Here is a 115,008-nt window from a genome sequence, read left to right as displayed (position 1 = left end):
CTGGGTGCCGGAGCAGCTCGCCGGCAAGCTTCGGGCCTACGCCTATGCCGCCTAGGCGGCCGGCGCCATAGCCCCGCAGCCCCCGAGGGCCGTCCGCGCCGAGAAGGCGCGGTCGGCCCTTCTTTTGTCGCGGAGCCGGGTTGTGATGAAGGCCGCGCGACGAGGGGGCTTGCCGGTGGTGCTTTCTGCTCGGTACCGGCCGGTGCCTCGGGGGCGGGCTTGGAAGGCATGAAGGTGAGGGCGGCCTCGCCGGATGTCTTGCCGCTCTGGCCGGTCGCTTCGGGGGTGCCGTGGGGCCAGGGGTTGATGCTGGTCGCGCGGGTAGGGCTCGCGACATACAGACGAGGGCGGCTTCGCCGGCAGTGTTTCCGCTCTGTTCCACCGCTGCTGGGTCGGTGTGCGGCCAGTGGTGCTGGTGGTCGCGGTTCTGGTCGGCTCGGGCTGAAGGCTCCCGCTTCTTGGCGGCCGGCCAGCCGGTGTTCAGCGCGTCTGACAAGCCAAAGACGGCAGCGACGACGAGGCTGGCCGGGCCTCGGGTGGGTGGCCCGGTGGCGTCTGGTCGCGGGGCGGGTGTGGCAGGAGCGGCGGGGGAGGTTGTCTGGCTCCCGCGCGGGGGCGGCCGGGCGCGGGCTGGTCGCGGAGGGCGCGCGGTGCGGGTGTGACTGGTGTGAGTAGTGGGGCTGTAGGGGTTGCAGGGTCGGCGGCTGGCGGGCCGGGTCAGCACGGGTGGTTCGCGAACCCTTGGTAACACCCCATTGGCGCCACGACTCCCACCTTGTCGAGGGCGGATGCGCGGAAAACCCGGGAGGCGTGACCGTCCCGCGGCCCATCTCCCGCGGAATCTTCACTCTGTGTGGCGACATATAGTGCGAAACCGGGCGTCGATCACGACTGGGGTCCGGGTGTCCGGTTTGGGGGCCCGCGCGCAGGAGCGCGGCGCGTTCCATTTTGCGGGGCAATGAAACCCCTCCCGTCTCAAACCGCCCAAAGCGGTCAATCCGATGCCGCGACTCGCGCCTTTTCGCCGACCAGGCCGCGGAAAAGGTGGGTGCGCGGGAATCGGCCACCGCCACGCTGCGTGACCACGCGTTCTGCGCAGGTCCGCAGGGCGCGGAATCGGGCTCGCCGTGCAGGGTCCGTAGGGGGAGAACCGTACTTGCTTGGGCGGGGTGTGCAGGGCCCCCGTTGCGGCGTCCGTTTTCCTGGCATTTGTCCCCCGCCCCCGCCGCGCGACTAGCCCGTCGGTCGGCCAGCCAAGGCCCTTCCAGCCTCGCCGTTGCCGCCGCTTTTCCGCTTGTCCGACGCACTGAACGCCGGAAAGTCGGCTACCGAGGAGTGGGAGCCTGCGGTCTCTGCCGCTCCCCTCTCGCCCGTCCCAGCCTCGCGAACAGCAGAGACTCCGGTCGCGCGCACCGGTTATGGAGATGGGGCATGGCGGAGACCCGCCGGTGGAGCCGCCCTGCCTGCGCCCGTTCGGCCTGCCGGGATGGGCTGGGGCTAGAGGACGGTTTCGCCGCCGCGCCAGATACGGAGGGGGCGGAGGCCGTAGGACCAGGCGAAGGCGCCTTCGTGGTCGGCGTCCCACTGGACGATGTCGGCGTAGCGGCCTGGCGCGAGCACTCCGCGGTCGGCGGTGCCGAGGGCGAGGGCGCCGCCGACGGTGGCGGCGCGCAGGGCCTCCAGGACGCTGAGGCCGAACATGGACACGGCCATCGAGATGGCGAGCGGCAGCGACGTGGTGCCGGACTGTCCGGGGTTGTGGTCGGTGCCCAGCGCCACCGGAACGCCGTGGTCGAGCAGGGCGCGGATCGGCGGCCGGCGCTGCTCCAGCAGCGAAGTCGTGGGGCAGACGACGACCGGAGTGGCGCTCTTGGCGAGGGCCAGCACGTCGTCCTCGTCGGTGTCGTGCAGCAGGTCCACCGAGTCGCAGTGCAGGTCGGCGGCCATGCGCACGGCGCCGTGCCGGGGCCGCGCGCACGCGTGCAGGTGGGTGCGCAGGCCGCTGGAGCGGCCGGCCGCCAGCAGGCGGTAGGCGTCTTCCGGGGTGAACTGGTGGTTGTCGCAGTAGACGTCGACCGCTTCGGCGCCGGCCTGCGCGGCGTCGGACAGCCAGCTGGCGACGGCCTCGACGTAGTCCTGCGGGCGGGCGAAGTACTCCGGCGGCACGGCGTGCGCGGCGAAGAAGGTGACGTGCAGCCGCGGCATGCCCGGCTCCTCCTCCAGCTGGCGGAGGAGGCGCACGTCGGCCAGCTCGCCGTCGCGCGTCAGGTGGTAGCCGGTCTTGGCCTCGACCGTGGTGCAGCCGGACAGCATCCAGTGGCGCAGGCGCTCGCGGACCGCGTTGCAGAGCGTCCACGGGTCCGTTCCGCGGGTGACGGTGACGGTGGAGCCGACGCCGCCGCCCGCGCTGCTGATCTCGGCCTTGGTGGCGCCGCCGGCGCGCATGGCGACCTCGGCGTAGCGGTTGCCCGCGTAGACCGGGTGGGTGTGCGCGTCGATCAGGCCAGGGGTGACCAGGCCGCCGCCGAGGTTCTCCACTTCGTCGACGTCGACGATGTCGTCAAGGACGCCGGGCAGGCTCTGCGGCAGCTCCACGGCCGGGCCGGCCCAGGCAACGCGGTCGCCGTTGAGCAGCATGGCGGCGTTGCCGATGAGGTCGGACCCGGTCCACAGGCGGCCGATGTTGGTGAGCAGTCGAACGGTCATCGCGTTCCCCGGCCGGGCTCAGCGCACGGCGCGAGCGGCGGGGGGCGGGGCTGCATGCCGGGCGTGCATAAGCGACCTCGTTCTCGGCTGGTCGGTCGGGGGCGCCGCGGCAGGGGGTGTCGGGCGCGCGCACCGATCGTCGTCAAAAAATAGTTCATCGGCACAGTGCGTGTACACCTCCGTGCGCACGGCTGTGGACGAAGGGATCCGCCCGGCTGCGATGACGTCGCTTGCCGACGGCGATCCACTTTCTGTCTGCTTTGTGCCGAATTCCATGCGGGAGGAGCGTCTCCACCATAGACGCGGCGGCGCCGAACCGCTCGCTCTTCGCCCGCCCGGCGGTTCGGCGGCGCGCTGCGGGGCTCCGGACAGAGCGTGCGCGGCCTCGTTCCAAGCGCACCCGGCCGCGCGGTTGCGGCCGCGGACGGCGTCGGCCGGTGGCTGGCCGATCGTGTGCCAACGGTCCCAGGGGCGGCGGGACGGTCAGGAACACGGGTTGCTTATCCGGTTCCGCGACCTGTGCGCGCAGACGCCGGTTCTCCTGGCCCAGCCTTTTGCCGCGCAGGCGCATCGGCTGCCGGGCGGGGCTGCGCCGGAGTGGCAGGTCCCGAGCACCGGCCGTCTTCGATGTGGATCCAGGGGTCACACCTGCCCTGTGATGATGCTTTATCTCGATAAGTCTTTTAAGACCGTATGGTCCACGCATGAGTGTTGTAGACCAGCCCCCAAATCCCCCCGATGACAGCTCGGGCCCTGTGCAGGCGGAGGTCGGTGAGCGCAAGCAGCAGATACGAAGGCGCCTGGAGCGGCTGCTCGGCATCGCCGCCACGGAAGGCAACGAGCTGCGAGTGCTGCGCAACGGCGATGAGATCTTCCCCGCGATGCTCGAAGCGATCCGAGCTGCCGAGCACACCATCGACATGATGACGTTCATCTATTGGCGCGGCGAAATCGCCCGCGAGTTTGCGACCGCGCTGGCCGAACGCGCCCGGACGGGCGTACGCGTGCGGCTGCTGCTCGACGGGTTCGGTAGCAGTTCGATCGAGCAGGACCTCCTTGACGCGATGCACTCGGCGGGCGTGCACGTGGTGTGGTTCCGCAAGCCGATGTGGGTCTCCCCCCTCAAGCAGAACCACCGGTGCCACCGCAAGGCGCTCGTGATCGACGAGCGCACCGCCTTCACGGGAGGGGTGGGCATCGCCGAGGAATGGTGCGGTGACGCGCGCCACCCGGGTGAATGGCGCGACACCCACATCCAGATCCAGGGGCCCGCGGTCGACGGCATCACGGCCGCGTTCGCACAGAACTGGTCGGAGTGCCACAAGGAACTCTTCGACGACAACGACCGGTTCATCGAACAGGGCAGGACGGGACGGTCCCTGGTCCAGGTCGTCCGCGGTTCGGCCAGCTTCGGCTGGCAGGACATGCAGACCCTGCTGCGCGTACTCCTCGAGTCGGCTCAGGAGCGGGTGCGCGTGTCGACCGCCTACTTCACCCCGGACGACTTCTTCGTCCAGCTGATGTGCGACGCGGCCCGACGGGGCGTCACGATCGAGATCCTGATCCCCGGCCCGCACACGGACAAGCGCGTCTCGCAGTTGGGCGGCCGCCGCTCCTACGAAGTGCTCCTGGACGCCGGGGTCAGGATCGCCGAGTATCAGCCGACGATGCTGCACGCAAAGGTCTTGACCCTCGACGGCATCGTCTCCCTGGTCGGTTCCACCAACTTCAACCGCCGCTCGCTCGAACACGACGAAGAGGTCATGCTCGCCGTCGTGGACGAGGAGCTCACCGCGACACTGGACGAGCACTACACCGAGGACTGGCGGGGCGGCAACCTCATCACCCCCGGGCAGTGGAAGCGCAGGCCCCTGTCGCAGCGTCTGGGGGAGGCCGCTGTGCGTCCCATCCGCCGTTTCCTCTGAAAAGCGCGCGATGAGCAGCCCGCTTCAGCGCGTGCCCGGCCCGGGAGGACGAGGGAAACCGGTGAGCGGCAGGCGCCAGGCGCGGGGGCATCGGTGGAGGAGGCCCACCCAACGGTGAGACGGGCCCTGTGGGCCGGAAACGCTAAGAAGCCGAACCGCTGCGCCGTCTCGCCGCGTCGTCGTTCACGCCCTGCTGCAGGACGTCGCAGGTGTACTGGAAGTCGTCCATCAGGCGGTTCGCCTCCGCCATGAGGATGCCGTACGGACGCGAGTGGTCGGCCAGCGGGAGCGAGTTCTCCTCCGCGTGCGCGCAAAGGTCTTGGTGCGCGCTCTTGGCCGTCTCGGCCGCCGAGCAGAGATCCTTGGCCTGCTTCTCGAGCCGGTTCTCATCGATCTCGCTGAGGAGCCGGGTGATCTCTCCGAGGGAGGCGAGGAAGTCTCCGTACTGGTGAAGGAAATCGCGGCGCCGAGTGCTCGGGTTGTCTTCATTCCAGGTGTCGAAGCTGCGGGTCGCCGATGCCACCTGGTACCAGGCGCGCTCAAGGGCATCGATCAGGGCGCCATAGCCGGAGAATCCCGGACCGCTGCGGTTGCGTCGGAAGAGGCGGCGTGGGTTGTAGTAGACACTTTCTTCGGCGGTGCGCATAGCGCTGCGGGCCTGAGTGACGGCCGATTCCATCCGGGTGGCACGGCTGCGCCAGTGTTCCGTCCGCTCGCTGTCGAGGTCGGCCTCATGGAGCGCCGGATACATGTCGCCCAGCAGGTCGCACAGCGAATGCGCCAGAGTCCGGACCCCGTGCTCGGCGCTCCGGTACCGCATTGGTGGGAAGACCAGGAGGTTGACGAGGGTCCCGACTGCGCACCCGATGAGCACCAGAAGGATGATCTGGCCGAGCTGGGTGAACCTGTCGACCATGCTCGTCGACGCAACGTAGAGCGAGAAGGCGAAGAATGCGGCGGTGACGACCTGGGAACCCTGCGAGCCCAGCGCCGGCCACCGGCCGATGATCAGGGCGACCAAGGCGACCAGGGCGAACGTGATGAGGTCGGGTCCAGCGATGAATCCGAGGACCCCTTGCACTGCGACGCCGGCGCTCACGGCCGCGACATAACGCAAGGACTGGGCCACCGACTGGTAGACGGTGACCTGCATCATCAGCACTGCGGTGAAGGGGGCGAACGCTGGAGACGTCGCATTCATCAGGTAGTACGCGATCGACCACGCGATGGTGGCCGCCAAGCCGCTCTTTCCGATGAGCAGGAGCGTATGGCGCTCATGTCCGTCGGAGCCCGCTGCCCGACGGAACCATTGCCGCATACGCGCGGTTCGCTTCTGTGATGCGGCTTCGGTGCGCCTCGGCCCCGTTGTCTCCTGCTCCACTTTCACCCTCTCAACCTGGGTCTTTTCGGCAAGCATCCGATTGGCGAGCGTTCCCCCGTGGGCCGTCCCCAACCTCTTGCGGTGCAGGTCGCGGCTGAGCGGCGAAGTACCGATCCTGCTAGCGCATAAAGAAACCCCTGCTAGGCGGGTCAGGCTCGACGAGCAGCGCCCCCCCGGGGCTCCGATGCTGTGCTGCAGGCACTCCTCGTGCACGACCATCTCTCTGATTCCGGGGGCGGGGATGGAAGGGCCGGGCGGGGCGGTGTCGGTGTCCCGGGGCGGGGTGTGCTTCCGGCGTCGCCCGGCGGTGGGTTGGTCGGGCTGGCGGGTGACGGTGAACCAGACGCCGGCGGCCGGTCGCACGGGCACGGCTTCAGGTCGGCCGGATGGGCGGGAACACGGAGTCCGGTTCTGCGTCGAGGAACATCGGGCTCTCCACCCAGAGGGCGATGCCGCTCTCATCGGCGGTGACGGTGGCGGTGTAGGTGAACCCGTCGGCATCGCGGGCCTCGACCTCTCCCGTGCGGCCGGGCTGCAACACACTGCGGAAGCCTCGGGACGTCCAGGCGCCGTGCAGCAGCTGCAGGGCCGCTGCGGTGTCGCTGACGGCACCGCGGAACGAGGCGGAGGCGGTGAACGGTGCCGCCTTCGGCGCCGAGCGAGGGTGGGCGGCTGCCGTGTCTGCGATGACCAGTGCGGGCGGCGGGGAGAGCGCCGCGGCTGCCTGCTCCCCGCGCGTGACCGCCTCCCGGGCGGCGGCGGCCTTGGTCGACGTGCGCATCCTGGTCCTCTGGGTCGTGCGGCAACGGCCGCGGGCGGGCGTCCTGGCTCAGTGTCCCCGTCGTCGCTTCCTCCCGGTGGAGCGCGCCTGCCGCGCTGGCGGGGAGGACTCACGGTCCGCCTTCCCGCGGGCGTCTCTCAGCGGCCGTGCGTTCAGGTTCCTGTGCGCCGTGCGTGCACCGTGCGGGGCGACGCGGTCGGTCAAGCCGCACACGATATAGGCCGCGGCCTTGGACGTGACTCCGTCGGGATCGGCGTAGCTGGCGTGTCCGCCGTGTCCGGCGTCGATTCGGACCGCTTCGAAGTGCTCACCGGACGGGTCCGCGCTGTGGAGTCCGCTCGGGGCGTAGGTGACGATGTCCATGCCCGAGGCCGCGGCGAAGACGCTCCTGGAGTCAAGGTGCAGCTGGCTCACGTGGGTGATCCCCCGGCCGACGCCCGGGCTCCCGGTGAAGAGGACCGCATCGGCGGGGAAGCGCGGGCCGCTCGCTGCCGCGTGCCCGATCACGACCGTGCCGTAGCTGTGGCCGATGGCGGTGATGCGTGGGCGTTCCGCTCGGGGCCGCGCGTCGCGCAGTCCGCGCAGGAAGGCGGTGAGGTCGGGCGCGCCTTCGGCGGCCCGCCGCTCGGCGAAGGCGTGGGGGATCAGGTGCTGGGGCGCTGCGTAGCCGAGCCAGTAGATGGCGGAGACGCTCCCTTCGCCCGTGTGGCTTTCCGACCGTTGGCGCAGCCGCCGGATGCCGTCGATTCCGTAGTCCATGTAGTCGTGGCGCCTGAGCGAGTTGTACGTGCCCGGGACGTGCACGGCGATGTTGGCGGTTTTGTCCGGGTCGCCAACGGCGAGGGCGACGCGCGCATCGGACCGGCCCGGTGCGGTCGGTTCGTGGAACTCCAGCAGCAGGAGCCGGGTGTCCGGGTTGGCGTCGGCCTTGCGGAGCACGCCGAGGAGCCATTCGGCATCGGCATCCCCGCTGTTGGCGGAGCGGGCGAGGAGATCCCGGTTGGCGCGGTCGCACACCGCGGCGGGCAGCCCGGGGGATCGGCCAACCCGTTCGGGCTGCCCGCTGATCCACGCCTCTTGCTCGTCCGCAGAGAGCGACGCCCACCATCGGGAATTCGCGTGCGGAGGGTCGAGGGTCGACGGCATCGGCGTCCTCGGCTGCTGGGGATGGCACAGATGATGACACAAAAGTGCGCAGCGGGGGCTCACCCCGGGCCCCGAGAGCGGAGGTTAGGGCGCGTCTCCTACCCCCTCCGTCAGCCCTGTCGCCATCGTTTGGCGATGTCGCGGCATGCCGCGGTTTGCTCCTCCGCCGCGAGCAGGATGAGGTTGCCGGCGTGGTCGCTGTACTGCACGAGGATGTTGACTCCGGCGTCGCCGAGACTGCGGGTGAGCGCGCCGAGCTGTCCGGGGGTCTCCTGGTCCAGGCGGGCCATGACGACGTCGCGGATGACGGCGCGGCCGAGCCCAGCGGCGGTGACAGCGGCCAGGGCGGCGGTGCCGTCATCGACGAGGTAGTGCGCCACGGCGTGGCCGTCGTGAGTGAATACGCCACCGCCTTCCAGGCTCACCCCTGCATTGCCGAGTGCTTGGCCGAGGTCGGCCAGTGCGCCGGGCCGGTCCGGAAGGTGGACCTCCAGGTCTTGCAGGCGGGCGCTCACGAGGTCACCACACTGGTGGTGACCTCGACCGGGGTGGCCAGGCTGTTGGCGACGTAGCAACTGCGGTGCGCCTGCGCGGCTAGTTCGCGCACGGTGGACTCGCCGGTCCCGTCGGCAACCTCCACGGTCACGTGGAGATGGATCGTGGCCAGGCGGGCAGGCTGCGCGCTCAGGTCGAGGCGGCTGGTGGCCTCGTCGTCGTAGCTGAGCACGTTGACTCCGGCGCGGGCCGCGGTTCCGAGGAAGGACAGCATCTGGCAGGACGAAGCGGCCATCACCACGAGCTGTTCGGGATTGAGCCGGTCGGGGCTGCCGCGGAAAGCCGGGTCTGCGCTCAGGCTGACCGGTGCGGTCATGGGGGGAGCGACGGCGGTGTGGTCGCGCGAGTAGGCGCGGATACCGCCGGCCGTGGATCCGTTCCAGTGAAGCCGGGTTTGGTAGTCGTGTGAACTCATGAGCGAACCGTAGGTCTAGGACCGTTCGGCGACGGCCGAAGCGTCCTGGACCTATCGTCGTATCCGTGAGCAGGGACAGGGACTTTACGGGCGTGGGCAAGGCACTCGCCGCTCCTGCCCGATCGGTCTTCCTGAACCTGCTTATGGACGGCACCAGGCGGCCGGCAGGTGACCTGGCTCGAGCGGCCGGGGTGGGCGCTTCGACCGCCTCGGAGCACTTAGCCGTGCTCGTCGATGCTGGTCTGGTGGCGTGCGAGGCGCGCGGACGATGCCGTTACTACTCAATCGCCGGCCCGCACGTCGCCACTGCTTTGGAAGCACTCGGTGTCCTCGCCGACGCGGCGCCCGTCGCGGGATACCGCCGAAGCCGCCAGATGCAGTTCCTGGCCGGAGCACGGCTTTGCTACGACCACATTGCCGGGCGCCTCGGCATTGCGTTGACGGATGCCTGGACCCGCCAGGGATGGTTGGCCGACCGGGAGTCGCTGACCCTTACCGACGCCGGCGCTGACGGGCTGCGCGGGGCCGGCGTGGATGTCGACGGCGCGGTCCAGGCCCGCCGCGCCACCACCCGGGCGTGTTTGGACTGGACGGAACGGCGGGTGCACCTGGCCGGTGCCCTGGGTGCGGCAGTCGGCATGCGGTTTCTGGAGGCCGGGTGGGTGGTGCGGCACCGCTCCGGGCGAGGGCTGAGTGTCACCGAAAGCGGTCGCGATTTCATGCGCGAAGCCTGGGGAGTCGATCTGACCGAACAGGCGGGACCGGGACGGTGAACGGTCCGCACTGCACGCTGACCGGCGCCCAACGGAACCGGGTCGGCCCGCCCCCGGGAGGGTTCCGGGGGCGGGGAACTGCGGCCGGGCGGGGCGGTGTCAGTGTCCCGGGGCGGGGTGCGCTTCCGGCGCCGCCCGGCGGTGGGGTAGGGCGTGTGTGGTGGGCACCTGTCCTGCTGCGCGTCGCCCTGGCACGCCCCTCGCTGCGTTCTCCTCAATCGAGGAGGAAAACCCGCCCTGACTCATTCGTCGGCCTTGCGATGGGTGCACCAGGACACCGCTCGCGACGAACGCCACCCACCACACACGCCCTAGCCGGACTGGCGGGTGACGGTGAACCAGACGCCGGTGTCGGGGCGGGCGAGCAGGCCCCATTCGTGGGCGACGGCGGCGATGATGCCGAGGCCGCGGCCGTGTTCGGCGTCGGGGTCGGCTGCGCGCAGGTGGGGGACGTGGGTCGCGCGGAGGTTGCCGCAGTCGTGGACCTCGATGCGGGCACCCAGGGCGGTGGGGATGTAGAGCAGGGAGACGGAGCCGCCCTTGCGGCCGGAGAGGGTGTGGGTGAGGGCGTTGGTGACGGCTTCGGAGACGGCGAGTTCGGCGGTGTCGGCGAGGTGGGGGTCGCCGTCGGAGAAGGCGGTCACGCAGCGCCGCACCCAGGTGCGCGCCCGCGCGGCGGCGTCCAGGGTGCCGGGCAGGTGCACCCGCGCGTAGGGCCGCATCCGGGGCGGCCGGGGAGGGGTAGTCTTCGGCATGGTCCTCACCTGAGTCCTTTTCAGGTCGGGGATCGGCCTCATTGGCGCGCACCGCCAGTGAGGCCCTTTTTGTCGGCACGAATCTTGAACTGATGAAGTGTCGACCTCTACTCATAATCGAGAGTGGCATCACCTGCTGCTATCTCTCCACTCATCGACTTGATTCATGGTGGGATTGATCAGATCCGATGACTGGCTAATAATCCATTGATATTCTTGGGTCATGGAGATCGCTGACGGTGAACGTCGCAAGCGTTTCGGTCGAGAGCTGTACAAGCTTCGCCGCAGCGCAGGGGTTTCCCAGGTTGCGCTGGGATTGCGTGTCGGCATGTCCCAGTCGGCAGTCAGTCAGGTGCAAAACGGACTCATGGATGCCCAGTTGCATCATGTCCAAAAGATGGATGCCGTGCTCGGGACGGGATCGCGGCTCCGTGATCTTTGGGGAGCCCTCTATGGTGGCTACCAGCCGCCTGAGTTTTACAGCGAGATTCCTGCGATGGAGCGGCGCTCGTCGCAGATCATGGACTACCAGTCGCTTGTAGTGACTGGACTTCTGCAGACCAGGGCCTATGCGTCTGCAATGATCCGAGCCGTCAATCGGCTCATCACTGACGACGAGGTGGAGGCCAGAGTTCAGGAGCGCATGAATCGGCAGGAGATCCTTGACTCTGATGGTCCGCCCCAACTCATAGCGGTACTGGACGAACTCGTCCTTCAACGCCGTCTGGGATCACCTGAAATAATGTGTGACCAGCTAAAAAGCCTGATCGAGGCTTCGCATCGTCCTCGTGTTGAGGTACTCGTCATCCCTCGCACCACATGGAACGCTCCCGGGGTGGATGGGAGTTTTCGCCTCCTGCGGCTCCCTGACGTGGGGCTGGTTCTCTATCGGGAGTCTGGCGAAACGGGCGGGGTGATCATCAAGCCTGACATAATCGATGAACACGCGCAGCTCATGGCGGACCTGCGCGCTGTCGCGCACCCACCCGATCAGTCGCGGAGTCTGTTGGAGACGCTGCAAGGAGAGTTCCGATGACAGGCAGGTTCACTCATTGGCGCAAGGCCAGCTACAGCAAGGCTGAAGCCAACTGCGTGGAGGCGGGCTACAGTCCTGAGCGTGTGGCAGTCCGCGACACTCGGCATCGCGACCTTGGGTACCTCGCCTTCACCAGCTCCGAGTGGGCCGCCTTCCTCACCAGCATCAAGTCGGCCCGCAACTGATCACCCTGCGCCGCGCCGCCCCAGCGGGACTTCGAACTCGTTGTGCTCGGTGAGCATGCCGTCGCCGCTGAAGTCGGCCAGGCGCGGATCGAGCCGGTCACCCTGCACGCCGCGCTGTGCGCTGCCGCGTTCCAGTTCGGTGCAGTAGACGGCGGACAGCTCCGCCCCCGCTGCGCGGCTCCCTTTCGGCGCAGCCAGGGGGCACCGTCCCCTGGGGAAACGCAGCCCTGGCTAGGGGCGGGGGACCGGCCCATCGTGGAGGACGCAGGGCGACGGCAAGGCCGCGGCCCGGTCTCATCCACCAACAGGAGTCAGCTATGCCTCTCCCCACGTCCCCCGATGGGACCGCTGCCTCGGCCCGGTACTCCGCCGCGGCCGGCTGCCCCGGCAACCGCCCCTGAGAAGCGAGCGGGGCAAGCGCCTGGCGCCGCTTCTCCGAGCGGGCGCCGATCTGGCTGAGCCCGCCGGATCCATCGCTCTACTGGTCGCCAAGGAGCAGCCGCTCTTCTGCGCCCCGGAGAGATCCCCCAGCCGAGGCGGAGCGGAGGCGTCTCCGCGCCGTCTTCTTCCGCCGCATCGGACCGGACCTCCCGCCCACCGCAGGCAGCTCCCCGCACCGCCCCACTGAGAGAAGGAAGAACCAGACATGCCGTTCGCGAACTTCAAGGTCCCCGAGAAGACCCTCACCCCGAAGCAGAAGGCGGAGATCGTCCCCCGCACCACCGAGCTGTTCGTCGAGATCTACGGTGAGCGTGCCCGCAACACCGCCATGGTTCTGGTCGAAGAGGTCGCCGACGGCGGCTGGGGCATCTCCGGCGATGTGCTGACCCTCGCCATGCTCGGCGAAGCGGAACCGGCCGGCACCAGCGACACCTGACCGCGCAGAGACGTCCCGGGGTCAGGACCGGTCGGCGCGGTGGGTGGCGATGTCGATGACGGCGCGTTCCAGGGCGTAGGCCGGGTCGCGGCCGGCGCCCTTGATGAGGGCGTCGGTTTCGGCGACCGTGCGCATGGCGCGGGCGACTCCGGCCGGCGTCCAGCCGCGGGCCTGCTGGCGCAGCGTCTTCAGCTTCCACGGCGGCACCTTGGCCCGCTTCGCCAACTCGGCCTCCGGGACGCCGCGCGGCGGCTGCGCCGCCACCGCGATACCGCGCACCGCGCCCGCCAGCGCGCTGTTGATCAGCACCGGCGCCGTTCCCACCGCAAGCGACCACCGCAGCTGCTCCAGCGCCTCCGGCAGCCGCCCCTCCACCGCGCGGTCCGCCACGGTGAACCCCGACGCCTCGGCCTTGCCCGAGTGGTACCGGGCCACGGTGTTGGCGTCGATCCGGCCCTCGGCGTCCGCCATCAGCTGCGTGCACGCCGCCGCGATCTCCCGCAGGTCAGTGCCGACCGCGTCCAGCAGCGCCTGCGCTGCGTCCGGCGCGATCTGCCGCTTCCCGCGGGTGAACTCGTCCTTCACGAACCGCAGCCGCTCGGCCGGCTTCGACGGCTTCGCGCAGTCGATCCGCTCCGCGCCCGCCTTCTTCGCCGCGTCCAGCAGTGCTTTGCCCTTCGCGCCGCCCGCGTGCACCAGGACCATCGCGACGTCGTCGGCCGGGTCTGTGAGATAGCCCGTCACCTCGCCGGCGATGTCTTTCGTCAGGTCCTGCGACGAGCGCAGCACCACCACCCGCCGCTCGCCGAACAGCGACGGCGACACCACCTCCGCCAGCTTCCCCGCGCTCAACTGGGACGGCACGAGGTCGTGCACGTCCACCTCGGGATCATCGGCGCGGACCGCAGCGACCAGCCCGGCCACAGCGCGGTCGACGAGCAGCTCTTCGTCGCCCACGACAACGGTCACGGCCGCGACAGGGGTGGATGCCATACCTGCAGCATGCCACGCCCCGCCGACCGGATCATGCCGTCCCCGCACCTGGCCGGGAGAGGCGCGCAGCACCCGTCCCGATCGCGCGGCTCAGTCCTCGGCCGGGCCCGCCATCTCCCGCCGCGTGCTGCGCTTGGCTGCGTCGGCCCGCTCCGCGGTCCAGCCGGGTTCCTGGAATCCGGCGTTCCCGGGTTCCGGCGGCTCAGGCGGACGCGTCGTGCGCAGCGCGGTGGGACAGCACCTCGTCCATGTGGTCCTGCGCCCAGTACCTGATCCCCCGGGTCATGCGGTGGAGGGAGAGCCCGAGGGCGGTCAGTTCATAGGAGACGGTGACCGGGACGGTCGGGGTCACAGTGCGGGTGAGCAGGCCGTCGCGCTCCAGCGAGCGGAGCGTCTGGGTCAGCATCTTCTGGCTGACCCCGGACAGCTCACGGGCGAGTTCGGAGTACCGCATCGCACGCGGCTCCCCGGCCGCGCCGGTGTCGGGTGAGGCGTCGCCGCCCAGGGCGCACAGAACGAGGACGACCCACTTGTCAGAGATCCGGTCGAGCAGCTGGCGGCTTGGGCACGCCGCGAGGAACGCGTTGTACTCGTCCTTGGCCCGCGCCCTGCCGGCTGCCTTCTCCGTGGTCATCGATCGTGTCTTCCGCTCCAGGAGAGTTACGCACTCCAAAGTGCCTACTTCCCAACGGGAAGTTCCCCTCCAATACTGGTCCACGCAGTCCGGACGTGCAATACCGGCACCATCAACGAAAGCGGCACCATGAGCACACCTTCAGCCTCCCTGCCCGGCGGCACCTGGACCCTGGGAGACCAGACCGTCGCGCGGTTCGGCTACGGCGCCATGCAGCTCGCCGGCCCCGGGGCCTTGGGCGAGCCGGCCGATCGCGACGGAGCCCTCGCTGTACTGCGCGAGGCGGTCGACGCGGGGATCAACCACATCGACACCAGCATCGCCTACGGGCCGCGGGTGACCAACGAGCTGATCCGAGAGGCGCTCTCCCCCTATCCGGAGTCGCTGTTCATCGCCACCAAGGTGGGGGCGGTACGGGACGCGCAGGGCGGTTGGCCCGTGGCGCGCACGCCCGAGGACGTGCGCACGCAAGTGCACCAGACGCTCGCGACCCTGGGCACCGACTCCCTCGACCTGGTGAACCTGCGTATGGGAGATGCCGGAGGCCCGCAGCCCGGCTCGATCGGGGAGCCCTTCGAAGCACTCGCCGAACTGCAGCGCGAAGGGCTGATCCGCCACCTCGGAGTCAGCAACGTCACCGCAGAGCAGGTCGCCGAGGCGCGAAGCGCGGCGCCGATCGTGTGCGTGCAGAACATGTACAACCTTGCGCACCGCTCTGACGATGCGCTGATCGACAGCCTCGCCGCGGAGAGCATCGCCTACGTGCCGTTCTTCCCGCTCGGCGGGTTCAGCCCGTTGCAGTCCGCGGCGCTGCCCGCTGTTGCCGCGCGCTTGGAGGCCAGCCCTATGTCCGTGGCGCTGGCGTGGCTGGTGCAGCGTTCCCCCAACATCCTGCTCATCCCGGGAACGTCGAAGTCCGCGCACCTGCACGAGAACATCGCCGGCGCAAGGCTCTCCCTCTCGGCGGACGATGTGGCCGAACTCGACGGCATCGGACGCTGATCAGGCGGGACAGGGGGCGGTTGCGCCGGCTCCGCGGTGCTAGCGGTCGGCGCGCTCGGGGTCTCCCGGGCCGGATGCTGCGATGCAGGGGCCGTCCGGGCAGGGGAGGAGCACGACGTCGCCGTGCAGGTCGGTCCGGTAGTGCGACGGGGTGAGGCTGTCGAGCACCTCGGTCGTTTCCGGGACCGGGTGGCCGTAGGTGTTGTCGGCTCCGACCGAGGTGAGGACCGCGCGCGGGCGTGTGGCGGTGAGAAAGGCCGGGTCCTGGGTGGCGGCGCCGTGGTGCGGCGTTTTGAGGACGTCCACACCGCGGGTGAGCGGTTCGGCGGCCAGCGCGCGCTGGCCCGGCCCCTCGACGTCGCCGGTCAGCAGCACGGTGACGGGCTCTTGGTCACCGTCGGCCGGATCCCACTGGGCGTGCAGGACGACGCTGCGGTCGTTGCCGTCCTCCGGCGTGGCACCCTGCGGCGACGGGCGCGGCCACAGCACCCGAAGGGTCCACGGGCCGGCGGTCCAGACGTCGCCCGCCGCGGTGGCCTGCACGGCGGTCCCGCCGCTGTCGAGCGCCCGCTCGGCGTCGGCGGCATCGAACCCGTCCGGAACCAGGGCGCGCTCGGCGGTCCGCCCGGTGAGAACCCCTTCGGTTCCGCCCGCGTGGTCGGCGTCGCCATGTGTGAGCACCAGCAGCGGGATGGCGGTGACACCGAGGCCCGCCAGGCAGTGGTCCACGGGCTCCCGGTCCCGGCCGGTGTCCACGAGGACCGCCGACCCGGGCCCCGTCGCCAGCGCGAACGCGTCGCCCTGGCCCACGTCGCACATGGCGACCGCCCAGTCGCGCGGCGGCCACGACGGCACGGCGCACGTCGTGGCCGCCACCGCGGCGGCCAGCGCCGCGAGGACCGCGCGACCGCTCCGCCGCAGCACCAGGAACAGCACGATGAGCCCCGCCAGCACAGCCGCGCCGACCGCGTCGCCGCGCCACGGGATCGCCCCGAACGGCACCGACGACGCCACCGATGCGATGCCGGCGATCGCCCAGACCGCCAACCCCGGCGGCCAGGCGGCAACAGCGGCCGCCGCCGGCCACACCAGCGCCAGCACCGCTGCGGCGAACCCGCCGATCATCGCAACCGGTACGAACGGCGCCGCAGCGGCGTTGGCGGCCACCGGCACCCAGCCGATCTCGGGCTGCAGCAGCACCAGCACGGGCAGGCACACCACATGGGTCACCGCCGCCACCGCCACGGTGTCGGCCACCAGCCGCGGCAGCACCCCGGCCAGCCGGTCCGACCAGGCCGGAGCGGCGAGCAGGATCGCGCCGCTGGCCAGCACCGAGAGCGCGAACCCGTAGTCGCGGGCAAGCTCCGGCTCGGCGAACACCAGCAGGATGACCGCGCAGGCCAGTCCCGCGATGCCGCTGCGGCCCCGGCCGAGCGCGAACGCGAGCAGCGCCAGGCCGGACATGACGGAGGCGCGCAGGATGCTGGGGCCCGGCCCCGCAACCAGAAGGACCGCTCCGATCAGGGCAGCCCCCACCAGCGCGATGACCAGCCCAGGGGCGCGGACGAAGCGCCCGGCCGCCAGCGCGGCACCGACCAGCAGGGCTAGGTGCGAGCCGGACACGACGACGAGGTGCGTCAGCCCGGCGGTGCGGAAATCCTTGGTGACTTCGGCGGGCACACCGCGCTCGTCGCCGGCGAGGAACGCGGGCAGCAGCGAGTCGGCCGGCGGCGGCAGCCCCACTGATGCCTCTCTGATCCGCGCGCGGACGTGCTCGGCGCGCTCCTGCGCAGCGGGCGGGGGAGCGGCGGTCTCCGGCGGCCCGCGCACCGGGAGGAGGCCCCGCACGAGGCCCCCGCCGGCGGGCACGACCGGGCCGGAGAAGTGCACCTGCTGGCCCGGCAGCAGCTCGCCCCACGCGCTGCCGTCCCCCAGCAGCACGACGGGGACACGGCCACCGGAGGTGCCGGACGGCTCGGCGCGGACCCGCACCGTCTGTGCGGCGACGGAGAACCGGACGCTGCCATCGGGCGTCGTCGATGCCCGGACGCGGGGCAGCGCGGTGACCTCGGCGACACCGTGCACCTTTCCGCCGTCGCGCGCGGCCGCGGCGATCGGCGACTCCTCGACCGCCGCCAGCCGCCCCGAGCACGCGAGTGCCGCGGTGGCGGCGCAGAGCAGTAGCGCCACCAGCGATTGGACGGCGGGGGAGCGCGGAGCCAGCACCAGCACGCCCGCTCCGCCCAGCGCGGCGATCCCGAGCACCACCGCACCCGCCATGGCCGCTCCGGAGGATGCGCCCAGGAACACCGCTGCCGAAGCCCACACTCCGATCGCGGCCGGAACCAGCCGCACGTCCCCGACCCGTCCGGCACGCTGGTGGCCGTCCGGCGCGTCGGTCCCGAGCAGGAACACGCGGGCCTCCCTCCGGGAGCGGTGGCGAGAGGGTCAGGTGCCGGGCGGGGGCGCCGCCGGCGGCGCCCCGGAGACCTGGACCAGAGGCTGCAGCTCGGCGAAGCGCTTCTCGCCGATGCCGCTGACGTCCTGGAGCTGGTCGACGGAGGCGAAGCCGCCGTGCTGCGTGCGGAAGGCGATGATGCGCTCGGCGAGCACCGGCCCCACGCCGGGAAGCTCCTGCAACTGCTCGGCCGTCGCCGTGTTCAGATCGATCAGTGCCGCCGGTGCGCCCGGCGCCCCCTCGGCGGCCGGAGGCGCCGCCGGCGCCCCGGCGCCGGGCGTTGGCTGGTCTTCGCCGACGAGGATCTGCTCGCCGTCGGTGAGCGGCCGCGCCAGGTTGAGCGCGCCCGTGTCGGCGCCCGGGGTGGCGCCGCCGGCGGCCTCGACGGCGTCGGCAACGCGCGACCCCGCAGACAGCGTGACCACGCCGGGCGATTCCACGTCGCCGCCGACGTGCACGGTGACCTTGCCCGGAGTCCCCGGCGCGCCAGGGGAGGCCCCCGGTGGCGGCGCAGCGGACGCGGCGGCCTCGGAGGGGACCGCCGAGCCGGCGGGCGCGGGCGCGCCGACGGGTTCCGCGGACGGGCGGGCCCGCACCGAGAACCAGGCCGTAGCGGCAATCGCCGCCACGCATGCCAGCGCTACCGCGACCAGACCGGTCCGCCCCAGTCGCGGCCGGTCCAGCCCGAGGGAGCGCAGGCGGTCGACGAGCCGGGCAGCCCCGGTCGGAACGCGCTCCGCCTCGACATATCCGCTGGGCAGCGGCCCGTTGTCGTCGAGCGGAATGGGCGGGGAGAACGCCTCGGCAGCGGGCGGGGGAGCGGCTCTGGCCGTGCGATCCCGGTGGCGCCCGCGGCCCGGTCCGATCGCGTACGGCGGTGCGGGGACCGCGTCCAGCTCAATGGCCGTGACGACATCGGGCCGGAACTCCGCGGGCTCACCGGTATCGGAGCCGCCGCACTGCGGTTCCGGCACGGTGCCGGCGATATCCGGCTCGACGGCGTCGGCTGAGTCGGGGGGAGCGGGCGGCGGCTCAGGTGGAGCGGGCTGCCGGCGGCCAGCGTGCCGCAGCCCGGCGGCGCGGAGGCGCTGAACAGCATGAGCGTCGTCGGGCGGAGGGGAACCGGCGGGTCTGGTGCGCATGACCGCGATAGTGACCCGGCCCCACCCACTGCGGGACCCCGCTCACGCCTTCTGTGGACAACCCGCCGGCGCCGCCCTGTGGATAACCGGCACGCCTCCCGCCCAGAGAACCAGCATCCCCAACCGCGGCCCGCGCCCGTGCACCGGTTCGCCAGTCCACGTCCTGAATTCCCCGCCACCGGTTCCCGACGCGTACCCTCAGGGAGTGCGCGGCCGTCACAAGTTGCAGAATCCTCCGCCTTATCGCGTAAAGCATGCAGGTGAACGAGGGTGCTCCCCGCACGCGCGGGGATGGTCCCTGGACCAGGTCCACGACGGAGAGGCAGTCGACGTGCTCCCCGCACGCGCGGGGATGGTCCCCGCCGGGTCGCGCGCCACTCGTCGACGTCTTCGTGCTCCCCGCACGCGCGGGGATGGTCCCGTTGCTCCACTCCCCGAACCCCGGGTCCCCGGGTGCTCCCCGCACGCGCGGGGATGGTCCTCTGGCAGCTCGATGCGCACTGCCCCGACGGTGGTGCTCCCCGCACGCGCGGGGATGGTCCCGACGCGCGTGGTCATCTCCCGCAGCCGCGAGGGTGCTCCCCGCACGCGCGGGGATGGTCCCCGCGCTGGAGCGGCTCGGCGACGACCCGCCGCGTGCTCCCCGCACGCGCGGGGATGGTCCCGCAACGCCGTAGGTGAGCGCCGCCCGGTGTGCGTGCTCCCCGCACGCGCGGGGATGGTCCCGGCCATGGCTGACCAGACCAGCAACGCCACCAGTGCTCCCCGCACGCGCGGGGATGGTCCCTGCTTGGGGTCGCCGATGCCGACCAGCTTGGTGTGCTCCCCGCATGCGCGGGGATGGTTCCTGTTCGCGGTGGGGGTGGATCCGTACGGTGCTCTGCTTCCAGCGGGCGAAGAGCAGGAGGCTGCTCGCAGAGCTGCGCAGTGCGCGGGCCAAGGCTGTCGGTGCCGTCGTCCATAGTCGCGGGTGACTGTGAGGAGCGATCCCGATGGACGTGTACAGCGTGATGTGCGTGCGCGACAGCGCCGCAGCACTGGAGTGGTACCGGGTGTTGTTCGGACGTGCGGCGGACGAGGACATCGGCGGCGAATACCTCTGGCAGCTGAGCGAAAAGGCATGGCTTGTCGTTGACGGCTCAGACGCGCACCGGGAGCGGGCGGGCGGGGCGGTGGTCACGCTCGGCGTCGACGACCTCGATGCCGTTCTGGCGCGGCTTGCCGCGAACGGCATTGCCCACGAGCCGGTGGAGACCTACGGCAACGGCGTCCGCCATGTGACCGTGCTGGATCCGGACGGCAACAGTCTGTCGCTCGCCGAGGCCCCCGCCGAGTAAGGGGTCCGCAGTCGGCGGGCGGTGCCGCCAACGCCGTTCCATCGTCAGGGGAGAGGCGAGCGGCAACGCCAGGAGAGGCCGCACCAGTTTGGGCAGGGCTGCCACACGTCCCCTCGGACGCTCCGCTCGAACCGGTGGTCCACCATCTCGCAGGCGTGCCGGCCGGGTGCGGGCAGTGCCTCAGCCGTCTCCCACGGAACCCCTGATCGGACGCAGGGGCCGGAGGGGGACCGTGCTCAGGCCAGGAGGGAGCCCAGCGGGTCCGTGGTCAGGCGCTGCAGGGAGGCTTGCACGCGCGTATGGACCGCCCGGGCGAGGGACGGCGCGAGCTCGGGGAAGACACGGGTCCAGCTGAGGGCGCGGGAGACGGCGGCCAGCCGCACGGCGGCCGGGACCGCGGCGCGCAGCGCCGCCAAGGGCGCCAGGTCCGACCACGGTTCCAGGTAGGCGTCGCGCAGGCGGCCGAGAGCAGCGGGGTCGGGCGGGCCGCCGGCGGCGAGCCGCTCCAACGGGGCGGCAAGGCCGGCGAAGGGGTGGGTGACGGCGGCGTCGCCCCAGTCGATGAAGCGGTAGCCGCCCGCGCGGACGACGACGTTGCCCAGGTTGAGATCGGTGTGGTCCAGTGACTCCGGAACGCCCGAGTCGGCCAGCACGCCGGCGAGGCGCTCCAGCTCGGGCCGGAACGCCGTCAGCTCGGGCAGTTCGCGGCCCGGCTCAGCCGCGCCCAGGCTGACGAGGAGGGCGTGGATGCGCGCCGGCAGCGCGGACGGGCGCAGGTCCGGGACATCGAGGACGAACAGGTCCCGCACCCGGTCGGCCAGCGACCGCTGCAGGTGCGCGTAGGCGGCCACGACCGACTCCCACGCCGCCGCCGAGCCGGTCCCGCGCCCGTCCAAGTGCTCCAGCACCGTCGGACCGCCGTCCGGCAGCAGGATCCAGCCGCGCTTCGCGTCGACGCCGAGCGGCTGCAGCACCCGGCCCGGCACCCACGACGGCAGGGCGCCGACCAGCGCCGCCTCGCAGCCGCTGTCCGGGACGGCCTTGAACCAGACGTCGCCGTGCGAGGTGGCGAACCGGGCCGTGCTCGACCACGGCCGCACGCGCACGTGCGGCGGCACCGGCAGCAGCTCCCGCCCGCGCTCGGTCAGCCGGCTCTCGACCCAGCCGGTCAGCTCCGCACGCTGCGCGGGATCCTCCCACAGCGCCAGCCGCAGCTCCGCATAGTCGACCCCGTCCATACCTCCACGCTAGTCCAGCCGGCCGGCGCAGAACCGCCGCGGCCGGCCGTCTGACCCGGCCGGAACCGGCAGATCTGCGGTGGTTCCGGGCGCTGTGGACCCCCGCCGTCCACAGACGCCCCAGCACCGTTCGCGGGCACCCCCAGGCTGGCGCAGACGGAGCGCGCTGCCGGACCCCGACCCACCCCACTACGGCGGTTGCGCCGAGGCGTACGCGGCGGACAACGAGCACAGCCTCATGAACGCCTACGACGAGCGCCCCGCGAGGCTCGCGCTCGCCGGCGACGTGGCAGGCCGCCGCATCCTCGACGCGGGCTGCGGCGCCGGTCCGCTGACCGCGGCACTGCGCGACCGCGGTGCTGAGGTGACCGGCATCGACGCCAGCGCCGCCATGCTGGCGCCGGCCCGCCGGCGGCTCGGCGACGACGCAGACCTGCACGTGGCCGACCTGGCCGACCCGCTTCCCTTCGCCGACCACGCGTTCGACGGTGCCGTCGCCTCCCTCGTCCTCCACTACCTGGAGGACTGGGGGCGCCACTGTCCGAGATGCGGCGCGTGCTCCGCCCAGGCGGGCGGCTCATCGCGTCGGTCCAGCATCCCTTCGCCGACTTCGCCCTCCGGGATCCGCGCCCCGACTATTCGGCGACCGCCAGCTACACCGACGAGTTCACGTACAGCGGCCCGACCATCGCCCTGACGTTCCGGCGCCGGCCGCTGCACGCGATGCCCGGCGCCTTCACCGCAGCGGGATTCCGCATCACCGCACTCAGCGAGCCGCAGCCCGACCCGGCCGCCCGCGAGCTCTTTCCCGAGGACTACCGGATCCTGCCGGCCGGTATCGGGTTCCTCTTCTTCGCGGCCGAGTCGCCCGCGGAAGGCTGAGCCCAGCCACCGGGTCCGCCAGAAGACCCGGAAACGCCGAAGGGCCGCCCCGCACTCCGGTGCGGGGCGGCCCTTCGGGCGATTCAGGAAACGCCGGGGCGCGTCAGCCGGAGATGCCGTCGAGGCGCTTGGCGATGGCGCTCTTGCGGTTGGCCGCCTGGTTCTTGTGGATGATGCCCTTGCCAGCGGCCTTGTCCAGCTGGCGGGCGGCGGAGCGCTGCAGCTCGGTGGCCTTGGCGGCGTCACCGGCGTCGGCGGCCTCGCGGAACCGGCGGATCGCGGTCTTCAGCGACGACTTCACCGACTTGTTGCGCATACGGGCCTTCTCGGCCTGGCGGATGCGCTTCTTCTGCTGCTTGATGTTGGCCATGCGAGAACGTTCTCCAGGAAATTTCGGGTGCGGTGGTCGTGTCGCGCGGCCTGCTCCGCGGGCAGCCGATCCGCGGGGCCGGCGGCGGTCGCCACCGGATGAACAAGTCCGAAAGGGCTCAATCGAACGTGGAACGCCCGAGACACGGGCTTCCATTATGCATCCTCCCGGCAACTGATCCGGACACCGGTCCGCGTCGGACCACCGCACGGGGGCAGGGAGGGCCGGCTGCCGGGCCAGACGCGGCAGCCGCCGGCGCCGCTCAGCCGGCCGGCGCCACCCAGCCGTCGATGTAGGCGTTCCACTCGCCCTCGGGCGCGGAGTCGATGCCGAGGACCGCTGCGCCGTAGTCCTCGCGCAGCCCGGCCCGGGTCAGGCCGATCCGGATGCCCTCGACCGCGGTCGCCGCCGTCTCCGTCCCGGCGTCCTCGCCGCCCCGGGCCGGCACCCCGAACCGCACCTTGGTGCCCGCGGCCTCCTCGCGCTCCAGGGCGGCGGCCGTCTCCTCCACCTGGCGCACCATGTAACCGCCGTACATCGAGTCGGTGGGCATGCGCGCGTTGTGCCCGGGCACCACGATGATGTCGGCGCGCTCGGCCACCGTGCGCACGAACCCCTTCGACCAGTACCGCTCGCCCCGGTCGATCGCGAAGAACGGCGCGCGCAGGCCCGGGATCAGCTCCACCGGCAGCGTCTGCACCGACAGCAGCGCATCCTCGCCGAGCTCGTCGCGCACCTGCTCCAGCAGCGCGCCCATCGACGGGTCGTTCACCGAGACCGGGCTGATGTCCAGGTGCACTCCGTCGAACCCGGCCGCGGCCACCCCGCCGGCCGCCGCGGTGAGCTCGGCGCGCGCGTCCTCGCTGAACCGGTCCTGCACCAGCGACGACCCGTCGGCGCGGTGCCGCAGCGTGCCGAGCAGCGCGACGCCGGGCAGCTCCTCATCGGCCCAGGCCAGAAACGCCTCGGCCGCATCCGACGCCGGGTCGGCGGCCACGGTGCCGTCCGCCTTGATGGCGCCCACGGCGACGTAGAGCTCGGTGATCCCGCCCTGCGCCACCCGCGCGGCCAGCTGCTTCCGGTCCGCCGCATCGGCCTTCCCGGTCAGCCAGCGCCCGTCCAGCCAGGCCGCGTTCTCCCCCTGCGAGGCCGCCCAGCCGGCCGGGTCGCCGCTGAACCGCGCGCTGAGCAGCGCGCCCGCAGCGACAATCACCAGGAGGACCGCCGCGAGGGCGGCGAGCAGGCGCGTCAGCAGCCACTTCACCGGTGTCTCCCGTTCCGTTGGGGTGGCATAGCCTGAGACCGGCCGCCTCCGTGCGGGCACCCGGTGTCGGAGGACATGGGACCATAGGGGCGGTACCCGCGCACCCGGCCGTCGTGCCGCATGCAGTCTGCCGCATGCCCTGGGGTCGCGCAGCCCTGACGAGAACGTGAACGGAGCACGGTGGCACAGCCGAATCGGACCGATCCTGCGCTGATCCGCAATTTCTGCATCATCGCGCACATCGACCATGGCAAGTCGACGCTGGCCGACCGCATGCTCCAGTTGTCCGGCATCGTCGAGGACCGCCAGATGCGGGCCCAGTACCTCGACCGGATGGACATCGAGCGCGAGCGCGGCATCACCATCAAGTCGCAGGCCGTGCGGCTGCCGTTCACCGCGCTGGACGACGCCGAATACGTCCTCAACCTGATCGACACCCCCGGCCACGTCGACTTCTCCTACGAGGTCTCCCGCTCCCTGGCCGCTTGCGAGGGCGCCGTGCTGCTGGTCGACGCCGCGCAGGGCATCGAGGCGCAGACGCTGGCCAACCTCTACATGGCGCTGGAGAACGACCTCGCCATCATCCCGGTCCTGAACAAGATCGACCTGCCCGCCGCCCAGCCGGAGAAGTACGCCGAGGAGCTGGCCGGGATCATCGGCTGCGACCCGGGCGACGTGCTCAAGGTCAGCGCCAAGACCGGCGAGGGCGTGGAGGAGCTGCTCAACGAGCTGGTCCGGCAGGTGCCGGCGCCGGTGGGCGACGCGGACGCGCCCGCCCGCGCGATGATCTTCGACTCCGTCTACGACACCTACCGCGGCGTTGTCACCTATGTCCGGGTCGTCGACGGCCACCTTGGCACCCGCGAGCGCATCACCATGATGTCCTCCGGCGCCTCGCACGAGGCGCTCGAGATCGGCGTCATCTCGCCGGAGCCCACTAAGGTCGCCGGCCTCGGGGTCGGCGAGGTCGGCTACCTGATCACCGGCGTGAAGGACGTCCGCCAGTCCCGGGTCGGCGACACCATCACCACCGCCGTGCGCGGGGCCGCCGACATGCTCGCGGGCTATGAGGACCCCAAGCCGATGGTGTTCTCCGGGCTCTACCCGATCGAGGGCACCGACTACCCGGTGCTCCGGGACGCCCTGGAGAAGTTGCAGCTCAACGACGCCGCGCTGGTGTTCGAGCCGGAGACCTCGGCCGCGCTCGGCTTCGGCTTCCGGTGCGGCTTCCTCGGCCTGCTCCACCTGGAGATCACCCGCGCCCGGCTGGAGCGCGAGTTCGACCTCGCCCTCATCTCCACCGCGCCCAACGTCATCTACCAGGTGGAGATGGAGGACGGCACCGAGCACGAGGTGACCAACCCCAGCGAGTTCCCCGAGGGCAAGATCGACAAGGTCTACGAGCCGATGGTCAAGGCCACGCTGCTCTCCCCGGCGGACTTCGTGGGGCCGATCATGGAGCTCTGCCAGTCCCGCCGCGGCAACCTGCTCGGCATGGACTACCTGTCCGAGGACCGGGTGGAGATGCGCTACACGCTCCCGCTCGCCGAGATCGTGTTCGACTTCTTCGACCAGCTGAAGTCGCGCACCAAGGGCTACGCCTCACTCGACTACGAGCCCACCGGTCAGCAGGCATCCGACCTGGTCAAGGTCGACATCCTGCTGCAGGGCGAGGCCGTCGACGCCTTCTCCGCCATCGTGCACAAGGACCACTCCTACGCCTACGGCACGGAGATGACCAAGAAGCTGCGCGACCTCATCCCGCGGCAGCAGTACGAGGTGCCGATCCAGGCCGCCATCGGCGCCCGGGTCATCGCCCGCGAGAACATCCGCGCCATCCGCAAGGACGTGCTCTCCAAGTGCTACGGCGGCGACATCAGCCGCAAGCGCAAGCTGCTGGAGAAGCAGAAGGAGGGCAAGAAGCGGATGAAGATGGTCGGCCGGGTCGAGGTGCCGCAGGAGGCGTTCATCTCCGCCCTGTCCACCGGCGCCGAGCCCAAGGACGACGCGAACAAGAAGAAGTAGGGCACCGCGCGCCGCGCACCGGGCACCGCCCGGGCCGCCGCAGATCGGGGCGCTCCCGCCGCGCGGGAGCGCCCCGATGCCGTACCCGCCCCTCAGCCCTTGACCGCCCCGGACGTCAGCCCCTCGCTGATGTAGCGCTGCAGGAACCAGAACACCGCCACCGTCGGCAGGGAGAGCAGCACCGCGCCCACCGCGAACATCCCGAAGTTGGCGTTGCGCTGGGAATCCACCAGCTGGTAGAGCCCCAGCCCCAGGGTCTGGGCGTCCGTGTCCCGCAGGAACACGCTGGCCAGCAGGAACTCGTTGATGGTGTTGATGAACACCAGCAGCGCCACGATCGCCAGCACCGGGGTGACCAGTGGCAGCATGATGCGGAAGAACACCTGGGCGTGCGTCGCGCCGTCCATCTGCGCGGACTCGTCCAGCTCGGTCGGCACGGTGTCGAAGAAGCCCTTCATCAGCCACGTGTTGATGCTCAGCGCCCCGCCGAGGTACACCAGCAGCAGCCCCCACCGGGTGTCGAAGCCGATCGCCGGATAGAGCTCGCCGAGCCGGGAGAACATCAGGTAGATCGCCACGATCGCCAGGAACTGCGGGAACATCTGGATCACCAGGAGCGCAACCAGTCCGACCCGCCGCCCGGCGAACCGCATCCGGCTGAAGGCGTAGGCCGCCAGTGCGGACAGCAGCACGGTGGCCGCCGCGTTGGTGACGGCGAAGAACAGCGAGTTGGCGTACCAGGCGGCGAACGGGGTGCTGCGGAACAGCTCCCGCGCGCTGGCCAGGCTGGCGCCGGTCGGCCACAGCTGGGAGCTGCTCAGCGTGCCCACCGGGTTGAGCGCGGCCGAGACCACGAACAGCACCGGGAAGAGCGCGAAGCCGGCGACCACCCACATCACCGCGTGGCGCCAGCCCAGGCGGCCGGCCCACAGCGCGAAGCGCCTGCCGGTGCTGCGCTGGTAGCCGGCGCCGCCGCGCGCCGGCCGGTCCGCTGCTCCGACGCCGGCGCGGGGGTCGGTCGTGCTCATCGGTCCACCTCCTGCAGGGCCCGGGTGCGGCGCAGGCTGGCGACCGACATGCCTGAGACGATCAGGAAGATCAGCACCGACAGCGCGGCGGCATAGCCGTACTGCGCGGTGGCCTCGCTGAACGCCAGCCGGTAGGTGTAGGTGATGAGCAGGTCGGTGGCACCGCCCGCGGCGGTGCCCTCCGAGCTGAACGGGCCGCCCCGGGTGATCAGCCACACCGCGTTGAAGTTGTTGAAGTTGAACGCGAACGTGGCGATGAGGATCGGTGCCATCGCCACCATCAGCAGCGGCAGGGTGACGTGCCGGAACGCCTGCCACGGGCCGGCCCCGTCGAGCTGCGCCGCCTGGCCCAGCTCCCGGGGGATGGCCTGCAGCGCTCCGGTGGCGACCAGGAACATGTACGGGTAGCCCAGCCACACGTTGGCGAGGACGACCGCGAACCGGGCCGCCCACGCATCCCCCAGCCAGTCGACCTGCAGTCCGAGCATCCGGTTGAACAGGCCGAAGTCGGCGTTGAACATGTCCCGCCAGAGCAGGTACATGGCCAGCGAGCTCATCGCGTAGGGCAGGACGACCAGGATCCGGTAGACCGCCTTGCCGCGCATCGCGGGCACGTGCAGGGCCAGCGCCACGGCCAGGCCCACCGCGAACACCAGGAAGGTGACCACCGCGGCGAACGCGATGTTCCACACCAGGGTGGAGAAGAACGAGGACGCGAACGATCCGCTGGCAAGGAACCGGAGGAAGTTGTCCAGCCCCACCCCGACCTGCCAGCCCTGGGGCAGGCTCTGCCCGTCCTCGCTGACGAACGCGCCGCGCTCGTTGTCGGCGCGGTAGACGGTGCCGGTCGCGGTGTCCTCGACGCAGTCGCACGCCTCGTCGTAGACGCGGACGGCACTGCCCTCGAACGCGCTGGACAGGCCGCTGGAGCGGATGCCGGCCCCGTCGCCGGTCGGCACGGCGAACTCCTGCAGCTCGCCGCTGCGCGCGTTCACCTCGGCGGGGGAGAGGACGGTGTAGCCGAGGGCGCCGGTGATCCGGCCGGATTCCTCCACCTGGGCGCCGGCCAGGTCGCTCAGCCCTTCCCCGGTGCCCGCGAAGGCGTTGCCCCGGTCGTCGGCGAGGAGGAAGACGAGGTCGCCGTTCTCCGGGTCCCCGCTGGTGGCGACGGTGAGGGCGAACTCCTCCGAGTCGGCGTCCTGGGTCACCGAGAACGCCTCGATGGACGCGATCGCCTGCTCCTTCGACCCCCGGTGCCCGTCGCTCATATTGGTGACCGAGGTGCTCATCGTGTAGAGCACCGGGAAGATCTGGAAGGCCATCAGGAACAGCACCCCGGGGACCAGGTACTTGGCCGGGACGGCGCGCCTGCTGAAGTAGACCCGGTAGACCAGCGCCACCACTGCGGCGACCAGGCCGAGCCCCCACCACGCGCCCGCCAGGTACAGCGGCAGGGCGGCCCACACGCCGAGGGCGGTGAACAGGCCCAGCAGGAGGATCTTCACGGCCTGCCCGGCAAGGGAGGCGCCGGCCAGCGGGTGCGCGGGGCGGCGGTCCGCGGATGCCCCCGGGATGGGGCTGTCCGCGGGGCCGGGGCGGTGAGCCGCCACCGCTACTCGCCGATCCGCTCGGTGACCGTGTCGTGCGCGGTCTCCAGGGCCTCGCGCGGGTCGGCGCCGCCGATGATCTGGGCCTGGGCGACACCCAGGGGCTCCCACGTCTCGCCCATCTCCGGGATGCTCGGCATCGGGACGCCGTCCGCGCCGGTCTCGGCCATGGTGGACACGTCGGGGTCGTCGGCGGAGACGCTCTCCAGCGCCTCGGACTGCACCGGGGTGCGCGGGTCGGCCTCGTACAGCGCCAGGATGAACTCGGAGTCGGTGACGTAGTTGACCACGAACTCCTCGGCTAGGGCGCTGTTGGCGCTGCCCTCGGTCACGAAGAAGGACTGGTAGCCGATGTAGGGGGTGGCCGGGTCCATGCCGGCGAAGCCGGGGAGGGCGCTGATCTCGTAGTCGATGCCGGATTCGGCGGCGTCGGCGATGCTCCACGGGCCGGCCACGAAGAACGGCGCCTTGCCGTCGAAGAACAGCGCGTCCTGGTTCTCCAGGGTGATGGAGCGGCGCAGCACCCCCTCGCCCTCCTCGCCGTACTCGGCGACCTTCTCCATCGCCTCGATGGTCGCGTCGGAGCCGATGCCGAGGTCGGAGGGGTCGGGGTTGCCCTCGGCGTCCTCGCCGAAGAGGTATCCGCCGGCCGAGGACATCAGGGCGTTCATCCGGTAGGGGTCGCCCTCCTGGCCGACCGCCATCGCCAGGACCTCCTCGGCTTCCCCGGAGTCGGTGAGCTCGCTGCCCGCCTCGACCAGGTCCTCGAAGGTCTCCGGGGCGTCCGGAGCGAGCTCGGTGTTGCGCATCAGGAAGATGTTCTCCTGCGCGTAGGGCACGCCCAGGAGCTGGTCCTCCAGGGTCATCGCGGCCACGGCCCGCTCGTCCAGCGTGCCGGCGCGGTCGGCGGGCAGCTCGATCGGCTGGACGGTGCCGTTGCGCAGCAGGTTGCCGGTCCAGTCGTGGGCGCCGATGAAGACGTCGGGGGCGTTGCCGGCCTGGTGGGCGTTGACCACGTCGCCCTGGATGTCGTCGAAGGAGACGTTCTGGACGTCGACTTCGATGCCGTTGGCCTCGGAGAACTCGGCGGCCGCGCTCTGGATGGCGTCGGCGCGCTCGGGGTCGGACCAGATGACGAGGGTGCCTGCGGCGCTGCCGTCGCCGTCCCCGCTGCCTCCGCCGCAGGCGGTTGCCGTCAGGGCGAGCGCGGCGAAGCCGGCGGCCGCCCGCGCGCTTCGGGATCTCATGGTGGTTCCTTCCGGGGGCCTTTCGGGGGGTGCGCACGCGGCGCTGCGGAGGACCCGGCCGCTGCGGCGCGCGTAGTGATGCGACGTTAGCAACAGCTTGCAGTCTTTGAAAGGCTTTGCAAGAACCACGGATGAAGACGGCGAAACCACCCCGAATCGGTTGGGTGCCGGGGTGCTCGCCCGCCAGGCGGGCCGATCGCCCGGAAGCGCAGGCGGGAACGGGTGCGCCCGGGCGGCCCGCCGCGCGCACGTGCCGGGCGGCCCCGCAGGGCCGCCCGGCACGGGGCGGGAAGGGCCAGGCCAGCGCTACGGCAGCGGCACCGCCTCGGCGCCGGCGTCCGCCGAACGCAGCCAGACCGCGGCCTCGGCCGGCAGGCGCAGCCTGCCGTCCGCGCACTCCGCATCCGGGCCGCTGGCCAGGAGCACCTCGCCGGATGCGGCCAGCTCCACCGGCTCGGCGGTCAGGTTGACGGCCACCCGCACCCCCGCCTCGCGTGCGAAGTACAGGACGCCCTCGGGTGCCTCCAGCCAGCGCAGCGCGCCGTCGCCGAGGCCGTCCAGCTCCCGCCGCAGCCGCAGCGCCCCGGTGTACAGCTCCAGGGTGGAGCCCGGAGTGCCGCGCTGGGCCGCGCGGGACAGCCCCGCCCACGAAACCGGCATGGGCAGCCACGGCACGGAGCCCTCGGGGCCGAACCCGTACGGCTCCGCGGTGCCCTCCCACGGCAGCGGCACGCGGCAGCCGTCGCGGCCGCGGTCGCTGTGGCCCGACCGCTTCCACGTCGGGTCCTGCAGGGTGTCCTCGGGAAGGTCGGTGACCTCGGGAAGGCCCAGTTCCTCGCCCTGGTAGAGGTAGACCGAGCCGGGCAGGCCCAGGGTGAGCAGTGCCGCCGCCCGGGCGCGGTGCAGCCCCCGCGGGCCCCCGCCGAACCGGGTCACGTGCCGGACCACGTCGTGGTTGGAGAGCACCCAGGTGGTGGTCGCGCCGACGGCCCCGTTGGCCGCCAGGGAGGCGTCGACCACCGCGCGCAGCCGCGCCGCGTCCCACGGGGCGGTCAGGTACTCGAAGTTGAACGCCTGGTGCAGTTCGTCCGGGCGCAGGTAGCGCGCCACCCGGTCGGCGTCCTCCACCCACGCCTCCGCCACCAGTGCGCGCTCGCCCGGGTAGGAGGCGGCAAGGGCCGACCAGCGCCGGTAGATGGCGTGCACGCCGTCCTGGTCGAAGTAGGGCAGCGAGGTGCTGCCGTCGAGCAGGTCGGCCTTTGCGCCGGGGTCGATGTCGGGCAGGGCCGGGTCCTTCACCATGCCGTGCGCCACATCGATCCGGAAGCCGTCCACGCCTCGGTCCAGCCAGAACCGCAGCACGTCGTCGAACTCGGTGTGCACCTCCGGGTGGGTCCAGTCGAAGTCGGGCTGCTCGGGGTCGAACAGGTGCAGGTACCACTGCTCGGGGGTGCCGTCGGGCCGCTTGAGGCGGGTCCAGGCCGGACCGCCGAAGATCGACTTCCAGTTGTTCGGCGGCTTCCCGCCGTCCGGGCCCTTGCCGTCCCGGAAGATGTAGCGCGCCCGCTCCGGCGCACCCGGCTCGGCCGCCACCGCCGCGCGGAACCAGCGGTGCGCCGAGGAGGAGTGGTTGGGGACCACGTCGATGATCACTCGGATGCCCAGGATGTGGGCCGCCTGGAGGAGGCCGTCGAAGTCGGCGAGGGTGCCGAAGCGGGGGTCGACGTCGCGGTAGTCGGCGACGTCGTAGCCGCCGTCGGCAAGGGGCGAGACGTAGAAGGGGGTCAGCCAGATCGCGTCGATGCCCAGCTCGGCCAGGTGGGGGAGGCGCTCGCGGATCCCGGCCAGGTCGCCCTCCCCGTCCCCGTTGGAGTCGGCGAAGCTGCGCACATAGATCTGGTAGATGGCGGCATCGCGCCACCAGCGTGCCGTGTGCTGCATCATCGGGGCCCTTCCCAGAAGACGGCTGCAATTTCTTGCGCAACATTACCGGCAACTTTTCATCTGCTGGCGGCAAACTCGACTAGGGTGAGCGCCATGGGTCCACGACTTGCCGACATCGCGCGGCACGCAGGCGTCAGCGAGGCCACCGTTTCGCGGGTGCTCAACGACAAGCCCGGCGTCGGCCAGGAGACCCGCAAGGCCGTGCTCACCGCCCTCGACGTGCTCGGCTATGAGCGCCCGGCGCGCCTGCGGCAGCGCTCCGCCGGGCTGGTCGGGATGGTCACCCCCGAACTCGACAACCCGGTATTCCCGATGTTCGCCCAGGCGGCGGAGGGGATCCTCGCCCAGCGCGGCTTCACGCCGGTGCTGTGCACCCAGACACCCGGCGGGATCACCGAGGACGAGTACGTCGACCTGCTCCTGGAGCGCAACGTCTCCGGGATCCTCTTCGTCTCCGGAAAGCACGCCGACACCGCCGCCTCGCACGAGCGCTACCACACCCTGGTCTCCCGGGGGTTGCCGATCGTGCTGGTCAACGGCTACTCCGACGCCATCCCCGCCGCCTTCATCTCCGCTGACGACCGGGCGGCCGGCCGCCTGGCCGTCAACCACCTGGCGGCCCTGGGCCACACCCGCATCGGCTTCACCAGTGGCCCCGAGCGCTACGTGCCGGTCCGCCGCAAGCTGGCCGGCTTCCACGCGGCGATGGCCGAGCACGGGATGGACAGCGAGGGCCTGGTCGAGCTCTCCCTGTTCGGGGTCGAAGGCGGCAGCGCCGCGGCCGGCCGCCTGATCGAGCGCGGGGTCACCGCCATGGTCTGCGGCTCGGACATGATGGCGCTCGGCGCCATCCGCGCGGCCCGCCAGTACGGACTGCGCGTGCCGGCGGACTTCTCCGTGGTCGGCTATGACGATTCCCAGCTCATCGCCTTCACCGACCCGCCGCTCACCACCGTCCGCCAGCCGGTCACCGCCATGGCCATGGCGGCCGTGCGGGCCCTGTGCGACGAGATCGCCGGCTACCCCGTCTCGCACGCCGAGTACGTCTTCGACCCGGAGCTGGTCGTGCGCAGCTCCACCGCAGTCGCACCCTCCGGGCCCGCCCGCTCCGGAGCGGGCGGCGCCGCCTCCGCCGCTGCGCAGGCCCCCGGCGCACCGCTGTCCCGCGGCCGCGAGGGCGCGCCGCAGGGCTAGGGCGTGTGTGGTGGACACCTGCCCTGCTCGCGACGGACGCCACCCACCGCACACGCCCTAGCCGGCCGGCTCCGCCGGTGGCGGGAAGGCGCCGCACCGGCCTCCGGAGCGGCACTGTGCGGCGGATCTCCCCCGCGGTGCGGTGCTGCTTCGCTGCGGGTCCGCGGCCGGTCCGGGCACTCGCCGTGATCGCCGAGACTGGGGGTATGCCTTCTGTCGTGCTCGACGGGGAGCCCGTGCCCGCGGACGGCCGGCTCCCGGCGGAGTCCGCGGCCGGGTTCGGGACCCGCCCGTTCGGCTTCTACGTCCACGTCCCGTTCTGCGCCACCCGGTGCGGCTACTGCGACTTCAACACCTATACCGCCGCCGAGCTCGTCTCCCGGGACGGCACGGCCACCGCGAGCCGCGAGACCTACGCCGACCAGGCGGTGCGCGAAGTGCGGTTCGCCCGCCGCGCGGTGGAGTCCTCCGGCGGTACGCCGGCGCCGGCCGCCACGGTCTTCGTGGGCGGCGGCACGCCGACCCTGCTGCCGCCCGAGGACCTCGGCCGCATCCTCGCCGCGGTCCGCGCCGAGTTCGGCCTCGCCCCGGACGCCGAGGTCACCACCGAGGCCAACCCGGAGACCGTCGGGCCCGGAGAGCTGGCCCGCCTGCGCGAAGCCGGCTTCACCCGCATCTCCTTCGGGATGCAGAGCGTCCGCCCGCACGTGCTGGAGGTCCTGGAGCGCACCCACACCCCGGGGAGGCCGCAGCAGTGCGCGCAGTGGGCCCGCGAGGCCGGCTTCGAGCACGTCAATCTCGACCTGATCTACGGCGCACCGGGCGAGACCGACGACGACTGGCGCGCGTCGCTGGACGCGGCCCTCGAAGCCGGTCCCGACCACGTCTCGGCGTACTCGCTGATCGTGGAGGAGGGCACCCGGCTCGCCGCTCGGGTGCGCCGCGGCGAGGTCGTTCCCGCCGAGGACGACGCGCTCGCCGACCGCTACGTCATCGCCGACGACCTGCTCACCGGGGCCGGGCTCACTGCCTACGAGGTCTCGAACTGGTCCCGCGGCACCGCCGCCCGCAGCGCGCACAACCGGCTCTACTGGACCGGCGGCGACTGGTGGGGCGTCGGCCCCGGCGCGCACAGCCACGTCGGCGGCACCCGCTGGTGGAACGTCAAGCACCCCGGCGCCTACGCCGCGCGGATCGCCGCGGACACCTCGCCCGGCCACGCCCGCGAGGTGCTGTCGGCCGAGGACCGCCGCTTCGAGCGCATCCTGCTGGAGCTGCGCATCGCTGAAGGCTGCCCGCTCAGCCTCCTGGACTCCGGCGGCCGCGCGGCGGCGGAGCGCGCCGTCGCCGACGGCCTGCTGGAACCGGGCGCGCACGCCGCGGGCCGCGCCGTCCTCACCCGCCGCGGCCGCCTGCTGGCCGACGCAGTGGTGCGCGACCTGACCTGAGCGCCGCCGGCGCGCCCGCGAACGCAGTGAGGGGCGGTGCCGGCCGGGGACCCTGGCCGACACCGCCCCTGGTGCACCGGTGCGTGCCTCGGCGCCGCACGCTTCCGTGCTGCTGCTACTTCGCGATCGGGATGCCCATCGGGTACTTGTACCACTCGCCCTGCTTGGCGGCGGTGTTGGCCTTCACCCCGAGGATGATGGCGATCACCAGAGTGACGACGTAGGTCAGCAGCCCGATCAGGATCACCATCAGCAGGCTGTTGATGATCTGGATGATGCCCATCAGCAGGTGGAAGTTGGCCGCCTGGCCGATGTGGTGGCGCGCGAAAGGCGAGGCGTCGCCCTTGGCGAAGTACATGATGATCGGGATCAGCGGGATGAAGGCGCCGCCGATGTGGCTCAGCGCGATCAGCCCCGGCTCATCCGGGCGCAGCTGCGTGTCCTGCCCGTAGCCGCCCTGGGCGTAGGGCTGCTGGCCGCCGTACTGGTAGCCGCCCTGCTGCTGGGCATAGCCCTGCTGGCCGTAGCCCGGCTGCCCGCCGGGGGGCGGGCCGTACCCCTGCTGGGCGCCCGACGGCTGGCCGTAGCCGGGGTAGCCCTGGGGCTGCTGGCCGTAGCCGGGGTGGCCCGGCTGGGCGGGCTGCTGCTGGCCGTACTGCTGCCCGTACTGCGCGGGCTGGCCGGGCTGCTGGCCATAGCCCTGCTGGCCCTGCTGGCCGTAGGGGGCCGGCTGGTTACCGGGCTGCTGGGCGCCGTAGCCCTGCTGTGCGCCGCTCGGGTACTGGCCGTAGGGATCGGGCTGGGGAGGGTACGCCATGGCTTGGAGCTCCTGAGAAATCGACGTTTCGGTCCGGGGGAGCGGGGGATGCGGGGGGCTGCTTCGGGACTACTTCACGAGGCGCAGGGTGAGCGGGTACCGGTACCAGCCCCCCTTGTTGGCCCGCATCGCCGCAAGGACTCCGAACAGGATGGACACCGCCCACACCGCGGCGATGAGCAGGGAGCCCACAAGGGACAGCTGCGGGGCCCAGATACCGATGGCGATGTAGGCGATCCATGCCACGGCGTACGGGATCAGCAGGGTGATCTGGAAGTTGACCGCTTCGCTGGTGTGCGCGCGGGTGAACGCCGAGCGGTGCTTCTGCACCGCGTGCACCAGCAGCGCCGGCAGCCACCCCAGGCACGCCATGATCAGGCCGGACAGGTGGGCCACCATCGCCCACGTGGGGTCCTCCGCGCTGGGCGGCGGCGCAGCCGGCCCGGCCGGTGCATACCCGGGTGCGCCCGGAGCCGTCCCCGGCGCCCCGTGGCCGGGCGGCGGGCCGTAGGGGGCCTGGCCGCCGGGCATCGGAGCGCCCGGCGCCGGCTGCGGACCGGACGGCGGGCGCAACTGCGGCCCCGGAGGCGGGCCCTGCGGTGCCGGCGGCGGGCCCTGCGGTGCCGGCGGCGGCATCGGGCCGCCCGGCGGGACGGGCTGCTGCGGCGACCCGGCATGCCCTCCCGGTCCGCCCGCGGGCGCCCCCGCGACGGGGTACTGCGCGGGGTCGGAGGGGTGTGGTCGGTTCGGCGGGGTCTCGCTCATCTCGTCCCTTGGTCTGCGGAGGGCTGTCGCACGGCGGCGGCGCACCCGCCGGTGCGGGCCTCGGCCCGCGCCGGCGGTCCGGCGTCCCCGCCGGCCGCCCCTGTTCGCCCGGAGGCATGCTCGGTGGACCAGTGTCCTGGTGCGCGGCGGTCGGCACGCCCGTCGCGGCGTCCCGATCCGATAGGAGAGCGGTGCGGCGGGCCCGGCCCCGACTCCCTATGCTCCGGCACCAGGGCACCGTCCGCTGCGGACGCCATCCACCGAGCACGCCCCAGGGCATACTCAGTGGATAACTGTCCGCTCGCGACGGACGCCATCCACCGAGCACGCCCTAGTCTTCCATCAACGTCGGGTCGGTGACGAAATCGATGAGCTCCTCGACCCTTCCGAGCAGCTCCGGTTCCAGGTCGGCGTAGCTGCGCACGGAGCCCAGGATGCGCTGCCACGCCTCGCCCGGCTCTTCGCGGCTGCCCAGCGCCTGCAGCACGCCCGTCTTCCAGTCCGTGCCGCGCGGGACCTCCGGCCACGCCGCGATACCCAGCGCCGACGGCTTCACCGCCTGCCACACGTCGATGAAGGGGTGCCCGGTCACCAGCACGTGCGGGGAGGAGACCTGCTCGGCGATCCGGCTCTCCTTGGACCCCGGAACGAGGTGGTCGACGAGCACGCCGAGGCGCCGCCCCGGGCCGGGGCCGAATTCGGCCACGACCTCGGGGAGGTGGTCCACCCCCTCCAGGAATTCCACCGCGACCCCCTCCACCCGGAGGTCGTGGCCCCAGATGCGCTCCACCAGTTCGGCGTCGTGGGCGCCTTCCACGTAGATGCGGCTCTCCCGGGCGACGCGGGCCGGCGCGTTGCGCACCGCGATCGACCCCGAGGCGCTGCGCACCGGGCCGGACGGCGCCGCGCGCGCCGGGCGCACCGCGGTCACCGCGCGGCCGTCGAGCAGGAACGCGGCCGGCGCGAGGTCGAACACCCGCGTCGCGCCGCCCCGGTCCTCCAGGGTCACGGTGGACTTGTCCCACGTGGTGACGGCGCCGCAGAAGCCCTCGTCGGCGGATTCGAGCACCAGGCCCGGCTCCAGCTCGACCCGCTCCACCGCGCCCTTCTTCGGCCGGCGCCAGTCCCCGGCGAGGACGTCGCCGCCGTACCTGTCGGTTCTGTCGCTTCGTCTCGGCACGGGCGGGAGTGTAGCGGGCGCGGTGCGCGAGCGGCAGGGCAGCGGCGGGCGCGGCGCGGCGGCCGCGCCCCCTGCTGCCCTGCGCCGCCGGTCGTCCGGAGCGGCGGCGACCCGCTATGCCGCGCGGCGCCGCGCGGTGAAGCACGCGGCGATGATGCCGCCGCCGAGCGCGCCGCCGACCAGCGGCGGGAGGGCGATCGCGGCGAAGGAGAGCGGCAGGCCGCTCGCCCCACTGGGGATGCTGTCTGCGGTCACCGTGAAAGCGGGCGGTGCCTCTGCGCCGGCGGCCGCGCCCCTGCTGCAGTCCAGCGTGTACTCGCCCGCGTCCTCCGGAGTGACGGCGCCGATCGTGAACCACTCCGTATCGCCGCCGTAGTCGATGACGGCCTCCTCCGCCGGCGGAGCGACGGCGAGGTCCTGGCCGCCCGGGCCGGCCACCGCGCAGTCGGCGCTGCCGTCCGCCCCCGGGCTGTCGGAGAGCAGCGTCCACTCCTGCCCGGCCTGCCCGCCGGAGACGGTGAAGGCAGCGGGGTCGCCCTCGGTTTCAGCGGCAAAGGCGGGAACCTGCTCTCCCCGGTCGATCGACCAGACCAGGCCGGCGCCCGCACCGGCGAGGCCGAGCACGAGGGCTGCGGCGCCCAGGAGGTAGCGGGCGCGGCCCGGCCTCTTCAGCGGGCTTCCCGGGCCGCCTGCGCCTCTGGGGCTGGTCGGGCCGCCGGTACGGCCGGGGCCGCCCGGGGCGCCGGAGTCCGCCGGCTGCTGTGCTGCGTCGCCGCCCGGCAGGCGGTCCGTACCGGGGGTCGGGGGGTGGGTGCGCAGAGCCATCGGGCGATGGTCCCTCTCCCGCCCGCGGGGTGCAAGCGGTTCGGCCGATTCGCCCGGCAAGTGCGCCTTTCGCGGCACCGGCCGCGCGGTCCGGTGCGGCCGCCGCAAGCCGGACTTGGCCGGGAGGCATAGAATTAGCACTTGAGACTGCGGAGTGCCAGGAGGTGAGTGCGTGCTGAACGATCGGAAGCTCGCGGTGCTACGCGCCATCGTCGAAGACTTCGTCTCCACAGAGGAGCCGGTCGGGTCGAGGGCGCTGTCGGAGCGGCACACGCTCGGGGTGTCGCCCGCAACGATCCGCAACGACATGGTGGCGCTCGAGGACGAGGGCTACATCGCCCAGCCGCACACCAGCGCCGGGCGCATCCCCACCGACAAGGGCTACCGGCTGTTCGTCGACCGGCTGTCCACGGTGAAGCCGCTGTCGCCGGCCGAGCGCCGGGCGATCGAGACCTTCCTCGGCGGCGCCGTCGACCTCGACGAGATCGTCGCTCGCACGGTGCGGCTGCTCGCGCAGCTCACCCGGCAGGTGGCCATCGTCCAGTACCCGTCGCTGACCCGCTCCGCGGTCCAGCACGTCGAGCTGGTGCCGATCGGCCCGCAGCGGCTGATGATGGTCCTCATCACCAACACGGGCCGGGTCGAGCAGCGCGTGGTCGACTCCCGCGACACGATCGCCGAGGAGTCGGTGGAGGCGCTGCGGCGTGTGTTCAACCACTCCCTGGCCGGCACCTGGCTCTCCGACGCGCGCTCGATCGCCGCGCAGCTGCCCGAGCAGGTGGACCCGCAGGACCGGCCACTCGCCCAAGCCGTGCTCTCGGTCCTCCTGGAAAGCCTGGTCGAGGGGCACGAGGAGAAGGTCGTGCTGTCTGGGACGGCCAATCTCGCGGGCATGGGATTCTCCGCTAGCCTGCGGGACGTACTCGAAGCGCTGGAAGAAAACGTCGTCCTCATCCGTTTGCTCGGTGAGGCGGGAGACCCTTCCATGCTGACAGTGCGCATCGGTGCGGAGAACTCCCACGAAGGGCTCAGGGGTACCTCCATCGTGTCCGCCGGCTACGGCGTCGGCGACCAGTCCCTGGCCAAACTCGGAGTGGTGGGACCGACGCGCATGGACTATCCGGGAACGATGGGAGCGGTTCGCGCCGTGGCCCGATACGTAGGTTCGATATTGGCGGGGCAGTAAGTGGCCAGAGACTATTACGAGATCCTCGGTGTGCGCCGGAACGCGTCCAAGGACGAGATCAAGAAGGCGTACCGGCGACTCGCTCGGGAACTCCACCCTGACGTCAACCCCGACCCCGCCACCCAGGAGCGGTTCAAGGAGGTGACCCAGGCGTATGAGGTCCTGTCCGACGAGCAGAAGCGGGCCATGTTCGACCGGGGCGCCGATCCGTTCGCTTCGGGCATGGGCGGCGCCGGCGGCGCCGGCGGGTTCGGCGGCGCGGCCGGGTTCCCCTTCGACGACATCCTGAACGCCTTCTTCGGCGGCCAGGCCGGCCCCCGGCCCGGCGCGCGGGAGCGGGCGCGGCGCGGCCGCAGCATCAAGGTCCGGGTCGAGCTGGACCTCGCCGAGACCGCGTTCGGGGTGACCAAGGAGGTCACCTTCCCCACCGCCGTGCTGTGCTCCACCTGCCAGGGCGAGGGCACCGCGGCCGGCACGTCGCGGCACACCTGCGGCATGTGCCAGGGCAGCGGCGAGGTGACCCAGATGCAGCAGTCCTTCATGGGCCGCGTGATGACGTCCCGCCCCTGCCCCCAGTGCAGCGGCCAGGGCACGGTCATCTCCGACCCGTGCGCCGACTGCTCCGGCGAGGGCCGGGTGCGCGAGCGGGTCACCCGCACCGTGCAGATCCCGGCGGGCGTCGAGGACGGCACCCAGATCCAGCTGGCCGGCGAGGGCGAGGTCGGGCCGAACGGCGGCCCGCGCGGCGACATCTTCCTGGAGATCGTCGAGCGCGCGCACCCGCTCTTCGAGCGCCGCGGCGACGACCTGCACTGCACCGTCACCGTGCCGATGACGGCCGCCGCGCTCGGGGCTTCGTTCGCCATAGAGACCCTCGACGGCGAAGAGGAGATCGACCTGCGGCCGGGCACCGACTCCGGCCACGTGATCACCCTCGGCAGCAAGGGCGTGCGGCACCTCGACGGGGGCGGCCGCGGCGACCTGATGATCAAGTTCGAGGTGGAGACGCCGGGCAAACTCGACGAGGAGCAGGAGGCGCTGCTGCGCAAGCTCGCCGAACTGCGCGGCGAGGACAAGCCCCCGGGCAAGTTCAGCCCCGGCCACGGCGGCCTCTTCTCCCGCCTCCGCGGCGCCTTCGGCGCCCGCTGAAGCAGTACGGGCAGCAGCAGCACGTCCGCCCGCTCCGCACGGATCCCGTGCGGAGCGGGCGGACGGCTGTGCGCCCTCTGACGCACCGCGGCCACCGCACCACCGCACCACCGCACTGTGAAGGGACGGGCCGCCATGACGGTTCCGGTGTTTCTCGCCGAGCCGGGCGCACTGGACGGTGCGACCGCCCTCCTGACCGGCCCGGAGGGCCGGCACGCCGCAACGGTCCGCCGCATCGCGGTGGGCGAGGCGGTCGACCTCGTCGACGGGGCGGGCACCCGCGCCCGCTGCACCGTGGCCGAGGTCGCCAAGGACACCGTGCGCTGCACGGTCCAGCAGCGCCGCACCGACCCGCCGCCGCAGCCGCCGCTCACCGTCGTGCAGGCGCTGCCGAAGGGGGAGCGCGGCGAACTCGCCGTCGAGGTGATGACCGAGGCCGGCGCAGACCGCATCGTGCCGTGGGCCGCCGAGCGGTGCATCACCCGGTGGAAGGGCGAACGCGCGGCAAAGTCCCTGGCCAAATGGCGGTCCGCCGCGCGCGAGGCCGCCAAGCAGTCCCGCCGCAGCCGCCTGCCGGACGTGGCCGGCCTGGCCTCCACCGCCGAGGCGGCCGAACTGGTGCGCGGCGCCGCGCTCGCCGCCGTCCTGCACGAGAGCGCCGAGGAGCGCCTGGCTGCCCTGCCCCTTCCGGTACCGCGCGAGCAGACGCCCGCGAGGGCGGGCGGCCGCTCGGCAGCCGAGGACGGTGATCCCGCAGTAGCGGGGATCGTGCTGATCGTCGGCCCCGAAGGCGGCGTGTCTGACGCCGAACTCGACGCCTTCACCGCCGCCGGCGCCATCCCGGCCCTGCTCGGACCGACTGTCCTGCGGACCTCGACCGCGGGTGTCGCAGCGCTTTCCGTCCTGCAGGCCCGGCTCGGCCGCTGGTAGACCGGCGGCACCCCACCGCTGTCCTGCGGTCGAGGGGCCGCCGCGCGGCGCAGCGATCGGCGCCGAGACGGAGATCCGGACGGTGCGCCGGGTCCGAGGGCCGGTCCGCCACTCCGCGGAGCCGCCGGCCGGCGGGGCCCGGCCTGCCGCCGCTCTCTCTGCAGGCTCTCTGCAGGGCGTTGGCGAGCCCAGCAGGCGAGGCGGACTCGGCCCGGGTCGGCGCCCGTCGGCACCCGGCGAAGAGCTGGAGTGCGGAGCCGCCGATGAAGCCGGAGAAGAAGGAACCGCTGGAGAACGCGCGCGGTTCCGGCCGCGGCCCCCGCGGCCCCCGCGACCGCCGCACGCACGCGGCGGAGGTCTTCCGGAGCGGCCCGCTGTGTCGCCCGTACGAAGCGCCGCCCGAATGAAGCCGCGGCTGTGCACGGCCACCAGGGAGCGCTGCCTGTTCCCGCAATCAGCCGGCCGACCCGATCGAACGGCCGGAGCGGTGACCGGTGCCACCACGCGCGATGGCACCGGCGGCGCTGAGCCGGACGGTGCCGCGGCGCGGCGGCTGAGGCGGTACAGGGCCGGAGCCGGGATGCCGGTCCTAGCCGGAAGGTGCTGTGCGTGCGCCGGCGGCGCACGGCCGCCCCGGAGGCCGTGCGCCGCCGGGGCGGCCGTGGCGGACTACTCGACCGGGGGTTCGATCGGCTCGGGCGACGAGCCGTCGCCGCCGCCCGGGTCGGGGGAGGGGGCCTCGCCGTCGCCGTCGCCCGGTGCGGGCTCCTCGGTGCCGGGGAGCGGCTCGCCCGGTTCGCCGCCGGGCTCCGACGTCGAGCCGGTGCCGGGGCCGTCCGTGGGGCAGGGCTCCGGGTCGGCGCTGGCGCTGCGCTCCGGACCGCCGGTGGCCATCGGCGTGGGGGCGTCCGGATCGGTGCCGGGCTCATCGCCGGGCGGGGCGCAGTCCATCGCGGTGGCCTCGCCGCCGCCCTCGCCGCCTTCGGTTCCGGTGCCGCCCGTCGGCTGCCCGCCGGGGTCGGTCCCGCCGCTGCCGCCGCTGCCGGAGGTGTCCCCGTCCGCGGGGTCGCGGGACTGCTCCGGGGCCGCGTAGTCCTGCTGGCCGCCCCCCGCCGCGGACTCGTTCGCGGTCGGGAAGACCTGGTCGCGGAATTGCGGCGTGCCCAGCAGCACGGTGCCGGCGATCGCCGCCGCGGCGCCCACCGCCAGTGCCGGGCGGAGCCACGGCACCGCGAACCAGCCCGCCGCCGAGCGCCCCTCGGCGCGCTCGCGGATGCGGGTCAGTGCTTCCGGTGACGGATCGACCGCGTCGGCCTCTGCGCGCAGGATCGCGCGCAGCCGCTCCTCGGTCTCGTCGTTGAAGGGTTCGGTCATGTGGTCTGCTCCAGAACCGTGCGCAGCGCCGCGATGCCACGGGCCGTGTGGCTCTTGACCGCGCCCTTGCTGATGCCCATCGCGCCGGCGATCTGCGCTTCGGAAAGATCACCGTAGTAGCGGAGCACAATAGCTTCACGCTGCCGGGTGGGCAGCTTGCGCAGGGCGGCGATCACTGCGTCGCGCTCGAGCGCGCCGATCGCTCCGTGCTCGGCGCTGGGCGCGTCCGGCAGGGCCTTGGGGACATGCTTCTCCACCACCGCCCGGTGGCGCAGGACCGAGCGGGCGCGGTTGACCACGGACTGGCGCAGATAGGACAGCGCCTTGTTGGGGTCGCGCAGCCGCCGCCAGGCGCCGTGCATCGCCACGAACGCATCCTGGACGACTTCCTCCGCGGTCGCGTGGTCGCGCACCAGGAGTGCGGCCAGCCGGACCAGGGGCCGGTAGTGCTCGCTGTAGAGCTGCGTCACCGCCTGGTCGGCATTCCACTCGATCGCTGTCGCCGCGGTCCTGCCCGCGACCATCGTTTCCGTCGTCACGTCCGTTTGACGCGCGCCCTTGTCGCCAGGTTTACGAAAGGGCATACCTGTTCTTCTCGTCGACGTGTGGTTCCGGCACATCCGCGCCGACGTCCGCAGCCGGGAGGGGCCGACCGGGGTGGAACGGACGGGCACGGACCCACCACCATAGCCCTCCCCATGGCGCGGGCGCGGAGGTTCGCCCATCGCGGCCGCCTCCTCCGTGCCCCCGCCGCAGCCCCCGCTGCGGCATGATGGGGCGGGTCAGAGCCCAGCCGCAAGGGAGAGTGGGGGCGCAGGTGGCGCAGCGAGACCCGGATTGCCTGTTCTGCAAGATCGTGGCGGGCGAGGTGCCCGCCGACGTCGTCCGCGAGGACGGCCGCACCGTCGCCTTCCGCGACATCAATCCGCAGGCGCCGACCCACGTGCTGGTCGTGCCGAGAGAGCATGTGCCCGACGTCGGAGCCGCCGCCCGGGCCGGCGCCGGCCTGGTGGACGCGCTCGCGGCGGCCGCCGCCGAGGTCGCCGGCGCCGAGGGCATCGGCGACGCCTACCGGCTCGTCTTCAACACCGGGTCGGGCGCCGGCCAGACCGTGTTCCACGTGCACGCCCACCTGCTGGGCGGGCGCGGCCTCGAGTGGCCCCCGGGATAGCCGGCGGGCCGGGCGCGGCGGAAATGCCGACGCGCGCGAAAAGGGCGTGTGGCCCTGCGGTGCGCCCCGCTACGGTTCTCCGCGGCGCCCGGGGGATCCTGCCGCCGGGGACCGGGTGCGCATGCCGCGGGCCGCACCGGGGTATCCCGCGGCGGCGGAGCCGCAGGCGGCCAGCGGTGCCGGCGGCGGCGCTGAGATAGAGTGAGGGGGCCGCTTCGGGCGAACCCCCATGGACGCGAGAAGACAGGGGCGAGACGGCCGCGAGGCCCAACCCATGGTCGAACCAACACAGAACCCCAACCAGGTCAAGATCACCGTGCCCGAAGAGCACATGATGGTCAGCCTGCTCGGCTCCTCCGACGTCCTCCTCCGCACCATCGAGCGGTCCGTCGAGGCCGACGTCCACGTCCGGGGCAACGAGATCACCGTGAGCGGCGGCCCCGAGGAGACGGCGCTCGCCGTCCGGCTCATCGAAGAGCTGCTGGAGCTGGTCAAGAACGGCACCCACATCACGCCGGACGCCATCGACCGCACCTTCGCCATGCTGCGCTCGCCGTCGGTGGGCGAGCGCCCCGCCGACGTCCTCACGCTGGACATCCTTTCGGCGCGCGGGCGCACCATCCGGCCCAAGACGCTCAACCAGAAGCACTACGTCGACGCCATCGACCGCAACACCATCGTGTTCGGCATCGGCCCGGCCGGCACCGGCAAGACGTACCTGGCGATGGCCAAGGCGGTCAAGGCCCTGCAGAACAAGCAGGTCAACCGCATCATCCTGACTCGCCCGGCGGTTGAGGCCGGCGAGCGCCTGGGCTTCCTCCCCGGCTCGCTCTACGAGAAGATCGACCCCTACCTGCGGCCGCTCTACGACGCCCTGCACGACATGATCGACCCGGAGACCATCCCCAAGCTCATGTCCGCCGGCACCATCGAGGTCGCCCCCCTGGCGTATATGCGGGGTAGGACCCTGAACGACTCCTTCATCATCCTGGACGAGGCGCAGAACACCTCGCCGGAGCAGATGAAGATGTTCCTGACCCGGCTCGGGTTCGGGTCGAAGGTGGTGGTGACCGGCGACGTCACGCAGGTCGACCTGCCGTCGGGGACCTCCAGCGGGCTGCGGACGATCGAGCGGATCCTCGGCGGCATCGACGACATCGGGTTCTTCCGGCTCACGAGCGAGGACGTCGTGCGGCACAAACTGGTGGGCCAGATCGTTGACGCCTACGGCCGCTACGACGCCGCCAAGAGCAGCGGCGGCGCCGGGCCGGGGGAGAGCGGTGCGCCGGAGCGGAACGGCGCCGGCCGCCGGCCGAAGCGGTAGACGCCCGTACCGGGGCCGCGCAGCCGTGCGCGGCCCCGGCAGCGGCGGCAGGGCCGTGCCCGGCAGGCGGTGCACGGCCGACAGCACAGGGGAACCCAGGGATACGGGGGCATGCGGAAGTGATGGCGCGATGAGCATCGACGTCGCCAACGAGTCGGGGGTGCCGGTCGATGAGACCGCGCTCGCGGAACTGGCGCGCTACGTCCTGGACGCGCTGCGGGTGCACCCGATGGCCGAGCTGTCCGTCGTCCTGGTGGCCGAGGAGCCGATGGCAGAGCTGCACGTCCGCTGGATGGACCTGGCCGGCCCCACCGACGTGATGTCGTTCCCGATGGACGAGCTGCGCCCCGGCGGCGCCGACCGGCCCTCGCCGCCCGGCACCCTCGGCGACGTCATCATCTGCCCGCAGGTCGCGGCGCGCCAGGCCGAGCAGGGCGGGCACTCCTTCGCCGACGAAGTCGACCTGCTGTGCACGCACGGCATCCTGCACCTGCTCGGCTACGACCACGCGGCCGACGACGAGCGGGCCGAGATGTTCGGGCTGCAGACCGAGCTGCTGATGGGCTGGCGACCCAGCGCCGCAGCGGCCTCCCGCACCGCCGAGACACGAGAAGACGCCTGACCGCGATGAACGACCCCGCTTCCTGGGCCGTGCCGTTCGGCACCGCCGTTGCCGCCGGCGCCCTCGCCGCCTTCCTCGTCGCCGCTGAGATCGCGGTGACCCGGGTGGCGGGCGGCGGCGCCGGTGCCGCGCCGGAGGGCGGCGGCCGCAGCGGCGAGCGCTTGCGTGCCGTCGCCGAGCAGCCCGGCCCCTTCCTCAACCTGGTGCTCTTCCTGCGGGTGGCGTTCGAAGTGGTGGCCGTGGTGGCCGCTGCCGCCGGCGCGGCCGCGCTGCTCGGCCCCACCTGGGCGGCCTGGGCCGCGGCCGCCGCGGCGATGATCGCCGTCGACTACGTGCTGATGGGCGTGACGCCGCGCATCCTCGGCCGCCAGTTCGCGCTTCCGGTGGCCCGTACCGCGGCCGCGCTGCTCGCGCCGGCCGCCGCGGTGCTCGGGCCCGCCGTGCACCTGCTCGTCCGGCTGGGCCGCGGCCTGACGCCGCGCGGCAAGGGAGAGCGCAGCGGTCCGTTCAGCTCCGAGGAGGAGCTGCGCCGCCTGGTCGACCTCGCCGAGCGCGGCCAGGTCATCGACGCCGACGAGCGGCAGATGATCCACTCGGTCTTCAAGCTCGACGACACGATGGTGCGCGAGGTGATGGTGCCGCGCACCGACATCGTGTTCACCTCCGCCGACACCCCGGTCGACGACTGCCTGTCGCTGGCGCTGCGCAGCGGGTTCTCCCGCATTCCGGTGACCGGCGCCGACGAGGACGACGTCGTCGGCATCGTCTACCTGAAGGACATGGCTGCGCACATGCGCGACCACTGGGCGCACGGTGCCGGCGGCCCGGTGCCGCCGGTGCGCGACATCATGCGGCCGGCGCCCTACGTACCCGATTCCAAGCCCATCGACGAGCTGCTCCGCGAGATGCAGCGCCGGCGGATCCACGTGGGCGTCGTCATCGACGAGTACGGCGGCACTGCGGGCCTGGTCACCATCGAGGACATCGTCGAGGAGATCGTCGGCGAGATCACCGACGAGTACGACGACGAGGTGCCGCCGGTCCAGGAGCTCGGCGACGGCCGCGCCCGGGTGACCGCCCGGCTGCCGCTGGGCGAGCTGGCCGAGCTGTTCGGCACCGAGATCGATGCGCCGGACGTGGACACCGTGGGCGGACTGCTGGCCTACGCGCTGGGCCGGGTGCCGATCGCGGGGTCCACGGCCGACTACGCTGGGCTGCGGCTCGTCGCGGAGAACCCGTCCGGCCGCCGCAACCGCACCGCCACCGTGCTGGTGGAGCGGGTGGCCCAGGACAGCGACCCCGGCGGCGCGCACAGCACTGACAGCAGCGGAGCCGGCAGCGGAGGCACCGCCGCGGACCGGGCCGAGGGCGCCGGTCCGGCGGACGCTCCGGGCCAAGGACAGGGAGAGCAGTGACCGACAGCCACGACCTCGGTGCCGAGGACCAGAAGCTGGTGACCCTCGCGCGCGCCTCGCGCGCCCGCACCGGCGCCGCCGAAGGTGCGGCCGTGCGCGACGAGACCGGCCGCACCTACACGGCCGCCACCGTCGCCCTGCCGCACTTGAGCCTGACCGCGCTGCAGGCCGCCGTGGCCGCAGCGGTCTCCAGCGAGGCCGCCGCGCTGGAGGGCGCCGCGGTCGTCGGGGAGAGCGGTGCGCTGCGCGAGGAGGACCTCGCCGCGGCAGCCGACCTGTCCGCTCCGCTGGTGGTGCTCGCCGGCCCCGACGGCAAGCCCGTCGCGGTCAGCCGCCGCTGACCGCGGCCGGGCGCGGGGCGCACCGCGGCTCCGGCGGGGGCCGCCCCGGGCGGACGCTGCGCCGGGCCGCCGGCCGCCAGTACCGCTGACCACCGCCGCGCGCCGTACCGCTCGGCCGCACTGCACCGCCTGCACCTGCCGCTGCCCGGCACCGACCGCTCCGCGCCCGCCGCGCCGCACGAACGTGAGACCCCATGGACGAGCTCGACCTTGAGAAGCTGCGCACGCCGCTGCCGCCGCTGAACTTTCCCGACGGCTTCCGCAGCGGCTTCGCCTGCTTCGTCGGCCGGCCCAACGTGGGCAAGTCGACCCTGATGAACGCGCTGGTGGGGCAGAAGGTCGCCATCACGAGCAACCGTCCGCAGACCACGCGGCGCACCGTGCGCGGCATCGTGCACCGGCCCGACGCGCAGCTGATCATCGTCGACACGCCCGGCCTGCACAAGCCGCGCACGCTGCTCGGCGAGCGGCTGGACAGCCTGGTCCGCTCGACGCTGGTGGAGGTCGACGTGATCGCCTTCTGCGTCCCTGCGGACGAGCCGATCGGCCGCGGCGACACCTACATCGCCCGCGAGCTGGCCGCGCAGCGCAACACCCCGGTCGTGGCGCTGGTCACCAAGACCGACAAGGCCACCCGCGAGCAGGTGGCCCGCCAGCTGCTGGCGGTGCAGGAGCTCGGCGAGTGGGCCGACATCGTTCCGGTGTCGGCGAACGGCGGGGAGAACCTCGACCAGGCGCTCGACGTGCTCTGCAGCCACCTGCCGCCGGGCCCGCCGCTCTATCCGGACGGCGACCTCACCGACGAGCCCGAGGAGATGCTCGTCGCCGAGCTGGTGCGCGAGGCCGCCCTGGAAGGCGTGCGCGACGAACTGCCGCACTCGATCGCGGTGGTGGTCGACGAGATGGGTGTCCGCGAGGGCAGCGACCCGGACCGGCCGCTCACCGACATCTACGCGTCGCTCTATGTCGAGCGGCCCAGCCAGAAGGCGATCGTGATCGGCGGCAAGGGCGAGCGGCTGCGCCGCGTCGGCACCGCCGCCCGCAAGCAGATCGAAGGCCTGCTGGGCACCCGCGTCTTCCTCGACCTGCGGGTCCGCGTCGCCAAGGACTGGCAGCGCGACCCCAAGCAGCTCCGCCGCCTCGGCTTCGACCAGCAGACCTGACCGCGCCCCGGTGTCCGCGGCGGAGCGCCCCGGCCGGATCCGCGGCCCGGCACTGCCGCCCGGGCGCGGCGGGTCAGGACTGGTTGTTCAGGTCGCCGGCGAGCGAATCGGCCGCGGCGCGCACGATCGGTGCCGCGCGGTCGACGAAGTCCCAGCCCACCCGCGCCTCCGGCCCGGAGATCGAGACCGCCATCATCGCCGGGCCGCCGACGACCGGCACCGCCAGGCAGCGCACGCCGATCTCCTGTTCGCCGTCGTCGATGGCGTAGCCCTGCTCGCGGATGCGCACCATCTCCTCGGCGAACGCCTCGGGCGTGCGCAGCGTCCGGTCGGTGGCGGCCGGCATGCCGGTGCGCGCCAGCGTGGCCAGCGCCTCGTTCTCGGGCAGCTGGGACAGCAGCGCCTTGCCCACGCCCGCCGAGTGCGGCAGCACCCGCCGGCCCACCTCGGTGAACATCCGCATCGCGTGCGGCGACGGCACCTGCGCCACGTAGACCACCTCGTCGCCGTCGAGCATGGCGAGGTTGGCCGTCTCGCCGAGCTCGTCCACCAGGCGCGCCAGGTGCGGGCGCGACCAGGTGCCGAGCATGCGGGAGGCGCTCTCGCCGAGCCCGATCAGCCGCGGGCCCAGGGCGTAGCGGCGGGACGGAAGCTGGCGGACGTAGCCGTTGCCGACCAGTGTCCGGATGATCCGGTGGATGGTGGGCAGCGGCAGGCCGGAGGAGTCGGCCAGCTGGCTCAGCGAGATCTCGCCGCCCGCCTCGGCCATGATCTCGAGCAGGTTGAACGCCCGGTCGAGCGACTGCACCCCGCCGGAGCGGGCACGCGGAGCGTCCTCCGCGGGTGCGCCCTCGAGCGAAGTCGGTGAGGTTGCCACGGTCTCCTGCTCCCATCGCCGTGCCCCGCGGATGCGGAGCGTCGTGCGGGTCTGAATGTCCGGGTCGGCAGTATGACACTGCTGCGCTAGGGATTCTGCAATACGGAAGCGCTGTTGCGCCAACGGAGGCCTCTGGTGTTGCCAGTACCCCCTTGTTCTTCCGAATTGTAAAAGTTATTGTCCGCTATATAGAAGGCCCAGATCTGGTGAACGCCACCGGCGGACCGGGCGGGCCCCGCGGTCCCCAGCCTGCCGCGGGGCCCGGCGCAGTGCAGCGCCGCCGGAGCGCTGCCCCAGGGCCACCGCAGAGACGCCGACGACTGAAGGAGTGTGCAGTGGGAGAGCAGGACCCGGACCGCGCCGAGCAGCGAATGGCCGGGATCGGCCTCGCCGAGGTCGCCGAGGCGGTCGACGCCCGGCTGGCAGACGCCGACGCGGCTCTGGACCGCCTCTACCCGGGCGCCCGGCCCGGCCGCCAGCCCGTCCACACCGTCTACGTGCCCGCCGACCAGATTTCCCCCGGCCTCGCCGCCGACTGGGGCCGCCGCGCCCTGGCCGCCCTCGACGAGCACGCCCCGGATGCCGCCGCCCTCGCCGCCGCCGTCGGCGCTGAGGAGGCCGCGGTCGCCGAGGCCCTGCCCCGGGTGCGCGCCAAGCTCGCCGCAGAGCCGGTCGAGGACCTCCGCATCGACTTCGAAGACGGCTACGGCGCGCGCAGCGACGCCGAGGAGGACGGCCACGTCGCCGGCGCGGTCGCCGCGCTCGCCGCCGACCTCAAGGCCGGCACCGCGCCGCCGACCGTCGGCCTGCGCGCCAAGGGCATGGAGGCCGCCGGACGCCGCCGCGGGCTGCGCACGCTCGCGCTCTTCATCGACGGGCTCCTGGAGGCCGCCGGTGCGCTCCCGGAGAACTTCGTGTTCACGCTGCCCAAGATCACCTCGGTCGACCAGGTCGCGGCCACCGCGTGGGCCGCGGCGGAACTGGAGCGCCGGCTCGGCCTGCCCGAGGGGCGGCTCCGCTTCGAGCTGCAGGTCGAGACGGCGCAGTCACTGGTCACCGCAGACGGCGCCGGAGCCGTGTCGCAGATGATCCAGGCCGGTGCCGGGCGCGTCACCGCGCTGCACTACGGCACCTACGACTACAGCGCCTCCCTCGGCGTCACCGCCGCGTTCCAGAGCATGGCCCACCCGGCCGCCGACCATGCCAAGGCCGTGATGCAGCTCGCCGCCGCCGGCACCGGCGTGTGGCTGTCCGACGGCTCCACCAACGTCCTTCCGGTCGGCAGCCGCGGCGACGTGCACGCCGCCTGGAAGCTGCACGCCGGACTGGTCCGGCGCTCCCTGGAGCGCGCCTTCTACCAGGGCTGGGACCTGCACCCGCACCAGCTCCCCACCCGCTACCTGGCGACGTTCCACTTCTTCCGAGAGGCGTTCCCGCCGGCCGCCAAGCGGCTCCGGGACTACCTTTCGGCGCAGGGCGGCGGCGTACTCGACGAGCCGGCCACCGCCCAGGCGCTCGCCGGCGCGCTGATCCGCGGCACCGACTGCGGCGCGCTGGCCGAGGACGAGGTCGAGAAGGCCGTCGGCGCCCCGATCGCCGACCTGCGCGCCCTCACCGAGCGCCGGGTCGGCTAAACAGCAGCGGAAAGCAGGCAGCGGGCAGCCCGGCCGCCGGGCTGCCCACACCGCCTGCCGGGGCGGTGCGGGCAGCGGGCCGCGCACCCGGGCAGAGGGCACGGAAGCAGTGACGGACCAGGGACGGGAGAGCGCGCGAGCAATGGCGGACGCACCGGAGGGGCACGTGCAGCAGCAGAGCGGCGGAGCAGCCGCGCCGGGGGAGGCCCGGTTCGATCTCGTGGTGCGGGCCGGACACGCCGTCCTGCCGGACGGCGAGGGCAGCGCAGCGCTCGGCATCCGGGACGGCCGCATCGCCGCGGTGGCCGCCCGCGACGCGCCGCTGGATGCGGAGCGCGAACTCACCGTCAGCGGCGGCGACGTGCTCATCCCCGGCCTCGTCGACAGCCACGTGCACATCAACGAGCCCGGCCGCACCGAGTGGGAGGGCTTCGCCACCGCCACCCGCGCCGCGGCGGCCGGCGGCGTCACCACCCTGGTCGACATGCCGCTGAACAGCATCCCGCCGACCACGACCGCCGCCGGCCTGGCGGCCAAGCGCGCCGCCGCCGAGCACAGCGTGGCCGTGGACGTCGGGTTCTGGGGCGGCGCCGTTCCGGAGAACAGCGCGCCGGGCGCCACCGGCGAGCTGGACGCGCTGCACGCCGGCGGGGTTTTCGGGTTCAAGGCGTTCCTGTCGCCCTCCGGCGTGGCGGAGTTCGGCCACCTCTCCCCGGAGCTCTACCGGTCGGCGGCCGCGGCCATCGGCGCGCTCGGCGGCACCCTGATCGTGCACGCCGAAGACCCCGGCCTGCTGGCCGCGGCGCCGCCGGCGGCCGGCCGCGGCTACGGCTCCTTCCTCGCCTCCCGCCCCGACGAGGCCGAGCTCGCCGCGATCCGGCTGGTCGTGGACACCGCACGGGAGACCGGCACCCGCTCGCACATCCTGCACCTGTCCTCCGCCGCGGCACTGCCGCTGCTGGCCGAAGCGAAGGCCGAGGGAGTGCCGGTCACCGTGGAGTCCTGCCCGCACTACCTCACCATCGCGGCCGAGGAGGTGCCGGAGGGCGCCACCCAGTTCAAGTGCTGCCCGCCGATCCGCGGCACCGCCAACCGCGATGCGCTGTGGGAGGCGCTCGGCTCCGGGGTGATCGACGCGGTGGTCAGCGACCACTCGCCGAGCACCGCTGACCTCAAGCACCTCGACACCGGTGACTTCGGCACCGCCTGGGGCGGCGTCTCCGGCCTGCAGGTGGGGTTCCGCGCCATGCTCACCGAAGCGCTGGAGCGGGGCTACGGCATCGCCGACGTGGTGCGCTGGATGGCGGCGGGGCCGGTGCGCGTGGCCGGGCTGACCGGAAAGGGCGCGCTGGCGGAGGGGCACGACGCCGACTTCGCGGTCGTGGACCCCGCCGGGCGGTCCCGCGTGGACGCAGCACAGCTGGCCCACCGCAACCCGGTCAGCGCCTACGACGGCCGGACCCTGGCCGGCGAGGTCCGCGCGGTCTACCTGCGCGGCACCCCGGTCGACCCGGCCGCACCGCACGGGCGGCTGCTCACCCGGCAGGCGCCGGGCCGCGGCACGCCCTAGGGCGCCCGGGCCGCCGGTGCCGAGGACCCGGACCCTGACCCCGCCGACCCCGCCGCTGCACCTGCGCGCCCCTGCCCTGCACCCACGCCGGCGCGCAGCCGCAGATCGGCGAGCTGCAGGCCGAGTACGTCGTCCGCTACGGCAGCGAAGACGCCACGCCGGTCGACCCGGCGGAGTTCGCCGCGGCGGCCGGCTACTTCGGCGCGGGCTACCGCGGGGGCGCCCGGCCGCCTGCGGCGGCTGGCGCATCCTCGACCGCGGTGCTCCGGTGCTCGGCCCGACCAGTGCCGAACTCAAGCGCCTGTTCGTCCGGCCCGCCGCACGCGGCACCGGGATCGCCCGCGCGCTCCTGGCCCACCCGGAGGAGGCCGCGGCCGGACACGGACTGCGCCGGAGGGTGCTGCACTGCGGGTTGAACCAGCCGGAGGCGGTGGCGCTGTACCGGCCCAGCGGCTCTACCGAGGTCGAGGGGCGGGGGCCGTACCGGTAGAAGGACCTCTCCCTGTACTTCGCCGAGAACCTGCCGCGGGACAGGGGGACGGCAGCGGCGGCGTCAGCGGCTGGAGGGGTCGGCCCGGGGGAACGGGCTGAGCACCACCTTGCCGGGCGCTTCCGGGCGGCGGAGCAGGTCCAGCGCCCGGGGCGCCTCGGCGAAGGGGACGAGCGCCGCGATCGGCGCGCGGACCGATCCGTCGGCGACCCAGTCCAGGGCGCGGCTGCGTACCGCGGCGGCGATGGCGGCGCGCTCGGTGTCGTCCCTGGTCCGAAAGGTGCTGCCCACCAGCCGCACGCGGCGGTAGGCCAGCCGGTCCAGGTCGAGCTCGCCGCGGGTGCCGCCGAGCCGCCCGAGGTGGACCAGCGTGCCGCCGATGCGGGTGGCGGCCACGGCGTCGTCGAGGAGGGCGCCGCCGACGTGGTCGATGACGAGGTCGGCGCCGCGGCCCCCGGTGGCCGCGCGGACCGACGCGGAGAGTGCCCCGGGGCGGCCCGGGACGGGGGACACGCCTCGCTCGGCCAGGTACGGCATCCGGTCGGCCCGCGTGGTGCTGCCGAGCACGGTGGCTCCGGCGCGCCGCGCCAGGGCGGCGGCGAGGAGGCCGGTGCCCGAGGTGGCGGCGGTGATCAGCACCGTCGCGCCCGGTGCCAGTCCGCCCTGGAGGAAGAGCGCGTCGTACTCGGTCATGAGCGCCGAGGGGAGGGCGGCCGCATCGGCGTCGGAAAGCCCGTCGGGGACCGGGAGGAGCAGCCGGGAGTCCACCGCCGCGTATTCGGCGAAGGCGGCCTCGACCATCGCCATGACCCGGTCGCCGACCCCGGCGCCCGCAGTGCCCGGCCCGAGCGCCGCCACCGTGCCGGCGAGCTCGGATCCGGCGGCCTCGGTGCCGGCGCCGCGGTCGCGCGGCCGGTACCGCCCCGCCAGCTCATCCAGGTCGGCGCGGTTCAGTGCCGCCGCGCGCACCTGGACGAGGACCTGGCCGGCCCCGGGAACGGGGACGGCGGCCTCGCGAAACGTCCAGGAGCCGCTGCCGGGCACGATCATCCGCATCATCGGGGTGACACTAGCGGGCCGGTGCGCACGCCGGCGGGCCCGGGTGCAGCGCACCCGGGCCCGCTCGCGGAGGGGGAGCGGAAGGCCTCAGTCCCGCTGCTCGGCGGGTGCAGCGGGCTCGGGCGGCTCCGCCTCGGCAGAGGAGCGGTAGGCGGCGTCGGCGGCCTCGGTGTACTTGGCTTCACCGGGGCCCGCGGTGCGCAGCTCGTCGGCGTCGACGTCCGCGGACGGCGCCTGCGCGGGCCGCCCGATCACGTTGAAGCAGATGTTGAGGAGGATCGCGACCACGGCCGCACCCACGATGCCGGAGTGCAGCACCAGCGCCACGGTGGCGGGGAAGCCCTCGTAGAAGTCCGGCACCGCCATCGGGATGATGCCGAACCCGATCGAGGTGGCCACCAGCACCAGGTTGAGGTTGTCGTCGAAGTCGACCTTGCTGAGCGTGCGGATGCCGCTGGCCGCCACGGTGCCGAACAGCACCAGGCCGGCGCCGCCCAGCACCGGCATCGGGACCGCCGCGACGAGCCGCCCGAGGACCGGGAACAGGCCGAGCAGGATCAGCATCCCGGCGCCGACGGCGACCACGAAGCGGCTGCGGATCTTGGTGAGCGCCAGCAGCCCGATGTTCTGCGCGAACGAGCTGCCCGGGGTGGCGTTGAAGATCGGGCCGATGACCGAGGCGCTGACGTCGGCGCGCAGTCCGGCCGAGATGCGCTTGGCGTCGACCTTGGAGCCGGTGATCTCGCCGACCGCGATGATGTGCGAGGCGCCCTCGGTCAGCACGACCAGCATGATCACGCACATCGTCATGATGGCGGCCGGCTGGAACTCCGGCGGGCCGAAGTAGAACGGCGAGCCCAGCGAGAACACCGCGCCGTCGGGTACCGAGCCGAAGTCGGTCTTGCCCATCGGCAGCGCGATCAGCGTGCCGGCGACGAGGCCGAGCAGGATCGCGATCCGCCCGAACAGGCCGGGCAGGATCCGGGAGAAGAGCAGCACCAGGCCCAGCGTCGCGGCGCCCAGCCCGATGTCGCCCATCGAGGGGTGGCCGGCCGGGTTGTCGTTGACGATCCAGCCGGCGGCCACCGGCATCAGCGACAGGCCGATGACGGTGATGATGCTGCCGGTCACCGCCGGCGGGAAGAAGCGCACCAGCTGGCCGAAGAACGGTGTCAGGCAGAGCGCGAACAGGCCGCCGGCCAGGGATGCGCCGAAGACCACCGGCAGGCCCTGGTCGGCGGCGATGGCGGTCATCGCGCTGACCGGGACGAAGGACGCGGCGACGACGATGGGCAGCTGCGCGCCCATCCGCCAGGGGCCGAGCGTCTGCAGCAGGGTAGCGATGCCGGCGACGAGCAGTGCGCCGCTGACGAGGATGCCGGTGTCGACGGGTCCGAGGCCCGCGGCGGCACCGATCACCAGGGCCGGCGCGACCGCGCCGGCGTACATGGTGAGGATGTGCTGTGCGCCGTAGAGCACGAGCAGCGGGGTGGGGTGGCGCTCGTCCTCCGGCCGGGGGGCGGGGGCGCCCCCCTTGGCGGTGGCGGTGGGGTCGGCGGGGGAGCCGCCGTCCGGCTTTCCGAGTTTCATGGCCTGGTTCAGCCCCTTGCGTCCGTGGCGCGACCGTCCCGAGGCGCGGGGCGCTCCACCCTGGGGGCCATCGTTCCCGGGGTGCGGTCGTGCCGGTTCAGTGGGTCGGAGCGGGCCCGACTGCATCATCGGGGCCGGGCCGGTGCTCCCAGTGCGCGCGCCCGCGCGCCGCCCGCGGAGGCGGTGCACGGTGCGCCCCGGCGGGGCGCAGCGCCGCTGCTGTGCGGAGCGGGGCCGGGACTCGGACCCGCGGAGTGCTCCGCGGGCGGGGGGTTCCGGTCCTGCTGCCGTGCAGTCACGGGGAATGTGACGGATGTGCCAGTGCGATGAGGGTGGGGAAACGGATCGATGATCCCGGCCGGCTGCCGGCCGGATTCTGCCCGGGGGCCGGTGCCGCGCCGCCGCTGCCGCGGGGGCGGAGCCCGCTGTGCAGGCGGCGGCGCGGAGTCCGGGCTCCCGGACGGCGCCCTCGGCGGCCGCCCGCGGGGGAGCCGGCAGTGCCGGGGCGGACGGGTCCTACAGGAACCCGGGCACGGTGTGCCAGGCGCGGCCCGCGGGGGGCGCGTCGTCCCGTTCGACGGTCGCCTCGATCTTGCCGTAGGGGCGGTCCGCGGCGAAGAACACCTCGCCGGGGTTGTCGAGCTCGAACGGGGAGAGGTCCACCAGGAAGTGGTGGTTGTTGGGCATGGAGAACTTGACCTCGGCGATGTGGCCGTGCGACTCCAGGACGGACCGGCCCATCTCGTACAGCGTCTGCTGCAGCGCGTAGCTGTGCGTCTCGGCGAACGCCTCCAGCATCAGCGACTTCACCGAGGCATAGACCTTGTCCCAGTCGTGGTCGGTCCCGACGCTCCGCCAGCGCGCGGACACGTCGGTGGCGAGGATGCGGTCGGTGACCTCCGCCAGCGTCGTGTAGTGCGTCTTGGGGTAGCCGTGGAACTCCGAGCCGGTCGACTTGAGCACGGTGAGCCCGGAGAACCCGGACACCACCCACTCGTCGGCGCCGTCCTTGGTGACCACGGCGTTGCGCACCTCGGCGCCGTTGCGTACGAAGGCGTGGTTGTGCGGACCGTCCGCGGTGGCGATCCGCTCCCAGGTGTACTCCTCCACCTCCTGGCGCGCGCCGTGCACGTAGGGGTGCTCATCGTGGAAGTGGCGCGCCATGCGCAGCGCGAAGTCCTCGATCGCGCCGACGCCGCCCCACTCCCGCGCCTTGGCGTAGACGGTGTTCTTCTGCGTGTCGGTCGGCAGGCAGGTCGCGTTGTCGCCCTCGGTGTGCACGGTCTCCAGCTCGCCGCGGAGCTGGGAGGTGTAGTTGATGTCCTTGAGGGTGTGCACGGGGGTGTCGCGGGTGACGCGCACCAGGCGCACCTCCGCCTTGCCGTACTGGTTGTCTCCGAGCCGGATGCCCATGGCCGTCTCCGTCCGTTCGCGATGCTGCATCGGTTCCCGCGGGGCGCGCCGCCGAAGCGGGCGGGCGCTCTGCACGCAGGCCGCGGGCGGGTGGCCCGGCGGCGGGGAACCGACAAGGGGGTGGCCGGCGCCCGGTATCTGTCCGGGGGCGCCGATCGCGACGAGGGAGGACCGCTTTGGGCGTGCGGAAGGACCTGTCACCGCGTTTCCTGGGGGTGTTCTCAGGGCTAAGGCATCAGCTCCCGCGGTAGGTGGAGAAGGCGTACGGGCTCAGCAGCAGCGGCACGTGGTAGTGCTGCGCTGTGTCGGCCAGCTCGAAGGCGACGGTGACTTCGGGGTAGAACCCGGTCTGGCCGGTCGCGGTGAAGTACTCGGCGGTGGCGAACACGACCCGGTAGACGCCGGCGGGCAGCGTGTCCGGTCCGAAGTCGGGCACCCGGCCGTCGGCGTTGGTCGCGCCGGTCGCCACCGGGCTCCAGGAGGTGCGCTGCGGGTCCTCGGCGCGCTCCAGCCGCACGGCGACACCGGCGGCCGGCCGCCCGAGGGCGGCGTCCAGGACGTGCGTGGTCACATGGCTCATTGGTCGTCCAGCACCTTCTCCACGCGCAGCAGCGCGATCTTGCGGAACTCTTCGGCGACCACCCGCTTCTCCTCGGCGGGGCTGTGGCCCAGCCGCTTCTCCACGTCGGCGAGCAGGTCCTCCGGCGAGCGCCCGCTCGCGCAGACGAGGTAGATGTGGTCGAAGCGCTCCTCATAGGCGGCGTTGGCCGCGGCGAACGCCTGCTCGGCCGGCGCGCCGGCGTCGGACACCGCTGACTGCTCCTGGCGGGACCAGCGGGACTCGGTGTCGGCGCCGGCGGACTTCTCGCCGATCCGCGGGTGGCGGGCGAGTGCCGTGCCGACTTCGGCATCGGTGAGGTGTTCGGCGTGGGCGCCGGCTGCCGCGAGCAGCGCGGCGCGGTCGGCGAACGGGCGCGCCTGCTCCAGCGCGCCGGTCCACCGGTCGATGTCCAGGCAGCGCGCCAGCTCGGCGCGGAACGCGTCGGCGGGCAGGGCGTTCAGCCGCTCCAGGGCGGTTGCGGGCATGGTCCCCTCGTGGCCGTCTTCTCGGTCGGTCGCTGTGCGGCGGGGCTGGGTCTCCGCGCCGTTGCGCGGACACCCGGAGGCCATCTGCCGCACGTGTGGATTTCGTAGAGCAGAAACCCGCTTTTGCATATCGGACTGTAGCCCGGATCACAGGAGGGCTGTCAATACCGCGTTCCCGATGCGCGCCGGTTCAGTCCTCCGCGGTCCGGCGGCAGTGCCGGTGCGCGCCTGGATGCGCGGGAGTCGGCGCTGCCCCGGTTGACAACCGGCGCCGCTCCGCGCACACTCTCAGTATTCCTTCAAGTGAAAACTGAATTCCGAATAGCGAAATTAAAGGCCGGTGCACGACGGGGAGTGCCGGGGGAGAGCGCCGGGCCGACCGCCATCCGGTCCGGATCCGGGGCGGCGGCGCAGGAGGACGGCCGCGCGGCCGCCCCGGGCCGCGGCCCGGGAGCGGACCGCACGCCGGCCGCGCCCGCAGCCACGGGGCCGCGGCGGCAGCACCGGGGGTGCCTGCGGAACCCGCACCCGGGTCCGCGGAATACTCGGACTGCAGGGGTGAGCCGCACCTGCAGCGCCTCCGCTCCCGGCCTCGCCTGCGGCCGCCAGCCTGCACCTCTGGCCCGCAGCCCCGCCGCCCGCGGCCGCAGCGCCGCCCGACCTGACAGCTCCGACCCCAGGAGGGGACCGTGACCGAGTCCGACACCGCGAACGCGCCCGCCGCAACCGGCGGGCTGCGCCCGACGGTGAACTGCTCGCTGCTGTTCACCGAGCTCCCCGTCACCGAGCGCCCGGCCGCGGCCGCCCGCGCCGGCTTCGACGCCGTCGAGTTCTGGTGGCCGTTCGAGGAGGCCGCGCCGGCCGCCGCCGAGGTCGACGCCTTCGTCGACGCGATCGCCGCCTCCGGCACCCGGCTCACCGGCCTCAACTTCTTCGCCGGCCAGCTGCCCGGCCCGGACCGCGGCGTGCTCTCGCACCCGCACCGCGCCGCCGAGTTCCGCGCCAACCTGCCGGTCGTCGCCGACATCGCCGCCCGCACCGGCGCCACCGGCTTCAACGCCCTTTACGGCCTGCGCCTGCCCGGCGTCGACCCGGCCGAGCAGGACCGCGTCGCGCTGGAGAACCTCCTCGCCGCGGCCGAGGCCGTGGCGCCGGCCGGCGGGACCGTCCTGGTGGAGCCGCTCAGCGGCGCTCCCGACTACCCGCTGCTGACCGCAGAGGACGGGCTCGCCGTGGTCCGCCGCGCCCGTGCGGCCGGCGCCGCCAACACCGCACTGCTCGCCGACTTCTTCCACCTGGCCGCCAACGGAGACGACCCCGCCGCCGCGGTGCGCGCGCACGCCGCCGAGTTCGGCCACGTCCAGATCGCCGACCACCCGGGCCGCGGCGAACCCGGCAGCGGCTCGCTCGACCTGGCCGGGCTGCTCGCCGAGACCCGCTCCCGCGGCTACACCGGCCCCGTCGGCCTGGAGTACAAGCCCACCGGAGCCTCCGCCGACAGCTTCGGCTGGCTGCACCGCTGACCGCCCCGGAGGCCGGCACCCGCCACTGCAGCCGCCACAGCCACCACCGAAGGGACACCGACCACCCATGACCACCGCACCGGAGAACGGCCGGCCCGTGACCGTCGCCTTCATCGGGCTCGGCATCATGGGCCTGCCCATGGCCCTCAACCTGCACCGCGCCGGATACCGCGTGCTCGGCGTCAACCGGTCGCCGGGCCGCGCGAAGGAGTTCGCCGACCAGGGCGGAACCGCCGCCGGCAGCATCGCCGAAGCCGTGGCCGAGGCCGACGCAGTCATCACAATGCTGCCGGACTCGCCCGACGTCGAGGCCGCGCTCCTCGGCGAGGACGGCGTGTTCGCGCACGCCCGGGACGGCGCGCTGGTGATCGACATGAGCACCGTGCGCCCCGACACCGCGCGCACCGTCGCCGCCGAAGGCGCCCGGCGCGGCCTGCGCGTCCTCGACGCCCCGGTGAGCGGGGGCGAGGCCGGCGCCATCGAGGGCACCCTGTCCATCATGGCCGGCGGCGAGGACGACGGCTTCGCTGCGGCCCGTCCGCTCTTCGAGGTCGTCGGCGCCACGCCGGTGCACGTCGGCCCCGCCGGAGCGGGCCAGACCGTGAAGGCCGCCAACCAGCTCATCGTCGCCGGCAACATCCAGCTGCTCGCCGAAGCCCTGGTCTTCCTCGAAGCGCACGGCGTCGACACCGGCGCCGGCCTGGAGGTGCTCGGCGGCGGGCTCGCCGGCAGCACGGTGCTCCACCGGAAGGGCCCGAACATGCGGAAGCGCTCGTTCGCGCCGGGCTTCCGCGTCGAACTGCACGCCAAGGACCTGCGGATCGTGACCGACGCGGCCCGCGAAGCCGGCGTCAGCGTGCCGTTCGGCGCGCTCGCCGCCCAGTTCATGAACGCCCTGAAGGCGCGCGGTGACGGCGCCCTCGACCACTCGGCGCTGCTCACCCTCGTCGAAGAGCTCTCCGGGCGCGCTGCGCCGCGGGAGAAGTGACGCGCTCTGAGCAGTGAACCGCGGGCCCGCCGGGCCCGCGGAGCGGAGTCCCGCAGGCGGGGCGGCCGAGAAGCGTCCGCGGCTTAACCGATCCGCGCGGACGCCTCCAGCCCCGGGTGTTGGCCGCACCCGATGCCCCGCCAGCGGGCCCGTGACCCCCTAGCACTGAAGGGTTCACAGCGAATGGTACAGATGCCTGCAATGAACGCCGTCGTCCAGGTGCTGAAGGACGAGGGCGTCGACACCGCCTTCGGCTGCCCCGGCGCCGCGATCCTGCCGCTGTATGCGGCCCTCCGCGACGAGGGCGGCATCGACCACCTCGTCGTCCGCCACGAGGAGGGCGCCACCCACATGGCGGACGGGTGGGCCCGCACCAACGGCCGGGTCGGCGTCGCCATCGGCACCTCCGGCCCCGCCGCGACGAACATGGTCACCGGCCTCTACACTGCCATGGCCGACTCGGTGCCGATCGTCTGCATCACCGGGCAGAACCGTACCGACCTCCTGGACAAGGAGGGCTTCCAGGCGGTCGACATCACCGCCGTCGCCGAGCCCGTCACCAAGTGGGCGGTGCAGATCAAGGAGGCCGGCTCGGCGCCGTGGATCTTCCGGGAGGCGTTCCGCATCGCGCGGGAAGGCCGCCCCGGCCCGGTCCTCATCGACATCCCGCTCGACGTCGCCCAGCAGACCATCTCCTACGACCCGGCGATCGACGCGCCGCTGCCCGTGCACCCGGTCCACCCGCACCTGCCGCGGGTGGAGCGCGCCCTGGACATGCTGCTCGGCGCCGAGCGCCCGCTGCTGCTGGCCGGCGGCGGTGTGGTCGCCGCCGACGCCGCCGCCGAGCTCGCCGAGGCGGCCGAGCTCCTCGGCGTGCCCGTGCAGACCACCCTGATGGGCAAGGGCGCCTTCGACGAGACCTCGCCGCTCTACGCCGGCATGACCGGGGTGCAGACCTCCCAGCGCTACGGCAACGCGTCCTTCCTCGAAGCCGACCTGGTGCTGGCGGTGGGCGCCCGGTTCGCCGACCGGCACACCGGCGCCATCTCGGTCTACCGCGGCGACCGCACCTTCATCCACGTCGACATCGAACCGACCCAGATCGGCCGGGTCTTCGAACCCGACCTCGGCGTCGTCTCCGACGCCCGGCTGTTCCTGCGCGCACTCGCCGACGCCGCCCGCAAGCGCGGTACGCAGCCCGGCCCCGGCGGCTGGCGGGAGCGCGTCGTCGGGCTCAAGCGGGACCTGGCCCGCCGGGAGGACTTCGACGATGTGCCGATCAAGGCGCCCCGCGTCTACGCCGAGATCAACGAGGCGTTCGGCCCCGAGACCTACACCGTCACCGCCATCGGCCTGTACCAGATCTGGGGCGGCCAGCACCAGCGCGCCCACCTGCCGCGGCACTACCAGGTGTGCGGCCAGGCCGGCCCGCTCGGCTGGGAGATCCCGGCGGCGATCGGCGTGAAGAAGGCGCTGGAGCGCACCGAGCCGGACGCCGAAGTGCTCGGCATCGTCGGCGACTACGGCTTCCAGTACATGGTGGAGGAGCTCGCCGTCGCCGCGCAGTACGACGTGCCCTTCGTGCTGATCATGCTCAACAACGAGTACCTGGGGCTGATCCGGCAGGCCGAGATCCCCTACGACATGGACTACGAAGTCGACATCCACTACGACGAGTACGGCACCGACAACGTCAAGATCATGGAAGCCTACGGCTGCTCCGGCCGGCGCGTCTTCGACCCGGCCGAGCTGCGCGACGGCATCGACTGGGCCCGTAAGGAAGCGCGCCGCACGTCGCGCCCGGTGCTGCTGGAGGTCATGATCGAACGCCGGGCCAACACGCCGCACGGGCCGTCGATCGACGCCGTGCGCGAATTCGAGCCCGACCCCGCCTGAGCGCCGGGTCTTCCGGATACCTTCTGCCGGAAGCCCGACGTTCGGTTCGCCGCCGCCGGCCCTGCCGCGCGGCGCGAACACCGGCCCCGGATCCGGGGTGCGCCGCTGCGGCGGTAGAAACGGATCCGGGCGGGGACACTGTCCCCGCACGGGCGGGGCGCATCGGTGGTCACTTGGCCGGACCACCGCGGCGCCCCGCCCTCTTCCGTGCGGCACAGCGGCCCGGCCGAGCGGGCCGCACGGCACGGGAGCGCCGCAGGTCTGCTACCGTTGCGGGCACCATGCTGCGTGAGCTGCTCCTCCTTAGCGGCCGCGGCGGGGGTCGCTAGAAACGGTCGACTCCCTCGCCGCGGGGCTTCGTCGTGTCTGGTCGGCCTGGATCGCCACACCCTCGCAGAGGAGCAGCAGCAATGGCTTCGCAGCCTTCGGTACCCCAGCAGCAGCCCAGCGGAATGCCCATCCACCGCTACGTCCCGTTCGCGCCGGTGGACCTGCCCGACCGCACCTGGCCGTCGAAGACGATCAGCTCCGCGCCCCGATGGCTCTCCACTGACCTGCGGGACGGCAACCAGGCCCTGATCGAGCCGATGGACGGCGCCCGCAAGCACGAGATGTTCGACCTGCTGGTCCGGATGGGCTACAAGGAGATCGAGGTCGGCTTCCCTGCCGCCAGCCAGACCGACTTCGACTTCGTCCGCTCCCTCATCGAGGGCGGCCGCATCCCCGGCGACGTGCAGATCTCGGTGCTGACCCAGGCGCGCGAAGACCTGATCGAGCGCACCGTGCAGTCCCTGGTCGGCGCCGAGCGTGCCACCGTGCACCTGTACAACGCCACCGCGCCGGTCTTCCGCGACGTCGTCTTCGGCGTCGACCGCGACGCCTGCAAGGCCATCGCGGTCGACGGCACCCGGCACGTCGTCCGGTTCATGGAGAAGTACCTGGGCGAGACCGAGGTCGTCGGCTACGAGTACTCGCCGGAGATCTTCATCGACACCGAGCTGGACTTCGCCCGCGAGGTCTGCGAGGCCGTCATGGACGTCTGGCAGCCCGGCCCGGACCGCGAGATCATCCTCAACCTGCCGGCCACCGTGGAGCGCTCCACGCCCAACGTCTACGCCGACCAGATCGAGTGGATGAGCCGCAGCCTCACCCGCCGCGAGCACGTCTGCCTGTCGGTGCATCCGCACAACGACCGCGGCACCGGCATCGCCTCGGCCGAGCTGGGCGTGATGGCCGGCGCGGACCGGATCGAGGGCTGCCTGTTCGGCCACGGCGAGCGCACCGGCAACGTCGACCTGGTCACCCTGGGCCTGAACCTGTTCAGCCAGGGCGTCGACCCGATGATCGACTTCTCCGACATCGACGAGATCCGCCGCACCGTCGAACACTGCACCCAGCTGCCGGTGGCGCCGCGCCACCCCTACGGCGGCGACCTGGTCTACACCGCCTTCTCCGGCTCGCACCAGGACGCGATCAAGAAGGGCCTCACCGCCATCGAGGAGCGCGCGGTGCAGGCCGGCCGCCCGGTGGCCGAGGCCGAGTGGAACGTGCCCTACCTGCCGATCGACCCCAAGGACGTCGGCCGCGACTACGAGGCCGTGATCCGGGTGAACAGCCAGTCCGGCAAGGGCGGCGTCGCCTACATCCTGCAGCGGGACCACGCGATGGACCTGCCGCGCCGCCTGCAGATCGAGTTCTCCCACGTGGTCCAGCACTACACCGACGGCGAGGGCGGCGAGTTCAGCGCCGAGCGCATCTGGGAGATCTTCACCGAGAACTACCTGGACGAGGCGGGCCCGGTCAGCGTGCTGGCGCACCGCTCGCAGACCACGGACGCGGGCTACCGGATCGACGCCGACGTCCGGGTGGACGGCGAGATCCGGGAGATCTCCGGATCCGGCCAGGGCGCGCTGTCGGCGTTCTGCGACGCGCTCACCGAGGTCGACGTGAAGTTCCGCGTGGTCGACTACGTGGAGCACGCACTCAGCGAGGGCAGCGACGCGCGCGCCGCCGCCTACGTCGAGGCCGACGTCGACGGCACCGTGGTCTGGGGTGTGGGACTGCACCAGAACATCACCACCGCGTCCCTCAAGGCGGTGTGCAGCGCCGTGAACCGGGCGCGCGCGGCGGCGCAGGACTGATCCCGGCGATCCCGGCGCACCGGGCAGCGTGAGCGGGCGCGGGGCGGCAGGTGAGGGGGGCCGCCCCGCGCACACGGAAGGCGGGGGAACCGGTGCGGGTGCGCCGGTTCCCCCGCCTGCTGCGCTGATACTGCGCGGAGCCGTCCCCTCGGGGCGCTACTCGTAGCCGAAGTTCTGCGCCCAGTAGCGGTCGGTCTCGCCGACGCCGATGGCGGTGAAGTCGCAGTTGAGGATGTTGGCGCGGTGGCCCGGGCTGTCCATCCAGCCCTGCATCACCGCCTCCGGGGTGGGGTGGCCGGCGGCGACGTTCTCGCCGCCCCACGCCGTGTACCCCGCCTCTTCGGCGCGCTCGCCGGGGCCGACGCCCTCGGGGGTGTCGTGCGCCATATAGTCGCGGCTCGCCATGTCCGCGCTGTGGTCCTGCGACGCCTTCGCCAGCTGGGCGTCGGGCGAGACCGGGTCGCACCCGGCGGAGGCGCGCTCCTCGTTGACGAGCGCGACGACCGCCGACTCCTCGGCGGAGTCGCCGCCACCGCCACCGCCGCTGCCCGGGGAGCCCCCCGTGCCGCCGGACCCGCCGGAACCGCCGCCGCTGCCGGAGCCTTCGCCGGGGTCGGCGGAGGCCGAGACGGATACGCTCCCCTCGGCCTGCTGCGCCTGCTGGCCCTGCGCGCCGCCGCCGGAGGAGTCGCCGCCGGCGCCGTCCCGGCTTCCGGAGCCGTCTGCGCCGGGCTCCCCGGTGGCGCCGTCGAAGAAGTCGTCGGCGGCGGGCGCGAGCCCCGAGTCGGCCGGTGCCGGAGCGTCCGGGCCGGTTCCGCCGACCGCGACCAGCGCGCCGGCTGCGCCCAGTCCCACCGGCAGTGCGAGCGCTGCCGCGATCAGCGGCCCGCGCCCGCGGCGCGGCGCGGCCGTGTCGCGCCGGGTCTGCCGTCTTCGTCCTCGTCCCATCGTCGCTCCGGTCTGGATCGGTGAACGGGGTGTCCGCGTGATCGTAGAGCACCCGGGCGCATAATGCCGTATTTGACGGTGATTTCGGGAGATTCTTCCTTTGTCGTCCCTGTTCAGGGGGGTGGGGCCGCGGGAGGGAGCGCGCGGCCGGTGCCGATCGGCGAGAATGGAGGGGTGAGTATCTACCGCGACGAGGGCGTCGTCCTGCGCACGCAGAAGCTCGGCGAGGCCGACCGCATCGTCACCCTGCTCACCCGCCGCACCGGCCTGGTGCGCGCGGTCGGCAAGGGCGTGCGCCGCACCAAGTCGCGCTTCGGTGCCCGGCTGGAGCCGTTCAGCCACGTCGACCTCCAGCTCTACACCGGCCGCACCCTCGACGTGGTGACCCAGGCCGAGTCGCTGCGCTCCTACGGCGGCCCGCTCGTCGCCGACTACGCCCGCTACACCGCGGCGACCGCCGTGGTGGAGACCGCGGAGAAGGTCGTGGCCGTCGAAAAGGACCCGGCGCTGCGCCAGTTCCTCCTCGTCATCGGGGCGCTGCGCACCCTGGGGGAGGGCACCCACGCACCGCGGCTCGTACTCGACGCCTACCTCCTCCGCTCGCTCGCCGTCGCCGGGTACGCGCCCGCACTGGACTCCTGCGCACGCTGCGGATCGGCCGGCCCCGGGCTGCGCGCCTTCGCGGTGCACGCCGGCGGTGCGGTCTGCTCGGTGTGCCGACCGCACGGTGCGGTCACGCCGTCCGCGGATGCGGTGCGGCTGATGGGCGCGCTGCTCGGCGGGGACTGGGACAGCGCCGACGCGAGCGAGGAGCGGCACCGCTCCGAATGCAGCGGGCTGGTCGCCGCCTACCTCCAATGGCACCTGGAGAACGGCATCCGGTCGCTGCGCCTGGTGGAGAACTCCGAGCGCTGACGCCGCCGTCCCGGCAGGCGCGGACCGCGCACCGTCGGGGTGCGGGCACCGGCCGGGGCCTGCGGTATCGTGCGTCGGGTCCGCCCCGGCGCGCCCGGCCCGGACGCTCCCACGACGCACCGCGCACCGCGCTCTGCGCCCCGTGCCACCGAACCCCGCCACCGGGAGGATCCACCCGTGAGCCTGTTCTCGTCCGGCTCCGGCCGCGGCTACGCCGCGCCGGCGCCGCACCCCTCCGGCGCCCGCCCGCCCGAGCTGCCCAAGGCGCTCGTGCCGAAGCACATCGCGGTCGTGATGGACGGCAACGGGCGCTGGGCCAAGGAGCGCGGTCTCGCCCGCACCGAGGGCCACAAGGCCGGCGAGGGGGCCCTGTTCGACGTGGTCGAGGGCGCCCTGGAGCTGGGCGTGCCCACCCTGTCCGCCTACGCCTTCTCCACCGAGAACTGGAAGCGCTCGCCCGAGGAGGTGCGCTTCCTGATGGGCTTCAACCGCGACGTGATCCGCCGCCGCCGCGACGAGCTGCACGCCATGGGGGTGCGGGTGCGCTGGTCCGGGCGGCCCGGCATGCTGTGGAAGAGCGTCATCTCCGAGCTGCGCGAAGCCGAGGAGATGACCCGCGGCAACACTGCGCTCACCCTGCAGTTCTGCGTCAACTACGGCGGCCGCTCGGAGATCGCCGACGCCGCCGCCCAGATCGCCCGCGAGGCCGCCGAGGGCCGGCTCAACCCGGACAAGGTCAGCGAGGAGGCGATCACCGCCCGGCTGTACGCCGCCGACCTGCCCGACGTCGACCTGTTCGTGCGCTCCTCCGGCGAGCAGCGCCTGTCCAACTTCCTGCTCTGGCAGTCCGCGTACGCCGAGTTCGTCTTCCTCGACACCCTCTGGCCCGACTTCGACCGCCGCCACCTCTGGCACGCCTGCGAGGTCTACGCCTCGCGGGACCGCCGCTACGGCGGCGCCGTGCCCAATCCGGTACCGCCCGGCGGCGGCGCCGGGCCGGATCAGGACTCCGGGGCGGCGCCGGGCACGGCATCCGGCGCATAGCGGTCCGCGGGGGCAAGTCCCGCGGCTGACGAGGGGGGAGCAGTACCCAGATGACCGGCATCGACCTGAACCGTCCGCGCACCGACTACGCCGCGATCGGCGACAGCTTCACCGAAGGGGTCGGCGACCCGGGACCGGACGGGCGGTTCCGCGGCTGGGCCGACCGGTTCGCCGAGCACCTCGCCCGGGCCGCCGCTCCGGGGGGCGAAGTCCGCTACGCCAACCTCGCGGTCCGCGGCAAGCTCCTCGGGCAGGTGCGCGACGAGCAGCTGCCGCGCGCGCTCGAACTCGAACCGGACCTGGTCACCCTCAGCGCCGGCGGCAACGACCTGCTGCGCCCCGGCGCCGATCCGGACGTGCTCGCCAGCCGGCTGGAAGAGGCCGTTGCGGCGCTGCGCGGAACCGGCGCCGACGTCGTCCTGTTCACCGGCGTCAACGTCGCCGGCGGCTACATGCGCGCCCGCATCGGCCACTTCGCGCGCTTCTACCTGAACATCCGCTCCATCGCCGACGCGCACGGCTGCTACGTCGTCGACCAGTGGTCGATGGCCGAGCTCACCGACCCGCGCGCCTGGGACGACGACCGGCTGCACATGTCGCCGGAGGGGCACCGCCGCCTCGCCCTGCAGGTCTGCCGCACCCTCGGCGTGCCGGCCGACGGCGAACCGGGAGCGCCGTGGCCGGTCCGGCCGCCGATGCCGCCCGCCGTCGCGCGCCAGCAGAACCTGCGCTGGGCGCGGGAGTTCCTGGTTCCCTGGGTCGGCCGGCGCCTTACCGGCCGGTCCTCCGGCGACGGCCGCGCCGCCAAGCGCCCCGGTCTGGATCCGGTGAAGCCTGGGTAGCGCCGTGCTCCGCAGCGGCGGCGCACCCGGACCGGTGCGCCGCCGCGGGCCGCCCGCGGCGGCGCACCGGCCCTGGCGGCCCGCCCCGCGCGCCGGCGTGATCCCCGTGACACTGGGCGGCGAAGGCGCAACCTACTGTCGCGTAACCCGGGCTCGGGGCGGCATCATTTCCCCCATGAGCGGTATCGGCAGCCCCGCCGCGGACGGCGGCATCCTCTCCTTCGTCGCCCTCGGAGACAGCTTCACCGAAGGGTTGGACGACCCCTACCCGGACAGCGCGGACACCCCGCGGGGGCGGTACCGCGGCTGGGCCGACCGGCTCGCCGAGCACCTCGCCGGGGCGGCGGCGGAAGTCCGCTACGCCAACCTCGCGGTGCGCGGCAAGCTGATCGACCAGATCGTCGGCGACCAGCTGCCCGCGGCCGTCGAGCTCCGCCCGGACCTGGTCACCCTGTGCGCCGGCGGCAACGACATCATCCGCCCCGGCTCCGATCCGGACCGGGTCGCCGAGGTGTTCGAGGGCGCGGTGGCCCGGCTCACCGCGACCGGTGCCCGGGTCGTCGTCTTCACCGGTTTCGACACCGGGTTCCAGCCGGTGATGCGGCACCTGCGCGGCCGGGTCGCCACCTACAACATGCATGTGCGCGCAGTGGCCGACACCTACGGCTGCACCGTCGCCGACCTGTGGTCGATGAAGTTCCTGCACGACCGGCGCGCGTGGAGCACCGACCGCCTCCACCTGTCCGCGGAGGGCCACCGGCGGCTGGCGCTGCGCCTCGCGCAGATCCTCGGCGCGTCCGACGGCGCCGGCTGGGACGCGCCGTGGCCCGAGGAGGCGCCGCAGGACTGGCGCGCCGCGCGGCAGCAGGACCTGGCCTGGGCGCGCGCCTACCTGGTGCCGTGGATCGGGCGGCGGCTCACCGGCCGCTCCTCCGGGGACGGCATGGGCCCGAAGCGCCCGCAGCTGGAGCCGGTCCGCGACTGCCGCCGCTGACGGGTGCGCTCAGCGTCCGGAGCGCCGGGCTCGGCGGACCGAGTTCGGCGGAGGGGCTCGGCGGAGCGGGCCGGATCAGGGCGCCGAGACCGGCGACCCGCGGAGCCCGTCCCGCTGCGGCCGGGAGCCGGCGCGGCGGGCGCACGCGGCGCAGGTGCCGAACACCTCGACGGTGTGCGTCACGTCGGTGAACCCGTGCTGGGTTCCGATGCTCTCGGCCCACCGCTCCACCGCCGGGCCCTCCACCTCGACCGCCTTGCCGCAGCTGCGGCAGACCAGGTGGTGGTGGTGGCTCTCGGTGGCGCAGGCCCGGTAGACAGCCTCGCCGTCGTCGTTGCGCAGCACATCCACCTCACCGGAGTCGCACAGCGTCTGCAGTGCGCGGTAGACGGTGGTCAGCCCGATCTTCGACCCGTCGGCCCGCAGGTCGGCATAGAGGTCCTGGGCGCTGCGGAACCCGGTGCTGTCGTCGAGCGCCCGCTTCACGGCCTCGCGTCGTGTACTCAACGGGTCACCTCCCCGCGTCGGCGTAGCTCTCCGGCTCGTCCTGAAGCGTACCGCCCGCAGCGGTGCGCGTGCGGGCGGGGGAGCGCAGCAATCGGCCCGCCGCCACGGCCACGGCGAAAACCGCGAGGGTCAGCAGGACGATGGCGGCGCCCGGTGCGACATCGGTGTAGAAGGCGGTGGTCAGGCCGCCGACCGAGGACAGCGCACCGATCGCCACGGCGAGCGCCGCGGTCACCCGGAAGCTCCGGGTGAGCTGCTGGGCGGCCACCACCGGCACCACCATCAGCGCGCTCACCATGAGCAGGCCCACCACGCGCATCGCGATGACCACGGTGACCGCGGCGGTGATGGAGATGAGCAGACTGAGGAAGCGCACCGGGAGGCCGGCGGCACGCGCGCTGTCCTCGTCCATGCAGAGCACGAACAGCTCGCGGCCGAAGAAAGCGATCACGCCGATCACCGCGGCGGCGAGCACCACCACGACGGTGATGTCCTCGCTGGTGACGCTGGAGACCGAACCGAAGAGGAAGGCGGTCAGCGTCGCGTTGCTGGCGCTGGGAGCCAGCCCGATGAGCAGCACGCCGCCCGCGATGCCGCCGTAGAACAGCAGGGCCAGGGCGACGTCGCCGCCGGTGCGGGCGCGCACCCGGACCAGCTCGATGGCTGCTGCGCCGAGCGCCGACACGATGAGTGCGGTGAGCACCGGCGAGGTGCCGGTGAGGAAGCCGAGGGCCACGCCGGTCAGCGCGACGTGGCCGATGCCGTCGCCGAGCAGGGCGAGCCGCCGCTGCACCAGGAAGGTACCGATGACCGGTGCGACGAGCCCCACCAGTGCGGCGGCGATCAGGGCGCGCACCATGAAGTCGTAGGAGAGGATCTCAGTCACGGCGGGGCACCTCGGCACCGGTGATCGCGGGCAGGGCGACCGCGGGCGCGGGCTCGGCCCCGGAGTGCGGGTGGACGTGGTCGTGGCCCGGCCGTGCGCAGGCGCCGGTGGGCCGCGGCACACTGCCGTCGTGGGTGATGTGCCCGCCGTCGAGCACGACGGCGCGGTCGATCAGCGGCTCCAGCGGGCCGGTCTCGTGCAGGACCAGGACGACGGTGGCGCCGTCGTCGTGCAGGTGCTGGATCGCCGCGGCCAGCGCCCGCTGGCTGCCGGCGTCGACCCCGGCCATCGGCTCGTCCATCAGCACGGTGTCGGGGCGCCCGGCGAGTGCGCGGGCGATGAGCACCCGCTGCTGCTGCCCGCCGGAGAGCTCGTGCACCGCTGCGCGGGCCCGGCCGGCCAGGCCCACCGCTTCGAGCGCCGCGGTGACGGCGCGCCGCTCGTCCCGGCCGGCCCAGTGCAGCCGGCGCCGCGTGGCGACCTGGCCGGATGCGACGACCTCCTGCACGGTGGCGGGGACGCCGCCGCCCGCGGTGAGGCGCTGGGGCACATAGCCGACCCGGCGCCAGTCCTTGAACCGCGCCAGCGGGGTGCCGTGGACCTCCACCGAGCCGGCCCACAGCGGCGTGATGCCGATGAGCGAGCGCATGAGGGTGGACTTGCCGGAGCCGTTGGCGCCGAGGATCGCGAGCGTCTGCCCCGCCGGCACGGTGAGGTCCACCCCGTGCAGGACCGGGGTGCGGTCGTAGCCGGCGGTGGCGCCGCGCACCTGGAAGGCGGGATCAGAGGTCACCGTCCCAGTCTGCCGACAATGAAAATGGTTGTCAAAAATACCGATTGCCGCGAATGCGGGAATCGGTCCTGGCAGATCGTCCGCCGGCGCCGGCGCGCCCCGCTCCCGGCGGCGACTAAAGCAGTCCGCTCTGCAGGACGCCGAGTGCGGCGAGCACCGCGATGACCGTTCCGCGCATCGCCCGTTCGCCCGGCCGCAGCGACGGCCAGGCGAGGAACGCGAGCCAGGCCATGAACAGGGCCAGCACGCCGAGGAGGAGCGCGCCCAGCGGCCCCGACACCAGCAGGCCGGAGACGAAGAGCACCGCCATGCCCACCGGCAGGATCCAGCGCGGCGCCTGGTGCAGCCAGACGAGCGGCACCGCGCTGCGCTGCTCGATGCTCCGCCGCAGCCCGCCGGCCCCCGGGGTGTAGAACACCTCTCCGTCGGGCAGCGGCCGCTCCCGCCGTCCCCGCTCCCGGTCGTCCACCACGGTGGCTCCTGTCTTCTCGCGTCCTGCCGCTCGTGCGGGCCGCTGCGCCCCTCCACCGCAGAATAGTGACGGAGGGCACTCGGCGTGAACACCGGGACGGCCTCGCTAGGATCGCGGGAGAGGGGGCGAGCGGGTAGCGCCGCCGCCTTAACCGGCCGCTTAAGCGCGACCTCGTAGAGTCGGCACTGAATGGTGGTCTCAGCCGGCGCCCGCGCCGCGGACCGCCCGGCCGGCTGTGCCACCGCACTCGCCTGTGCCCCGCTCCGCAGCGATCAATCGGGAGACTGTTTTTCCGTGCCGAAGTCCAGCCTCAGCGTCATCGTCGCCTTCGACGTCACAGAGCCGCACCTGCGCACCTGCCTCGACTCCCTGAGCGGGCAGGACCTCGGCGGCCGCGACGCCGAGATCGTCCTGGTCCCCGTCGCCGCCGACGGAGCCGGCCTCGCGGAGGAGCCCCGCGGCGTCGGGAGCGGCACCGCCGACACCGCCGACACCGCCGACACCGCCGACACCGCCGACAGTGACGGCGACAGCGCCGACAGCGCCGACGACGCCGGGGAAGGCGACGGCACCGCGGAGAGCGCCGACATCGACGAGGACGACGAGACCGAGGACGAATCGGTCGGCACCGCCCGTGCCGAGGGCGGCGCAATCGCAGCCGCCTTCGCCGCGGAGCCGCCCGCCGGCTGCACCGCCGTCCTGTTGGAGGAGCCGGCCGCCACCCGCGCCGCCGCCCGGGAGGCCGGCGCCGCGGCCGCCTCCGGCGAACTCCTGCTCTTCCTGGACGGGACCGACGCCCTCTCCTCCTACGCGCTCGACTACCTCGCCACCGCGCTGGAGGAGTCCGGCTCCCAGGTGGCGACCGGCAACGTCTACCGCTTCAACGACCTGGGTGCGCGGCCCTCGTCCGGGCACAAGCGCATCTTCGGCAAGGCCCGCACCGGTGTCGACGTGCACGCCACCTCGTCACTGCTCGCCGACCGGCTGTACGGCAACAAGCTGTGGCGCCGCTCCCTCTGGGAGTCGCTGCCCGCGCTCGGCCTCGACGACTCCGACGACGACCTCGCCGTCGCCCGGGCCCTCACCGCCGCCGACACCGTCGACGTGCTGCCCGCGCCGGTCCTGCTCCGCCGCGATTCCGAGACCGGCCGCACCCTCTCCGAGACCGGCGCGCTCACCGCCCGGCTCGCCGCGATCACCGCCGTGACCGACTCCCTCGACCCCGCCGACCGGGACCTGTGGGACGCCCGCACGCTGCGCAGCGACGTCCGCGAGATCCTGCTCGCGCTGGACGACGCCGACGCCACCGGGCGCGCCCGCTTCATGGCGTCGGTCGGTGCGCTGGTCGAGCGCACCGCGCCCGCGGTGCTCGAGCAGCTGGGCCCGCTGCACCGGCTCAACTACCACCTGGTGCGCACCGGCCAGGTCGAGCGGCTGCTGGAGACCGTCACCTTCCAGAAGAGCGTGGAGCTGAAGAAGGCGCCGGTCGTCCGCCGCGGCCTGCACTACTTCATCCGCTACCCGTTCTTCGAGGACGCCCAGGCCGGCATCCCGCGCGACGTCTACCGGCTCCGCACCGAGCTCAAGGTCCGGCAGAAGACCGAGCGGGTCGAGTGGCGCGGCGGCAAGCTCGTGGTCGGCGGCCGGGTCGGCATCCTCAACCTGCGGGCGGGCCGCCGCTGGCAGCAGCAGCTCGTCGCGTTCGCCGTCAACTCCGACACCGGCCGGCGCATCCCCGTCGGCGTCAAGGTGCTGCGCGCCGCCGAGTACCGGCTCGCCGACGTGCCCGACGCCGCGCGGCACGACTACGGCGGCTTCGAGATCACCGTCGACCCGGCCCGGCTGCGGCTGTCCGGCCAGTGGCGCGCCACCGAGTGGAAGCTCGAGCTCGTGGTGGTCAACCGCGGCATGGTCCGCCGCCGGATCGTCGCCAACCCGATCGCCGGCGCCGCGCAGCGGCCGCCGTACCGGCGGATGGCCGGCGACGTGTGGATCCGCCCGGAGTGGAACCGGGACAGCCACCTGTCCATCGCCGTCGAGCCGGTCCGCGCCCGGATCACCGGCCACCGCCTCGACACCGCGGCCCGGGGCCCGGAGCTGGAACTCGCCGGCGAGTTCGTCTCCCCGCCGGCGGCCGGCGCGCGCGCCCTGCGCCTCACCCGGCGGCCGGGCACCGCGGTGCGCGAGTACCCGCTGGAGACCTCCGGCGCCGGGTTCACCGTCGGCATCCCGGCCGCTGAACTGGCCGCCGCGGCCGTCGACGAGGGCCCCGGCCAGCTGCGCCAGGAGCTGTGGAGCGCCGCGCTCGTCGCGCCGGACGGCTCCGAGCTGCCGATCGTGCTGCCGGACGGTGTCGAGGCCGCCACGCACGCGGTCGGCGACGGGCAGCGCGAGGTCGCGGTGCAGCGCACCGGAACCGGCCACCTGCGGCTGCGCGCCGGCTGGGCGCACCCGGTCGTGGAGTCGGCCCGCTGGGACGGCGAGGAACTCGTGTTCAGCGGCCACTACGCCGCCGAATCGGCGATGCGTCCGGTGTTCAAGGCCCGGGGCCGCGACGAGGAGCACGCCGTCGCCGTCGAGCGGGACGGCACCGCGTTCACCGCACGGTTCCGGCCCACCGCGATCGAAACCCTCTCCGGAACGCTGCCGCTCTCCGCCGGCACCTACCAGCTCTGGGCGCGGGTGGACCTGCCCGGCGGCGGCACCCGCGACATCGGGGCCGAGTTCGACCCGGCCTTCGTGCGCAGCCTCCCCCTGCCGCTGGGGACCGACGAGCGCACGCTCACCTTCGAGGACTCCGGCTTCGACTCCCCGGTACTGCGCGTCGGCAGCGACCTGCGCCCGGACGAGCGCGGCTCCTTCGCCCAGCGGACGCTGCGCGAGACCGTATACCCGGCGCTGCGCGGCGAGCCGCTCGAAGAGGGCATCCTCTTCGACTCCTACACCGGCCGCCAGTTCTCCGACAGCCCGCACAGCATCTACGCCGAACTGCGCTCGCGCGGCGGCCGCTGGGCCGACTACCCGATGTCCTGGCTGGTCAAGGACGGCCAGGTCACGCTCCCCGGCGACCTCACCGCGGTGCGGCACAACGGCCGCGACTTCTACACCGCGCTCGCCCGCTCCCGCTACCTCGTCACCAACTCGCGCCAGCCCGCCTGGTTCGCCCGCCGCCCCGACCAGGTCGTCGTGCAGACCTGGCACGGGTCGATGCTGAAGCGGATCGGCTTCGACATCGAGAACATCCGGGGCAAGGCCCGCGACTACCACGACAAGCTGGCGTGGGAGACGAAGCAGTGGGACTACCTGGTCTCGCCGAGCCCGTGGGCGACGCCCATCCTGCGCCGCGCCTTCCGGTTCGACGGCGAGATCCTGGAGACCGGCTACCCGCGCAACGACATCTTCTTCTCGCCCGACAGGGAGGCGATCGCCGAGCGCACCCGGCGCGTGCTCGGGCTGCCCGAGGGCAAGAAGGTCGTGCTGTACGCGCCCACCTGGCGCGACGACAAGTACTACACCCGCGGCAAGCACAAGCTCGACCTCCACCTCGACCTGCAGCGGATGTACGAGAAGCTCGGCGACGACCACGTGCTCCTGGTGCGCCGCCACCCGCGCGTCGTCGACAGCGTGCCGATCGTGGGCCGCGACTTCGTCTACGACGTGTCGCTGTACCCGGAGATCATGGAGCTCTTCCTGATCACCGACGTACTGGTCACCGACTACTCGTCGATGATGTTCGACTTCGCCAACACCGGCCGGCCGATGCTCTTCTTCACCTACGACATCGAGGGCTACCGGGACAACCTGCGCGGGTTCTACTTCGACTTCGAGGAGACCGCGCCGGGCCCGCTGCTGCTGGAGTCCGACGACGTCATCGGCGCCCTGCAGGACATCGACTCGGTGGCCGCGGCGCACGCCGACACGTACCGGTCGTTCACCGAGCAGTTCTGCCCCCTCGACGACGGGCACGCCGCGCAGCGCGTCGTCGACCGGGTCTTCGGCAAGGACTGACGCACCGGGGTCCGTGCCGGTCCGGTGCGGGCCCCGCCGCCGCGCGCGGCGGCGGCCGGGATAGAGGAGCCTGCCCGCGGGGCCGACGGGTGCGGCTCTGCCGGGCCCGCGGGCGAGGGCAGGGGCGCGTGTGTGGGTGGCGTTCGTCGCGAAGCAGGGCGGTTGTCCACCCAACACGCCCTAGTCGCCGGCGGCCTGCTCCGCCGGGGCGGCGGGGGCGCTCGGCGCGGCGTCGGCGCCGCGGTCGGAGCGCACCTCCGCAGCGCTCTCCTGCACTGCGCGCGCGTCCTGAGGACCGGGCTGCCGCGGGGGCGCGGCCGGGTCCGGCCCCGCCGCACCAGGCTGCCCAGCGGGAGCCGGGACCTCTGCGGTGGCGGCCTCCCGCGCGGCGCGCATGATCGGCACCATGCGCTCGGCCGAGTTGATGGTGCGCAGGGTCTGCGTCGGGATCCGGCCGGTGAGTCCGATCCGCGCGTTGGTGGCGCGCACCGGCGACGCCACCTGCTCGCTGCCCGAGAAGTGCAGCTCGCGGGCGCCCGCCGCGATCAGTGCCGGCGTGTCCGCGGCTGTCACCCCGCCGCCCGGGAGCACGGTGATCCGGCCCGCGGCGGCCTCGACCAGCTGCGCGATGAGCGGGGCTCCGCGGCCGGCGGCGGCCTGGCCGCCGGAGGTGAGCACCCGGCGCACGCCGAGCGCGACCAGGTCCTCCAGCGCCGCGAACGGGTCCGGCGCGAAGTCGAAGGCCCGGTGGAAGGTGACCGGCAGGCCCGCCGCCGCGTCCACCAGCCGCTTGACGACGCCGGTGTCGACGGAGCCGTCCGCGGTGAGTGCGCCGGTGGCGATGCCGTCCGCGCCGGCCCGGGCGAACGCGCCCACGTCGTACTCCATGGCGGCGGCCTCGTGGTCGTCGTAGACGAAGTCGCCGGTGCGCGGCCGCACGATGGGGTGGACGCCGACCCGGGAGGTGGCGCGCATGACCGCGGCCAGCGTGCCCATGGACGGCGTGACGCCGCCCTCGGCGGCCGCGGCGACCACCTCCACCCGGTGCGCGCCGGCGCGCTCGGCGGTGACCGCACCGGCGGCGCCCTCCACGACGACCTCGAACTGCACCGCTTCGAACCGCGCCGCCTGCGCCACACCCGCTCCCTTCGCCGCGTACCGCACCCGCCTACCGGGCCCGCCGACCGGCCGCGCTGCCGGAGTGCAGAGCTGCCGGGCGGTCTCCTGCTGCCGACAGTGAACCATGGCGGGCGCCGCGGCTAGGGGAGCGCGGCCCGCCGTGTCCGATCCGGGTGGGACGATGGCCCGGTGATCGTCATCACCCGCTTCCGCATCGCCCCCGAGCGCGCCGCCGGCTTCACCGCGCGCGCCGAGGAGGCCGTCGCCGCCCTCGCTGCCCGCCCCGGCTTCACCGGCTCCCGGATCGGCCGCGCGGCCGACGACCCGGAACTGTGGACGGTGGTGACCGAGTGGGCGGGCGCCGGCCACTATCGGCGCGCGCTCGGCGACTTCCACGTCCGCGTCACCGCGGTCCCCCTGCTCAGCGAGGCGCTGGACGAGCCGAGCGCCTATGAGATCGTGTCCGGCCCCACGTGACGGGCATCGGAAAACGGTCGCACGCCCTCTGCGCCGGGCGTATCGTCGTTCGTGCACGTGAGAACCCCGGAGGCTGACGCCGGGTCGGCCCCGTGCGGCGCGCGGCGCCGCCGGCGCCGCGGATCGCGTGCGTCCACCGCAGGAGATTCGCCGATGAGCGAGATCCGCCGACCGCCAGCCGGATGGAGAGTCTGAGAGAAGATGGCCGCCAAGTCTGAGGCAATGGACAAGCTCGTCGCCCTCGCCAAGCGGCGGGGCCTGGTGTACCCCTCCAGCGAGATCTACGGTGGCCTCCGCGCCTCGTGGGACTACGGCCCGCTGGGTGTGGAGCTCAAGCAGAACATCAAGCGCCAGTGGTGGCGCTCCATGGTGCAGGAGCGCGGCGACATCGTCGGCCTCGACTCCAGCGTGATCCTCTCCCGCGAGGTGTGGGAGGCGTCCGGCCACGTCGAGGAGTTCGTCGACCCGCTGACCGAGTGCCAGTCCTGCCACAAGCGCTACCGCGCCGACCACCTCATCGAGGCCTACGCCGACAAGCACGGCCGCGAGCCGGAGAACGGCCTCGCCGACCTCGCCTGCGCGAACTGCGGCGCCAAGCACTCCTTCACCGAGCCGCGCCTCTTCAGCGGCCTGCTGCGCACCTTCCTGGGCGCCGTGCAGGACGACTCGGGCCTGGCCTACCTGCGCCCGGAGACCGCGCAGGGCATCTTCATCAACTACCTGAACGTGCAGCAGAGCTCGCGCAAGAAGATCCCGTTCGGCATCGGCCAGATCGGCAAGTCCTTCCGCAACGAGATCACGCCGGGCAACTTCATCTTCCGGACCCGCGAGTTCGAGCAGATGGAGATGGAGTTCTTCGTCAAGCCGGGCGAGGACGAAGAGTGGCACCAGTACTGGATCGACAACCGCATGGCGTGGTACCTCGACCTGGGTGTCGCCAAGGAGAACCTGCGGCTGTTCGAGCACCCCAAGGACAAGCTGGCGCACTACGCCAAGCGCACCGTCGACGTCGAGTACCGGTTCGGCTTCCAGGGCGGTGAGTGGGGCGAGCTGGAGGGCGTCGCCAACCGCACCGATTTCGACCTGAAGACGCACTCCGAGAAGTCCGGTGCCGACCTCTCCTTCTTCGACCAGGAGAACAACGAGCGCTACATCCCCTACGTCATCGAGCCCGCGGCCGGTGTCGACCGGATGATGCTGATGTTCATGCTGGACGCCTACCGCGAGGACGAGGCGCCCAACGCCAAGGGCAAGATGGACAAGCGCGTCGTCATGGCGCTCGACCCGCGCCTGTCTCCGGTCAAGGCCGCGGTGCTGCCGCTGTCCCGCAACTCCGACCTGTCGCCGAAGGCCCGCGACCTCGCCGCGCGGCTCCGCCGCCGGTGGAACGTCGACTTCGACGACGCGGGCGCGATCGGCCGCCGCTACCGCCGCCAGGACGAGGTGGGCACGCCGTACTGCATCACGGTCGACTTCGACACCCTTGAGGACGACGCGGTGACCGTGCGCGAGCGCGACACCATGTCCCAGGAGCGGGTGTCGCTGGACCGGGTGGAGACCTACCTGTTCGAGCGCCTGCCGATGTAGCCGCCGGAGTGGCACGCAGAGTGTCCGGGCCCGGAGCGGAATCCGCTCCGGGCCCGCTGCTGTCTGCAGGGCCGCTGGCGGGGCGGAGCCGTCAGCGGAAGTAGAGAGGCGGCCGGACCCGGGGGGATATGGTCTCCGGCCGCCTCCGCGATCGGTTCCTCCGACGCACACGTCAAGAAGAACCGGTTCTCAAGCTAGACCCATCGCGGGCGCCGGGTAAGGGGTTTCGTCCGCCCCGTCCGTTCGCGTAAGCGAATCGTGACTCGCGGGGAACCGTCCCCGCCTGCCTGCCGCGGTGTCCCGGGGGCGTTCCACTGCAACGCGTTCCGGTCCGCAGTCCGCACCGGACCGATGCCTAGGGCTGCTAGGGTTCATGACCCCTAGAGGATCTAGGTAGGGAAGGGCGCATGCACATCGAGAAGGACCTCGTCGCGGCTTCCGCCACGCCGCTGGTGCTGGGGATCCTGGCCGAAGGGGAGTCCTACGGCTACGCGATCGTCAAGCGGGTTGGCGAGCTCTCCGGCGGCCGGATGCAGTGGACCGACGGAATGCTCTACCCGCTGCTGCACCGGCTGGAGCGGAACGGGCTCGTCCGGTCGTCCTGGGCGGTCTCCGCGGCCGGGCGGCGCCGCAAGCACTACGCGATCACCGGCGAGGGCCTGGCAGCGCTGGCCGAGCGGCGGGAGCAGTGGAGCGTGGTGGCGGAGGCGCTCCGCCAGGTGTGGGGCGGTGTGCTCCCGGCGCTGCCCCCGTTCCCCGGGCCCGCGCCGGCCGGAGGTGCGGCGTGACGGGGCAACTGGAGGAGCAGATCGGCCAGTGGCGCGGCTTCGTCAGCCGGCGCCCGGCCATCTCCGCCGAGGACGCGGCGGAGATGGAGGACCACCTGCGCGAGCGGATCGCGGAGCTGGAGGCCACCGGCCTCGACGGCGACGAGGCGTTCCTGGTGGCGGTCAAGCGGATGGGCCGCCTGGACGAGGTCTCCCGGGAGTTCGCGCGCGAGCACTCGCACCGGCTGTGGAAGCAGCTGGTGCTGGTGCCCGGCGGGGACGGCGGCAGCGGTACCGGCGGGCGGGAGCGGCTGCGCGAGCTCGGCGTGCTGCTCGCCTTCTCCCTCGCCGCGGGGATCGCGGTCAAGGTGCTGTTCGCCGTCGCAGAAGCCGGAGGCGGAGCGTCGCTGCACAACCTGCCGCTGGCGATCCTGGCGTTCCTGGCGGGCTGGTTCGCCTGGAAGCGGCAGGTGCCCCTGGCGGTCGGCGCGGTGACCGCCGGCGTCGCGGCGGTGCCGGTCCTCGCCGCCAACCTGTACCCGTTCACCGGCGGCTTCGGGCCCGGTGAGATGCCGGCGATGACGGCCGTGCTCGCCTACACCCACGTTCCGGTCCTGCTCTGCCTGCTGGTGGGGGTGTTCTACACCGGCGGCGAGTGGCGCTCGCACCCGCGGCGGATGGACTTCGTGCGGTTCGGCGGCGAACTGGTGATGTACCTGGTGCTGATCTCGCTGGGTGCGAACGTCCTGCTGGGGCTGACCATGGGCGTGGCGGCGCTCGCCGGCGTCGACTTCTCCCCGGTCGTGCTGGACTGGCTGCTGCCGTTCGGCCTGCCTGGAGCGCTGCTGGTCGCCGCGTGGCTGGTGGAGGCGAAGAAGAGCGTGGTGGAGAACATCGCGCCGGTCCTCACCCGCGTGTTCACGCCGCTGGCGCTGGCGATGCTGGTCGCCGACTTCGGTGTGCTGCTGGTGAACGGCCCGCTGACCACGGTCGACCGCGAGCTGCTCATCCTGATGGACGCGATCCTGGTGCTGGTCCTGTTCCTGCTGCTGTACTCGATCTCGGCCCGCGAGCCGCTGGAGCGGCCGGGGATCTTCGACCGGCTCCAGCTGGCGCTGGTCGGCGCGGCGCTCGCGGTGGACGCGCTCGCCCTGGCCGCGATGCTGACGCGGATCGCCGAGTTCGGCTTCACCGCGAACAAGACGGCCGCGCTGGGCCTCAACCTCATCCTGCTGGTGCACCTGGCGTGGTCGGCGGTGCTGCTCTGGGGGTTTGTGCGCGGGAGGCGGCCGTTCGCGGCGCTTGAGCGCCTGCAGACGGCCTACCTGCCGGTCTATGCGGTCTGGGCGGCGGTCGTCGTGCTGGTCTTCCCGCCGCTGTTCGGCTTCGCCTGACTGCCGGCCGGGGGCGCCCGGCGGGCCCGCTCCGCGGTCCGGCCGGGCGTCACGCCTGGGTGTAGACCACCATGGAGACCGCGATGTAGTGGCACACGTAGGCGGCGATGGTGAGCGAGTGGAACACCTCGTGGAAGCCGAACCACCTGGGTGCCGGGTCGGGGCGCTTGAGGCCGTAGACGACGGCGCCGGCGCTGTAGAGCAGCCCTCCGGCCAGGATGAGGATCCAGGTGGCCGGGTGGGTGCCGGTGACGAGGTCGGGGATGAACAGCACCGCGACCCAGCCGATCGCCAGGTAGAGGCCGGTGGACAGCCAGCGCGGCGCACCCACCCAGAACACCTTGAACAGTACGCCGGCGAGTGCGCCGCCCCAGATCAGCGCCATCATCGCGGTGCGCAGGGCGCCGTCCAGGACCAGCGCGACGAACGGCGTGTAGGTGCCCGCGATGATCAGGTAGATGTTGGCGTGGTCCATCCGGCGCAGCACCGCGACGGCCTTCTTCGACCACCGGCCGACGTGGTAGACGGCCGAGGTGCTGAACAGCAGTACCGAGGTGAGCGCGTAGACCGCGCTGACGGCCCGCGCCGGCCCGGTCGGCGCCAGCGCGATGAGGACGATGCCGGCGGCCAGCGCCAGCGGCGCGGTGCCCAGGTGCAGCCAGCCGCGGAGCTTCGGCTTCACGGCTTCGAGGAAGTCGGCGGCGAACTCGCCTGCCGCGCCGGCCGCCGAGGCGGCCAGCCCGGCGGCGGACTCGCCGGTGCCGCCAGTGCCGCTGCCTCGGCTGCCGCCGGTGCCGCCGGGGTCTGCGGCGGGGCCGGACGTGCTGGTCGTGCCGGCGCGGCCCGGCGCGGGTGCCGGGTCTTCGGGGGGCTCGGGTTCGCGGTTGCGGTGCGCGGTCACGTTGCTTCTCCGTGGGTGTCGGCGGCAGGGGCCGGGACGGAGCGCGTCGCGGGGGCGGCGTGACCCCCGGCCGCGTCCGACTCTACCTACGGCACCGTAGGTTACTTGACGGTAATGGTGTGGGTCTGCGCACAGGGGGAGGGCGCGGCGGTCCCCCCGTGCCTGCTGGGGCCGGTGGGCGGCGCCCGGCCGCCCCGTGATTGGTCTGTTCGGGGGATGCGGCCCAGGGAATCGGCTGCGCGTGCTGCTACCGTTCTGCCACACGTCTCCGACGTGCTGATCGCCGACGATCGCCGACCTGCGCCATCCCCTCTCGCTATTTTTCGGACTGGGGGACGTCTACCCTTCCAGAACCATTGGTCTAAACCACTGAAAATGCGATGGCCAGGGGAGACGGGGGTAGAACCAGGAAGTCGAAGGCCGTTGGTGGTCACCGGGTGGTCCCTGTGCCGCCGGAGAACCGAAGTAGTGCTCTTGCGTTCCCGTCGAAGGAGCTTGCGGTGCCGACGTACGTTTACGAGTTCAGCGAAGGCAACAAGGATCAGAAGGACCTGCTGGGCGGTAAAGGCGCCAATCTGGCGGAGATGACCAACCTGGGGCTGCCCGTCCCGCCCGGATTCACCATCACCACCGAGGCGTGCCGCGCCTACCTCGCCGACGGCGCCATGCCCGCCGGCCTCGAAGAGCAGGTCGAGGAGAAGCTGCGCGCCCTCGAAGCCGCCATGGGCAAGAAGCTCGGCGCCCCCGGCGACCCGCTGCTGGTCAGTGTGCGCTCCGGCGCCAAGTTCTCGATGCCCGGAATGATGGAGACCGTCCTCAACATCGGACTGAGCGACGCCTCCGTGCGGGGACTGGCGGCCCAGTCCGGCGACGAGCGCTTCGCCTGGGACTCCTACCGGCGCCTCATCCAGATGTTCGGCAAGACCGTGCAGGGCATCGACGGCGAACTGTTCGAGGACGCCGTCGAGCAGGCCAAGGAGGCCAAGGGCGTCCGCAACGACCTGGACCTGGACGCGGAGGACTTCCGCCGGCTCGTCAGCGCCTTCAAGGACATCGTCGCCGACCGCACCGGCGCGCCGTTCCCGGACGATCCGCGCGAGCAGATGATCCAGGCCGTCCGCGCCGTCTTCGAGTCGTGGAACGCGCCGCGCGCCGCCCTCTACCGCCGCCAGGAGCGCATCCCCGCAGACCTCGGCACCGCGGTCAACATCTGCACCATGGTCTTCGGCAACCTCGGTATGGACTCCGGCACCGGGGTCGCCTTCACCCGCGACCCCGCCAGCGGCCGCCAGGGCGTCTACGGCGACTACCTGCAGAACGCCCAGGGCGAGGACGTCGTCGCCGGCATCCGCAACACCGTTCCGCTCGCGGACCTGGAGCAGATCGACGCCGAGTCCTACCGCACGCTGCTCGGCATCATGGAGACCCTGGAGAACCACTACCGGGACCTCTGCGACATCGAGTTCACCATCGAGCGCGGCACCCTGTGGATGCTGCAGACCCGCGTCGGCAAGCGCACCGCGGCCGCCGCCTTCCGCATCGCCGACCAGCTCGTCGAGCAGGGCATGATCACCCGCGAGGAGGCGCTCACCCGGGTGACCGGCGACCGCCTCGCGCAGCTGATGTTCCCGCGCTTCGACGAGAAGGCCGAGCGCGACCGGCTGGGCCGCGGCATGAACGCCTCGCCCGGCGCCGCGGTCGGCCGCGCCGTCTTCGACTCCTACACCGCGGTGAAGTGGTCGCGCAGCGGCGAGCCGGTGATCCTCTGCCGCCGCGAGACCAACCCCGACGACCTCGAAGGCATGATCGCTGCCCGCGGCATCCTCACCAGCCGCGGCGGAAAGACCTCCCATGCCGCCGTCGTCGCCCGCGGTATGGGCAAGACCTGCGTCTGCGGCGCCGAAGAGCTCGACATCGACACCAAGAACCGGCGGCTCACCGCGCCCGGCGGCCGGGTGGTGGAGGAGGGCGGCCTCATCTCCATCGACGGCAGCACCGGCGAGGTGTTCCTCGGCGAGGTGCCGGTCGTCGACTCCCCGGTCGTGCAGTACTTCGACGGAGGACTCGCCCCCGGCGAGGCCACCGCCGACGACCTCGTCGGCGCCGTCGACCGGATCATGGCCACCGCCGACGCCGCCCGCACCCTGGGGGTGCGCGCCAACGCCGACACTCCGGAGGACTCCGCCCGCTCCCGCCGGATGGGTGCCCAGGGCGTCGGCCTCTGCCGCACCGAGCACATGTTCCTCGGCGACCGCAGACCCCTGGTCGAGCGGCTCATCCTGGCCGACACCGCCGCCGAGCGGGACGGGGCCCTGGAGGCCCTGCTGCCGCTGCAGCGGGACGATTTCGCCGGCCTGTTCGGCGCCATGGGCGGACTTCCGGTCACCGTGCGCCTGCTCGACCCGCCGCTGCACGAGTTTCTGCCCGACATCACCGAGCTGTCGGTGCGGGTGGCGGTCGCCGAGTCGCGCGGCGAGGAGAACGAGAACGACCTGCGGCTGCTGCAGGCGGTGCACCGGCTGCACGAGCAGAACCCGATGCTGGGCCTGCGCGGCGTGCGGCTGGGCCTGGTCGTCCCGGGCCTGTTCACCATGCAGGTGCGCGCCATCGCCGAGGCGGCCGCCGACTGCATCGAGGCCGGCGGCGACCCCTGCCCGGAGGTCATGATCCCGCTGGTGGGCACCGTCCAGGAGCTGGAGATCATCCGCGACGAGGCCGACCGGGTGCTGTCCGAGGTCGCCGCGGCCCGCGGTGTGGCGCTGGACTTCCCGGTCGGCACCATGATCGAGCTGCCGCGCGCCGCGCTGACCGCTGGCGAGATCGCGCAGAGCGCGGCATTCTTCTCCTTCGGCACCAACGACCTCACGCAGACCGTGTGGGGCTTCTCCCGCGACGATGTGGAGGCGTCCTTCTTCTCCGCCTACCTGGAGCGCGGTGTGTTCGGCGTCTCGCCGTTCGAGACGCTGGACACCGAGGGTGTGGGGCGGCTGGTGCAGATCGCCGCGGACGAGGGCCGCGCGGCGCGGCCCGGCCTCAAGCTCGGCGTCTGCGGCGAGCACGGCGGCGACCCCGCGTCGGTCCACTTCTTCCACGCGGTGGGGCTGGACTACGTATCCTGCTCACCGTTCCGGGTGCCGGTGGCCCGCCTGGAGGCGGGGCGGGCGGCGGTGCTGGACCGCTCCTGACCCCTGCGCCTGCTGCTGCGCAGCGCTGCGGGCGGCCGCCGGCCGCCCGCAGCGCTGCGTCCGCACCCCGGCAGCGGTCAGCGCTCCGATTCACACCGCAAAACGTCTGCTTGTGATCAATCTGTGATATAGAGTTGCCCTGGCTGGGGCGATCATGCTCGTCCGCGGCCGTTCCTCGCCGCACGCTGGCCCTTTCCGCTGCCCCGCCGCTCCACCGCCGCCGAGCTCCGCCGAGCCCGCCGCCGGCCCGGACGGCCCCGCCGCGGGGGTGGGCTATCGTCAGGCGCATCGGCAGCCGAGGCAGTGGTGACCCCGGGGGTGAACAGTGCGGACAACGGATGACGGCAGCGGACCGCAGCGCGGCGCGGGCCGTTCCCACGCCGCCGACGACGACGGCCGCACCCGGGTCTTCGGCCCCTCTGATCGGACCGGCTCCGCGCCGGCCGACGGCGGCGCCGACGCCACCCGCGTATTCACCCGGCCCGCCGGGGGCGGCCGCGGCGACTCCGGCTACGGCGACCCGGACTCCGCGCCCTTCGACGACCTGGACGATCTGGACGACCTCGACCCGGACCCCCCGCGCCGCCCGCCCCGCCGCGGACCGCGCCCCGCACCGCCGCGGCGCCGCCGCCCGCGGTTCTCCCTGGGCCGCATCATCGCGCTGCTGCTCCTCGTCGCGATCGCCGTGCCGCCTGCCACCTGGGGCTGGGTCTGGTGGACCGCGCGCCAGGACCAGCGGCCCGCCTCCGACGCCATCGTGGTGCTCGGCGCCAGCCAGTACAACGGCGTCCCCTCGCCGATCTTCGAGGCGCGCCTCCACCACGCCGCCGACCTCTACCAGGCCGGCGCGGCGCCGGCCATCGTCACCGTCGGCGGCAACCAGCCCGGCGACAACTTCACCGAGGGCGGCGCCGGCCGGGACTGGCTCATCGCCCACGGTGTGCCCGCCGAGTCGGTCGTCGCCGTGGAGAAGGGCAGCAACACGCTGCGCAGCGTGGAGGCGGCCGAAGAGGTGTTCCAGGGCAACGGCTGGAGCAGCACCATCATCGTCACCGACCCCTGGCACAGCCTGCGTTCCCGGATCATGGCCGAGGACGCCGGAATCGAGGAGGCCGCCACCTCGCCGGTCCGGTCCGGCCCCGCCGTCATCGAGCGCGAGACCCAGCTCTGGTACATCACCCGGGAGACCGGATCGCTCTGGTACTACTGGATCTTCGGCGACAGCGACGAGGCCCGCGAGGACTTCGGCGACACCGACGCCGCCTGATGCGCGCCCCCGGCTACACCGGCCACGACCGCGAGCGCTTCGCTCCGGAGCCGCCCAAGCGGCGCGGCCGCGGCGACTTCGAGCGGGACCGGGCGCGCGTACTGCACAGCTACGCGCTGCGCCGCCTCGCCGCGAAGACCCAGGTGCTGCAGCCCGGCGCCGACGACTTCCCGCGCACCCGGCTCACCCACTCGCTGGAGTGCGCCCAGATCGGCCGCGAACTCGGCGGCGCGCTCGGCTGCGACCCCGACCTCGTCGAGGCCGCCTGCCTCAGCCACGACCTGGGCCACCCGCCGTTCGGGCACAACGGCGAGCGGGCGCTGGACAGCGCTGCGGCCGCCTGCGGCGGGTTCGAGGGCAACGCGCAGAGCCTGCGCATCCTCACCCGCCTCGAAGGCAAGGTGCTCGGCCCCGGCGGCGGCAGTGCCGGCCTCAACCTGACCCGCGCCGTGCTCGACGCCACCGTGAAGTACCCGTGGACCCGCGACGCCGCCGGCCCGGGGGAGGACGCCCCGGTCAAGTTCAATTGCTACCCGGATGACACGGCAGTCTTCGACTGGCTGCGCACCCCGGCGCCGGGCGCCCCCGCCCACCCGGGCACCAGCTTCGAGTCGCAGGTCATGGACTGGGCCGACGACGTCGCCTACTCGGTGCACGACCTCGAGGACGGGCTGTTCTCCGGGATGGTCCGGCCCGAGGCGCTGCACGACCCGGCCGAGCGCGCCGCCGTCGCCGCGGTCGCGAGCCGCCGCTACACCGGCGCGCCGCCGGAGGAGGTGGCCGAGGTGTTCGCCGCGCTCACCGCCGAGCCGTTCTGGCCGCGCGCGTTCGACGGCGGCACCGCATCGCTGGCCGCGCTGAAGAACCTCACCAGCGAGCTGATCGGCCGGTTCTGCCGTGCCGCCGAGCAGGAGACCCGCCGGAGGCACGGCCCCGGTCCGCTCACCCGCTACGGCGCCGGCCTGGCGGTGCCGCGCCGGGCGCTGCTGGAGTGCGCAGCGCTCAAGGCGGTCGCGGCGCACTACGTGATGGGCCGGGACGAGGCCGTCGCCTACCAGGCCCGCGAGCGCACCCTGGTCGCGGAGCTGGTAGCCGCCGTCCGCGACGGTGCCCCGCGAACCCTGGAGCCGCCGTTCCGCGCGGCCTTCGCGGCGGCCGCCGACGATGCTGCGGCCCTCCGTGTCGCGGTCGACCAGGTCGCCTCGCTCACCGACACCAGCGCCCGCGCCTGGCACGACCGCCTGGTCTGAGCGCACGCGGTGCCCCTTCGCTCCCGGGCCGCCGGAGGCTCCCGCTTCCGCCGCCGCTGCGCGGCTGCGGTCCGGGCCCGGACCGCGCCTGGAGCCGTGCTGCCGCGGTCGGTCGGAAGCCTCCCGGGCCCCGCGGGCGGAGCGGCCGGTGCTGTTCGGGGGCTGCCCCGCGGCCGGGGCGCCCCTCCGTGCGGGGAGCGGGTGAGCTCCGGTCTCTCCCGGTCCGCCGGCGCCTCTGCCGCTTCGGCCGATCGGCGGCGTAGGCCGGCGTGCGCCTGCACCGCGGTCGGCACTGCCACCGGGCGGCGGGGGCTTTCCCCGTGCGGCCCGCACCTGGCGCGCGCTCGCCGCCGCGCTCCTCTGACCACTGCCCGCAGCAGCCCGCGCCGGCTGCAGGGTCCGGCAGAAGCTCCGCGGTCTGCCGCCGGCGGCAGACCGCGGCGGCTGAGGAGCTCCGGACGGTTCCGCCGGCGCTGCCGTGCTCGGCGCCCCGGCGGGGGCCGCGGGTGCGGGCCGGAGGGTTTCGGCAGCCGGCGCGGGCGGACCGGATCGGCGGCGCCGAGCGGCGAGGCCGTCGCGGGCGGCGTTCGCACCGGAAACCGGGCTCCGGCGGATGCGGTACCGGAGGTCCCGCAGGGTCCCTTGCGGGGTGCCGCCCCCGGTGGCCGGAGGGGCGCGGCGGCTGGCTGACTTCCGGCCGCGATGCGGCGGTGCCGGCGGCCGGGGGCAGGCGGGTTTCGGCAGGCGGTGCGGGCTGTCCGGTTCCGCGGGCGGGTGCACGGCGGGATGCGGAGGCCGGGGACCCTTGACGGAGGGCATGTTAGCGCTAACAATGTGGGCCACGTCACCGGAGGCGGTTCCTGCTCCGGGACGAGACCTGCCCGCCGAACCCCTCGGAGGACCCATGGCGGCACCCGAGCGCACCCCCGTGATGGCTGACGTGGCGCGGCTCGCCGGCGTCTCGCACCAGACGGTGTCCCGCGTGCTCAACGGACATCCCCACGTCCGCGGCGCCACCCGGGACCGCGTGCACCAGGCCATCGACGCGCTCGGCTACCGCCGCAACACCTCCGCCCGCGCCCTGGTCACCCGCCGCACCGGGGTCCTGGGCGTGGTGGCGTTCGACACCGACCACTACGGTCCCGCGCAGACGCTCACCGGTATCGAGCGCGCCGCGCGCGCCGCCGGCTACTTCCTCAGCATCGTCTCGGTGCCGGGCTGCACCCGGACCGAGGTGCGGGAGGCGATGGGCCATCTCGCCCGGCAGTCCGTGGAGGGCTACATCGTCATCGCGCCCAAGCGCGCGGTGATCGAGGCCATGCCCGGCTGGGCCGGCGGTGTCCCGGTGGTCGCCGTGGAAGGGGGCGAGGCCCCCGACCTGCCGGTCGTCTGCGTCGACCAGGAGGGCGGCGGCTACGCGGCCACCCGGCACCTCCTCGGCCTCGGCCACACCGAGGTCGCGCACATCGCCGGACCGCGGGACTGGCTCGAAGCCGAAGCCCGCGTCGCCGGCTGGCAGCGCGCGCTCCAGGAAGCCGGAGCGCCCGTCCCGGAGCCCCTCTACGGCGACTGGCGCCCCGCCTCCGGCTACGCGCTCGGCCGCACTCTGATCGACCGCGGCCTGCCCACGGCGCTGTTCACCGCCAACGACCAGATGGCGGTGGGCGTCCTGCGGGCCCTCGCGGAAGCGGGCGTCTCCGTTCCCGGCGACGTCGCCGTCGCCGGTTTCGACGACATCCCCGAGGCCGCCTACCTGTCCCCTCCGCTCACCACCGTCGCCCAGGACTTCGCCGAGGTCGGCCGGCGCGGCATCGCCCTGCTCGTCGACCTCGTCGAGGCCGGCGGCGATCCGGGCGAGCCGTCCCGCCAGGTCGTGCCGGCCCGGCTGGTGGTCCGCCGCAGCTGCGCCGCCCCGCCCCGCCCGACGACACGCTGACGCCGCTTTCGAGACGGAGGCACCCCCGAATGCCCGCCGATGTTAACGCGCACACTGACCGCGCCGGCTCCGCTGCCGAGGCCGGCGGCCCCGTCGTCGTCGGTGTCGACTTCGGAACCCTCTCCGGCCGCGCCGTCGTGGTGCGCGCCGCCGACGGCGCCGAACTCGGCTCCGCCGAGCACCCCTACCGGCACGGCGTGCTCGACACCGCCCTGCCGGACGGCACGCCGCTCGCCCCCGACACGGCGCTGCAGGTCCCCGAGGACTACCGGGACGTGTTGCGGATCGCCGTTCCCGGAGCGCTGGCCGACGCCGGTGTCGGTGCCGCCGCGGTGGCCGGCATCGGCACCGACTTCACCGCCTGCACGGTGCTGCCGACCACCGCGGACGGCACACCGCTGTGCGAGCTGCCCGGCCTCGCCGGACGGCCGCACGCCTACCCCAAGCTCTGGAAGCACCATGCCGCCCAGGCCGAGGCCGACGAGATCACCGCACTCGCTGCTGAGCGGGGCGAACCGTGGCTGCCCCGGTACGGCGGCCGCATCTCCGCGGAGTGGCAGTTCGCCAAAGGGCTGCAGCTGCTCCGGGAGGACCCCGAGCTCTACGAGCGGGCCGGCCGCTGGATCGAGGCGGCCGACTGGATCGTCTGGGAGCTGTGCGGACGCGAGACCCGCAATACCGCCACGGCCGGATACAAGGGCATCCACCAGCACGGCCGCTACCCGTCCCGGGACTACCTCGCCGCGCTCGACCCGCGCTTCGCCGGCTTCGCCGAGGAGAAGCTCGCCCACCCGCTGCTGCCGCTCGGCAGCCGCGCCGGAGCACTGACCGGGCGCGCCGCCGAGTGGACCGGCCTGCCGGAGGGCATCCCGGTCGCTGCCGGCACGGTCGACGCGCACGTCACCGCGGCCGCAGCCGGCGCCCTCGCGCCGGGCGAGCTGCTCGCCGTGATGGGCACCAGTACCTGCCACATCATGAACGCCGAGGAGCCGCCGGACGTCCCGGGCATGTGCGGCGTGGTCGACGGCGGCGTGTCCCCCGGCCTGTGGGGCGTGGAAGCCGGCCAGAGCGGCGTCGGCGACGTGTTCGCCTGGGCCGCGCGCACCGCCTTCCCGGACGACTACGCGCGCGAGGCGGCCGAGAGGGGGATCGGCGCGCACGCGCTGCTGGCGGAGAAGGCCGCGCGGCAGCCGGTCGGCGCGCACGGCCTGGTCGCCCTCGACTGGCACAGCGGCAACCGGTCCGTCTTGGTGGACCACGACCTCTCCGGTGCCGTCGCCGGGCTGACCCTGGCCACCAGGCCCGAGGACCTCTACCGCGCCTCGGTCGAGGCCACCGCATTCGGTGCGCGCACGATCGTCGACGCGCTCGAGCGCGGGGGAGCCCCGGTGCGCGGAGTGACCGCGGCCGGCGGGCTCGCCCGGCACCCCTTCGTCCTCGGGATCTACGCCGACGTCCTCGGCCGGCCGCTGCACGTGGCCGACTCCGATCAGGGACCGGCGAAGGGTGCTGCCGTGCACGCGGCCGTCGCCGCCGGAGTCCACCCCGATCTGCCCGCCGCGTCCGCCGCCATGGGCGGACGCACGCTGAACGCCGTGCACCCCGACCCGGAGCGGACGGCCGCCTACACCGAGCTGTACGCCCTCTACACCGAGCTGCACGACCACTTCGGCCGGTCCACCCGGCTGCTGCACCGCCTGCGTGCCCTCCGCAACCGCGCCCTCGCCGGGGCACCGGACGGTCCCGCCGCGGACTGACCCCCGGCGCCGACCGCCCCGGCCCCCCGCCCGCCACCCGCACCGCTCACGCCCCCACCGCCTGCGGCCCGCCTCCGGGCCGCTGGGCGCTGATCCACCGCCCCACCGAGCCCCGCGTGCAGGCGCAGGTGCGCCGCGCGGCGCCGCTACCGCCCCCTCGCCGTCGACACCGCTCCCGCCCAGCGGGCGCCCCGGCCGACCCGCAGCCGAGCCCGCACCCTCCCGATCCGCAGCCCGAGCCCAGCGCCGCAGCGCCGCCTGCACCCTCGCCCTCCGTCCGACCCGATCCGCGGTCCGGTTCCGGACCGACCGGCCCATGGCCGTACCCGCCGGCGCGGGGCTCCCCGCGCCGGCCCCGAGGAGGACCCATGGCATCCCGCCCCCCGTCCCGAACCGGCCCCGCCTCCGGCAGTGCGCCGCCCGGCGCCCCCGACGCCGCAGAAGAGCGGATCCGCACCGAGCTGTGCGCGCTGCACGGCGAACTGGTGCGCTGGGGACTCGTCGCCTGGACCAGCGGAAACGTCTCCGCGCGGATCCCCGGTACCGACCGGTTCGCCATCAAGCCCAGCGGCCTGCGCTACGAGCACCTCACCCCGGAGTCGATGGTCGTGTGCACGCTCGACGGCGCCCCCGTCGACGCCGGCCGCTCCCCGTCGAGCGACACCGCCGCACACGCCTACGTCTACCGCGCGATGCCGGAGGTCGGCGGCGTCGCCCACACGCACAGCGGCCACGCCACCGCGTGGGCCGCCCGCGGCGAGCCGATCCCGTGCGCGGTCACCGAGATCGCCGACGAGTTCGGCGGCGACATCCCGGTCGGCCCCTTCGCGCGGATCGGCGACGACGCGATCGGCCGCGGCATCGTCGCCACCCTGCGCGGCCACCGCTCCCGCGCGGTGCTGATGCGCGCGCACGGCGTCTTCACCATCGGCCCCGACCCCGAAGCCGCCGTGAAGGCCGCCGTGCTCTGCGAGGACGCCGCCCGCACCGTGCACCTGGCCCGCCAGCACGGCCCCGTCGCACCCCTGCCCGCCGACGACATCGACGCACTGCACGACCGCTACCGCACCGTATACGGACAGCCCGGCGCCGAAGACCGGCGCGGGGGAGAGGACGGAGCATGACCGACTCCACCGCACGGCGGCCCCGCATCGGCCTGCTCGGCGTCATGCAGCCGCTCTACGACGCGATGCTCCCCGGCATCACCGAGCGGCAGCACGCCTACGCCTTGGAGGTCGCCGACCAGCTCGCCGGCGTCTGCGACGTCACCGTTGCGCCGCCGGTACGCGACCGCGGCGCAGCCGAGCAGGCGGTGCGCGGCTTCGAGGACGCCGGCCTGGACGGCGTGCTCGTCGTGATGCTGACCTACGGCCCCTCGCTCCGGCTCACCCGGCTCTTCGCTGATCTGAGGCTGCCGGTATGCCTGGCCAACATCCAGCCCGAGCCGGCGCCCACCGCGCAGTGGGACATGGCGGACATGACCTACAACCAGGGAGTGCACGGCGCCCAGGACACCGCCAACGCCCTGGTGCGCACCGGGCGGCCGTTCACCGTCGTCACCGAGGACCGGGCCGCGCCCGCGTTCGCCGAGCGGATCGGCCGCTGGGCGCGGGCCGCCCGCGCGGCCGCGGACCTGCGCCAGCTGCGCATCGGCGTCGTCGGCTACCCCATGAACGGGATGGGCGACGCGCGCTTCGACGAGAGCGAGCTGCTCCGCGCGCTCGGCCCCGAGGTGGTGCACATCGCCCAGGGCGAGCTGTTCCGGGAGATGCAGGCCGTCGGCGCCGACGAGACAGCCGAGCTCATCGCCGAGGACCGCGCGCGGTTCGCCGTCGACGAGCGGCTGAGCGACGCCGAGCTCGGCGACCACGCCCGGTACCGCGCCGCACTCGCCCGCGTCCTGGAGCGGCACGGCTGCCGCGCCTACTCGACGCACTTCGACGCGCTCGGCGAGGACGGCCGGTTCGACCGGCTGCCGATGGCCGCCGCCTCCACCCTGATGGCGGAGGGGTACGGCTTCGCCGGCGAGGGCGACGCGGTCGCCGCCGCGGCCGTCTACGCCGGCCACCGGCTGACCGGCGCCGGCCACTTCACCGAGATGTATGCGATGGACTTCCCGCGCGATGCCGTCCTGATGAGCCACATGGGCGAGGGCAACTGGCACTTCGCCCGGGATGACGAGCCGGTCCGGCTGATCAAGCGGCCGCTGGAGATCGGCGGCCTCGGCGACCCGCCGACGCTGCTCTTCCGGCTCCGCCCGGGGCCGGCCACGCTGGCCAGCCTGGTCACCCTCGGCGGCGGCCGGTTCCGCCTGGTGGCCGCCGAAGGCGAGGTACCGGACACACCCGCCCTGCCCGCACTGGAGATGCCCTACGGCTACTTCCAGCCCGACACCGGCGTCCGCGCCTGCCTCGACGGCTGGCTGCAGGCCGGTGGCACCCACCACATGGCCATGGTCCCGGGCCGGTGCGCCGCCGACTGGGCGGCGCTCTGCACGGCCACCGGGGCCGAGTTCCGGCAGGTCTAGCAGCGGCCCACCGCGGGGCCCCGCACCGGGGGGAGCCGGGCCCCCCCCCCCCCCCCCCCCGCCTATCCGACCCGACCCACACCACGGCAGCGGCGCCCGGCGCCGCTCCCCGAAACGAGGCGATACCCATGCGCACCCCCGCCCCCCGAACCACGATCCGCACCGCAGCCGCCGCCGCGACCGCCCTGGCGGCCGCCGCCTCCCTCGCCGCCTGCGGCGGCGTCGGCGACGCCGCCCGGCAGGAAGGCGAGAACGGCACCGTCGGCATCTCCATGCCCACCAAGTCCTGGGAGCGGTGGGTCCGCGACGGCTCCCAGATGGTGGACCACCTGGAGGAGCAAGGCTACGGCGCCGACCTCCAGTACGCCGAGGACGTCGTCGAGGACCAGGTCGCCCAGATCGAGAACATGATCACCAAGGGCGTCGACGTGCTCGTCATCGCGCCCGTCGACGGCGAGGCGCTCACCGACGTCGTCGACTCCGCGGCCGAGGCCGACATCCCGGTCATCGCCTACGACCGCCTCATCCGCGAGACCGAGGGCGTCGACTACTACGCCACCTTCGACAACTTCGAGGTCGGGGTGCTCCAGGCGACCTACATCGCCGAGTCGCTCGACCTGGAGAACGAGGAGGGCCCCTTCGCGATCGAGCTGTTCGGCGGCGCGCCGGACGACAACAACGCCTACTTCTTCTTCGACGGCGCGATGTCGGTGCTCCAGCCCCACATCGACGACGGCGTCCTCGAAGTGCCCAGCGGCCAGACCGAGATGGCGCAGATCGCCACCACCCGCTGGGACGGCGCGATCGCCCAGGACCGGATGGACAACCTGCTGAGCGCGCACTACTCCGACCGCGACCTGGACGCGGTGCTCTCGCCGTTCGACGGCATCAGCACCGGCGTCATCTCCTCGCTCAAGGGCGCCGGCTACGGCGGTGACACGCCGCTGCCGGTCATCACCGGACAGGACGCCGAGACCGCGTCGGTCAAGTCGATCATCGCCGGCGAGCAGACCCAGACCGTCTTCAAGGACACCCGCGAACTCGCCGTGACGGCCGCCGACATGGCCGACGCCGCAGCCCGCGGCGAAGAGCCCGAGGTCAACGACACCGAGAGCTACGACAACGGCGTCACGACGGTGCCCGCCATGCTCCTGGAGCCGGTCTCGGTGGACGCGGACAACTACGAAGAGGTGCTCATCGAGAGCGGCTACTACAGCGAGGAGGACCTGGCGTGACCGGCAGCGGCAGCGGCGGCGGGGCCTCCGCCGCCGGCCCGGTTGAGGCAGGCCCGCCCGCGCTGCGGATGCGCGGCATCCGCAAGGCGTTCCCCGGCGTGGTCGCACTCGACGGCGTCGACCTGGCTGTGCGCCCCGCCGAGATCCACGCGCTCATCGGCGAGAACGGTGCGGGCAAGTCCACCCTGATGAAGGTGCTCAGCGGCGTCCACCCGCACGGCACCTTCACCGGGGAGATCGAGGTGGGCGGCGCGCCGCAGCGGTTCGGCGGCGTCGCCGGCAGCGAGGCCGCGGGCGTGGTCATCATCCACCAGGAGCTCGCCCTGGTCCCGCAGCTCAGCGTCGCCGAGAACCTGTTCCTCGGCAACGAGCAGGCGCGCGGCCGCGGCCCGCTCGCCCTGATCGACGCCGGCGGCACCGCGCGGCGGGCCCGCGCGGCGCTGCGCCGGGTCGGCCTCAGCGTCGACCCGGCGCTGCCGGTGTCGGAGCTGGGTGTGGGCCGCCGGCAGCTGGTGGAGATCGCGAAGGCGCTGGACAAGCGCGTCCGGGTGCTCATCCTGGACGAGCCGACGTCGGCGCTGAACCGCAGCGAGAGCGCCGCGCTGCTGGAGCTGCTGCGCGGCCTGCGCGCCGACGGCATCGCCTGCATCCTGATCTCGCACAAGCTCGACGAGGTCGTGGCCGTCGCCGACCGGGTGACGGTGCTGCGCGACGGCCGGTCGGTGGAGACGCTCGATGCGGCGGCCGGCGAGGTGGACGAGGAGCGCATCATCCGCGGCATGGTCGGCCGGCCGCTGGAGAACCGGTTCCCGCCCGCCACCTCCTCGCCCGGCCCGGTGCGGTTCACCATCGCCGACTGGACGGTCGACCACCCCGGCCGGCCCGGCGTGCGCGCGGTGGACGGCGCGACGCTGGACGTGCGCTCCGGCGAGGTCGCCGGGCTGGCCGGGCTGATGGGCGCGGGCCGCACCGAGCTCGCGATGAGCGTGTTCGGCCGCTGCTACGGCCGCTACGTGCGCGGCACCGTCACCCGGGACGGCGCACCGGTGCGCTCGCGCACCCCGGAAGAGGCCGTCGCCTCCGGCATCGCCTACGTGCCCGAGGACCGCAAGGAGCAGGGGCTGCTGCGCGACTTCGACGTGCGCACCAACCTCACCCTCGGCGCGCTCGGCAGGGTCGCGCGGCGCGGAGTCGTCGACCCGGCGCGGGAGGCGGTCGCGGCCGAGGAACTGCGCACCCGGCTGCTGGTCAAGTGCCGCGACACCGCGCAGGCGGTGGGCGACCTCAGCGGCGGCAACCAGCAGAAGGTCGTGCTGGGCCGGTGGGTGTTCACCGAACCGGAGCTGCTCATCCTCGACGAGCCGACCCGCGGCGTCGATGTCGGCGCCAAGTACGAGATCTACCGGATCATCCGGGAGCTCGCCCGCAACGGCACCGCGGTGCTGCTCATCTCCTCGGAACTGCCCGAGCTGCTGGGCATGTGCGACCGCATCCACACGATGTCGCAGGGCCGGATCACCGGCTGCCTGGACGCCGCAGAGGCCGGCCAGGAAGCGCTGATGCGCCGGATGACCGCCGTCTCGCGGCCGCCCGCGCCGGCCGCGGCACCGGAGGCGCTGTGACTCCGCCCGCGCCGCAGCGCCCCGAACTGACCCTGCTTTGCAGAACCGCCCCTACGGAGACGCTATGACCCCGCCCACCCGGCCTGCGGCGGCAGGGCCGCTCGCGGTGCTGCGGCCGCTGCTCGCCGCGCTCGCCCGGCTCAACGTGCGCCGCTACGGCATGCTGGTCGCCCTCGCCGCGATCGTCGTGCTGTTCCAGGTCCTCACCGGCGGCCTGCTGCTGCAGCCGCTCAACATCTCCAACCTGATCCTGCAGAACTCCTACGTCCTGATCCTTGCCATCGGCATGATGCTCGTCATCATCACCGGCCACATCGACCTGTCGGTGGGCTCGGTGGTGGCCTTCACCGGGGCGGTCTCGGCGATCATGCTCGCCGAATGGGGGCTGCCGCTGGTCGCGGTCGTCCCCGCAGCGCTCGTGCTGGGCGGCCTGATCGGCGCCTGGCAGGGCTTCTGGGTGGCCTACGCGGGGCTGCCCGCGTTCATCGTCACGCTCGCCGGGATGCTGGTCTTCCGCGGACTGACCATGCTCGTCCTCGGCGGCGAGTCGGTCGGGCCGCTGCCGCAGTCGGCGCGCACGCTCGCCGCCGGCTACGTCCCTGACGTCCAGGTCGGCGGAGTCTACGCGGTACCGCTGGTCCTCGGCCTGCTCGCGTCGGCCGCGCTCGTGCAGTGGCGGCACGCGGTGCGCTCCCGCGACCGGCGGCACGGGCTGCCGGCGCGCGGCACCCCCGCGCTGGCGGCGGGCGACGTCGCCGTCGTCGCGGCGGTCATGGGCCTGTGCTCGGCGCTCGCCCTGCACCGCGGCGTCCCCGTCGTCGGCGCGCTGCTGCTGGTGCTGATCACCGGTTACGCGTTCTTCATGCGCTCGACGGTCGCCGGGCGGCGGATCTACGCCACCGGCGGCAACGAGCAGGCCGCGCTGCTGTCCGGGGTGCGGACCAAGCGGAACGTCTTCTTCGTGTTCGTCAACATGGGCGTGCTGTCGGCGCTGGCCGGGCTGGTGTTCACCGCGCGGCTCAACCTGGCGACGCCCGGCGCGGGCACGATGTTCGAGCTGGACGCCATCGCGGCCGCGTTCATCGGCGGTGCGTCGGCGACCGGCGGCATGGGCACCGTGGTCGGCGCGGTGATCGGCGCCCTGGTGATGGGCGTGATGAACAACGGCATGTCCATCATCGGCCTCGGCGTCGACTGGCAGCAGGCCATCAAGGGCCTGGTGCTGCTGGCGGCCGTCGCCTTCGACCTGGCCGCGAAGCGCCGGGCGGTGCCGCAGGAACCGGACCGCAGCGAGGCCGGCGCGGCCGGCGCGGACCGCGCGGACGGTACGGACGGCGCCCGCTCAGCCGCGGGCGAACCCGCGCCGCCGCGGCCCGGCTGAGCGGGCCGCCGGCTCCGGTGCACGGCGGGCCGACGCCGCCCTGCACCGGAGCCGCCCGCGGGTCAGCCCTTCATCGCGCCGCCCAGGTTGAACGTGCCGCCGAGGAAGCGGGCGACGGCGAGGTAGAGGACCACCACGGGCAGCGCGTACAGCAGCGAGTAGGCGGCCAGTTCGCCGTAGCTCACCGAGCCGTACTGGCCGAAGAAGGTGTAGATGCGGACCGCGGCCGGCAGCCGCTCCGCCGTCTTCAGCAGCACGAACGGGACGAAGAAGTTCCCCCAGGTCACCACCAGGGTGAAGATGCCGACCACGGCCAGCCCCGGAGCCGCCAGCGGCAGCACCAGGCGCAGCAGCGACTGGCGGGCCGAGGCGCCGTCCACCCAGGCCGCCTCCTCCAGCTCCACCGGGGTGCCGTCGAGGAAGTTCTTCGTCAGGAAGATGCCGAACGGCAGGCTCGCCGCGGCCAGGAAGAACATCACCGCCCACCGCGAATCCACCAGCCCCAGCTGCAGGAACAGGCTGTAGACCGGCACCATGACGGCCGTCAGCGGCAGGCCGGTCGCGAACAGCACCGCGTACAGGAACGGCCGGCCGAACCGGAGCCCGAACCGGGACAGCGGATAGGCCGCCAGTACCGACGCCGCCACCGTCACCAGCGCAGCGCCGCCGCACACCCACAGCGAGTTCAGTACCGGGACGAAGAGGATGTCCGCGGTCGCCACCGCCGCGAAATTGCCGGCGGACAGCCGGTCCGGCAGGCTGATCCGCGAGGACGCCTCCGGGTCGAAGGCCGCCAGCAGCAGCCACACCGCAGGCAGCAGGAACGCCACCGCGACCAGCACCAGCACCGCGTAGGCCACCGCTGCCGCCGCCGCCCGCCGCGGTGAGGCCACCGTCCACCGCCGCGTGCTCACCGGACCTCCCCCGGGCGCAGGGTGCGCAGGTAGACGGCGGAGAAGAGCGCGGCCACCAGCAGTAGCACCAGGCCGATCGCCGTTCCGTAGCCGATGTCGCCCAATCGCAGCGCCTCCTGGTACATCAGCAGCGGCAGCGTGGTCGACCGCCCGCCCGGCCCGCCGGCCGTCATCACGTAGATCAGCGTGAACACCTGCACCGTCTGCAGGGTGACCAGCAGCATCGTCGCCGCGATCGTGCGGCGCAGCAGCGGCAGCACCACGTGCCAGATCACCCGCAGCCCGCCGGCGCCGTCGACGCGCGCCGCCTCCCGCAGGTCGGACGGCACCTCGGCGAGGCCGGCCGAGTACGCCATCATCGAGAACGCGGCGCCCTTCCACACGTTGGCCAGCACCACCGCGAGGATCGGCGCGGTCGTCAGCCACGACTGGCCGGGCGCGCCCACCGCTCCGAGCAGCGCATTGAGCGTGCCCTCCGACTCCAGGAACGCCGCCCACACGAACCCGGCCACCACTTCGGGCACCACCCACGCGCCCACCACGATGCCGCCGACCGCGCCGCGCACCCATGCGCGCCGGCCCTGCATGAGCAGCGCCAGCCCCAGGCCCAGCACGGTCTGGCCGACCACGCCCGACCCCACCAGGAAGACCGCCGTCAGCACCGTCGCCTCGGCCACCGACGGATCGCCCAGCATGCGGGTGAAGTTGTCCAGCCCGATGAACCGGGTGTCGGCCGCGGCTGCTCCGGTGAGCGCCTCGTTGGTGAACGACGCCCACACCGTCCACAGCACCGGCCCGACGAAGAAGGCCAGCAGCAGCACCAGGGCCGGCAGCATCGGCAGCGTGCGCCCGAGGGCCCCCGGGCGCAGCGCGGAGGCCGACACCGTCAGCGCTCCGCCACCGCGTCCTCGCCGACGATGTCGGTGAGCGCGGCGTCATAGGCTGCGGCGGCCTCCTCCGGGGTCGCCTCGCCGAGCACCACCGACTCGGTGGCCTCCTGGACCGCCAGCGACACCCGCGGGTACTCGCTGTAGGCCGGCCGGAAGTGGGTGACATCGACCAGGTCGTTGGCGGCGTCCACGATCGGCGACTCCGCGCGGTACTCCTCCGACTCGGCGACGTCGGTGCGCACCGGGATCTGGGCGCCGTCGATCGCGAACAGCGTCGCGTTCTCCTTGCTCAGCGCCATGGCCATGGCCTCCCACGCGAGGTCGGGGTCTGCGGTGTGCGCGCCCATCGCCAGCGTCCAGCCGCCGGACATGCTCACCGCGCCCGGATCCTGGCCGCTCTGGGTGGGCATGGCGGTGAACACCATCTCCTCCTCCCACTCCGGCCACGGCTCGTTGGCCGACTCGATCCATGACTGGGTGGCCCACGACCCCTCCAGGCTGATCGCGATCTCGCCGGCCGGGATGCGCTCCTCGTTGTTGAGGGTGGCGGCGTTGGCGTTCAGCGCATCCCGCTCGCTGAGGCCCAGCCCCTCGGAGTAGACCGACTCCATGAACTCCAGCGACTCGGTGAACCCCCGGGACCCCGCGGTCCAGGTCTGCGAATTCTCGTCGAACAGGGTGTCGCCGGTGCCGTACAGCAGCATCTGGAAGCCCTGCATGGAGGCGACCTCGCCGACCGGGGTTCCGGCGTAGACGTTCAGCGGGGCCACATCGCCGCCGAGCTCCTCCTTGAGGGTGCGCGCCGTGTCCAGCACCTCGCTCCAGTCCTCGGGCTCCCACGGCGTCTCCACGCCCGCCTCCGCCAGCAGCCGCTGGTTGTACCAGAGGCCGCGGGTGTCGGTGCCGAGCATCGCGCCGTAGCGCTTGCCGTCCAGGGCGGTGACGGCCGCGTCGGCCTGCTCGTTGAACTGCCCGGCGTCCTCCCAGGCGTCCCAGTAGTCGTCGATGGGGCGGAGGTGGCCGGCGTCGACGTCGGAGTTGATGGTGAAGGAGTCCTCGTAGATGATGTCCGGCGCATCCGAGGGCGACTGGTTCATCAGGTTGACCTGCGACTGGTAGTCCTCGGCCGGCGACTCGACGGCGTTGAGCTCCAGGGTGGTGCCCGGGTTGGCCGCCTCGAACTCCTCCTTGACCTTCTCGAACAGGGTGCCGGCGGCGCGGAAGGCGCCGAAGTCCTGGTAGACGACCTTGATGACGCCCTCTTCGCGGGCCGATCCCTCGCAGCCGGCGGCGGCCGGCACCAGGAGCGCCGCGGCCGCGAGCACCGCGCCGGTCCGCGCCGCAGCGGGCGCGCTCACCTTCACCATCGGGCCTCCTCATGTGCGGCCCCCGGGCACGACTCTCGCACGGAACACGTCCGCTCCTCCATGCCCGGTAAGGCCGTTGTCACCTCCCGTGCACACCGCGGTGCCCCGCGGTCCCGGCCGGTCCGCGGCCCACCGGGCCGCGCCGGACACGGCCGCCCCTCGATTACCCTGGGCCCGTGGCCGGACGGATCAGAGACGACGACATCGCCCTCGTGCGCGAGCGCGCCCCCATCGCCGACGTCATCGGCGACTACCTGGAGCTCCGCAGCGCCGGCGGCGGCTCGCTCAAGGGCCTCTGCCCCTTCCACGACGAGAAGTCCCCCTCCTTCAACGTCACCCCCTCGCGCGGCCTCTACCACTGCTTCGGCTGCGGGGCCGGCGGAGATGTCATCTCGTTCGTGCAGGAGATGGACCATGTGAGCTTCGTGGAGGCGGTCGAGCAGCTCGCCGCGAAGGCCGGGGTGCGGCTGCGCTACGAGGAGGGCGGCTTCACCAAGCGGCAGGACCAGGGCCAGCGGCAGCGGCTGGTCGAGGCGCACCGGATCGCCGAGGAGTTCTACGCCGCGCAGCTGGAGTCGCCGGCGGCGGGGCACGCGCGCCAGTTCCTGACGGACCGCGGGTTCTACGGCGAGGACGCCCGCCGCTTCGGCGTCGGCTACGCGCCGGCCGGCTGGGAGAACCTCACCAAGCACCTGCGGGCCAAGGGCTTCTCCGACCGCGAGATCGTCACCGCCGGGCTCGGCGGGCAGGGCCGCCGCGGCGCCTACGACAAGTTCCGCGACCGGCTCGTCTGGCCGGTCCGCGAAGTCTCCGGCGAGACCGTCGGATTCGGCGCCCGCCGGCTCTCCGAATCCGACGAGGGCCCCAAGTACCTCAACACCCCCGAGACGCCCATCTTCAAGAAGGGCACCATCCTCTACGGCCTCGACCTCGCCAAGCGGGACATCGCCAAGGACCGCAAGGCCGTCGTCGTGGAGGGCTACACCGACGTCATGGCCTGCCACCTCGCCGGCGTCACCACCGCCGTCGCCACCTGCGGAACCTCCTTCGGCGAGGACCACGTCAAGGTGCTCCGCCGGATGCTCTTCGACCGGGAGAACGGCACCGGCAAGGTCGTCTTCACCTTCGACGGCGACGACGCCGGCAAGAAGGCCGCCGTGCGCGCCTTCGCCGTCGAGCACAACTTCACCTCCTCGACCTTCGTCGCCGTCGAACCCGACGGGCTCGACCCCTGCGACCTGCGGCTCCGCAAGGGCGACAGCGCCGTGCGCGCGCTGGTCGACGGCGACCGCCCGCTCTATGAGTTCATGATCGAGACGGTGGTCCGCCGGCACGACCTGGACACCGTCGAAGGCCGGCTGGCCGCGCTGGACGGCGCCGCCGAGATCATCACCGGCATCCGCGACGAGGGCCACCGGCGCCACTACGCGGTGCAGGCCGACAAGCTCATCGGCCTCATGGACGAGCAGTTCGTGCTCCGCCGTGTCGGCCAGCACCTGCGCGCGGCCCGCTCCGGCGAGCGCCCGCGCCGCGCCGCGGCGGCCGCCTCCGCCGAGGCTGCGCCGGCCGGCGCAGCCGAGCAGGCCCCCTACGACCTGCGCGACCCGTCGGTGCAGCGCGAGCGCCAGGCCCTCAAGATCGCGGTGCAGGCGCCCGGCCTCGCCCGCGGCTTCGACGACCTGGACGAGGAGACCTTCACCGTGCCGCAGCACCGCGCGGTGTACCGGCTCATCCGCGACCTGGGCGGCACCGGGGCGGCCGAGCGTGCCGACGTGTGGGCGCAGCAGCTCCGCGACTCCGCACCCAACGACGCCCAGCGCGCGTTCGTCACCGAACTCGGCGTGGAGCGCATGGAAGTGGCCGGCGACCTGGACGAGCGGCACGCCCGCTCCATCATGGGCACAATCCACCTTCATTCCTTGAACCGCGCCGAGCGAAACCTGATGTCGCGGCTCCAGCGCGCGGACCCCGAGGCCGATCCGGACGGATACGTGCGGCTGCAGACCGAGCTGATGGCCCTCAGCCAGCGGAAACGAGCGGTGCGCGAGGAGCTCTCCGGGGCCGGGTGACACCGGGGTGACACTATTGGCCCTCACTACGGCCGGGTGTGAGCGGGCACACTGTAAGCGTGGCTCTCACGGTGCTGCCCAGCGGAACGCCGCCTATCGGCCAGGTGGCGCAGTTGGTTGCGGGCGGCCGTGCCGGTGAACCGGTCACGGTCGCCGACGTCGCCGCGGCCCTGGAACGGCTCGACGCCCCGCCGGACGCCCTCGACCGCGTCGTCCGCGACCTCGCCCTCCAGGGCGTGGAGGTCGCCGACCCGGCCGCTGACGCCGACGTCGAGGCCGTCGAGGCCGTCGAAGCCGCGGGTGCGGACGACGGCGACGGCGCGTCCCCCGGCGTGGCCCCGCGCACGCCGACCGGCGACCTCGTCCGCGTCTACCTGCGCGAGATCGGCCGCGTCCCGCTGCTCACGGCAGAAGAAGAAGTTGATCTGGCCAAGTCCGTCGAGGCGGGGCTGTTCGCGGCGGAGAAGCTGCGCGCCGCCCGCTCGCCCGAAGTGCCGCCGCAGATGTCCGCCGAGCACGCGGGGGAGCTGGAGCAGCTCGCCGCGTTCGGCGAGCGCGCCAAGCAGCGGCTGATCGAGGCGAACCTGCGCCTGGTGGTGTCGATCGCCAAGCGCTACATCGGCCGCGGGCTGCTCTTCCTGGACCTCATCCAGGAGGGCAACCTGGGGCTGATCCGCGCGGTGGAGAAGTTCGACTACACCAAGGGCTTCAAGTTCTCCACCTACGCCACCTGGTGGATCCGGCAGGCCATCACCCGCGCCATCGCCGACCAGGCGCGCACCATCCGCATCCCGGTGCACATGGTGGAGACCATCAACAAGCTCATGCGGGTGCAGCGCCGCCTGCACCAGGAGCTCGGCCGCGAGCCGACGCCCGCGGAGATCTCCGGCGAGCTCGGCTTCGGCGACGAGCGCGTGCAGGAGATCCAGCGGATCGCCCAGGAGCCGGTGTCGCTGCAGGCGCCGATCGGCGAGGAGGACTCCGACTTCGGCGACTTCATCGAGGACTCCGATGCGGTGGTGCCGGTCGAGGCCGCCGCGTTCATCCTGCTCCAGGACCACCTGGTGGCGATGCTCGGCGGGCTGTCCGATCGGGAGCAGCGCATCATCCGGCTGCGCTTCGGCCTGGCCGACGGCCATCCGCGCACCCTGGAGGAGGTCGGCCGCGAGTTCGGCGTCACCCGGGAGCGGATCCGCCAGATCGAGTCGAAGACCCTCGCCAAACTGCGGCACCCGTCCCGCGCCCAGATGCTCCGCGACTACCTCGACTGACCGCCCGCAGGGCCCGGGACGCAGGAGCACCGGGCCGAAAGCGCCGGCAGGCGATCGCGGGCTGCCGGCGAGAGCGACGGCGGGCAAGAGCGGGTCCAAGCGATGGCGGGCCGGCGCGGATTGCCCGTGAGAGCGATGGCAGGCAGGAGCGGGTTGCGGGGGGTGCGGGGGGTGGTCACCCCGCTCGGAGGCGCTGGTGCGAGGGCGCGGACCCCGCCCGGAGGCACGCCGCGGCCTGATGTGGCCGCATTGCCCGCACCGGTACTCCGGTCGGGCCCCTGAAGCTACCTTCAGAGGTGATGTCAGCGCAGCGGTACGCAGCGACCCCCAGGGGCCGGCGCGTGATCGGCGTGGTCACGGCGATCACGCTCGGCGCCGTGTTCACCGTCCTGCTCTCGGCGGTCGCCCGGATCGGCGACGCGGGCGGGGCCGCCTCCGACCACCACCGGATCGCCTACTTCGCCGACTGGAACACCGCCAACCGCGGCTACTCCATCGCCGACGTCGAGGAGAGCGGCGCGGCCGAGCGGCTCACCCGGATGCTGTGGGCGTTCGGCGACGTCGACTCCAGCGGCGAGTGCTTCATCTCGCCCGACGCCGACCAGCCGTGGGAGATCTACCAGCGCCGCTACGACGCCGGGGAGAGCATCGACGGCGAGGCCGACGAGTACGGCCAGCCGCTCGCCGGCAGCCTCAACCAGCTGCGCAAGCTCCGGGAGGACCACCCGCAGCTGGGCGCCTCCATCTCGGTCGGCGGCTGGAACACCTCCACGTACATGTCCACCGCGGTGCGCACTGAGGAGTCCCGCGAGGACTTCGTCTCCTCCTGCATCGACCTGTGGATCCGCGGCGACCTGCCGGAGCTCAACGGCGAGCCGCAGGGCGGGGAGGGCGCGGCCGAGGGCGTCTTCGACGGTATCGACCTCGACTGGGAGTGGCCCGGCGGCGGCGGGCACCCGGACAACACCGAGCACCCCGACGACCGGCGCAACTTCACCCTCGTGGTGCAGGAGTTCCGCAGCCAGCTCGACGCGCTGGAACAGGAGACGGGGGAGGAGTACACGCTGTCGGTCTCGGTGGCCAACACCCCCGAGCTCATCGAGGCCAGCTACGAGCCCGAGGTGTTCGAGTCGGTCGACTTCGCCACCCTGCAGGGCTACGACTTCACCGGCTCGTGGAGCCGCACCACCGACCACCACTCGCAGCTGTACGCGCCCAGCGGGCACGAGGACGACCCCAGCTCCGACCGCGCCGTCCGCCTCTACCGCCAGCACGGGCTGCCGGCCGAGAAGATCGTGCTCGGCTTCCCCGGCTTCGGCCGCGGCTGGACCGGGGTCGGACCGGAGGGCTTCGGCCGCTACGCCCCCGCCGAGGGCCCGGCCGACGGGGACTACGGCGAGGGCACCGACTCCTACGCCGACCTGGAGCAGAAGGACGGCCAGCGGTTCTTCGACCCGGTCAACGGCGCCTACTGGCTCTACGACGGCACCGAGTGGTGGACCTACGACACCCCCGAGGTGGTCGCCCTCAAGGGCGCCTACGTCCGCCGCGAGGACCTGGGCGGCCTGATGATGTGGAACCTCGACATGGACCCCGAAGGAGAGCTCGTCCAGGCGATGGACGAGTCCCTGGAGGAGTGACGGCCCCGCCGGGGGAGGCGCGGCGGCGGGCTCCGGTCCGGCCCGGTCCGGTCCGCCTCACCCGGGCGGATCCGGGCAGTGCTCCCGGAGGTGGCCTTCGGCGCCCGCGGGTTCGAGCGCGAGGTCGCGCAGCACGGTGCGGGGCGGCGTCTCCGGGTCGGCGCAGACCCCGGCGAAGTCCAGTCCGGCTGCGTCCAGCTCGCCGGGGTACTCGACGTCGAGCACGCCCATCCGGCCGTAGGCGGCCGTGTACACCGCGCACTCGCCCTGCGCGGCGCAGGATTCGGCCACCGCGAAGTCGAACCCGGCTTCGCGGGCGCGCCCGGTCTCCTCGGCGGTGTTCTTCTGCGCCGCGAGCAGTCCGTGCCGGTGCGCCGCGGCGGTGAGGTCCGCGGCCAGGGCGAAGTTGCCGTCCGCTCCGAGTGCGCCGCCGGAGCGGGTGAAGGAGTCCAGGTTGTCGAATTCGACGGCGTCGAACCCGGCGTCGGCGCACGCCCCGACCCGGGAAGCGATCCGCTCGGCGATGCGGGTGCGGAGGTCCGCCTCGGAGGTGTCCAGGAGGTACTCGTCCGGCCACTCGGGGTCGGCGACGGGGTCTCCGCCGGAACCGCGCAGCACGAGTCCGTCGCGGAGCCACCCCTCCGCCTCACCGGGCTGGGTCTGGAACCCGTTGACGTAGCAGACGGAGAAGACGCCGGGTGCGGGCGCGTCGGCGGGGTCCCGGACCACCGCCCCGGTCCCGCCGGCCGGCGGGTAGGCCCCGCCCAACTGGTAGTCGAAGCCGCCGTCCGGCAGCTGCCCCCCGCTGTCGGGCGCACCCCCGCACCCCGCGGACGCCGCGACCGCGAGCCCCGCGGCCAGTACCAGCGCAGCCCCGCGACCGTCCACGCTCCGCCCCCGATCCCCGCCGGCGCTCCACCGCGCCCCTGCGATGAGAGTAGCCGGGCCGCCGGCGCGCCGGCCGGGGCTGCGGCGGTGCTGCCGCGGCAGTGCGCGGGAGGCGGGGCCCGGGCGCAGTCGGCGGCTGCCGGGCGAAGGGCGGGAGGCGGGTAGGGATCTCCCCACCGCGCGGGGGCCGGACGCGCCGCCATCGCTGCGGGCCTCAGGGCCGGTCCGGCTGCCGCAGCCGGTCTCCGGCGGGCAGTCCCTGCACTGGCCGTGCGGGTCAGGGCCGCCGGCCGCGGCGGAGTGCGGCAGTGCTGCTCTGCGCTGGGGAGGGGCAGTCGGCACGCCGTTCGAGAGCCGTGGCGAGTACCGCCGCTTCGATGCGCAGGCCCGTCCCCAGGATCACCCCGCAGACCGCTCCGATCAGGGAGAAGGGGGCGGGAGCGGGAACGGAGAGCAGCACGACGGCGCCGGCTGCGGTGAGGCACACGCGGGCGCCGAACTCGGCGCGGCTGCGGCGGGCCTCCAGGCGGCCGGCCGTTGTGCTGCCGGCCCCGGGGAGCTGCCCCGCGCCGGCTGTATGCGGGGTCTGCTCGGCGGGGTCCATCCGATCAGCGTAGGGATGCGGCTGCGGGGCGGGAAGGGCCCGCCCGGCCCGCCCCGCAGCCGCCGGGGGTCTCAGCTGCGTTCGGCCCGGGTGAGGGGCAGCCCCGGGTGCCAGGTGCGGACGACGAGCCGGTCGCCTTCGACGCGGGTGACGACCGCCTCGCTGATCCGCAGCAGGAAGCGGTGGTAGGGGCCGGGCGGTTGGCCCGGTGCGCGGGCTGCCTCCAGCGCGTCCGGGTCGGTCACCTCGACCGCGGTGCCGCCGATCTTCGCGTCGCCGCCGGCCATCATGTCGTCCGGTGAACCGGGGTTGGCGTGCAGCGCGAACCGCGGATCGGCGCGCAGGTCGAGCGCCTTGCGCGCCCCCGTCATCGAGCCCAGGGTTGCCTCGCCGCCCTCTTCGAAGGCGACTTCGGTCCCGCTCACCCGCGGCGCGCCGCTCCGCCGCACCGTGGCGAGAACGTGGTGCTTGGCCTGCTCGAACCGGTCCCGCACCTGCGCGGCGAACTCCGGCTCGGCCGCCGCGAACTCGTCCCACGGCACCCCGGCAGCTGCGGCGGTGCCCGGCGCAGCCGTGTCAGTCGTCTCGGTCATGCCGACGAGTCTCCCGATCATTCCTGCCATCCGCTGTCAGGTTGCGCGGAGTGTCTCCATCCGCCGGACGGCCTGCGGGCGCGCAGAAGAATCCGTGCGCGCCCCGCGCAGCGGCACTGTTGTCCCCCGCTGTCCCCGGCTGCCACGCTCAGGCCATGGCCGATCCGCTCACGCATGCACCCCCGCCGGCGACCGGGAACGGTGTCGACACTGCGGCACTCGCGCGCGCCCTGCGCGGCGCCGTCGACGGCACCGTCGCCTTCGACGCCGGTACCCGCGCCCTCTACACCGCCGACGCTTCGAACTACCGGCACGTCCCGCTCGGCGTCGTCGTGCCGCGCACGGCCGACGGCGTCGCGGCCGCGGTCGCCGCCTGCGCCGAGCACGGGGCGCCGATCGTGCCGCGCGGCGGCGGCACCAGTATCGCCGGCAACGCGATCGGGCCCGGTGTCATCATCGACACCTCCCGCCACCTCACCGCCATCGAGCACATCGACCCGGCGGCGCGCACCGCCCGCGTCCAGCCCGGCGTGGTCCTGGACGCGCTCCGCGCGGCCGCGGCCCCGCACGGCCTCACCTTCGGCCCCGACCCCTCCACGCACAGCCGCTGCACCCTCGGCGGCATGATCGGCAACAACTCCTGCGGCGCCCACTCCGTGGCCTGGGGCACCACCGCCGACAACGTCGAGTCGCTCGACGTGCTGCTGCCCGACGGCACCCGGATGGAGGTCGGTGCCACCTCCCGGGACGAGTTCGACCGCCGGGCGGCGCTGCCCGGCCGCGAAGGCGAGGTCTATGCAGCGCTGCGGTCGCTGGTCGCCGACACGATGGGCGATCTGCGCACCGGAATGCCGAAGCTGTCCCGCCGGGTGTCCGGATACGGCCTGGACCGGCTGCTGCCCGAGCACGGCGGCCACGTCGCCCGCGCCCTCACCGGCACCGAGGGCGGCTGCGTGACGGTCCTCGGCGCCACCGTCCGGCTCGCCGAGGTGCCGCCGGCCACCGTCCTGGTGGTCCTCGGCTTCGCCGACCCGCCGGCCGCCGCCGACGCCGTGCCCGCCGTCCTGGAGCACAGCCCGCTCGTGGTGGAGAGCCTCAACGAGCGGCTCGTCTCCGGCCTGGACCGGCCGGGCGCCCGCTCCGGTGTCGCGCTGCCCGAGGGCCGCGCCTGGCTCATGGTGGAGCTTCCCGGCGAAGACGCGGCTGCGGCCGCCGCGGCCGGAGACGCCCTGGTGAAGGCGCTGCCCGCCGCAGTGCGGCCCACCGGCGCAGCCGTCGTCCGCGACCCCGCGCACGCCCGAGCGCTGTGGCGGATCCGCGAGGAGGGCTCCGCGCTCGTCCAGCGCACGTCCGACGGCCGCGAGGCATGGTCGGGCTTCGAAGACGCCGCGGTGCCGCCGGAGCAGCTCGGCTCCTACCTGCGCGGCTTCGACCGGCTGCTGGAGCAGCACGGCCGCGACGGTGTCGTCTACGGCCACTTCGGCGAGGGCTGCCTGCACGTGCGCATCGACTTCGAGATGGAGTCCGCCGAAGGGCGCCGCGGCTACCGCTCGTTCATGGAAGACGCCGCCGACCTGGTCGCCGCGCACGGCGGATCGGTCTCCGGCGAGCACGGGGACGGCCAGGCGCGCTCCGAGCTGCTGCCCCGGATGTACCGGCCGGAGCTGCTGGAGGCGTTCGCCCGCTTCAAGGACATCTGGGACCCCGGCCGGGTGATGAACCCCGGTGCCGTGGTGCACCCCCGCCGGCTGGACACTGACATCCGCGCGGCCGCGAGTGGCCGGACCCCGCTGACCGTGCTCGCCTACGCCTCCGACGGCGGCGACTTCGGCAAGGCGCTGCGCCGCTGCTCCGGCGTCGGCAAGTGCCGCCGCCACGAGGGCCCCGGCGTGATGTGCCCGAGCTACCAGGTGACCCGCGAGGAGAAGCACTCCACCCGCGGCCGCGCCCGGATGCTGTTCGAGATGGTCAACGGCGAGGTCGTCACCGAGGGCTGGCGCTCCGAGGAGGTCCGCGACAGCCTCGACCTGTGCCTGTCGTGCAAGGGCTGCCTCTCCGACTGCCCGACCGGCGTCGACATGGCCTCCTACAAGTCGGAGTTCCTACACCACCACTACCGGGGCCGGGTGCGCCCCGCGTCGCACTATTCGATGGGCTGGCTGCCGGTGTGGGCCCGGCTGGCCGCCCGCGCGCCGGCCGAGGTCAACCGGCTCGGCCGCGCCCCGCTGCTCGCCGGGCTGGCCAAGCGCGCGGCCGGTGTCGCCCAGGAGCGCGACCTGCCCGAGTTCGCCCGCACCACGTTCACCCGGTGGTTCCGGCGCCGTCCGCCGGCGCCTGGGCACCGCGGCGCGGTGGTGCTCTGGCCGGACACCTTCGGCCAGTACATGCAGCCGCGGGTGCCGGCCTCCGCGGTCCGCGTCCTCGAAGACGCCGGGTTCCGCGTGCTGCTGCCCAAGGGCCCGGTCTGCTGCGGCCTGACCTGGGTCTCCACCGGCCAGCTCAGCATTGCGCGGCAGGTGATGAAGCAGGCCGTGCGCGCGCTCGCGCCGTTCGACGGGCTGCCCGTCGTGGGCTTGGAGCCCAGCTGCACGGCTGCCCTGAAGAGCGACCTCACCGAGGTGCTGCCGGGGGAGGAGGCCGAGCGCATCGCCGGATCGGTGCATACCCTCGCCGCGTTCCTGCGCGCCTACGCGCCGGAGTGGGAGCCGCCGGAGGTCCGCGGCCGCGCCGTCGGCCAGGTCCACTGCCACCAGCACGCGGTGCTCGGTTTCGATGCCGACCGGGAGCTCATGGCGGCCGCGGGGATCGAGTCCGAGGTGCTCGACTCCGGCTGCTGCGGGCTGGCCGGCAACTTCGGTTTCGAAGACGGCCACTACGACGTGTCCAAGGCCGTCGGGGAGCAGGCCCTGCTGCCGGCGGTGCGGGCGGCGGCGCCGGAGGACCACGTCATCGCGGACGGCTTCAGCTGCCGCACCCAGATCGGCCAGGAGACCGGGCGGAGGGCCGTGCACCTCGCCGAGGCACTCGCATCGGCGCTGCCGGCCGAGCCCCGGCCGCGCGGCGCAGGCCCGCCCGCAACTAACTGACTGGCGGGCGGGCGGCCCCGGGCCGCCCGCCCGGCGGCCTGCTGCAGTGGTCGCGATGGCTCAGACCGTTCGGTGATGGACAGGGAGGGCCGGCCTTCCGGGGTGTCGCGTAGCGGGGCGCACGGGAACACGGCAATGGCGGGTGCGCGGGCAGTCATTGCGCTCTGTGCCGCGGCATCGAGGCCGGTGCGCGGGCAGTGTTTCTGCTGTTCGCGGGGTGGGGGCGGGTAAGTCCGCAGGCTCCCGCATCCCTGCGGCCGGCCGGCCGGTGTTCAGTGCGTCGGACAGGCGGAAAGGCGGCAGCGGCGGCGGAGCTCGGTGGCGCCTGAGGCGGGTGGCCGGGCGGCGGCTGGTCGCGGGTCGGCCGGATGGCACCACGGCAAGGGCGGCTTCGCAGGCAGTCTCTCCGCTCTGTGCCGCGGCATCGAGGCCGGTGCGCGGGCTGTGTTTCTGCTGTTCGCGGGGCGGGGGCGGCTTCGACCGCAGGGTCCCGCTCCTCGGTAGCCGGCCGACCGATGTTCAGTGCGTCGGACCAGCGGAAAAGCGGCGGCAACGGCAGAGCTCGGCGGCGCCTGAGGCGGGCGGTCGGGCGGCGGGGTGGTCGCGGGGCGGGGCTCACGGCATCCGCGCGAGGGCGGCTTTGTCGGCAGTCTTTGCGCTCTGTTCCGCTGCTTCGGGGCGGTGTGCGAAGAGTCGTGCGGCTGTTCATGGGGCCAGAACGGTAGGGACCGTAGGCTCCCGCTCCTCGGTAGCCGGCCCACCGGTGTCCAGTGCGTCGGACCAGCGGAAAGGTGGCAGCGGCGGCGGAGCTGAGAGGGGTCCTAGCTGGTCGGACGCACGGCAACACAGGAAGGGCGGGTTCGCGGGCAGTCTTGCGCTCTGTTCCGACGTTTCTCGATCTGTGTGTGGCCAGAGCTCCTGCTGTTCGCGGGGCAGGCGCGGGTAAGCCTGAAGGCTCCCGCTCCTCGGCGGCCGACCGACCGATGTTCTTTGCGTCGGACCAGCGGAAAAGCGGCAGCGACGGCAGAGCTCGGCGGCACCTCAGGCGGCGGCCGGGCGGCGGCTGGTCGCGGGTCGGCCGGATGGCGGGCGCATGCCAGGAAGACGGGCACCGCAACGGGGGCCCCTGCAATCCCGCCCAAGCAAGCACCACCTCCTCGCCCCCCGCGGGCCCTGCGCGGCGAGTCCGATTCCGCGCCCTGCGGACCTGCGCAGAACGCGAGGTTACGCAGTGTGGCGGTGTCCGATTCCCGCGCATCCGCCTTTTTGGCGGCCTGGTCGGTGAAAAGGCGCGAGTCGCGGCGTCGGATTGGCCGCTTTGGGCGGTTTGAGGCGGGAGGGGTTTTATTGCCCCGCGAAAAGGAACGCGCCGCGCTTTTGCGCGTGGGCCCCCAAACCGGACACCCGGGCTTCAGTGGTGATCGACGCCCGGTTTCGCCCTGAATGTCGCCACGCAGAGTGAAACCAGCCCTGGATATGGGCCGCGAAAGGATCGCGCCGCTCGATTCTGCGGGGATGGGGCGCTGAAAAGGTGGGAGTCGTGGCGGCGATGGGGTGTTACCGGGGGTTCGCGAACCACCTGCCCGCACTCGGCCCGCCGGCGGCCGACTCTCCAGTCCCTCTATTCACATCAGTCACTCCCGTCCCGCGCGCCCGGTTCGCGCCCGGGTCGCGGCCAGCCCGGCGGCTCCGCCCTGTGGCCAGCCCGCGCCCGGCCGCCGCCCCGAGCTTCCGGCCACCGCTGCCGTCGCTGCCGTCTTTGGCTTGTCCGACGCACTGACCAGCCCGCCACCCGGCCGCTCCCGCGCGGGAGCCCGCAGCCTTCCCCGCCCTCTAACCACACCCGCCCCGCGGCCGGCCCCCGGCCGCCGCCCCGAGGGCCGCCCAACCTCGCCGTCGCTGCCGTCTTTGGCTTGTCCGACGCACTGACCAGCCCGCCACCCGGCCGCTCCCGCGCGGGAGCCCGCAGCCTTCCCCGCCCTCTAACCACACCCGCCCCCCGGCCGCCGCCCCGAGGGCCGCCCAACCTCGCCGTCGCTGCCGTCTTTGGCTTGTCCGACGCACTGGCCAACCCGCCATCCGGCCGCCTCGCGCGGGAGCCAGTCAACCTCCCCGCCTCTGCAGTCGCACCAGCCCCGCGGCCAGCCCGCACCCGGCCGCTCACCCGCGGAGCCGCCGCTCACCCACCGCTGCCGCCGCTTGTCCGCTTTTCCGCTGGTCCGACGCACTGAACACCGGAAATCCGGCTGCAGCGATGCGGGAGCCGTCCGGGCCTACCCTCCGGCCGCCGGTGCCGCAGAGAAAGGGCCCGGCGCCGTGCCGGGGCCCTTCTCCACTGCTCTGCACCGCGTGCCCGCCGCCGGTGCGCCTGGATCAGACGCCCCAGAAGTCCCGGCCGCAGGGGTAGTCCTGCTCGGAGAGGTACTCGGGCAGCTCGTCGTCGAGCAGTGACGCGTGCTCGGCCGCGCTCATGTTGTACTCCTCGCGCGCGCCCATGCAGTTGTACATGTCGGCGAAGAGCGTCTCGATCTGGTCGACGCTGGCGCCGTCGTCGGTTGACGCCTCGGCGAAGGACTCCATCGAGCTCTCCAGGTCGCTGGTGAGGGTCTCCACCTCGTCCAGCAGACCGGGCAGATCGGCGCTCTCGTAGGCTTCCTTCTCCTCCTGCTCGCGCTGCTCGGCCTCCTCCTCGGAGGCGCCCAGCTCGCCGCCGAGCTCCTCCACCTGGTCCTCGGCGGCCGCGAGGCGCTGCTCGGCGTCCGACTTGCCCATGTAGAGCCAGACCGACGCGCCCGCGCCGCCCAGCGCGACCACGGCGACGAGGATCAGCGTGACCAGGAGTCCGGTGGACTTCTTCGCGCCCTTATCGCCGGGGCCGCCGGGGCCGCCGGGGCCGGGCGGACCGGAAGGGGCGCCGCCGAAGGGCGGCTGGTGCGGACCGGACGGGCCCTGGGGCCCCTGCGGCCCCGGAGGGCCGGGCGGGCGCGGCGGGCCG

The 115,008-nt window shown here is 73.3% G+C and carries 94 protein-coding genes, 1 pseudogene and 1 CRISPR repeat array (1 of these 96 only partly in view); of the genes and pseudogenes, 51 read left to right on the top strand and 44 right to left on the bottom strand.

Annotated features, from left to right (window positions below; translation table 11 throughout):
* A protein-coding gene (gene hflX / locus ACYVGT_RS10260; protein ID WP_460856420.1) for a GTPase HflX crosses the window boundary here: on the top strand, positions 1-55 show its final stretch. Its footprint begins 1,346 nt before the window's first position; the window shows 55 of its 1,401 coding nt (coding positions 1,347-1,401); its start codon lies beyond the left edge, outside the window; the stop codon is at positions 53-55.
* A gap of 1,442 nt (positions 56-1,497) precedes the next feature.
* On the opposite strand, the gene hutI is transcribed toward hflX, so the two are convergent.
* Positions 1,498-2,706: an imidazolonepropionase gene (gene hutI, locus ACYVGT_RS10255; RefSeq protein ID WP_460856418.1), complete on the bottom strand. Its 1,209-nt coding sequence runs from the start codon at positions 2,704-2,706 to the stop codon at positions 1,498-1,500.
* Positions 2,707-3,587: 881 nt separating this feature from the next.
* Here hutI and ACYVGT_RS10250 point away from each other — a divergent pair.
* The gene (locus ACYVGT_RS10250) at positions 3,588-4,631 is read left to right on the top strand and encodes a phospholipase D-like domain-containing protein (protein WP_460856416.1); all 1,044 of its coding nucleotides are present in this window, start codon (positions 3,588-3,590) and stop codon (positions 4,629-4,631) included.
* Positions 4,632-4,773: 142 nt separating this feature from the next.
* Here the strand turns inward: ACYVGT_RS10250 and ACYVGT_RS10245 are convergent, their stop codons facing one another.
* The 5 genes from ACYVGT_RS10245 to ACYVGT_RS10225 all read right to left on the bottom strand — a co-directional run bounded on the left by ACYVGT_RS10245 (position 4,774) and on the right by ACYVGT_RS10225 (position 8,909).
* On the bottom strand, positions 4,774-5,871 hold the full coding sequence (locus ACYVGT_RS10245) for an FUSC family protein (RefSeq protein WP_460856413.1): 1,098 nt from the start codon (positions 5,869-5,871) through the stop codon (positions 4,774-4,776).
* Between the two features lie 514 nt (positions 5,872-6,385).
* On the bottom strand, positions 6,386-6,793 hold the full coding sequence (locus tag ACYVGT_RS10240; RefSeq protein ID WP_460856411.1) for a hypothetical protein: 408 nt from the start codon (positions 6,791-6,793) through the stop codon (positions 6,386-6,388).
* 48 nt (positions 6,794-6,841) lie between these two features.
* Complete coding sequence (locus tag ACYVGT_RS10235) at positions 6,842-7,939, bottom strand: alpha/beta hydrolase (RefSeq protein ID WP_460856409.1); 1,098 nt, start codon at positions 7,937-7,939, stop codon at positions 6,842-6,844.
* A 110-nt stretch (positions 7,940-8,049) separates the two neighbouring features.
* A complete protein-coding gene (locus ACYVGT_RS10230) occupies positions 8,050-8,454 on the bottom strand; it encodes an ACT domain-containing protein (protein WP_460856407.1) in 405 nt (134 codons plus the stop codon).
* Positions 8,451-8,909 carry an OsmC family protein gene (locus tag ACYVGT_RS10225; protein WP_460856405.1) on the bottom strand — a complete coding sequence of 153 codons (459 nt, stop codon included), beginning with the start codon at positions 8,907-8,909 and terminating at the stop codon, positions 8,451-8,453. The genes ACYVGT_RS10230 and ACYVGT_RS10225 overlap by 4 nt, the downstream gene beginning before the upstream one ends.
* A gap of 92 nt (positions 8,910-9,001) precedes the next feature.
* Here ACYVGT_RS10225 and ACYVGT_RS10220 point away from each other — a divergent pair, with 92 nt between their 5' ends.
* Positions 9,002-9,682, top strand: coding sequence for an ArsR/SmtB family transcription factor (locus ACYVGT_RS10220; RefSeq protein ID WP_460856402.1), 681 nt, complete (start codon positions 9,002-9,004; stop codon positions 9,680-9,682).
* 311 nt (positions 9,683-9,993) lie between these two features.
* Here ACYVGT_RS10220 and ACYVGT_RS10215 read toward each other — a convergent pair whose 3' ends face one another.
* On the bottom strand, positions 9,994-10,437 hold the full coding sequence (locus tag ACYVGT_RS10215; protein WP_460856399.1) for an ATP-binding protein: 444 nt from the start codon (positions 10,435-10,437) through the stop codon (positions 9,994-9,996).
* Positions 10,438-10,660: 223 nt separating this feature from the next.
* Between ACYVGT_RS10215 and ACYVGT_RS10210 the strand changes: the two genes are divergently transcribed.
* The 3 genes from ACYVGT_RS10210 to ACYVGT_RS10200 all read left to right on the top strand — a co-directional run bounded on the left by ACYVGT_RS10210 (position 10,661) and on the right by ACYVGT_RS10200 (position 12,535).
* A complete protein-coding gene (locus ACYVGT_RS10210; protein ID WP_460856397.1) occupies positions 10,661-11,473 on the top strand; it encodes a helix-turn-helix domain-containing protein in 813 nt (270 codons plus the stop codon).
* The gene (locus tag ACYVGT_RS10205; protein WP_460856395.1) at positions 11,470-11,658 is read left to right on the top strand and encodes a DUF397 domain-containing protein; all 189 of its coding nucleotides are present in this window, start codon (positions 11,470-11,472) and stop codon (positions 11,656-11,658) included. Before ACYVGT_RS10210 ends, ACYVGT_RS10205 begins: the two co-directional genes overlap by 4 nt.
* 646 nt (positions 11,659-12,304) lie before the next feature.
* Complete coding sequence (locus ACYVGT_RS10200) at positions 12,305-12,535, top strand: tautomerase family protein (RefSeq protein ID WP_460856393.1); 231 nt, start codon at positions 12,305-12,307, stop codon at positions 12,533-12,535.
* 21 nt (positions 12,536-12,556) lie between these two features.
* Here the strand turns inward: ACYVGT_RS10200 and holA are convergent, their stop codons facing one another.
* Positions 12,557-13,528, bottom strand: a complete 972-nt coding sequence (holA, locus tag ACYVGT_RS10195) for a DNA polymerase III subunit delta (RefSeq protein ID WP_460856391.1) — start codon at positions 13,526-13,528, stop codon at positions 12,557-12,559.
* A 202-nt stretch (positions 13,529-13,730) separates the two neighbouring features.
* A complete protein-coding gene (locus ACYVGT_RS10190; protein WP_460856388.1) occupies positions 13,731-14,162 on the bottom strand; it encodes a winged helix-turn-helix transcriptional regulator in 432 nt (143 codons plus the stop codon).
* A 129-nt stretch (positions 14,163-14,291) separates the two neighbouring features.
* Here ACYVGT_RS10190 and ACYVGT_RS10185 point away from each other — a divergent pair, with 129 nt between their 5' ends.
* Complete coding sequence (locus ACYVGT_RS10185; protein ID WP_460856385.1) at positions 14,292-15,164, top strand: oxidoreductase; 873 nt, start codon at positions 14,292-14,294, stop codon at positions 15,162-15,164.
* A 39-nt stretch (positions 15,165-15,203) separates the two neighbouring features.
* Here the strand turns inward: ACYVGT_RS10185 and ACYVGT_RS10180 are convergent, their stop codons facing one another.
* Together ACYVGT_RS10180 and ACYVGT_RS10175 are read right to left on the bottom strand one after the other, a co-directional pair.
* Positions 15,204-17,579, bottom strand: coding sequence for a ComEC/Rec2 family competence protein (locus tag ACYVGT_RS10180; protein WP_460856382.1), 2,376 nt, complete (start codon positions 17,577-17,579; stop codon positions 15,204-15,206).
* Between the two features lie 33 nt (positions 17,580-17,612).
* Complete coding sequence (locus ACYVGT_RS10175; RefSeq protein WP_460856380.1) at positions 17,613-18,596, bottom strand: helix-hairpin-helix domain-containing protein; 984 nt, start codon at positions 18,594-18,596, stop codon at positions 17,613-17,615.
* 438 nt (positions 18,597-19,034) lie between these two features.
* Positions 19,035-19,612: direct repeats of the CRISPR family, unit length 29 nt; unit sequence GTGCTCCCCGCACGCGCGGGGATGGTCCC.
* A 144-nt stretch (positions 19,613-19,756) separates the two neighbouring features.
* Here ACYVGT_RS10175 and ACYVGT_RS10170 point away from each other — a divergent pair.
* The gene (locus ACYVGT_RS10170; protein WP_460856378.1) at positions 19,757-20,101 is read left to right on the top strand and encodes a VOC family protein; all 345 of its coding nucleotides are present in this window, start codon (positions 19,757-19,759) and stop codon (positions 20,099-20,101) included.
* Between the two features lie 236 nt (positions 20,102-20,337).
* On the opposite strand, the gene ACYVGT_RS10165 is transcribed toward ACYVGT_RS10170, so the two are convergent.
* Entirely contained in the window at positions 20,338-21,339 is a 1,002-nt protein-coding gene (locus tag ACYVGT_RS10165; protein ID WP_460856376.1) for a hypothetical protein, read from the bottom strand.
* 238 nt (positions 21,340-21,577) lie between these two features.
* On the opposite strand from ACYVGT_RS10165, the pseudogene ACYVGT_RS10160 reads away from it, so the two are divergent.
* Positions 21,578-22,221 (top strand): annotated as a pseudogene (locus ACYVGT_RS10160) (class I SAM-dependent methyltransferase).
* 103 nt (positions 22,222-22,324) lie between these two features.
* Here the strand turns inward: ACYVGT_RS10160 and rpsT are convergent.
* Positions 22,325-22,591: a 30S ribosomal protein S20 gene (gene rpsT, locus ACYVGT_RS10155; RefSeq protein ID WP_460856374.1), complete on the bottom strand. Its 267-nt coding sequence runs from the start codon at positions 22,589-22,591 to the stop codon at positions 22,325-22,327.
* A gap of 262 nt (positions 22,592-22,853) precedes the next feature.
* Positions 22,854-23,855 carry a hypothetical protein gene (locus ACYVGT_RS10150; protein ID WP_460856371.1) on the bottom strand — a complete coding sequence of 334 codons (1,002 nt, stop codon included), beginning with the start codon at positions 23,853-23,855 and terminating at the stop codon, positions 22,854-22,856.
* A 180-nt stretch (positions 23,856-24,035) separates the two neighbouring features.
* Between ACYVGT_RS10150 and lepA the strand changes: the two genes are divergently transcribed.
* On the top strand, positions 24,036-25,880 hold the full coding sequence (gene lepA, locus ACYVGT_RS10145; protein WP_460856368.1) for a translation elongation factor 4: 1,845 nt from the start codon (positions 24,036-24,038) through the stop codon (positions 25,878-25,880).
* A 92-nt stretch (positions 25,881-25,972) separates the two neighbouring features.
* Here lepA and ACYVGT_RS10140 read toward each other — a convergent pair whose 3' ends face one another.
* From ACYVGT_RS10140 to ACYVGT_RS10125, 4 genes are all read right to left on the bottom strand, one after another.
* Positions 25,973-26,908 carry a sugar ABC transporter permease gene (locus tag ACYVGT_RS10140; RefSeq protein WP_460856365.1) on the bottom strand — a complete coding sequence of 312 codons (936 nt, stop codon included), beginning with the start codon at positions 26,906-26,908 and terminating at the stop codon, positions 25,973-25,975.
* Positions 26,905-28,518 (bottom strand): ABC transporter permease subunit, encoded by a 1,614-nt coding sequence (locus ACYVGT_RS10135; RefSeq protein WP_460856363.1) that lies wholly within the window; start codon positions 28,516-28,518, stop codon positions 26,905-26,907. The genes ACYVGT_RS10140 and ACYVGT_RS10135 overlap by 4 nt, the downstream gene beginning before the upstream one ends.
* A gap of 2 nt (positions 28,519-28,520) precedes the next feature.
* Positions 28,521-29,762 carry a sugar ABC transporter substrate-binding protein gene (locus tag ACYVGT_RS10130; protein ID WP_460856360.1) on the bottom strand — a complete coding sequence of 414 codons (1,242 nt, stop codon included), beginning with the start codon at positions 29,760-29,762 and terminating at the stop codon, positions 28,521-28,523.
* Between the two features lie 306 nt (positions 29,763-30,068).
* On the bottom strand, positions 30,069-31,703 hold the full coding sequence (locus ACYVGT_RS10125; RefSeq protein ID WP_460856523.1) for a glycoside hydrolase family 13 protein: 1,635 nt from the start codon (positions 31,701-31,703) through the stop codon (positions 30,069-30,071).
* Between the two features lie 96 nt (positions 31,704-31,799).
* Here ACYVGT_RS10125 and ACYVGT_RS10120 point away from each other — a divergent pair, with 96 nt between their 5' ends.
* Together ACYVGT_RS10120 and hemW are read left to right on the top strand one after the other, a co-directional pair.
* Positions 31,800-32,900 (top strand): LacI family DNA-binding transcriptional regulator, encoded by a 1,101-nt coding sequence (locus tag ACYVGT_RS10120; RefSeq protein ID WP_460856357.1) that lies wholly within the window; start codon positions 31,800-31,802, stop codon positions 32,898-32,900.
* Between the two features lie 206 nt (positions 32,901-33,106).
* Positions 33,107-34,348 carry a radical SAM family heme chaperone HemW gene (hemW, locus tag ACYVGT_RS10115; protein ID WP_460856354.1) on the top strand — a complete coding sequence of 414 codons (1,242 nt, stop codon included), beginning with the start codon at positions 33,107-33,109 and terminating at the stop codon, positions 34,346-34,348.
* A gap of 115 nt (positions 34,349-34,463) precedes the next feature.
* Here hemW and ACYVGT_RS10110 read toward each other — a convergent pair whose 3' ends face one another.
* The 4 genes from ACYVGT_RS10110 to ACYVGT_RS10095 all read right to left on the bottom strand — a co-directional run bounded on the left by ACYVGT_RS10110 (position 34,464) and on the right by ACYVGT_RS10095 (position 37,935).
* Positions 34,464-35,165: a DUF4870 domain-containing protein gene (locus ACYVGT_RS10110; protein WP_460856351.1), complete on the bottom strand. Its 702-nt coding sequence runs from the start codon at positions 35,163-35,165 to the stop codon at positions 34,464-34,466.
* 69 nt (positions 35,166-35,234) lie between these two features.
* Positions 35,235-35,564: a DUF4870 domain-containing protein gene (locus ACYVGT_RS10105; protein WP_460856349.1), complete on the bottom strand. Its 330-nt coding sequence runs from the start codon at positions 35,562-35,564 to the stop codon at positions 35,235-35,237.
* Positions 35,565-36,261: 697 nt separating this feature from the next.
* Entirely contained in the window at positions 36,262-37,110 is an 849-nt protein-coding gene (locus ACYVGT_RS10100) for a DUF3097 domain-containing protein (RefSeq protein WP_460856346.1), read from the bottom strand.
* A 114-nt stretch (positions 37,111-37,224) separates the two neighbouring features.
* A complete protein-coding gene (locus ACYVGT_RS10095) occupies positions 37,225-37,935 on the bottom strand; it encodes a hypothetical protein (protein ID WP_460856344.1) in 711 nt (236 codons plus the stop codon).
* Positions 37,936-38,107: 172 nt separating this feature from the next.
* Here ACYVGT_RS10095 and hrcA point away from each other — a divergent pair, with 172 nt between their 5' ends.
* The 3 genes from hrcA to ACYVGT_RS10080 all read left to right on the top strand — a co-directional run bounded on the left by hrcA (position 38,108) and on the right by ACYVGT_RS10080 (position 41,200).
* Positions 38,108-39,121, top strand: coding sequence for a heat-inducible transcriptional repressor HrcA (gene hrcA, locus ACYVGT_RS10090; protein WP_460856342.1), 1,014 nt, complete (start codon positions 38,108-38,110; stop codon positions 39,119-39,121).
* Positions 39,122-40,270, top strand: a complete 1,149-nt coding sequence (dnaJ, locus tag ACYVGT_RS10085) for a molecular chaperone DnaJ (protein WP_460856340.1) — start codon at positions 39,122-39,124, stop codon at positions 40,268-40,270.
* Between the two features lie 135 nt (positions 40,271-40,405).
* Positions 40,406-41,200, top strand: coding sequence for a 16S rRNA (uracil(1498)-N(3))-methyltransferase (locus ACYVGT_RS10080; RefSeq protein ID WP_460856338.1), 795 nt, complete (start codon positions 40,406-40,408; stop codon positions 41,198-41,200).
* A 669-nt stretch (positions 41,201-41,869) separates the two neighbouring features.
* Here ACYVGT_RS10080 and ACYVGT_RS10075 read toward each other — a convergent pair.
* Together ACYVGT_RS10075 and ACYVGT_RS10070 are read right to left on the bottom strand one after the other, a co-directional pair.
* Positions 41,870-42,574, bottom strand: coding sequence for a hypothetical protein (locus tag ACYVGT_RS10075; protein ID WP_460856335.1), 705 nt, complete (start codon positions 42,572-42,574; stop codon positions 41,870-41,872).
* A complete protein-coding gene (locus ACYVGT_RS10070) occupies positions 42,571-43,098 on the bottom strand; it encodes a SigE family RNA polymerase sigma factor (RefSeq protein ID WP_460856521.1) in 528 nt (175 codons plus the stop codon). The genes ACYVGT_RS10075 and ACYVGT_RS10070 overlap by 4 nt, the downstream gene beginning before the upstream one ends.
* 293 nt (positions 43,099-43,391) lie before the next feature.
* On the opposite strand from ACYVGT_RS10070, the gene ACYVGT_RS10065 reads away from it, so the two are divergent.
* The 6 genes from ACYVGT_RS10065 (at position 43,392) to era (ending at position 48,610) form a co-directional block, all read left to right on the top strand.
* Positions 43,392-43,745, top strand: coding sequence for an HIT domain-containing protein (locus ACYVGT_RS10065; protein ID WP_460856333.1), 354 nt, complete (start codon positions 43,392-43,394; stop codon positions 43,743-43,745).
* A gap of 274 nt (positions 43,746-44,019) precedes the next feature.
* Positions 44,020-45,069: a PhoH family protein gene (locus tag ACYVGT_RS10060; protein ID WP_460856331.1), complete on the top strand. Its 1,050-nt coding sequence runs from the start codon at positions 44,020-44,022 to the stop codon at positions 45,067-45,069.
* Between the two features lie 130 nt (positions 45,070-45,199).
* A complete protein-coding gene (gene ybeY, locus ACYVGT_RS10055) occupies positions 45,200-45,691 on the top strand; it encodes an rRNA maturation RNase YbeY (protein ID WP_460856329.1) in 492 nt (163 codons plus the stop codon).
* Positions 45,692-45,696: 5 nt separating this feature from the next.
* Positions 45,697-47,106, top strand: coding sequence for a hemolysin family protein (locus ACYVGT_RS10050; RefSeq protein WP_460856327.1), 1,410 nt, complete (start codon positions 45,697-45,699; stop codon positions 47,104-47,106).
* Positions 47,103-47,447 (top strand): cytidine deaminase, encoded by a 345-nt coding sequence (locus tag ACYVGT_RS10045; RefSeq protein WP_460856325.1) that lies wholly within the window; start codon positions 47,103-47,105, stop codon positions 47,445-47,447. Before ACYVGT_RS10050 ends, ACYVGT_RS10045 begins: the two co-directional genes overlap by 4 nt.
* Before the next feature lie 194 nt (positions 47,448-47,641).
* Positions 47,642-48,610 carry a GTPase Era gene (gene era, locus ACYVGT_RS10040; RefSeq protein WP_460856323.1) on the top strand — a complete coding sequence of 323 codons (969 nt, stop codon included), beginning with the start codon at positions 47,642-47,644 and terminating at the stop codon, positions 48,608-48,610.
* A gap of 73 nt (positions 48,611-48,683) precedes the next feature.
* On the opposite strand, the gene ACYVGT_RS10035 is transcribed toward era, so the two are convergent.
* The gene (locus tag ACYVGT_RS10035; protein WP_460856519.1) at positions 48,684-49,418 is read right to left on the bottom strand and encodes an IclR family transcriptional regulator; all 735 of its coding nucleotides are present in this window, start codon (positions 49,416-49,418) and stop codon (positions 48,684-48,686) included.
* A gap of 440 nt (positions 49,419-49,858) precedes the next feature.
* On the opposite strand from ACYVGT_RS10035, the gene ACYVGT_RS10030 reads away from it, so the two are divergent.
* From ACYVGT_RS10030 to ACYVGT_RS10020, 3 genes are all read left to right on the top strand, one after another.
* Positions 49,859-51,121, top strand: a complete 1,263-nt coding sequence (locus ACYVGT_RS10030) for a DUF6986 family protein (RefSeq protein ID WP_460856517.1) — start codon at positions 49,859-49,861, stop codon at positions 51,119-51,121.
* Positions 51,122-51,263: 142 nt separating this feature from the next.
* Positions 51,264-52,691 (top strand): allantoinase AllB, encoded by a 1,428-nt coding sequence (gene allB / locus ACYVGT_RS10025; protein WP_460856321.1) that lies wholly within the window; start codon positions 51,264-51,266, stop codon positions 52,689-52,691.
* Between the two features lie 268 nt (positions 52,692-52,959).
* Positions 52,960-53,181, top strand: a complete 222-nt coding sequence (locus ACYVGT_RS10020) for a GNAT family N-acetyltransferase (protein WP_460856319.1) — start codon at positions 52,960-52,962, stop codon at positions 53,179-53,181.
* Between the two features lie 63 nt (positions 53,182-53,244).
* On the opposite strand, the gene ACYVGT_RS10015 is transcribed toward ACYVGT_RS10020, so the two are convergent.
* The 5 genes from ACYVGT_RS10015 to uraD form a co-directional block, all read right to left on the bottom strand.
* On the bottom strand, positions 53,245-54,240 hold the full coding sequence (locus tag ACYVGT_RS10015; RefSeq protein ID WP_460856316.1) for a zinc-binding dehydrogenase: 996 nt from the start codon (positions 54,238-54,240) through the stop codon (positions 53,245-53,247).
* Positions 54,241-54,327: 87 nt separating this feature from the next.
* Complete coding sequence (locus ACYVGT_RS10010) at positions 54,328-55,830, bottom strand: nucleobase:cation symporter-2 family protein (RefSeq protein ID WP_460856314.1); 1,503 nt, start codon at positions 55,828-55,830, stop codon at positions 54,328-54,330.
* 516 nt (positions 55,831-56,346) lie between these two features.
* Positions 56,347-57,243 (bottom strand): factor-independent urate hydroxylase, encoded by an 897-nt coding sequence (gene pucL, locus ACYVGT_RS10005; RefSeq protein ID WP_460856313.1) that lies wholly within the window; start codon positions 57,241-57,243, stop codon positions 56,347-56,349.
* A 235-nt stretch (positions 57,244-57,478) separates the two neighbouring features.
* Positions 57,479-57,823: a hydroxyisourate hydrolase gene (gene uraH / locus ACYVGT_RS10000; RefSeq protein ID WP_460856311.1), complete on the bottom strand. Its 345-nt coding sequence runs from the start codon at positions 57,821-57,823 to the stop codon at positions 57,479-57,481.
* Entirely contained in the window at positions 57,820-58,329 is a 510-nt protein-coding gene (gene uraD, locus ACYVGT_RS09995) for a 2-oxo-4-hydroxy-4-carboxy-5-ureidoimidazoline decarboxylase (protein WP_460856309.1), read from the bottom strand. The genes uraH and uraD overlap by 4 nt, the downstream gene beginning before the upstream one ends.
* Before the next feature lie 689 nt (positions 58,330-59,018).
* Here uraD and ACYVGT_RS09990 point away from each other — a divergent pair.
* The 4 genes from ACYVGT_RS09990 (at position 59,019) to leuA (ending at position 64,877) form a co-directional block, all read left to right on the top strand.
* On the top strand, positions 59,019-59,852 hold the full coding sequence (locus ACYVGT_RS09990) for a hydroxypyruvate isomerase family protein (RefSeq protein WP_460856308.1): 834 nt from the start codon (positions 59,019-59,021) through the stop codon (positions 59,850-59,852).
* Between the two features lie 67 nt (positions 59,853-59,919).
* Complete coding sequence (locus ACYVGT_RS09985) at positions 59,920-60,840, top strand: 2-hydroxy-3-oxopropionate reductase (RefSeq protein WP_460856306.1); 921 nt, start codon at positions 59,920-59,922, stop codon at positions 60,838-60,840.
* A gap of 183 nt (positions 60,841-61,023) precedes the next feature.
* Positions 61,024-62,736: a glyoxylate carboligase gene (gcl, locus tag ACYVGT_RS09980; protein WP_460856304.1), complete on the top strand. Its 1,713-nt coding sequence runs from the start codon at positions 61,024-61,026 to the stop codon at positions 62,734-62,736.
* Between the two features lie 410 nt (positions 62,737-63,146).
* On the top strand, positions 63,147-64,877 hold the full coding sequence (leuA, locus tag ACYVGT_RS09975) for a 2-isopropylmalate synthase (RefSeq protein ID WP_460856303.1): 1,731 nt from the start codon (positions 63,147-63,149) through the stop codon (positions 64,875-64,877).
* 156 nt (positions 64,878-65,033) lie between these two features.
* Here the strand turns inward: leuA and ACYVGT_RS09970 are convergent, their stop codons facing one another.
* Positions 65,034-65,825 carry a CAP domain-containing protein gene (locus ACYVGT_RS09970; protein WP_460856301.1) on the bottom strand — a complete coding sequence of 264 codons (792 nt, stop codon included), beginning with the start codon at positions 65,823-65,825 and terminating at the stop codon, positions 65,034-65,036.
* Positions 65,826-65,999: 174 nt separating this feature from the next.
* On the opposite strand from ACYVGT_RS09970, the gene recO reads away from it, so the two are divergent.
* The 4 genes from recO to ACYVGT_RS09950 all read left to right on the top strand — a co-directional run bounded on the left by recO (position 66,000) and on the right by ACYVGT_RS09950 (position 69,620).
* On the top strand, positions 66,000-66,740 hold the full coding sequence (recO, locus tag ACYVGT_RS09965) for a DNA repair protein RecO (protein WP_460856300.1): 741 nt from the start codon (positions 66,000-66,002) through the stop codon (positions 66,738-66,740).
* 177 nt (positions 66,741-66,917) lie between these two features.
* Positions 66,918-67,784: an isoprenyl transferase gene (locus ACYVGT_RS09960; RefSeq protein WP_460856298.1), complete on the top strand. Its 867-nt coding sequence runs from the start codon at positions 66,918-66,920 to the stop codon at positions 67,782-67,784.
* A 50-nt stretch (positions 67,785-67,834) separates the two neighbouring features.
* Positions 67,835-68,626 (top strand): SGNH/GDSL hydrolase family protein, encoded by a 792-nt coding sequence (locus tag ACYVGT_RS09955; protein ID WP_460856296.1) that lies wholly within the window; start codon positions 67,835-67,837, stop codon positions 68,624-68,626.
* A 175-nt stretch (positions 68,627-68,801) separates the two neighbouring features.
* A complete protein-coding gene (locus ACYVGT_RS09950; protein ID WP_460856294.1) occupies positions 68,802-69,620 on the top strand; it encodes an SGNH/GDSL hydrolase family protein in 819 nt (272 codons plus the stop codon).
* Between the two features lie 75 nt (positions 69,621-69,695).
* On the opposite strand, the gene ACYVGT_RS09945 is transcribed toward ACYVGT_RS09950, so the two are convergent.
* The 4 genes from ACYVGT_RS09945 to ACYVGT_RS09930 all read right to left on the bottom strand — a co-directional run bounded on the left by ACYVGT_RS09945 (position 69,696) and on the right by ACYVGT_RS09930 (position 72,278).
* On the bottom strand, positions 69,696-70,127 hold the full coding sequence (locus tag ACYVGT_RS09945; protein WP_460856292.1) for a Fur family transcriptional regulator: 432 nt from the start codon (positions 70,125-70,127) through the stop codon (positions 69,696-69,698).
* Between the two features lie 4 nt (positions 70,128-70,131).
* Positions 70,132-71,013, bottom strand: a complete 882-nt coding sequence (locus ACYVGT_RS09940) for a metal ABC transporter permease (protein ID WP_460856291.1) — start codon at positions 71,011-71,013, stop codon at positions 70,132-70,134.
* On the bottom strand, positions 71,006-71,806 hold the full coding sequence (locus tag ACYVGT_RS09935; RefSeq protein ID WP_460856289.1) for a metal ABC transporter ATP-binding protein: 801 nt from the start codon (positions 71,804-71,806) through the stop codon (positions 71,006-71,008). The genes ACYVGT_RS09940 and ACYVGT_RS09935 overlap by 8 nt, the downstream gene beginning before the upstream one ends.
* 115 nt (positions 71,807-71,921) lie before the next feature.
* Positions 71,922-72,278 (bottom strand): DUF6703 family protein, encoded by a 357-nt coding sequence (locus ACYVGT_RS09930; protein ID WP_460856287.1) that lies wholly within the window; start codon positions 72,276-72,278, stop codon positions 71,922-71,924.
* A gap of 294 nt (positions 72,279-72,572) precedes the next feature.
* Between ACYVGT_RS09930 and ACYVGT_RS09925 the strand changes: the two genes are divergently transcribed.
* A complete protein-coding gene (locus ACYVGT_RS09925) occupies positions 72,573-76,286 on the top strand; it encodes a CDP-glycerol glycerophosphotransferase family protein (RefSeq protein WP_460856284.1) in 3,714 nt (1,237 codons plus the stop codon).
* Positions 76,287-76,466: 180 nt separating this feature from the next.
* Here ACYVGT_RS09925 and ACYVGT_RS09920 read toward each other — a convergent pair whose 3' ends face one another.
* On the bottom strand, positions 76,467-77,423 hold the full coding sequence (locus ACYVGT_RS09920; RefSeq protein WP_460856282.1) for a copper homeostasis protein CutC: 957 nt from the start codon (positions 77,421-77,423) through the stop codon (positions 76,467-76,469).
* Positions 77,424-77,594: 171 nt separating this feature from the next.
* On the opposite strand from ACYVGT_RS09920, the gene ACYVGT_RS09915 reads away from it, so the two are divergent.
* The 4 genes from ACYVGT_RS09915 to ACYVGT_RS09900 all read left to right on the top strand — a co-directional run bounded on the left by ACYVGT_RS09915 (position 77,595) and on the right by ACYVGT_RS09900 (position 81,630).
* Positions 77,595-77,882: an antibiotic biosynthesis monooxygenase gene (locus ACYVGT_RS09915; protein WP_460856280.1), complete on the top strand. Its 288-nt coding sequence runs from the start codon at positions 77,595-77,597 to the stop codon at positions 77,880-77,882.
* Between the two features lie 201 nt (positions 77,883-78,083).
* A complete protein-coding gene (locus ACYVGT_RS09910) occupies positions 78,084-79,469 on the top strand; it encodes a glycine--tRNA ligase (RefSeq protein ID WP_460856277.1) in 1,386 nt (461 codons plus the stop codon).
* A 407-nt stretch (positions 79,470-79,876) separates the two neighbouring features.
* Positions 79,877-80,257, top strand: coding sequence for a PadR family transcriptional regulator (locus tag ACYVGT_RS09905; RefSeq protein ID WP_460856275.1), 381 nt, complete (start codon positions 79,877-79,879; stop codon positions 80,255-80,257).
* Positions 80,254-81,630, top strand: coding sequence for a permease prefix domain 1-containing protein (locus ACYVGT_RS09900; protein WP_460856273.1), 1,377 nt, complete (start codon positions 80,254-80,256; stop codon positions 81,628-81,630). The genes ACYVGT_RS09905 and ACYVGT_RS09900 overlap by 4 nt, the downstream gene beginning before the upstream one ends.
* Positions 81,631-81,679: 49 nt before the next feature.
* On the opposite strand, the gene trhA is transcribed toward ACYVGT_RS09900, so the two are convergent.
* Positions 81,680-82,369, bottom strand: coding sequence for a PAQR family membrane homeostasis protein TrhA (gene trhA / locus ACYVGT_RS09895; RefSeq protein ID WP_460856515.1), 690 nt, complete (start codon positions 82,367-82,369; stop codon positions 81,680-81,682).
* Between the two features lie 662 nt (positions 82,370-83,031).
* On the opposite strand from trhA, the gene ppdK reads away from it, so the two are divergent.
* From ppdK to mmsB, 10 genes are all read left to right on the top strand, one after another.
* Positions 83,032-85,716: a pyruvate, phosphate dikinase gene (gene ppdK / locus ACYVGT_RS09890; RefSeq protein ID WP_460856271.1), complete on the top strand. Its 2,685-nt coding sequence runs from the start codon at positions 83,032-83,034 to the stop codon at positions 85,714-85,716.
* Positions 85,717-86,041: 325 nt separating this feature from the next.
* Positions 86,042-86,983 carry a YdcF family protein gene (locus tag ACYVGT_RS09885; RefSeq protein ID WP_460856269.1) on the top strand — a complete coding sequence of 314 codons (942 nt, stop codon included), beginning with the start codon at positions 86,042-86,044 and terminating at the stop codon, positions 86,981-86,983.
* Positions 86,983-88,233, top strand: a complete 1,251-nt coding sequence (locus ACYVGT_RS09880; RefSeq protein WP_460856267.1) for a deoxyguanosinetriphosphate triphosphohydrolase — start codon at positions 86,983-86,985, stop codon at positions 88,231-88,233. The genes ACYVGT_RS09885 and ACYVGT_RS09880 overlap by 1 nt, the downstream gene beginning before the upstream one ends.
* A gap of 904 nt (positions 88,234-89,137) precedes the next feature.
* Positions 89,138-90,169, top strand: a complete 1,032-nt coding sequence (locus ACYVGT_RS09875) for a LacI family DNA-binding transcriptional regulator (protein ID WP_460856265.1) — start codon at positions 89,138-89,140, stop codon at positions 90,167-90,169.
* A gap of 29 nt (positions 90,170-90,198) precedes the next feature.
* Entirely contained in the window at positions 90,199-91,926 is a 1,728-nt protein-coding gene (gene araB, locus ACYVGT_RS09870) for a ribulokinase (protein WP_460856262.1), read from the top strand.
* A gap of 368 nt (positions 91,927-92,294) precedes the next feature.
* Positions 92,295-93,050, top strand: coding sequence for an L-ribulose-5-phosphate 4-epimerase (locus ACYVGT_RS09865; protein ID WP_460856260.1), 756 nt, complete (start codon positions 92,295-92,297; stop codon positions 93,048-93,050).
* Complete coding sequence (locus tag ACYVGT_RS09860; RefSeq protein WP_460856258.1) at positions 93,047-94,453, top strand: L-fucose/L-arabinose isomerase family protein; 1,407 nt, start codon at positions 93,047-93,049, stop codon at positions 94,451-94,453. Before ACYVGT_RS09865 ends, ACYVGT_RS09860 begins: the two co-directional genes overlap by 4 nt.
* 128 nt (positions 94,454-94,581) lie before the next feature.
* Positions 94,582-95,688, top strand: a complete 1,107-nt coding sequence (chvE, locus tag ACYVGT_RS09855) for a multiple monosaccharide ABC transporter substrate-binding protein (protein ID WP_460856256.1) — start codon at positions 94,582-94,584, stop codon at positions 95,686-95,688.
* Between the two features lie 68 nt (positions 95,689-95,756).
* Complete coding sequence (locus ACYVGT_RS09850; protein WP_460856512.1) at positions 95,757-97,310, top strand: ATP-binding cassette domain-containing protein; 1,554 nt, start codon at positions 95,757-95,759, stop codon at positions 97,308-97,310.
* 64 nt (positions 97,311-97,374) lie between these two features.
* Positions 97,375-98,691, top strand: a complete 1,317-nt coding sequence (mmsB, locus tag ACYVGT_RS09845) for a multiple monosaccharide ABC transporter permease (RefSeq protein ID WP_460856254.1) — start codon at positions 97,375-97,377, stop codon at positions 98,689-98,691.
* 62 nt (positions 98,692-98,753) lie between these two features.
* On the opposite strand, the gene ACYVGT_RS09840 is transcribed toward mmsB, so the two are convergent.
* Genes ACYVGT_RS09840 through ACYVGT_RS09830 form a run of 3 tightly spaced genes read right to left on the bottom strand, consistent with a single transcriptional unit; the run spans position 98,754 to position 101,862 of the window.
* Positions 98,754-99,605: a carbohydrate ABC transporter permease gene (locus tag ACYVGT_RS09840; RefSeq protein WP_460856251.1), complete on the bottom strand. Its 852-nt coding sequence runs from the start codon at positions 99,603-99,605 to the stop codon at positions 98,754-98,756.
* A complete protein-coding gene (locus tag ACYVGT_RS09835; protein ID WP_460856510.1) occupies positions 99,602-100,441 on the bottom strand; it encodes a carbohydrate ABC transporter permease in 840 nt (279 codons plus the stop codon). The genes ACYVGT_RS09840 and ACYVGT_RS09835 overlap by 4 nt, the downstream gene beginning before the upstream one ends.
* Before the next feature lie 50 nt (positions 100,442-100,491).
* Positions 100,492-101,862 (bottom strand): extracellular solute-binding protein, encoded by a 1,371-nt coding sequence (locus ACYVGT_RS09830; protein ID WP_460856248.1) that lies wholly within the window; start codon positions 101,860-101,862, stop codon positions 100,492-100,494.
* A 176-nt stretch (positions 101,863-102,038) separates the two neighbouring features.
* Here ACYVGT_RS09830 and dnaG point away from each other — a divergent pair, with 176 nt between their 5' ends.
* From dnaG to ACYVGT_RS09815, 3 genes are all read left to right on the top strand, one after another.
* Complete coding sequence (gene dnaG, locus ACYVGT_RS09825) at positions 102,039-103,931, top strand: DNA primase (protein WP_460856246.1); 1,893 nt, start codon at positions 102,039-102,041, stop codon at positions 103,929-103,931.
* Positions 103,932-104,002: 71 nt separating this feature from the next.
* Positions 104,003-105,202 carry an RNA polymerase sigma factor RpoD gene (rpoD, locus tag ACYVGT_RS09820; protein ID WP_460856507.1) on the top strand — a complete coding sequence of 400 codons (1,200 nt, stop codon included), beginning with the start codon at positions 104,003-104,005 and terminating at the stop codon, positions 105,200-105,202.
* Between the two features lie 299 nt (positions 105,203-105,501).
* A complete protein-coding gene (locus tag ACYVGT_RS09815) occupies positions 105,502-106,842 on the top strand; it encodes a glycoside hydrolase family 18 protein (RefSeq protein WP_460856244.1) in 1,341 nt (446 codons plus the stop codon).
* 57 nt (positions 106,843-106,899) lie between these two features.
* On the opposite strand, the gene ACYVGT_RS09810 is transcribed toward ACYVGT_RS09815, so the two are convergent.
* The 3 genes from ACYVGT_RS09810 to ACYVGT_RS09800 form a co-directional block, all read right to left on the bottom strand.
* Positions 106,900-107,730, bottom strand: a complete 831-nt coding sequence (locus ACYVGT_RS09810) for an endo alpha-1,4 polygalactosaminidase (RefSeq protein ID WP_460856242.1) — start codon at positions 107,728-107,730, stop codon at positions 106,900-106,902.
* Positions 107,731-108,007: 277 nt separating this feature from the next.
* Positions 108,008-108,334: a hypothetical protein gene (locus ACYVGT_RS09805; protein ID WP_460856240.1), complete on the bottom strand. Its 327-nt coding sequence runs from the start codon at positions 108,332-108,334 to the stop codon at positions 108,008-108,010.
* Positions 108,335-108,405: 71 nt separating this feature from the next.
* Positions 108,406-108,927: a pyridoxamine 5'-phosphate oxidase family protein gene (locus ACYVGT_RS09800; protein WP_460856238.1), complete on the bottom strand. Its 522-nt coding sequence runs from the start codon at positions 108,925-108,927 to the stop codon at positions 108,406-108,408.
* A gap of 155 nt (positions 108,928-109,082) precedes the next feature.
* Between ACYVGT_RS09800 and ACYVGT_RS09795 the strand changes: the two genes are divergently transcribed.
* A complete protein-coding gene (locus ACYVGT_RS09795) occupies positions 109,083-112,013 on the top strand; it encodes an FAD-binding and (Fe-S)-binding domain-containing protein (protein ID WP_460856235.1) in 2,931 nt (976 codons plus the stop codon).
* A 2,373-nt stretch (positions 112,014-114,386) separates the two neighbouring features.
* Here ACYVGT_RS09795 and ACYVGT_RS09790 read toward each other — a convergent pair.
* On the bottom strand, positions 114,387-115,008 hold a 622-nt coding region (locus tag ACYVGT_RS09790), incomplete at its 5' end, for a hypothetical protein (RefSeq protein WP_460856233.1).

Source organism: Nocardiopsis coralliicola, from assembly GCF_054779695.1.
This window is presented reverse-complemented; position numbering and strand designations above follow the sequence as displayed.

What these genes read in the sequence shown, in the direction of transcription:
- ACYVGT_RS10165 (WP_460856376.1), bottom strand. Translation starts at nt 21,339, where the DNA reads ATGGACGGGGTCGACTATGCGGAGCTGCGGCTGGCGCTGTGGGAGGAT.
- ACYVGT_RS09800 (WP_460856238.1), bottom strand. Translation starts at nt 108,927, where the DNA reads ATGACCGAGACGACTGACACGGCTGCGCCGGGCACCGCCGCAGCTGCC.
- ACYVGT_RS09875 (WP_460856265.1), top strand. Translation starts at nt 89,138, where the DNA reads ATGGCGGCACCCGAGCGCACCCCCGTGATGGCTGACGTGGCGCGGCTC.
- ACYVGT_RS10215 (WP_460856399.1), bottom strand. Translation starts at nt 10,437, where the DNA reads ATGCCGAAGACTACCCCTCCCCGGCCGCCCCGGATGCGGCCCTACGCG.
- ACYVGT_RS10235 (WP_460856409.1), bottom strand. Translation starts at nt 7,939, where the DNA reads ATGCCGTCGACCCTCGACCCTCCGCACGCGAATTCCCGATGGTGGGCG.
- ACYVGT_RS09970 (WP_460856301.1), bottom strand. Translation starts at nt 65,825, where the DNA reads ATGGGACGAGGACGAAGACGGCAGACCCGGCGCGACACGGCCGCGCCG.
- pucL (WP_460856313.1), bottom strand. Translation starts at nt 57,243, where the DNA reads ATGGGCATCCGGCTCGGAGACAACCAGTACGGCAAGGCGGAGGTGCGC.
- ACYVGT_RS09910 (WP_460856277.1), top strand. Translation starts at nt 78,084, where the DNA reads ATGGCCGCCAAGTCTGAGGCAATGGACAAGCTCGTCGCCCTCGCCAAG.
- ACYVGT_RS10205 (WP_460856395.1), top strand. Translation starts at nt 11,470, where the DNA reads ATGACAGGCAGGTTCACTCATTGGCGCAAGGCCAGCTACAGCAAGGCT.
- leuA (WP_460856303.1), top strand. Translation starts at nt 63,147, where the DNA reads ATGGCTTCGCAGCCTTCGGTACCCCAGCAGCAGCCCAGCGGAATGCCC.
- ACYVGT_RS10095 (WP_460856344.1), bottom strand. Translation starts at nt 37,935, where the DNA reads ATGGCTCTGCGCACCCACCCCCCGACCCCCGGTACGGACCGCCTGCCG.
- ACYVGT_RS09985 (WP_460856306.1), top strand. Translation starts at nt 59,920, where the DNA reads ATGACCACCGCACCGGAGAACGGCCGGCCCGTGACCGTCGCCTTCATC.
- araB (WP_460856262.1), top strand. Translation starts at nt 90,199, where the DNA reads ATGCCCGCCGATGTTAACGCGCACACTGACCGCGCCGGCTCCGCTGCC.
- ACYVGT_RS09830 (WP_460856248.1), bottom strand. Translation starts at nt 101,862, where the DNA reads ATGGTGAAGGTGAGCGCGCCCGCTGCGGCGCGGACCGGCGCGGTGCTC.
- ACYVGT_RS10075 (WP_460856335.1), bottom strand. Translation starts at nt 42,574, where the DNA reads ATGACCGAACCCTTCAACGACGAGACCGAGGAGCGGCTGCGCGCGATC.
- hutI (WP_460856418.1), bottom strand. Translation starts at nt 2,706, where the DNA reads ATGACCGTTCGACTGCTCACCAACATCGGCCGCCTGTGGACCGGGTCC.
- ACYVGT_RS09835 (WP_460856510.1), bottom strand. Translation starts at nt 100,441, where the DNA reads ATGCTGCCGGCCCTGGTGCTGCTGCTGGCCTTCTTCGTCGGGCCGGTG.
- ACYVGT_RS10240 (WP_460856411.1), bottom strand. Translation starts at nt 6,793, where the DNA reads ATGCGCACGTCGACCAAGGCCGCCGCCGCCCGGGAGGCGGTCACGCGC.
- ybeY (WP_460856329.1), top strand. Translation starts at nt 45,200, where the DNA reads ATGAGCATCGACGTCGCCAACGAGTCGGGGGTGCCGGTCGATGAGACC.
- ACYVGT_RS09905 (WP_460856275.1), top strand. Translation starts at nt 79,877, where the DNA reads ATGCACATCGAGAAGGACCTCGTCGCGGCTTCCGCCACGCCGCTGGTG.
- ACYVGT_RS10210 (WP_460856397.1), top strand. Translation starts at nt 10,661, where the DNA reads ATGGAGATCGCTGACGGTGAACGTCGCAAGCGTTTCGGTCGAGAGCTG.
- ACYVGT_RS09880 (WP_460856267.1), top strand. Translation starts at nt 86,983, where the DNA reads ATGCGCGCCCCCGGCTACACCGGCCACGACCGCGAGCGCTTCGCTCCG.
- ACYVGT_RS10250 (WP_460856416.1), top strand. Translation starts at nt 3,588, where the DNA reads ATGCTCGAAGCGATCCGAGCTGCCGAGCACACCATCGACATGATGACG.
- ACYVGT_RS09955 (WP_460856296.1), top strand. Translation starts at nt 67,835, where the DNA reads ATGACCGGCATCGACCTGAACCGTCCGCGCACCGACTACGCCGCGATC.
- ACYVGT_RS10015 (WP_460856316.1), bottom strand. Translation starts at nt 54,240, where the DNA reads ATGATGCGGATGATCGTGCCCGGCAGCGGCTCCTGGACGTTTCGCGAG.
- era (WP_460856323.1), top strand. Translation starts at nt 47,642, where the DNA reads ATGGACGAGCTCGACCTTGAGAAGCTGCGCACGCCGCTGCCGCCGCTG.
- gcl (WP_460856304.1), top strand. Translation starts at nt 61,024, where the DNA reads ATGGTACAGATGCCTGCAATGAACGCCGTCGTCCAGGTGCTGAAGGAC.
- ACYVGT_RS10170 (WP_460856378.1), top strand. Translation starts at nt 19,757, where the DNA reads ATGGACGTGTACAGCGTGATGTGCGTGCGCGACAGCGCCGCAGCACTG.
- ACYVGT_RS09860 (WP_460856258.1), top strand. Translation starts at nt 93,047, where the DNA reads ATGACCGACTCCACCGCACGGCGGCCCCGCATCGGCCTGCTCGGCGTC.
- mmsB (WP_460856254.1), top strand. Translation starts at nt 97,375, where the DNA reads ATGACCCCGCCCACCCGGCCTGCGGCGGCAGGGCCGCTCGCGGTGCTG.
- ACYVGT_RS10010 (WP_460856314.1), bottom strand. Translation starts at nt 55,830, where the DNA reads ATGAAACTCGGAAAGCCGGACGGCGGCTCCCCCGCCGACCCCACCGCC.
- ACYVGT_RS10125 (WP_460856523.1), bottom strand. Translation starts at nt 31,703, where the DNA reads ATGCAGCACACGGCACGCTGGTGGCGCGATGCCGCCATCTACCAGATC.
- ACYVGT_RS10050 (WP_460856327.1), top strand. Translation starts at nt 45,697, where the DNA reads ATGAACGACCCCGCTTCCTGGGCCGTGCCGTTCGGCACCGCCGTTGCC.
- ACYVGT_RS10185 (WP_460856385.1), top strand. Translation starts at nt 14,292, where the DNA reads ATGAGCACACCTTCAGCCTCCCTGCCCGGCGGCACCTGGACCCTGGGA.
- ACYVGT_RS10190 (WP_460856388.1), bottom strand. Translation starts at nt 14,162, where the DNA reads ATGACCACGGAGAAGGCAGCCGGCAGGGCGCGGGCCAAGGACGAGTAC.
- uraH (WP_460856311.1), bottom strand. Translation starts at nt 57,823, where the DNA reads ATGAGCCATGTGACCACGCACGTCCTGGACGCCGCCCTCGGGCGGCCG.
- ACYVGT_RS10200 (WP_460856393.1), top strand. Translation starts at nt 12,305, where the DNA reads ATGCCGTTCGCGAACTTCAAGGTCCCCGAGAAGACCCTCACCCCGAAG.
- ACYVGT_RS09865 (WP_460856260.1), top strand. Translation starts at nt 92,295, where the DNA reads ATGGCATCCCGCCCCCCGTCCCGAACCGGCCCCGCCTCCGGCAGTGCG.
- uraD (WP_460856309.1), bottom strand. Translation starts at nt 58,329, where the DNA reads ATGCCCGCAACCGCCCTGGAGCGGCTGAACGCCCTGCCCGCCGACGCG.
- rpsT (WP_460856374.1), bottom strand. Translation starts at nt 22,591, where the DNA reads ATGGCCAACATCAAGCAGCAGAAGAAGCGCATCCGCCAGGCCGAGAAG.
- ACYVGT_RS10140 (WP_460856365.1), bottom strand. Translation starts at nt 26,908, where the DNA reads ATGAGCACGACCGACCCCCGCGCCGGCGTCGGAGCAGCGGACCGGCCG.
- ACYVGT_RS10070 (WP_460856521.1), bottom strand. Translation starts at nt 43,098, where the DNA reads ATGGTCGCGGGCAGGACCGCGGCGACAGCGATCGAGTGGAATGCCGAC.
- holA (WP_460856391.1), bottom strand. Translation starts at nt 13,528, where the DNA reads ATGGCATCCACCCCTGTCGCGGCCGTGACCGTTGTCGTGGGCGACGAA.
- ACYVGT_RS09950 (WP_460856294.1), top strand. Translation starts at nt 68,802, where the DNA reads ATGAGCGGTATCGGCAGCCCCGCCGCGGACGGCGGCATCCTCTCCTTC.
- hemW (WP_460856354.1), top strand. Translation starts at nt 33,107, where the DNA reads ATGCCTTCTGTCGTGCTCGACGGGGAGCCCGTGCCCGCGGACGGCCGG.
- ACYVGT_RS09805 (WP_460856240.1), bottom strand. Translation starts at nt 108,334, where the DNA reads ATGGACCCCGCCGAGCAGACCCCGCATACAGCCGGCGCGGGGCAGCTC.
- ACYVGT_RS09795 (WP_460856235.1), top strand. Translation starts at nt 109,083, where the DNA reads ATGGCCGATCCGCTCACGCATGCACCCCCGCCGGCGACCGGGAACGGT.
- ACYVGT_RS10060 (WP_460856331.1), top strand. Translation starts at nt 44,020, where the DNA reads ATGGTCGAACCAACACAGAACCCCAACCAGGTCAAGATCACCGTGCCC.
- ACYVGT_RS10120 (WP_460856357.1), top strand. Translation starts at nt 31,800, where the DNA reads ATGGGTCCACGACTTGCCGACATCGCGCGGCACGCAGGCGTCAGCGAG.
- ACYVGT_RS09815 (WP_460856244.1), top strand. Translation starts at nt 105,502, where the DNA reads ATGTCAGCGCAGCGGTACGCAGCGACCCCCAGGGGCCGGCGCGTGATC.
- ACYVGT_RS10105 (WP_460856349.1), bottom strand. Translation starts at nt 35,564, where the DNA reads ATGGTGGCCCACCTGTCCGGCCTGATCATGGCGTGCCTGGGGTGGCTG.
- ACYVGT_RS10080 (WP_460856338.1), top strand. Translation starts at nt 40,406, where the DNA reads ATGACGGTTCCGGTGTTTCTCGCCGAGCCGGGCGCACTGGACGGTGCG.
- ACYVGT_RS10130 (WP_460856360.1), bottom strand. Translation starts at nt 29,762, where the DNA reads ATGAGATCCCGAAGCGCGCGGGCGGCCGCCGGCTTCGCCGCGCTCGCC.
- ACYVGT_RS10225 (WP_460856405.1), bottom strand. Translation starts at nt 8,909, where the DNA reads ATGAGTTCACACGACTACCAAACCCGGCTTCACTGGAACGGATCCACG.
- ACYVGT_RS10110 (WP_460856351.1), bottom strand. Translation starts at nt 35,165, where the DNA reads ATGGCGTACCCTCCCCAGCCCGATCCCTACGGCCAGTACCCGAGCGGC.
- ACYVGT_RS09850 (WP_460856512.1), top strand. Translation starts at nt 95,757, where the DNA reads ATGCGCGGCATCCGCAAGGCGTTCCCCGGCGTGGTCGCACTCGACGGC.
- ACYVGT_RS10030 (WP_460856517.1), top strand. Translation starts at nt 49,859, where the DNA reads ATGGCCGGGATCGGCCTCGCCGAGGTCGCCGAGGCGGTCGACGCCCGG.
- chvE (WP_460856256.1), top strand. Translation starts at nt 94,582, where the DNA reads ATGCGCACCCCCGCCCCCCGAACCACGATCCGCACCGCAGCCGCCGCC.
- allB (WP_460856321.1), top strand. Translation starts at nt 51,264, where the DNA reads ATGGCGGACGCACCGGAGGGGCACGTGCAGCAGCAGAGCGGCGGAGCA.